Source organism: Streptomyces sp. NBC_00252 (assembly GCF_036187565.1).
In the GTDB taxonomy this organism is placed as follows: Bacteria; Actinomycetota; Actinomycetes; order Streptomycetales; family Streptomycetaceae; genus Streptomyces.
This window is the reverse complement of record NZ_CP108087.1, coordinates 5951073-6064787: the sequence shown is the minus strand read 5'-3', so window position 1 is coordinate 6064787 and position 113715 is coordinate 5951073. Positions and strand designations below refer to the sequence as shown.

Below are 113715 nucleotides of genomic sequence, written 5' to 3'. Positions count from 1 at the left end.
GTTGTCCCTTCAGTGTTTGTCATGGTCGTTCACCCCGCGCTAGCGGCGCTTCGACTTCCGGTCGTCCTTGACGTGACCCCGGAAGGTGCGCGTCGGCGAGAACTCGCCGAGCTTGTGGCCGACCATCGACTCGGTGACAAACACCGGGATGTGGGTCTTGCCGTTGTGCACCGCGATCGTGTGGCCGAGCATGGCCGGGACGATCATCGAGCGGCGGGACCAGGTCTTGATGACGTTCTTGGAACCGGCCTCGTTCTGTACGTCCACCTTCTTGATGAGGTGGCCGTCGACGAAGGGCCCCTTCTTGAGACTGCGCGGCATCTAAACCCGCTCCTAGCGCTTCTTGTTCGTCTTGCGGCGGCGGACGATGTACTTGCTCGATGCCTTCTTCGGCGAGCGAGTACGACCCTCCTTCTGACCCCACGGCGAGACCGGGTGGCGACCACCGGAGGTCTTGCCCTCACCACCACCGTGCGGGTGGTCGACCGGGTTCATCGCAACACCGCGGACGGACGGGCGGACGCCCAGCCAACGCTTGCGGCCTGCCTTGCCCCAGTTGATGTTGCTCTGCTCGGCGTTGCCGACCTCGCCGACCGTGGCGCGGCAGCGCTGGTCGACCAGGCGGATCTCACCGGAAGGCATACGAAGGTGGGCCATCGAGCCCTCCTTCGCGAGCAGCTGCACCGAGGCACCGGCGGAGCGGGCGAACTTGGCGCCGCCACCGGGACGGAGCTCGATCGCGTGGATCGTGGTACCGACCGGGATGTTGCGGAGCGCCAGGTTGTTGCCCGGCTTGATGTCGGCCCCGGGACCGTTCTCGACGCGGTCGCCCTGCGACAGGTTGCGGGGGGCGAGGATGTAGCGCTTCTCGCCGTCCGCGTAGTGCAGCAGCGCGATGCGCGCGGTGCGGTTGGGGTCGTACTCGATGTGCGCGACCTTCGCCGGCACGCCGTCCTTGTCATGGCGACGGAAGTCGATGACTCGGTAGGCGCGCTTGTGTCCGCCACCCTGGTGGCGAACGGTCACACGACCGGAATTGTTACGGCCGCCCTTGCTGTGCAGCGGGCGAACCAGCGACTTCTCCGGCGTGGACCGCGTGACCTCGACGAAGTCGGCGACGCTGGAGCCACGGCGGCCCGGCGTAGTCGGCTTGTACTTGCGGATTCCCATTGTCTCTCAGTCCTCGGAACTTTCCCGATTATCTGGACGCTCCGACCCGCTTACGCGGACGGACCGCCGAAGATGTCGATACGGTCGCCCTCAGCGAGGGTCACGATCGCGCGCTTGGAGCCCGCGCGCTGACCGAAACCGGTCTTGGTGCGCTTGCGCTTGCCCTGGCGGTTGATCGTGTTGACCCCGGTGACCTTGACCGAGAAGACCGCCTGGACGGCCTGCTTGATCTGGGTCTTGTTGGCGCCCGGGGCCACGATGAAGGTGTACTTGCCCTCGTCGAGGAGCGCGTAGCTCTTCTCCGAGACGACCGGCTTCAGCAGCACGTCACGGGGGTCCGTGAACGACTTGCTGATCGGCGTCTCGACGGTGTTCTTGCCCTCGGCCTCGTGACGCTTCGCCTTGGCGACGCGCGCGGCCTTGGCGGCCTTGGCCGCCTTGGAGGCAATACTCGGGTGACGCGTAGCCATCAGGCTTCGCTCCCTTCGGTGTCAGCGGCCTGGGGGCCAGACACGAAGGACTCGAAAGCGGCCTGGGTGAAGACCACGTCGTCCGAGACGAGAACGTCGTACGTGTTCAGCTGGCCCGGCTCCAGGATGTGGACCTGGGGCAGGTTGCGCGCGGAAAGCAGCGCGGCCTCGTCGGAGCGCTCGATGACCAGGAGCACGTTCTTGCGCTCGCTGACCTTGCCGAGGAAGCTCTTGGCGGCCTTGGTGGAGGGGGTCTCGCCCTCGATCACGCCGGTGACGACGTGGATACGAGCGTTGCGGGCCCGGTCGGTGAGGGCGTGACGCAGGGCCGCGGCCTTCATCTTCTTCGGGGTCCGCTGCGAGTAGTCGCGCGGCGTCGGGCCGTGCACGACGCCACCGCCGGCGAACTGCGGGGCGCGGGTCGAACCCTGACGGGCGCGGCCGGTGCCCTTCTGGCGGTACGGCTTCTTACCACCACCGCGGACCTCGCCACGACGCTTGACCTTGTGCGTGCCCTGACGGGCGGCGGCCAGCTGCGCGACGACGACCTGGTGAAGCAGCGGGATGCTGATCTTCTCGACGTCGAAGATCTCGGCCGGGAGCTCTACAGTCCCGGCTGTGTCGCCGGAGGGCGACAGAATGTCAATGGTGCTCATAGTCCTCAGGCCCCCTTGGCCGCGGTACGGACCAGGACGAGGCCGCCGTTCGGACCCGGGATGGCTCCCTTGATGAGGAGCAGTCCCTTCTCCGCGTCAACAGCGTGAACGGTCAGGTTCTGGGTGGTGACCCGCTCGTTGCCCATGCGGCCCGCCATGCGGACGCCCTTGAACACACGGCCCGGGGTGGCACAGCCACCGATGGAGCCGGGAGAGCGGTGCTTGCGCTGGACACCGTGACCGGCGCCGAGGCCACGGAAGTTGTGGCGCTTCATGACACCGGCGAAGCCCTTGCCCTTGCTCTTGCCGGTCACGTCGACCTTGACGCCGGCCTCGAACACCTCAGCGGTGATCTCCTGGCCGAGCGTGTACTCGGAGGCGCCCGCGGTGCGGATCTCGACGAGGTGGCGACGCGGCGTGACATCGGCCTTGGCGAAGTGGCCCTTGAGGGGCTTGTTCACCTTGCGCGGGTCGATCTCGCCGAAGGCGATCTGGACCGACTCGTAGCCGTCACTGTCGTTCGTACGGACCTGGGTCACGACGTTCGGGCCGGCCTTGACGACGGTGACCGGAACAACACGGTTGTTCTCGTCCCACACCTGCGTCATGCCGAGCTTCTCGCCCAGGATGCCCTTGATCTGCTTAGCCATCTTCAGCTCACCGGCCCCTAGAGCTTGATCTCGATGTCGACACCGGCCGGGAGGTCGAGTCGCATCAGAGAGTCAACGGTCTTGGGGGTGGGGTCGAGGATGTCGATCAGGCGCTTGTGCGTGCGCATCTCGAAGTGCTCGCGCGAGTCCTTGTACTTGTGCGGCGACTTGATGACGCAGTACACGTTCTTCTCAGTGGGCAGCGGCACCGGGCCCGCGACCGACGCACCAGTGCGCGTCACCGTCTCGACGATCTTCTTCGCCGAGGAGTCGATGACCTCGTGGTCGTAGGCCTTGAGCCGGATGCGGATCTTCTGTCCCGCCATGGCTACTCAGTAGTCCTGTCTCTAGTAACGCTCTGCACCCCGGTGTGCCCTTCTGCTCTCTTCGATTCCTCCGACCCACGCGGTCGGGTGTGTCGCGCTCTCACCGACACAGAAGTCCCATAACGGAACTTCCCTACTGGGAAAGCACGGCCCTTCCGGAACCGCAAGCCGAGGGCGAAGAAGCCCACCGGGTGCCTGGCCGGCGCCGCACTGACACTTCCCGAAAGATTCCCGTACGTCCGTCCCAGCGCTGCCGTGAGGCAGTTGGGACGACGAGTACCGTGGGACTCGCTTCCGGTCCTCCCGACGGGAGGCGCGCAGCATCAACACTCGACCGAGCAACTCCGACAGTCTGCCATATGGCGCAGGCGGCTGGCCAATCGGGGCGTAGAGATTACCCCCGGAGTGACGTAGGTCAAACACACGCTCCCGCGACCCCCGCCCACCGGGGGTTTTCCTCACCCCGATGCACGGGTGTGCCGGATGGCCGGGACAGTGACCCGACGGCCACGGTGATGAGGCACACAGATGTGCGCAGCCGCACCACGGGGAGAACAGAACGTGCGTATCACCACCGCGTCCACAGCCGCCGCCCTGACGTTGCTCCTGACCGCGGGGCTCGCGGCCCCGGCCACGGCCTCCGGTGGCGGGGGCCGCCCCTCGACCGAAGGCCTGTGGCGGATGGACGGCTACGGCACGGTCGTCGCCGTCACCCACGGGACGTACCAGGAGTACCAGACCACCGCCGTGAGCTGCCTCAAGGGGGATACGGCCCGGCGGACGGGCCCGGGGACGTACACGGTGAAGGGCGACGTCCTGACGGTCACGCCGGGCAGGGACGCGAACCACGCGTCGGTGGCGACGGCGAGCTCGGCGGGCCACAAACAACTCCACCGCATCGAGTCCCTGCCGCCGGCCTGCACAACCCACCTGCCGCCTGACCCGCTGACCTCCTTCGACGTCTTCTGGCAGTCCTTCGAGGAGAACTACCCCTTCTTCGCGGCGAAGGGCGTCGACTGGCGTGCGGTGCGGGCCGAGTACCGCCCGCGGGTCCACGCGGACACGAGCAGGGCGGAACTGTTCGACATCTTCAGCGCGATGGTGCGCCCGCTGCACGACGCGCACGTCGCGGTCCAGGACGGCGGCGACCTGTTCGGCACGGGCCGCCCCGGCACGGAGCTGCCGAGCCCCCAACTGGGCGCCAGGACAAAGAAGTTCATCGAACAGCACGACCTGGCGGGGGCGCCGTACCACCAGGACTTCGCCAACGGCCGCATCACGTACGCGGACCTACGCGGCGCCGACCACCTGGGCTACCTCCGCATCTCGGGCTTCAGCGGCTACCTCCCCCAGGAGGGAGCGTCGTACGAGTCCCAACTGGCCGCCCTGACCAAGGCGTTGGACACGATCCTCACCCCGGCCCGGGTGGGCCGACTGCACGGCCTGATCATCGACCTCCGCGTCAACGGCGGCGGCTCCGACGCCATGGGCCTCCACATCGCGTCCCGCCTGACGGACACCCCGTACATCGCGTACACGAAGCGCGCCCGCAACGACCCGAGGGACCCGTCCCACCACACCCACCCCGAACAGATCCCGGTACGCCCGTCGGCATCCCCCCACTACACGGGCCCGCTCGCCATCCTGACCGGCGGCTCGACGGTCAGCGCAGGCGAGACCTTCACCCAGGCCCTGATGAACCGCCCCGGCCACACCCTCCGCATCGGCCAACCCACCCAAGGCGTCTTCTCGGACATCCTGACCCGCACCCTCCCCAACGACATGGCCGCCTGGCTCCCGAACGAGGAGTTCCTCACCGACTCCGGCCAGACGTTCGACGGAACGGGGATCCCACCGGAGGTACGGGTCCCGGTGTTCACGGAGGAGGAGTTCGCGGCGGGGCGGGATTCCGGGTTTTCGGTGGGGGTGCGGATGCTGAGCCACGGCGGGTTCACGGGGCCAGCCGGTCACCTGCATCCCAGCGTCTTGAGGGTCGCCGGAAAGTAGGCCCGCATGAACCTCTCGATGTCCTTGCGGTGGGTCTGGTCCGTGAGGGGGATCTGGGGGACTTGGAGGGTGAGGGTGAAGTAGTTGCCGCCGGTGGTTTTGCACCGCTCGATCGAGATAGCTCCGTCGGTGCCGCCGATCGACTTGTAGCCAAGGTCGAAACTCCGCGGTTCCGTGACCCGTGAGATGGACCCGGCGCCCGTCGCCAAGTACATCAGGTCCGTTGCCGTGTCGTCCCACGAGAAACGGAACTCGAGCACAGGATCACGGTCCGACAGAAGGACGCAGGGAGCTGTGATCGCTTCGGACCGATCGACTCGGTTGTACTCGTGAAACGCGTTCGTGGACGCCACAAGCCGACGCGTGAGAGCGGGGTCGACGGGAGTCCCGCAAATCGCCTTCGGAACCTCGTGATGCGTGGAAGTACTGCACGACAACGCGAGGATGGACAACAACAACACGATCAGGAACCGGAGAGCTTTCACGTGGCTCGTTCTCCGGACATTCCAGTGGCATGCGCCATCCCGTCTCGGGCGGATCTGCCGATCTCCTCCTTGGGGTTGTAGTACGGATCGCCACCCGCCTGATGAACCTTCTTCCACTCACCCGCGAGAGCCATCAGTTGGCCGTTCCTCCTGCTGTACGCCTGAACGTTCTCGTCCGCCTGCTTGCTGTCCAACCGCCGCTGCTCATCAGCCAGCCACTGATCCGTCACGTAGTCGAACCCCGTCTGGATATCGCCACTGGCCACGGGGATAAAACTGATCGCCTTGTCGAAGAACGGCTTGGTCTCGAACTCGGCGACCTTTGGGTCGCCCGCAGCCTGTACCCGGGCCTCCTCCAGGAAGCCGACGGTTCGGCCGGCGCGGGTCAAGGACGCGGGTGAGTTGGAGTGGTCGTGGTGGATGTCCGACACCAGGGACTGGTTCATCCCGCCGTTCAGCACCCCGTACGCGCCCTCGTCCTTGGACACCTGCTTCGCGACCTCGAAGAGCCGATGCTGGTCCAAGGGTGAATGGGCGACGTCGACCTCGCTCATGGCCGCATGCACAGTCCCCCCGTGATTGACCAGAATGTTCGCCATCGGCCGCCGCAACGAAGCCGGGAACTCATCCCCGCTGTCCGACAAATACGTGAGCGCCGACTTGAACACCGCGTCATGCGTGGCCCGGTCCCCATGCCGCACCCCACCCGGATCCGCAGGATCGATCCCCGTGGCCCCCGCCTGCAACGCCGCCCCGAATCCGACCCGGTCGTCCCCGTCCAGCCGGGGCACATAGTGACCGCCCTTGGAGACCCCCTCGTCATTCAGGGTGACATTCCAGTCGCGGTCCTTCATCAGGTACTTCATGTGGGCGTCGGAATGCAGATAACGCGCGGCCTCCGCAGGGTCACGGCTCATGATGCCGAGCATGCCGTCGACGGGGTCGTTGGCGAACCAACCTCCACCCGCCCCGGCATACGTACCCTTCACCCGCCAGATCCCGGGATGCTTCTTCTCCGCCGCGATCATGTCCCCGGTCAGGTCCTCGACCATCCCCGAGGAGTAGCCGTGGCCCTGCCGCATCAGCGTGACCAGTGACTGATAGCCGACCGCCTTGTCCAGGTGGAGACCCTGCGCATCCGTGGCGTAGTGCTCGACACCCGCGTGCCGCATCCCCGCACGCCACTTCCGGTACCACGCCGACCTCGTGTCCTTCGTCGCCGTGGCGAGCGCGTTCGCCAGGCCCGTCTCGATCGCCGAGCAGGAGCCGGCCCCCGCCCCGCACTGGACGTGGATGCGGTCGTTCAGTTCGTTGGCGAGCTTGAGCGTGCCGGTGGGGCCCAGGTCGTCCAGGACCATCCTGGAGAATCGCTCGTCCTCGGCGTTGTCCCGGAACGACCTCTCCAGCTCGGCGAGTTGAGAGGCCGACAGGTCGCCTCCCCCGCTCAGCTTCCGCAGATACCCCTCCGCCTCCACCGCCTCGTACACCTCGACGTCGCCGACCGCCCTGCCGTTGAACCCCCGCCCACCGGCGAGCAGTTCGGAGTCGACCACCACCCCCGCCAACGCGACCCGGACCCCCTCGTCCGCGTCCGTCACATCCCGCACCGCCTTGGTGATCCGGTCCTGCCACGGCTCTGCGGCCCTGGGGTCACCGGGGGTGTCCGGCCGGTCCGAACTCGGGCTCACCACACCGGAGTCGGAGACCTGCATGCCGGCCCGGACGGCGTCCCACCGGGCCGCCACCACCCGGCCCCGTAACTCCACGAAACGCTCGTGCGCGTCCCGCAGCAGCGAGGCGATCCCCTTGGCCTCCGTCTGCGCGTACTGGAACTCCTTCAGCGTGATGTCGAAGCGGGCGTTCGCCGCGTCGGCGCTGAGCCCCGTCCACGACGTACCCATCGAGATGCCGTGCACATCCCGCCGGTACGCCGTCTCCTGTTTCTCGAACTCGCCCGCCATGCCGTCCCAGCGCTCGGCCGCGGTGGTCAGCGCGGCGAGGTCGGTGGTCATGATCTCGTGATACGTCGGCATGCGCCCGGTTGCCCCAAAAGTCCCTGTGATGACAGCAGTTCGGAAGGCCGGCTCCTCAAAACGTGTCCAACGACGACCGCTCCCGCACCGCCGACCCCACCGCCAGATCCGTACTCGTCAGCACCGCGTTCCCGCTCCGCAACGCGTCCTTCTCCGCACCGAGCCGGTCCATCAGGTTCCGCACCTGGTCCGCCCACGCCCCGTGCGCCTTCTTCAGCGCGGCCGAAGTCACCCACCCTTCCCCGTCCTTCGCGGCGAACTCCCGTACAGCGGAGCCGTGTTCGTCGTCCGCCCACCGCCCAGCCGCCCGCGTACCGGGCTCGATGTGATCCTCGATCGACCGTGCCGCCGCACGCTTCTCACCCGGCGAGGACGCCAGCTTCCTGGGCGCCGAGACGCCCGGTTCGCTCGGCACACCCGACACGCTCGACACACTCGGCCCGCCCAATGAGGTCTCCTCGCTACATCCGCCGACTCTCCAACGGCCCCAGATACAGCGCCGGCAGACCCCCCGTGTCGATCACGAGCCGCTGCAGCACCACCGTCGGATCCACCATCCAGAACTTCAACCGGTGGACCCCGGCCTTCGTCACGGAGTGTTTCGTCGCCGTCGCGTTGACGTTGTCGGAGGTGTTGCGGGCCCACACGTCGTTCAACAGCCCGTCATCTGCGCCGATGTTGATGTCGACGGTCTGGATCGGACCGTCGTCGAGGGAGACGCCGTAGCGCAGCCCGCCCGTCGGCAACGCAGGGTTACGAGGGGACAGGTACGCCCACACCGTCACCTCGCCCCCGGAAACACCGGAAACACCGGAAGCCCCGGAAGCCCCGGAAGCCCCGGAAGTCAGGGACGCCCTGGAAGCCAGGGACGCCCCGGAAACACCTGCTTCCCCAGCCGCCCCGGCCCCCGCCGTCAGCAGACTCACCTCGTACTCCAGCCGAGGCGCCCCCACCCCACCCGGCGTCTGCCGGGGCAGCGTCACGGGCCACGGTGTCATCCCCGCCCCGGTCCGCCCGATGCCCTCGACACGGCGCCACCCGCCGACCGCCCGGTCGTAGTGCTCCCCGTCGATCGCCACGTACCCGCCCGCCTCGACGAACCCCCGCAGCCCCCGCGCCTCCCGTCCCGACGGCCGCTCGGCGACGCACCCGACCGTCACCGATCCCCCGGCGCCGGTCACCGTCAGCTCCCCCTCGGCCCGGCCGACTGGCACCTTCGCCCAGTCCACCCGCACCTCGACCCGTACCTGCCGCCCGACCCGCCCGCGCGGCCGGTCCACCACCAACCACGGCGCCGACACGTCGATCCGGTAATCGAAGGCCGTACGACCCCGGTTGAACACCTCGACGAACTGCTGCGGCCGCGTCTGATACGGGCTGAAGGCCGGGAGTACGGCCGCACCCGTCCCGCCGGGCCACGCCGCCTCCGCACCGTCCACCGCCACCCCCAACCCCGCCGCCCCCGGCACCGCGATCCGCCGCACCGCAGGGAACAGCACATCCGGCAGCGCCACGTTGTCCTTCTCCGGCTGCTGCCACCCGGCGTTGGGCCCGTACCGCTCCACATCCCCGTAGTCGATGTGCGGCTGGGTCTGGAAACCCCGCCATTTGCCGTTCGCCACCGCCGAGTTGAAGCGGTCGGCGAGCGCGAAGTCCGTCTTCAGGCCCGTCTCCGCTGCCTCCGCGAGGTCGTTGGTCGCGGCCCGGCCCTGGGCCGCGTACAGCAGGTTCGTGAACTCGGCCGCGCGCAGCCCGTAGAGGTTGGCGGTGGCCTGGACCTCGTAGCCGACGAGTTCGAACCACGCGTCCCGTACCCGGGCCGGCAGCCGTCGGCCGATCCGTTCGGCCCGGCGGCCCAGCTCTCGCCACTCCTCGGTGACCCGCTCCAACTCCCGGTGTCCGAAGGCGAAGGGGGTCTGCTGGTCGTCGTAGACCACGCGGCCGTCGACGAGGGTGATGCGGCGGTTCAGCAGCTCCGGTTTGCGGCGCGCTTGCAGCTGTCCGTACGTCGACAGGACCGAGGCGATCTCCTCGGCCTGGCCCGCGCCGAAGTTCTGCCGTGCGTACCGGAGTTCCCAGGCCGGGAGGTCGTCGGCGTCCCAAGCAGCCGGGTTCCAGGCGTAGTCGAGGAAGAACTCGGTCGGCAGTTCGTTGCCCTTCAGGTCGCCGACGTTGGCCACCCACAGCCCGTGGTTCCCGTAGGCGTGTGCCGCGTGCAGCTGCTCCCACACGTTCCGCAGGTTCGCCGTGTCCACCCACTTGTAGTTCCGCCCGGCGCCCACGTAGTCGAAGTGGTAGTACAGGCCGAAGCCGCCGGCCCGGTCGCCGTCCCCTGCATCCGGATGCTTACGGATGTTCCCCCAGTTGTCGTCCGTGAGGACCACCGTGACGTCGTCCGGCGCCCTCAACCCCCGGTCCCAGTACCGCTGCACCTCCTTGTACAGCGTCCACACCTGCGGGGTCTCCGCCGCCGGCCGGCCCGTCACCTCCTCGATGATCTGCCGTTGCGCCGCGATGATCTCCCGCATCAGCTCGATGCCGTCGCCGTCGGGGAGGCTGGTGTCACCGTTCCCGCGCATGCCGAGCGTGACGACACCCTCGAAGCCCTGGTCGACCATCCGCTGGATTCCGGCCCGCCAATAGGCGCGTATCGCCGGGGAGTTGAGGCGGTACGACCACTCCCCCGTCCCGCCGTACGGATCGTGGCCCGGGGTCACGATCGCGCCGGAGGAGTCCCGGACGGCGGCCACGGCGTGCCGGTTCCACTCCTCGATGCCCCGCATCATGGGCGCCTCGTGCGACGTGCCCATGACAATCCCGTACTCCGAGGCCCGCCGGTGGTTCTCCGGGTCGTCCTCCGCGAACGCCCGGCCCCACACCGCCGGCCAGAGGTAGTTCCCCTTCAGCCGCAGCAGCGCCTCGAAGATCTTGCCGTAGAAGTCCGCGGTGAAGCCGCCCGGATACCCCGGCGCCTTGCCGGGACCGAAGTACTCCGGCGCCCAGGTCCCCAGCGCCGGGTTCTCGTCGTTGATGAAGAAGCCGCGGTACTTCACCGCCGGCGTCCCCTGCGAGTACCGCCCCGGCCGCACCCACACCTCGTCGCGGTGCGTCGGCGGCACGTCGTCCCACCAGTGCCAGGGCGAGACCCCGATGCCGTACGAGACGTCGTAGGCACCGAAGATCGTGCCGCGCGGATCGCTCCCCGCGATGACGAACGCCCGCTCCACCCCCGGCAGCGGCCGTTCGACCACCGTCTGCAGCGAGGTCTCCCAGCGGCCCCGCACCCCGGACACGTCCAGTTTCCCGGTGGCGACCAGGCCGTCGATCAGCGCGCTGCGCCCGATCGTGCCGACCAGCACCACGTCACGCTCCCGCGCGAGCACGCCGCCGGGGCGTACGCCGGTGACGCGTTCGATGTCGGCCCTCAGGTCCGCTGCGACCCGTACGACTCCGGGGTGATCGTCGGGGTCCACCACGACCGGGGCCCCGACCAGGGGGAAGGCGCCCGCAGTACGCGAGAAGGAGAGGTACGGGCCCGCCTCCAGGGGCCTCGACGCCGGCGAAATCGCCCCGGACGACAGCACCGGTACCGCGGCAACTCCCGCCCCCAGAACGGCTCTTCGACTGACGGACGCAGCCATGGCACACCCCTCCACACCTCATTTGGTCAGCGGCATGACAAATGGTGGGGCGGGTGGAGGGAGGGGACAACGGGTCGTACCCGACGAATAGTTTCGTAACAGCAAAGAGGCCCGTACGACCGAAGTCGTACGGGCCTCTTCGAGACCTACCGATCAGAGACCGGTCGGATCAGCCAAGACTACTTGTTGATCTTGGTGACCTGGCCGGCGCCCACCGTGCGACCACCCTCACGGATGGCGAACTTCAGGCCCTCTTCCATGGCGACGGGCTGGATGAGCGAAACCGTCATCTCAGTGTTGTCGCCCGGCATGACCATCTCGGTGCCCTCGGGGAGGGTCACGACGCCGGTCACGTCCGTGGTGCGGAAGTAGAACTGGGGACGGTAGTTGTTGAAGAACGGCGTGTGACGGCCACCCTCGTCCTTGGACAGGATGTACGCCTGGGCCTCGAACTCCGTGTGCGGGGTGACCGAGCCGGGCTTGATGATGACCTGGCCGCGCTCGACGTCCTCGCGCTTGATGCCACGGAGGAGCAGGCCGACGTTCTCGCCAGCCTGGCCCTCGTCGAGCAGCTTGCGGAACATCTCGATGCCGGTGACCGTGGTGGTGGTCTTCTCCTGCTTGATGCCGATGATGTCAACGGTCTCGTTGACCTTCAGGACACCACGCTCGATACGGCCGGTGACGACCGTACCGCGACCGGTGATCGTGAAGACGTCCTCGACGGGCATGAGGAACGGCTTGTCGACGTCACGCTCGGGGGTCGGGATCGACTCGTCGACGGCGGCCATCAGGTCGAGGACCGTCTGGCCCCACTCCTTGTCGCCCTCGAGAGCCTTGAGCGCCGAGACCTTGACGACCGGAAGGTCGTCGCCCGGGAACTCGTACTCGGAGAGGAGCTCACGGACCTCGAGCTCGACGAGCTCCAGGATCTCCTCGTCGTCCACCATGTCGGCCTTGTTCAGGGCGACGACGATGTACGGAACGCCGACCTGGCGGGCCAGGAGCACGTGCTCCTTGGTCTGCGGCATCGGGCCGTCGGTGGCGGCGACAACGAGGATCGCGCCGTCCATCTGCGCGGCACCCGTGATCATGTTCTTGATGTAGTCCGCGTGACCGGGGCAGTCGACGTGGGCGTAGTGACGCGTCTCGGTCTGGTACTCGACGTGCGCGATCGAGATCGTGATACCGCGCTGGCGCTCCTCAGGAGCCTTGTCGATCTGGTCGAAGGCCGAGGCCTCGTTCAGGTCCGGGTACGCGTCGTGCAGCACCTTGGTAATGGCGGCCGTGAGGGTCGTCTTACCGTGGTCGATGTGACCGATGGTGCCGATGTTGACGTGCGGCTTAGTCCGCTCGAACTTCGCCTTCGCCACTGGGTCCTCCTGTGGAGTGGTTCTGGTACGCCTTACTCATCGGCGCCAGGTGATCTTTGCTGGGATGCCGCCCGCCGGGGTTCTGGTCCCGGGTTCCGGGGACGATCTCTCGTCCCGCTGCCGGTCTTCGGACCCCGGCGGTCGGTGTCAAGCCTAAAGCGTGCAAACGGTGTGTGTTACTCGCCCTTGGCCTTCGCGATGATCTCCTCGGCGACGTTCCGGGGAACCTCGGCGTAGGAGTCGAACTGCATCGAGTAGCTTGCGCGACCCGAGGTCTTGCTGCGGAGGTCGCCGACGTAGCCGAACATCTCCGAGAGGGGCACGAGGCCCTTCACGACGCGTGCACCGGCACGCTCCTCCATGGCCTGGATCTGGCCACGGCGGGAGTTGATGTCGCCGATGACGTCACCCATGTAGTCCTCGGGCGTGGTGACCTCGACGGCCATCATCGGCTCAAGGAGCACGGGAGAAGCCTTGCGCGCGGCCTCCTTGAAGGCCTGCGAACCGGCGATCTTGAACGCGAGCTCGGAGGAGTCGACCTCGTGGTAGGCACCGTCGAGCAGCGTGATGCGGACACCCGTCATCTCGTACCCGGCGAGGATGCCGAACTGCATGGCCTCCTGCGCACCGGCGTCCACCGACGGGATGTACTCCCGCGGGATACGGCCACCGGTGACCTTGTTCACGAACTCGTACGCCGGACCGTCGGCCTCGGTGATGGGCTCGATCGCGATCTGCACCTTGGCGAACTGACCGGTACCACCGGTCTGCTTCTTGTGGGTGTAGTCCACGCGCTCGACGGCCTTGCGGATCGTCTCACGGTATGCGACCTGCGGCTTACCGACGTTGGCCTCGACCTTGAACTCACGGCGCATACGGTCGACCAGCACCTCGAGGTGCAGCTCGCCCATACCGCCGATGATGGTCTGGCCGGTCTCCTCGTCCGAGTGGACCTGGAAGGAGGGGTCCTCCTCCGCGAGACGCTGGATGGCTACACCCAGCTTCTCCTGGTCACCCTTGGACTTGGGCTCGATGGCGACCTGAATGACCGGCGCCGGGAAGTCCATGGACTCCAGGATGACCGGGTTCTTGTCGTCGGACAGCGTCTCACCGGTGGTGGTCTGCTTCAGGCCCATGACGGCGACGATGTCGCCGGCGCCCACCGACTCGATCTCCTCACGCTTGTTCGCGTGCATGCGGTAGATCTTGCCGATGCGCTCCTTCTTGCCCTTGACCGAGTTCAGCACAGCCGAACCCGCCTCGAGGCGGCCCGAGTAGACCCGGACGAAGGTGAGCTTGCCCAGGTGCGGGTCGCTCATGATCTTGAACGCGAGCGCGGACAGCGGCTCGTCCACGGACGGCTTGCGCTTGACGACGACCTCGGGGTCCTTGACGTCGTGGCCCTCGATGGCCTCGACGTCCAGGGGGGTCGGCAGGTAGCGCACGACCGCGTCGAGCAGGGGCTGGACGCCCTTGTTCTTGAACGCGGTGCCACAGAACACCGGGGTGACCGTGACGCCCTTGGACTTGCCGGACGCGATGGTGACGCGACGGATCGCGGCGTACAGCTGCTCCTCGGTGGGCTCGACGCCCTCCAGGAACAGCTCCATGATCTCGTCGTCGTTCTCGGCGACGGCCTCGACCAGCTTGCCGCGGTACTCCTCGGCGGCCTCGGCGTGCGTGGCCGGGATGTCGACGACGTCGTACATCTCGCCCTTCGCCGCCTCGGCGGACCACACGAGCGCCTTCATGCGGACCAGGTCCACAACGCCCTTGAAGTCCATCTCGGCACCGATCGGCAGCTGCATGATCAGCGGAACCGCACCGAGGCGGTCCTTGATCATGTCGACGCAGCGGTGGAACTCCGCGCCGGTCCGGTCGAGCTTGTTCACGAAGCAGATGCGCGGCACGCCGTAACGGTCGGCCTGACGCCACACCGTCTCGGACTGCGGCTCAACGCCCGCGACACCGTCGAACACCGTGACGGCACCGTCGAGGACGCGCAGCGAACGCTCCACCTCGACGGTGAAGTCGACGTGCCCCGGGGTGTCGATGATGTTGATGGTGTAGTCGTCGTCCTCGAGCGGCCAGTGACAGGTGGTGGCAGCAGAGGTGATCGTGATGCCACGCTCCTGCTCCTGCTCCATCCAGTCCATGGTGGCAGCGCCGTCGTGGACTTCACCGATCTTGTAGCTGACGCCGGTGTAGAAGAGGATCCGCTCAGTGGTGGTCGTCTTGCCCGCGTCGATGTGGGCCATGATCCCGATGTTGCGGACCTTGGCCAGGTCAAGTGAAGTGGTAGCCATAAGGCTTCAGTCTTCTCTCGGTCTCGATGGGGTCTGCGACTACCAGCGGTAGTGCGCGAAGGCCTTGTTGGACTCGGCCATCTTGTGGGTGTCCTCGCGCTTCTTGACGGCCGCACCGAGGCCGTTCGAAGCGTCGAGAAGCTCGTTGAGCAGACGCTCGGTCATGGTCTTCTCGCGACGGGCGCGGGAGTAACCGACCAGCCAGCGCAGCGCGAGCGTGTTGGCGCGACCGGGCTTGACCTCGATCGGGACCTGGTACGTCGCACCGCCGACTCGGCGGGACTTGACCTCAAGCGTGGGCTTGATGTTCTCCAGCGCGCGCTTCAGCGTGATGACCGGGTCGTTGCTGGTCTTCTCGCGCAGGCCCTCCATGGCGCCGTACACGATGCGCTCGGCGGTGGAGCGCTTGCCGTTCAGCAGCACCTTGTTGATCAGGGAGGTGACAAGAGGAGAACCGTAGACCGGGTCGATGATGACCGGGCGCTTCGGGGCGGGGCCCTTACGAGGCATTTTCTACTTCTCCTTCTTGGCGCCGTAGCGGCTGCGGGCCTGCTTGCGGTTCTTCACACCCTGGGTGTCAAGCGAACCGCGGATGATCTTGTAGCGAACACCGGGCAGGTCCTTCACACGGCCGCCGCGCACGAGCACGATGGAGTGCTCCTGCAGGTTGTGTCCCTCACCCGGAATGTAAGCGGTGACCTCGATCCCGCTGGTCAGACGCACACGCGCGACCTTACGCAGGGCCGAGTTCGGCTTCTTCGGGGTGGTCGTGAACACACGCGTGCAGACGCCACGACGCTGAGGGGAACCCTCGAGTGCGGGCGTCTTGTTCTTCTCGACCTTGTCCTGCCGGCCCTTCCGGACCAGCTGCTGGATCGTAGGCACTACTTCTCCGGTTTCTGTGTGCCGATGGTGAAGCTAACCTGGAACGTCGCCGACCCACGCGGTCGGGTGTGTCGAATCCCGCAGACTTTCGCCGGTGAGCAAAAGGGGCGCAGATTGCGGTGGCCAGTGTCGGCTCCCTTAGTGCGGTTCAAGGCACGCACGAGAGCCAGGGCACACCCCAGGCACAAGGTCTGAGCGTACCTACCTCATTCGCTGCGGTCAAAACAAATGGGTGGCACCCACGGCTCGGCACGGGACATGCCGAAGCCGGACCCCCTCAGCGATCTTCGATTCTACGGCGCCCGCCCCTCACGGGGAGCTGGCGGTGGCCACGATCAGGAGCAGCAGCATCAGGGTCCAGCCGGTGAGCGCGAGCCAGCCGAAGACCAGTCCGGTCAGCGCGAATCCGTCGCCGCCCTCGTCGGTCCTGCGTATCTCCGCGCGGGCGGTGTGGCCGAGGATCACCGCGGGGATGCCGGTGAGGCCCATCGTCGGCACGGTGAGCAGCCCGCAGACCAGGGAGCCGACCGCCTTGCCGTTGGTCGGCTGGACCGGGGGCGGCAGGAACGTCGGCGGCACCGGGCGGAACCCGGCCTGCGGCCCCTGGAAGACGGGCACCGCCAGCGGACCCTGGGGCAGATCGGCGACCAGGAGCATCAACTCGCCCACGGTCCGGGAGTCGTAGGCCCGCGCGACCCGCTTCTCCAGCTCGTCCTCACGCAGCCGCCCCTCGGCGAAACCGGCCCGGAGCACGTCCACCGTCCGCTCCCGGTCGGCGGTCGCGGCCAGCATCGACGCCCCGCTCTGCCCCTGCCAGGGCTGCGGCGACCCCTGCCCCTGTCCCTGCCACGGTGTCGGGTACGACACAGAGCACCTCCCCCGGCGCCGGAGACCGAATGCCTTCATCATGCTCCAACGCACAGAAAACGGCACCGGTTCCCTCCGGGGGTATATAGGGGGCCGCCCCCGGTTTCCCTATAGAGCGGAGCGGGGGCGGCGGTAGGGGGAGCGGGGGTCGGTAAGGGGAGCGGGCGGTAGAGGGAGCGAGGGCGGCGGTAAGGGGGCGGGGGTCGGTAAGGGGAGCGGGGGGCGGTAAGCGGAGGGGGCGGTAGAGGGAGCGAGGGCGGCGTTAGGGGGAGCGGGGGGCAGAGGGAGCGGGAGCGGCGGTAAGAGGGGGCCGGGGGCCGTAAGGGCGGGGTCGGCCGTCAGGGCGCGGCGGCGGCCGGCCTTGAGCGGGTACGCCGAGGGCCGTCGGCGGCGCGTTCTGTTTCTACGGCGAACACGCCCGCCGACGCCGGAACAGCCGGGCCCGCCCTGACTGACCCCCCGGAGTCAGGCACCCGAGCCCGACCGGCTTGCGAGTGCTGGCGGCCGCGCACCCGGCCTCACCGGCCGGGGTCAGGTGCCCGAGCTGGATCGGCTTGCGGGTGGCGACGGGAGCAACCCCGGGGGCCCCTGAAAGGCCCGGCGACAGCCGTCCCTCACCGGGTGCGTCGGATGCCGCCGGCCGCGCGCTCCGCGGCGAACACGTCCTCCAGGCGGAACAGTTGGGCCCGGCCCGCCTTCGCGGCCGGGGTCAGGTGTCCGAGTTGGACCCACTTGCGGATGGTGGCGGGGGCGACTCCCGCCTCCTGTGCGGCGAGCGGGCCGGGGATCAGTGTCGGCATCGCGCTCCTGGTGGACGTCGTCATCGGTTCCATTCCCCCTCGTCCCAGGTGTGCCGGTAGGCCGGGTCGTCGTGGCAGCCGCAGTCCGGCTCCGGGCAGCGGCAGGCCGGGTTCACGCAGAGCACCGCGCCCCGGTCGGGGAAGGCCCGTAGCGAGACGGAGTCGCACCAGGGGCAGCGGCCCGACACCCGTACGACGGTCTCGGTGTCCCCCAGCGCCCGCGCGCAGCGCCGCGCCATCCGCCGCGTCTCGTCCCGCACATGCGCCGCGAGTACGGCGTCGGCGGCCACCGCGTCGAGCAGCCCGGCGATCCGCCGCAGCCGCTCGGGCACGGGCACCCGCCGCGCCCGGGGAAGCCCGAGCCGCTCGCGCACGGCCTCCTCCAGTTCTACGACGCCGTCGGTGATGTCCCGGATCGTGTCGGAGATGTGCAGGCGCAGCGGGGCCGCGCTGTGGCCGGGGGCGACGAGTCCGTGCCGTTGTTCCTGGAGGAGGGCCTCGGCGCGCTCCTCGCGGAGCCGGTCGGCGAGGTCGGGCGGGGGCGGGGCGGGGGCTCGGTGGGTGGGGGCGGCGCGGCCGGGGGCGAGTTCGACGGTGAGTTCGGGGAACTGCTGGAGCAGCATGCCGATCCAGAGGGCGGCGTGCGTGGTCGGGTCCGCCGCGGCGGACGCCGGACTCCGGTCAGGCAAGGGAGCCTCCCCGCGCAGCCGGCGCCGCCGACATGATCGGGAGGAGGTGCGCGGGGATCTCGACCGGGCGCCCGGAGCGGTAGAGCCGGCCGCCGCAGACGCCGTCGAACCAGTTGTCGGCCGGGGCGACGATCCGTTCGCACTTCCGCCGTACCGGGCAGCGGGCGCAGGCCCGCAGCACGGGGGCGGCCTCCTTGATCTTCTTCGAGAAGACGGCCCTGGGCGAGAACCCGGCGCAGGCGGCGGCGCTCTGCCAGCCGGCGGGTTCGTCGTAGGGGCGCGGTGGCGGGCAGGAGTCGGTGGACATGGGGCCTCCCTGTCGGACGGGTGTGGCACAGGCGTTTGGCACGTGCCATCCGGTCGTCCAGGTTTACAGATTGCGCGCGCGCCCGCAACGTAAACTCTGGTCACTCACCTCACAGCCGTGACGACAATCCGTCACGAAACCGGCCCCCACACCCCCATCTCCACCGAACCTCCGCCTAATTGGACGGATTTTCCTCAGTGGTTGCACGCGAGCACGTAATTCCGTGCGCGCAAGCAAGCTAAACTCGCTGCCATCCAAAGGAAGCGAGCACACAGATGACCAGCCAGGATCTGGACGCGTTCGCCGCGTGGGTCGAGGACCTGATGCGCGACCGCGGCTACGACATCGACAGCCCGCGCGGCGGCGGCAAGTCCCGGATAGCGGACGAGGCGGGCGTCCACCGGGCCGCCGTCACCCGCCTGCTGCAGCGCCAGAGCATGCCGGACCTCGAGACCACCCGCAGGCTCGCCCGCGTGCTGGGCGTGCCGGTCCGCGACATGCTCATCCGCTCCGGCCGGCTCACCGCGGAGGAACTCGCCGATCCGCACGACTACTTGGCCTCCCCCGCGCCCAGTGCCGAGTTCGGCCGCCGCCCCACGCTGGAGGAGGTCGCCGACCTGCTGGGGGTGCCTGCCGACCGGCGGGAGATGTTCGTGCGGGTGGTCGAGCAGTTCCTGCCGAACGAGGCGCCGGGGGCGGAGCACGCGGATCACGAGGGCGCCCGCATGCTGGTGACCGACTGACCGGCCGACGCCCGGTTTCCGCGTCGGCGGTCCCTGTTTCGCGGTAGAGGGAACTGGTCCCTCCCTCCCCGCGCCCCAAGCTTCTCCCCCACCCCCACCCCCGCCCCGCCCAGCACTCCCCCTCGGCTCCCGAGCCCCTCCCCCACCCCAGGTCTCCGCTTCCCCACCGGCCCTCGTTTTTAGTTGCGTGCGCGCACGCTCGTCTGTCACAGTTGGTGCAGCGGCGGAGCTGCGCCCGCAGGTCGGCTGCTCAGTGCCTCGTCGCGTCCCGCACGCTCTCCCGAAGCTGCCCCGAGGTGACCCGGCATGACCACACCCACTCCACCGAGCGCCTTCCCGGACGTCGAGGCGATGATCGTCGACATCCTGAAGGACGACCCCCGGCTCTCCGGCGCCATCGTCGCCGTACAGGCGCCGACCGGCTTCGACGGCACGGCCGCGTCCGTGTTCGTCAACCGGCGCGGCGGCGCCTGGGTCGGCGAGCGCCATGTCGACCAGCCGCTGATCGAGCTGGAGGTGTACGGCCCGACCAAGCAGGCCGCGCACGTCCTGGCCAACGACGCCCGGCAGGCCGTACTCGCGATGGCGAACAACAAGTACGGCACGAACCTCGTCACCGAGGTCGAGGAGCAGGACGGCCCCCGCTGGCTGCCCGACTACCTCTACTCCGCGGCCAACCGCTACGTCACGGTGATGAAGGTGTACGTGGACGTCTACTGATCCCCTCCCCTGATCCCCCGGACGCTCCACGCCCCACAGACCGAAGGCCCCGCCACCCCCCGGCGGGGCCTTCTTCGTACCCGGACCTCCCGAGTACGACCGCTCCACATCTCAACTCACCCGGAAAACAAGGAGATTCACCATGGCAGGAACCAACTCCTCCGAGATCCGCATCGCCGGTGTCGGCCGCCTCTACGTCGCCCCGGCCGACACGGCCGTACCGTCGACGTTCTCCGCCGACGGCGCGACCGACTGGTCGACCTGGAAGAACCTCGGGTTCACCTCCGGCGACGGCGTCACCTTCAGCAAGAAGGACAAGCTGGAGCCGGTCGACGTGTGGCAGGCCGTCAGCCCGGTGCACTTCGTGTACTCGGACCGCGACCTGACCCTGAAGTTCTCGCTGATGCAGTTCAACGAGGAAACGCTGCCGTTCTTCATGGGCGGCGGCGGGGTCGACGCGGTGACCGGTTCGACCGGCGTCTACCAGTACGACATCGCCGACCGCCCGTTCGCCGATGTCCGCGCCCTCGGGCTGGAGTTCACGGATGTGCGGGCGAGCGACGGCTCGACCGTGACGTACCGCTTCGGCATCCCGCGCGGCCAGGTCACCGCGTCGGACGACATCAAGCTGGCCCGCAAGTCGGCGGCGCAGCTCGGCATCACGTTCAGCGCGATGTCCGCGGCCGACGGTTCGCCGCTGGCCAGCTTCGTGATGAAGGACGCCGCGTACGCCGCGTCCTGACCCACCGGGGTGGGACGGGCAGCCTCGCCCGTCCCACCCCGGCTCCCCCAACTCGCTTATTCCTGAACCCAGTTAGGAGCCCTCATCACCATGACCCGTTTCGACGTCAACGCGGCCCGCGCCCAGCGGCTCGAAGCCCTCGGCCGTACCTGGTCGTTCGAACTCGACACCGAGAGCTACACCCTGCCCACCGAGCTGACCCGGGCCACCGCCAAGGCGCTGCGCAAGCTCGACGACAACGACGTGGACGGGCTGCTCCGACTCCTGCTGGGCGAGAAGCAGTTCACCCGCTTCGAGCAGCACGAGGTCACGATGCAGGACATCGCCGCCATCCTGGAGGCCTACGGCAAGGAGACCGGGCTCGGCCTGGGGGAAGGCTGAGCCTCGTCGGGTTCGTCGACGAACACGCCGAGGCCCTCGAGGCGGACCTGCTCCGCTACTACGGCATCGATCTGCTCGACTGGCACCGTGACCGGCTCTCCGCGCGCCGACTCACCGTGCTCATACGGCAGTTGCCGCATGACAGCGCCCTCAACCGGGAGCTGCACGGCGAGGCAGCCGACTGGTCGGTGACCGACCATCTGCTGGCCGCCGCCGTGGACCATCTCGCCGCCGCCAACTGGATGTTCGCCTCCGTCAACTCGGAGGAGGGCGACCATCCAGACCCCCCGGCACCGGTACCACGCCCGTCGTACGACGACGGCACGGAGACCGGGGGCGGGGAGGCGCCGGACGAAAGCGAGCCGGAGAAGACGGCAGCGGCGGCGGACGCGACGCCGTCGACGGTCCAACTGGCCCGCTTCTTCGGCTGATCGGAGCGGCGGCGCCCTCGCCGAGGGTGCCCGCCGCCTCCCGTCACCCGGCCGGGTCCTCCACGGGCCCCGGCTCCTCGTCCCGCCGCCGTCCGGGGGCCCGCCCCTCCAACTCATCAGCGAGGGCACGGGCCTTGGCGGAGAGGAGGGGACGCTTCTCGCTCCGGTCGCCGGCGGAGGAGGGGGACGGGGACGCGTCGGACGACTCCGTCGCTCTACGTCCCTTGTCGCGTCCGGCACCGGCGTTGAGCGGGGGCACGCTGGGCCGCCCGTTGCGCCGTACGACCGGACGCCGTTCGGTGGGTGCGGGCCGCTTCTCGCGGACGTCACGGGCGGAGACGAGGATGTCGGCCTCGGTCTCCGCCGGGGACTCGTCCTCCGTCACCACCTCCGGAACGGGCAGGGGCGCCCCGTCCGCGAGGGACCGCTCCCGTTCCCCGCGCTCCTCTACTCGCGTCAACTCGGAGGGCGGCCGCAGCAGTTGGACATAGGGAAGCTGAATGACCTCACCACCGCTGCCGCTCCCGTACTCACGTGGTGCGCGGCGCGGGCGGCGCCCGGTGCGGGCGTCCTCCTGCCCCTGGAGGTAGGCGGCGGTGATGCGCTGCTCGTACGCCCGCCGGACAGCGGGGAGTTGCTCGTCGACCACATCGGCCCAACCCGCGCTGTAGGCGGCCAGTTCCCGCCGGTCGAGTTCGGCGCGGGGAAGGATGACGAGGTCGTCGGGGGCGTAGCCGAGCCGTAGGACGAGTTCGGACAGTCGGGCGATGAGGTGAGGGAGATCGGGGGCTTGTTCGAGCCAGTCGATCACATGCGTCTGCCGCGCGTTGCTCGCGTTCCCATCCACCCCGTAGGCCTTGCTCTCGTCCCTGCCCCACCGCGCCCCCCAGCGCGAGGACGGCCGCCCTGTCGCCGCCCACCGTCGTACACAGGCCCCCAAATGCCGCACCGGGCCTGGTCATTCACCTTTCATTCACCGACGGGAGAACGGCCGGATCCTACTTCACCGAGCCGGCACAACTGCCACCGCACCCCGTATCACCGCAGGTCCGGAGCGCCGAGCGGGCGACGGGGTTCGGCAAACACGAAACGCCACCATGAGATTACTCGTACACTAGTTCGAACAGACGCTTCGAACGCCTCAGGAGCGCCACCTGTACCACCAGCCCAGCGGACAGACCGGAAAGCAGGCCGACATGGCGACTGGCACGAGCAACTCCCCGCACCAGCCGATCGACACCTACGCCCACCTCGCCCACCTCCTGCGCTCCCCCGCGCCGAACCGCGAGGCCCTGCTCGACCGGCTGTACGAGGAGTTGCTCACGCGCGAGTCACGGGCGTACGCGGCGGGTTGGACGGACGCGCTGACCGAGGCGGGACGGGGGCGGGGCGGCCGGCCGTGAGCACCGGTCACCGCCTCACACGGTGAATGTGCACCAGACCTGCTTCTCGTCGAACCCGGTGCGATGCCATCCCCACCGCCGCGCCAACGCCTCGACGAGCCGCAGCCCCCGTCCGCCCTCGTCCAACAGGTCCGCGCACGCGGGCAGTTCGGGCGCCAGCGCAGGCGCGTGGTCGGTCACCATCACCCGCAGAAACGGCGGAGCGAACTCCCGCCCGGTCCCGAGTGCCAGCTCCAACCCGGCGAGCCCACCGCCGTGCCGTACGGCATTGGTGCACAGCTCCCCCACCGCGAGCTCGACGGAGCCGGCCAACTCGCCCAGTTTCCAGTGCTCCTGGAGCCAGACGCGGGTGCGGTGCCGGGCCTCGGCGACGGGGCGGAGGGGGTCGAGGGCGGAGGTGTCCCAACCGACGCGGGTGGGGGTGGTGTCGAAGGGAGGGTGGTCCATCGTTCACCTCGCGGGGAGTCGATGAGTGGGGTGCGCCTCACCGTAGCGGCGATTTACAACAGGTGAGACCAAATTGGCTCCAACAGGTTGAGTTTTGTTGTTCGATGGACTGGCCCGACGCCGCTGGGCACACTGTGCGCGAGCGAGGAGAGGACGACATGGCACCGAGGCAGACCCCGACAGTCCGGCAACGCCGTTTCGGCGCCGAGCTACGACGGTTGCGGGAGGCCACCGGCATGTCCGCGCCGCGAGCCGCCGAACTCCTCGGCACGGACCGCACCACGATCTCCAACACGGAAGCGGGCCGGTTCGGCATCAGCGAGCAGCGCCTGCGACGCCTGGCAGCGATCTACGAGTGCGACGACCCGACGCTGATCGACGCGCTGGCCTCGATGACGGGCGGCCGCAGCGGCGGCTGGTGGGACGAGTACCGGGGCAAGGTGCCGCCGGACTTCCTGGACCTGGCCGAACTGGAGCACCACGCGGCGTCGCTACGCACGCTTCAGACTGCCCATCTGCCAGGCATGTTCCAGGTCGAGGATCACGCACGTGCCCTCTTCGACCTGTTCATCCCGGCGCTGCCGCGCCTCGAAGTGGAACTGCGCATCGCCCAACGCCTCGCCCGCCACGCGGTGATCACCAAGGAGCCCTCGGTGCCCTACCAGGGCGTGATTCACGAGACCGCGCTCCGCATGCAGGTGGGCGGCCGGCAGGTGGCCCGCGCCCAGCTCAACCATCTGCTCTCGGAGAGCGAGCGAGACAACGTCACCCTCCTCGTGATCCCGTTCAGCGCGGGCGGGTTCCCCATGGCAGGCGACTCCGTGCTCTACGTGGCGGCCGACAGTCCCCACCTGGACACGGTCCAGGTGGACTCACCCACCGGAGCCGTCTTCTTCGACGCTCCCGCCCAACTGGCCAACTTCCGGCGCCGTATGGACGCGGTCGAACAAGTAGCGTTGAATCGCAGCCAGTCGAGGGACGCCATCCTCGACATCATCAAAGAGCTGTAAGAGGAAGAGCCGCCGTGCCCGAGTTGAAGTGGACCAAGTCCTCGTACTCCGAGGCCTCCGCCAACAACTGCGTCGAGATAGCAACCACCGGCCCCCTCATCGCGCTCCGCGACTCGAAACAGCCGGAACTGCCGTGGGCCACGGTGAGCCGAAGGGCGTGGGCGGAGTTCGCGGGGGCCGTGGGGTCAGGGCTGCTGCGTACGGAGGCGTAGCTCGGCGCTGAACGCCCGCCGCTCATCTCCAGGCTCGCTTCCGCCCCGTCCGCCTCAGCCGAGGGGAGTCCGGCTGCGCCAGCGTCGGACCGCCCGCCTGACCTTCCTGGAGACGGACCAACGCGTCACGGCGGGCCAGCCGTTGACCTTGACGATGACGAAGTTCTCCGGGTCCCCGGGCTCTCGGCCCAGGGTGTCCACCACCCCTAGCCGCGCCGACCGCTCCACCGATGCCTCGGCTCCGATGAAGACCCAGAACACCGGATAGCGTGCCGCGCGCTTCATCGTCGCCATGAACTCCGCGCCGTCCTCCGGCTCCTCCGTCAGCACGACGAACACGACGGTGTGGTCCCGCAGATTCGCCGACGCATCGAGGACAGATTCCAGCGTCGGACTAAGCCGGAACGGCTGACCGCTGCGGATTTTCCCGCTCTCCTTCAAGCGCTGCAAGCCATTGTCGCGCTTCACACCGCGTAGCCGCGCGGTCGGCGAACCGCGGTCGAGCCAGTCGTCGACCCAGGCGTCGAGCCCCGCCGGCTCCGGAAGGGGAATCCTGATCGGTCTGCCGGCGCAGAACCAGATGCCTGCCGCCAGTCCGCCGAACTCGGACTCGGCCAGCGGCACGGCAAACCGAACGCTCTCCAACACCACATTGGGGACGAATCCGCCCTGGATATCCACGACTACCGCAGCGTCCACATCTTCCCCTTTTTAAGCCACGTTCTCGGCCACTCCGCAGATGATCGCATCGCGCATTACCGGGATTCAAGCCCTTCAGGAGAAGAAGAGTTAAACACAGAAGAGAGGCACACACATGTCAGGTCCCTCGGGCGGTAGCGCCGAACACTCCCTGGACTGGGGCAAGGACGTCCCTTCCCTGAGCAACGTCCTCCAGGCCTATTTCCGAAAAGACGAAGCCAAGACGCTCACCATGAAGGTGACGGCGATCAATCACTCGCTTGACTACGTGAAAATCGGTCTCGCTGCGGTGGCCACGGGACTCACTCTCGTCAAGGTCGACTTCACTCTCTTCAAAGTGGACGAGAAAGGGATCAGCTGGCTGGGAAACTCCCTCTACGCCTTTCCCTGGACCAAGCCCGACAACGACTGGTGGCGCAGGGTCATGCCCGACAAGATCGTCAGGAAACTGGAGACAGAGGACCAGGAAAAGAAGAACAAGGAACAGGAACAGAAGCAGGAGATGATGCGGAGGCTGGCGCAGGAGAAGCAACAGATACGCAACTGGGCGAAGGGGACCTTCTATAAAGCCGCTCAGGGCCAGGACCTGCACAGCGATGTCCGATTGGCCCAGCGGACAGCCGACGAAGCAAAAAGCGGCGTGGACGACCTTCGCAGCAGGCTGCGAGCGGCCGGAAGCGCCGGAAAACCGCAGGCACCAAAACCCAGGGACAGTACGGCTAAAAATCTCGTCGCATTGACGGGCTCCGTCAACACGCTGAGCCAGGCCTTGGCGGGCATCTAAAAGCAATGGACTGGGCCAGTTCATATGCACCTCGACCGCGAAAGGACCAGAGAACAGATGTCCCTCGTTCAGGCACTCAGCAGATCATCGACCGGACTCAAGAACTTCCAGACCCAGGCGGGCACGGCCGGTACCGCCGTCAAAGGCGTCGGTGACAAGGCGAAGTCCGGTGAAGGTCAGCTCAAGCAGTTCAAGACCGCCGCCCAGGGCTCCGGAAAGGAGCTGAAAGACCTCAAGACCGCCTCCGACCGGGCCGAGGTGTCCCTCGCCAAGGCCGGCAAGACGGGCTCGAGCGCCGGTGTCAATCTCGGCAAGTACGAATCCGGTGCGGGCAAAGCGGCCACCGGCCAGGACAAGATGAACAAGTCGATGAAGGGCAACTTCTTCGGCATGCTCATGAGCCTGCTCCAGCCACTCATCTCAAAGGTCATCGACATGGTGACCAACTCCAAGACCATGCAGAAGGTCCTGAAGCAGGCCTTCGAGGTCATCAAGGCCGTGATCAGCAGCGTCATGAAGGCCATCGAGCCGATCATGAAGAACGCCGGCAAGCTGATCAAGTCGGTGTGGAGCGGGATCAAGACGGCGATCACGAACATCGTGAAGGCCGTCGCCACGGTGATCAAGACCTACGTCAACGTATGGAAGTCGATCATCACCGGCGTCCTGAAGGCGATCGGTACGGTCGTCTCCGGCGTCTGGAAGGGCATCAAGGCCGTCATCTCGCCGGTCGTCAGCTGGGTCAAGTCGGCGATCCCGGACGCCTTCCGGGCCGTGAAGGACCGGCTGTCCAGCATCTGGGGCGGGCTCAAGGGCATCGCCGGCCAGGCATTCAACGGCATCAAGGGCGCGGTCCGTGACCCGATCAACGCCGTCATCGGGCTCATCAACCGCGCGATCGGCGCCCTCAACGGCATCCACGTCTCCATCCCCGGCTGGGTCCCGATGGTCGGCGGCAAGACCTTCGGCGTCAGCCTGCCGAGGATCCCCGCGCTGGCCTCCGGCGGTGTCGTGATGCCCCGTTCCGGCGGTGTCCCGGCGCTCCTGGCCGAGGCCGGTGAGGCGGAGGCCGTCCTGCCGCTCAGCAAGCTCGACCGGCTGCTCAAGGCCGCGGCCTCGCGCGGGCAGGCGTACGCCGGGATGTCCGGCGCGGACGGCAGCGCGCTGCACATCGAGAACTACTACGCCGCCCAGACCAGCACCCCGCAGAGCACCGCCGACGCGCTGATGTTCCTGGCGAAGGCGCGCGGATGAGCAGCGCGGCCGCGCCGCTCGGCAATCCCCTCGCCGGTGCCGTCCCCGCCCTGCGTTCCTTCCGGACCAGGGTCGACCAGGCCCAGTCCGGAGTACGGTCCTTCGCCCAGCGCGTCACCGGCGCCGCCGCCGACCTCGACCGCGTCGCCGCACCCGCGGCCCAGGGCGCCACCGCCGTACAGCAGATCAAGACGAACGCGGACACCGCGGCCCGTTCCGTCACCAGGACCGGGCAGACCTCGACCACCGCGGCCTCCGGCATCAAGTCGACCGCCACCAGGATCAGTTCGGCCAAGAAGGCCCTCGGCAGGCTCAGCACCGGCCTGGGCGGTGTCTTCGCCGTCGTCGGGACTCTCATCGCCGCGTCCGGTGTCCTGGGCGGTCTCCTCGACACCTTCGGTACGGCCATGACCATCGGCTCCGGCGTGATGATCATCATCAACGCCGTCACCCGAGCCAACCCCCTCGGCTTCGTCGCCGGCATCCTGCTCCCCCTGGCCGGCTGGCTGCTGGACATCGCGCTGAACTCCGAGACCGGCCAGCGGCTGATGGACCAACTGGCCACGCTGATCCTGAAGTACGTCCAGAGCTACCTCACGATCCTCGGCCCGGTGCTGAAGCTGATCGCGAGCGCGGTGAACACGTACGTCACCGGCTACCTCACCCTGATTGCCACCACCCTCTCCGTCCTCGGCACGGTCATCGGCACCGGCTTCGCCGTCCTCAAGGCGCTGACCACCGGTGACACCCGCGCCCTGAGCGGCAAGGTGTCCGCGATCTGGAGCGGCCTCAAGAACGCCGTCAAGCCGGTCCTGAACTGGATCACCAAGGACATCCCGGCCGGCTTCACCCGGATCAAGAACGCCACCGCCAACACCCTGCGTGCGATGGGCCGGTTCGTCACCACCGGTGCCCAGACCGTCGCCGGGGTCGTGAAGGGTCCGATCGAGGGCCTGGTCGCCTTCGCGAACTGGGTGATCGACGGCCTGAACAAGCTCAGCTTCAGCATCCTCGGCAAGAAGTTCGGCGTGCACCTCAGCAAGATCCCGATGCTCGCGGAGGGCGGCATCGCCATCCCCGGCGCCCGCACCGGCAAGGTCCTCTCCCTCACGGCCCTGGACCGCCAACGCGCCCTCGCCGCCCGCACCCGCTCCCCCCGGCACGCCCAACCCATCCACCACATAAGCGAGTTCCACGAAACCCACGGCACCGGCGCCCACGGCACAGCCACCGACCTCCTCTTCCTGACCAAGGCCCACGCAGGCGCCCGCGCATAGCCCACAACCATGCAGCCCCGCCCCAGCCACACCCCCCAGGGGCGCGGGGCCGTATCCATCTGCGGCCCCGCCGCGCGGGCGTGACCACATCCCAGCGCAACCTCTCAACCCCGCCCCAGCCACACCCCCTAGGGGCGCGGGGAACTGCGCGACCAGCCACAACGCGCCTGCAGCCGACGAACAACCCCCGGCGAAGCCATCACGCCCCCCGTCTCTCCTTACCCCACCCACCCCAGCGAGGTGACGCCCCATGGCCGATCTCACGACCACCCCCTCCGCCACAACAACCGACGACATCCCCCCCGGCACCCTCATCACCCGAGACGGCCAACTCCAGTGGGCGGGCCTGCTGCTCGGCCCCGGTACGCCGTACGAGATCGGCAGTGACGGACTCACCGGGTGGGAGGACCTGCCGGACTACGACACGACAGACGCCGATCACCCCACCGCACACGGCGCCTGGCCCGGCGCGCGCTACGCCAAACCCCGCAAGGTCGGCGGCTCGGTATGGACCGTGCCCCCGAGCGACGACACCGCGTCCTCGCTCACCGCGATGCGCGCCCTCCGCCAGGCCCTGCTGCTCGGCGACTCCGAACGCTGGCTCGCGGTACGGCTGCACGGCGAGACCCTGGCCATCCGCGCCCGGGTGAGCCAGCGCGTACTGGCCGCCGACCGGACGTACACGACACAGGGCGTCTCCAAGTCGTCCGTGCAGTGGTACGCCACCGACCCGCGCCGCTACACCGTCGACGAGCAGACGGCCGTCACCGGCGCCCCGCAGCCGGAGAGCGGCCTCACCTGGCCGCTGACCTGGCCGCTGTACTGGGGCCAGGCGTCGTCCACGGGAGACGTCGGCGCCGACAACTCCGGTTCGGCGCCCACGCATCCGATCCTCACGTTCACCGGCCCCTGCACCAACCCGACCGTCACCGACCGCACTTCGGGCCGGCGGCTGCGCTACGAGATCGGACTCGCCGCCGGCGACGAACTCGTCGTGGACACGGCGGCCGGCACGGTCACCCTCAACTCCACCGCCTCCCGGCGTCACACCGCGGCGGCGGACAGCAGCCCCGAGGAGCTCTTCGCCTTCGAACCGGGCCGCGCCGAGCTGGCGTTCCGCCCCGACACCTACGACACGGGCGCGCAGCTCTCGGTGCGCTGGCGCTCGGCGGAGTGGTGATCGCATGACGGTCAGAGCGGCCTGGCTCACGCCGGGCGACCAGACCCGTGAGGACACCCGCCTCACCCTCTCCGGCCTGCTCACCATCAACGCGAGCACGGCCGACAACGTCCCCCTGAAGGCACGCGGCGGCATTGTCCCCGGCGGTTTCGCGCTCACCGGCGCCACCGGGACGATGACGTTCACGATCGGCACCGGCCGCGCCTTCGTCCAGAGCGCCCGCATCCTCCAGGGCACCTACCCGGTCGCGGTGACCGACCCCGAGACCCTGACCGTGCCGGACGGCGACGCCCAGTACGGCCGCATCGACCTGGTCGAACTCGCCGTACTGGACGACGACTACGACGGCACGGGCTCAACCACCGCGCTGGTACGGCTGGTTCAGGGCACCCCGGCGGCCATCCCGGTCGCCCCCGCCACCCCGAACGGCAACGCCATCCCCCTCTACCGGATAGCGGTCCCGGCCGGCGCCTCGGCGGGGAACGGCGGCCTGTCGTGGACCACGGCGGTCACCAACCTCCGTTACTCCACGGCCGCGTTGGGCGGGATCGTCCCGGCGTCGGGCTTCGACGGCGCCTATCCCGGGCAGTACCGCGACACCCCGGGCACGTTCCAGCGGTGGGACGGCTCGGCCTGGGTGTCGTACCCGAAGGCGGTGGGCGGTATCGCCCCCGTCGGGGCGCTGACGACGGGCAGTTACGCCGGCCAGTACCAGGAGAACGCGGCCGGTCTCCTCCAGCGCTGGGACGGCTCCAACTGGCAGTACGCGGAGGGCCGTTCGAAGATCCTGCTGAGCGTGGAGCAGACCACCGGCCAGTCCGTCACCTCCGGCCCCTGGACGCAGATCACCCTCCAGACGACGGACGTCGACGACGCCACCGGCTGGTCGGGGTCCAACACCTACACCGTGCCGAGGGCGGGCTGGTGGCGGGTGGGCTGCACCCTCACCTGGTTCAACGAGTCGGCGACCGGCTCACGCGGCGCACGCATCTACCAGAACGGCGCCGGAGTCCCCCGCGCCACCTGGCTGATCGGAGCCGGCCCGGGCGCGACCAGCGTCACCGGCACGGCCCTCCTGAAGTGCGCGGCGGGCGACAAGCTCGCGCTCTACGGCCTCCAGAACTCCGGCACCACCCTCACCACCCTCGGCGGCTCGGGCTACGCCACCAACTTCACCGCGGAGTGGCTCCGCACCTGAACCACCGCGCGCCCAGGGCCAGTTGACCCGCCGGGGAGCGATCGGGACGGCCCGCGCACCCGCAGCCCCACCACACACCCCATCCACCACAGGAGCCCCGTACATGAACCTCCGCAGCGCATGGGTGGCCGAGACCGGCCAGACCCGCGAGGACACCCGTCTGACCCAGCTCGGCGCGACCACCCCCGTCAACCCCCTGGAGGTCCGCTCCGGCATCCTCCCGGGTTCCTACGACGGCCTCTACCGCATGTCCGGCTTCTGGCTGGAGGGCGCGGCGGGCGCCATGTCGGCGACCGTCCACGAGGGCCGTGCCGTCATCGCGGCGGGCGCCACCCAGGGCGCCTACCCGGTCACCCTCCCCGAGCCGTCCGCCCTGACCTTCACCGACGGCAACGCCACCAACCCCCGTATCGACCTGGTCGTCCTCCGGATCTACGACTCGCTCTACGACAACTCCGGCCAGACGAAGGCGGCCCTGGAGATCATCAAGGGCACCCCGGCCGCCGCCCCCGTCGCCCCGGTGATCCCCGGCATCGGCCTCGCGCTCTACCAGGTCAAGGTCGCCGCGGGCATCAGCGCGGGCAAGGGCGGCATCACCTGGAGCACCGACGTCACCGACCTGCGCACCCCCGTCGTGGCGGTCGGCGGCATCCTCCCCGCGTACGGCGAGACCGGCAACGGCGCCTACCCGGGCCAGTTCCGCGACTCCGGCGGCGCGCTGCAGCGGTGGGACGGCTCGGCCTGGGTGTCGTACCCGAGCGCCCTGGGCGGTATCGCCCCGGCCGGCGCGGTCACCACCGCGAGCTACACCGGCCAGTACCGCGACACCTCCGCCGGAGTGCTGCAGCGCTGGAACGGCACGGCCTGGGTGAACTACCTGCCCTCGCCGACCTGGACGGACTACACCCCGGTGTGGGGCGCCGAGACCGGCGCCGCGCCCGTGATCGGCAACGGCACGCTGGCGGGGTCATACGCGAAGCTCGGGACGGTCGTGCACGTGCGGATCTATCTGAAGATCGGCTCGACGACCAACCTGACCGCCCAGGACGCGAACGCGAACTGGACGTTCCGGCTGCCGTTCGCGCCGAACGGCACGGCGTGGAAGCTCGACGGCCGGGTGCTGAGCGCGGAGGCCTACGACTCCTCGGCGCTGCTGTTCTACCAGGGCAGCGGCCTGCTCGCGTCGACCAGCGGTGTCGGCTACGTCCGCTCGATTCGCGACACCTCCGCCACCAGCACCGGCATCTGGGACAAGTCGCTGCCCTACGCGTGGGCGGTCGGTGACGTGCTGTCCATCCACGGCACGTACGAGTCCGCGTCGTGACGGTTCGTTACGGGTGGCTGTCCCCGGACGGCCAGACGCGGGCGGACACCCGCCACACCGCCCTCGGCGCCACCACTCCGGCCGGCCCGCTGCAGAGCCGCTCGGGCATCCTGCCGGGCACCGACGACGGCCAGTTCCGGATCGGCGGCCTGGGCATGGCCGGCACGACGGGCACGATGACGGCTGTCGTCCACCCCGGCAGGGCCGTCGTCCAGGGCGCCGGCACCCGGGGCGCCTACCCGGTCGCCCTCGACGAGGACGTCACGGTGTCGTTCGCCCCGGGCGACGCCCAGTACGGCCGCGTCGACCTGGTCGTCCTGCGGATCTACGACGACGAGGCGGACGGCTCCGGCCGCAGCGAGGCCGCCGTCGAGACCGTCCAGGGCACCCCGGCCGCCGTGCCCGCCGCACCGGCCGCCCCCGGCCTGGCGCTGCCGCTGTTCCAGGTCGCGGTCCCGGCCGGGACGAGCGCGGGCACGGGCGGCATCCCCTGGGCCACCGCCATCACCGACCTGCGGACCACGCTGGTATCGGTGGGCGGCATCCTCCCGGCCTACAACAACGCCACGGTGGCGGGGAGTTACCGCGGCCAGTACCAGGACAACGAGGGCGACGGCACCCTCCAGCGGTGGAGCGGCACGGCCTGGGTGCCGTATCCGAAGGCCCTCGGCGGGATCGCCCCGGCGGGCGTGCTCACCACCGGCGGCTACCCCGGCCAGTACCGCGACACCGCGGCCGGTCAACTCCAGCGCTGGAACGGCAGTTCCTGGCAACCGGCCGTGCCGGGACCGGCGTTCACGCAGTCCCTGGACGCCGGCTCGACCACCTCGACGACATACACGGCGACGCTCGCGGGCACCGCCGTGACGTCCCTGACGCTCAACTTCACCGCGCCCCCGTCCGGTTCGGTGATCATCGGCATCGGCGCCCGCGTCTACACGGCGGGCAGCGAGACCGCGACCGCCCACCTGTCCCCCCAGGTCACGCTGGGTCCGACGGTGATCTGGGCGCCGGACGACGAGCGGGCGGCCTCCGGCTCGGGCGCGGTCAGCAAGTCGGTCTCGACCCAGCTGCGGCTCAACTCCCTGTCCCCGGGCGCCACTTGCACGGTCACCGCGATGCACCGGTCGACCTCGGCGAGCGTCACCTGCTGGTTCGACACCATCCACCTGCGCGTGGACCCGATCTCCTGACACTCCCTCAACTCCTCACCCTTTGATTGGAGTTCGACCATGGCCGTTCGCTCCGGCTGGCTGTCCCCGGACAGCCAGTCCCGCGAGGACACCCGGCTCGTCTCGCTCGGTGCTCTCACCCCGACCTCACCCGTCGCCACCCGCTCCGGCATCCTCCCGGGCTCCCCCGACGGCCAGTTCCGCATCACCGGCTTCACCCTGACCGGCACCGCGAGCAGCATGAGCGCCTCGGTCAGCCCCGGCCGCGCGGTCGTCCAGTCCACCGACGCCCGCGGCGCCTACCCGGTCGCCCTCACCGAATACCTGAACGTCACCTTCGCCGACGGCGACGCCCTCTACGGCCGGATCGACCTGCTCGTCCTGCGGATCTACGACGACCTCTACGACGGCTCGGGCCGCAGCGAGGCCGTCGTGGAGATCGTCAAGGGCACCCCCGCGGCCACCCCGGCGATCCCGGCCACCCCCGACCTCTCGATCCCGCTCTACCAGATCGCCGTACCGAAGAACACGAGCGCGGGCACCGGCGGCATCACCTGGGCCACCGCCCTCACCGGCGTCCGCAACGCGACGGTCGGCCTCGGCGGCATCCTCCCGGTCACCACCGACACCGCGAACGGCGCCTACCCGGGCCAATACCGGGACGCGGGCGGCCAGTTGCAGCGCTGGAACGGCACCGCCTGGACCGACTACCCGGTGCTGCCGACCTGGCAGAGCTGGACCCCGACCTGGACCACCAACACCGGTTCGGCGACCCCGGCCTTCGGGAACGCCTCGGTGAGCGGCCGGTACGTGAAGTTCGGGACGACCGTGCACCTGAACTTCCAGATCACGTTCGGCAGCACCACCAACTTCGGCAGCAGCCCCACCACGAACGACAGTTGGCGCTTCTCGCTGCCGGTCGCCGCGGCCTCGACCCGGCTGTCCATCGGCTTCGCCGAGATGGCCGCGGGCACCGCGGGCAACCGCGCGGCGGCCCGTCTCTACCTCTCCACCACCGGTGCCTTCGAGCTGATCACCTCCTCGGGCCAGCCCAGCGCCACCACCTTCACCTATGTCGGCGGGGTGGACTCCCTCACCCCGTGGACCTGGGCGAACGGCCACACCGTCACCGGCTCCGCCACCTACGAGGCCGCCGTATGACCACCGTCAACACGCCCTACCGGGCGATCTTCTGCGACCTGCGCACCGACAACACCATCGACATCCTGCCGCTGCGCGATGTCACCGTCGACGACTACATCGGCAAGGCCGGCTCGCTCTCGGGCACCATCCCCGTCCCGGACGCGGCGATGGCCGCCCGGGTCCGCCGCATCGAGGAGGGCCGCACCTCGGTCTACCTCCAGCGCGGCAGCGACCTGTGGTGGGGCGGCATCGTCTGGACGAGCACCCTCCAGAGCGACGACCAGGGCGTCCTCACCCTCGGCGTCCAGGCGGCGACCTTCGAGTCGTACGCGGGAAGACGCCTGATCCGGGCGACCACACCGGAGTACGACGAGGACTACCAACTCTCGCTCAACGGCGACCAGTTGGACGTGGCCCGCGCCCTGTGGACCGACCTCCAGACCGCGCTGCCCGGTGGCGACATCGGCGTCACCTACGGCACCGAGACCTCCGGCGTGACCCGCTCGGCGAGCTACCGCGACGGCGACGAGACGGTCTACCTCGACGCGCTGGACGCCCTGGCCGCGCTGGAGAACGGCTTCGAGCACTACATCTCGGTCTACACGGACCCGACGACCGGCGCCCGGGTGCGCCGGCTCCGGCTCGGCAGCCCGAAGATCCTCACCGGCGCCACCGACCTGGTGATGGACCGCCCGGGCACGATCCTGGCGTACTCCTTCCCCCGCGACGCCACCCGCGGCGGCACCACCGACCGGGCCCGGGGCGCCTCCACCAACAGCGACCAGGCGAGCGAGTCCCGCCCGCTCTGCTCGACGGTCGCGGTGGCCAACGACCTGATCGGACAAGCGGGTTACCCCCGCATCGACCTGACCTCGGACCACAACGACATCACCGACACGGCCACCCTCACCGCCCTCGCCCGCACCGAACTGGCCGCCGCGACCGGCGCGGTGGTGATCCCCGAGATCAGCGTCCGCCTCGACGACCTGGTCCCGTCCGCGCTGATCGGCCGCACGGTCCGCATCCGGATCACCGACGAGTGGTACGCCGAGGGCCTCGACACCCGCTACCGGATCATCGGCGTCAAGGTCAGCCCCGCCCAGCGCGGCCGCCCCGACACCGCCGACCTCTACCTGGAGGAGGTCTGATGCCCCAGCTCCCCGAAGACATCATCGACCGGCTCACCCAGATGGAGCGCCGCATCCAGCAGCTCTCCACCGCCGTCAACACCCGCCCCGCCCTCAACACCGTCTCCGGCGGCACCCTGGAGGTCGGCCCGGCCACCGGCTCCCCGATCTTCAAGGTCGGCAAGTGGCCCGGCACCAGCGAGTACCGCATGGAACTCCGCCGGCAGACCGGCACCCGCGCCATCAGCATGTACAACGGCGACGGCACCGCCACCTCCGCACAGCCCCTGCGCATCTACGACATCGCCGAGCGCGAGCTGATCTCGGACGACGTCGCCACCGGCGGTCTCGCCCGGCCCTGGCTGAACCTGCTGCCGCCGCAGGACGCGGCCGTCACCCGCTGGCCGCAGACCACGGCGACCTCGATGACGACCATCGCGATGTCCTACAACGTCGTCTGGCAGCCAAGAATGCGGCTCCTCATGAACACCCGTGCCAGCTCCGGCGCCACCGGCTCCGTCCAGCTCCTCGTCAACGGCGCCCAGTGGGGCACCGTCGTCGCCGCCGGCGCGGACTTCGACCAGTCGGGCCCGGTCGCCTCCGACTTCTCCGCGGCCTACGGCGGCCTGCTCAAGGTCGAGGTCCAGGCCCAGGTCACCAGCGCCTCCGGCACCGTCTACGTCAACCCCGTACTGATGTACGGCCGCCAGACCTGAGGAAGGACAACCCATGGACATCGACCCCACCCAGCCCTGGGGCCTCGCCATCGACTTCGCGGGCCGCGCCACCATCACCGAGGCCGGCCACACGGTCTACATCAACGTCTCCGACTCCAGCTACAACACCGTCATCGCCCCCGACTCGGTCACCGGCCTCTACTCCCCGGTCACCGTCACCGCCCAGTTCACCGAGTCCGGCCCCAACGCCGCCACCCTCCGCGGCAGCGGCCGCGTCACCGTCCTCCCGATCGGCACCAACCCGGTGGTCCCCGACCCCACGGCCCCCCAACAGGCCGTAGCCGCGGCCCTCGCCAACTTCGTGGACAACACGGCCGCATACACGGCCCTCTGCGCCAAGTGGACCCCACCGGAGACGGACCCGGGAGACGGAAACGGCGACACCGAACCAACGGCAACGGCGACCCCCTAGGGGCGCGAGGCTGCCCCGAACATGCGGCTACCGCCGCGCGGCCGCGACCAGCCTTTTCATCCCGCTCACCCCAACCCCCTAAGGGGCGCGGAGCTGCCCAAACATGCGGCTACCGCCGCGCGGACGCACCCAGCCCTCTCACTCCGCCCCACCCCAACCCCTAGGGGCGCGGGGAACTGCGCGACCAGCCCCCACCCACTCGCACACCGCACACAACCCGAGCCCCCACCCCCGGCCCGGGTTTTTTCATGCCCACCCGCCGACCAAGAAGGCACCCCATGGCCACACCCCTCTCCCCGGACACCCTGATCGCAGCCCTGAAAGCCGAGGGCATCACCGTCGTCGAACACCCCGGCTGGCGCGCCAACAACCGCAACACCAAGGGCAGTTGGGGCCCAGTGAACGGCGTCGTCATCCACCACACCGTCACCTCCGGCACCACCCCCTCCGTCAACCTCTGCTACAACGGCGACTCAGTACTCCCCGGCCCCCTCTGCCACGGAGTCATCGCCAAGGACGGCACAGTCCACCTCGTGGGCAACGGCCGGGCCAACCACGCGGGCAGCGGCGACGGCGACGTACTGAAGGCCGTCATCGCCCAGAGCCCCACCCTCCCCGCCCCGAACCAGAACAACACGGACGGCAACGTCCACTTCTACGGCTTCGAGTGCGTCAACCTCGGCGACGGCAAGGACCCCTGGCCCGCGGTCCAACTCGACGCGATGGTCCGGGCCTCCGCCGCCCTCTGCCGAGCACACGGCTGGAACGCCCACTCGGTGATCGGCCACAAGGAGTGGACGAACACCAAGATCGACCCGCGGGGTTTCGCGATGGCCGACTTCCGCACCCGCGTGGCCACCCGCCTCGGCACCAAGGTCACCCCGCCCGCCAAGCCGACCTACCAGCCCTTCCCGGGCGCGGACTGGTTCAAGAAGAACCCCAGGTCCGCGATCGTCACCGCGATGGGCAAGCGCCTGGTCGCCGTCGGCTGCTCGGCGTACACCGCGGGCCCCGGCCCCCAGTGGACCACCGTCGACAAGGCCTCCTACGCCAAGTGGCAGCGCAAGCTCGGCTACACCGGCACCGCAGCCGACGGCTGGCCCGGCGCCACCTCCTGGGCCGCGCTGAAGGTCCCGTACAGCTCCTGAGAAAGGAAGCCCCATGTCAGAGGCCGCCAAGCGAACCCTCCGCACCGTAGTCCAGACCGCTGTCGGCCTGTGTGTCCTTCTTCCTACGGTCGTCGACGCCGCCGGTGTCGCCGAGACGATCCCGTGGGTGGCCGGCGCCCTGGCCGTCGCCGCCGGCGTCACCAGGGTCATGGCCCTGCCCGCCGTACAGGCCCTGTTGCCCGAGTGGCTGCGAACGGGGGACGCCGATGAACGACACTGATCCGAACGACGCGATCACCGTCGCCCTCGAACTGGAGCGGCTGCGCGGCTCGTTGGAGGCCGGGTTCGCCCGGGTCGACGGCTCGCTCGCGCTACTGGTCCAGCGCAGCGACCAGACCGACAAGCAACTCGCCGACCACGAGCGGCGGTTGGACACCCTGGAGCGATCCCGCTGGCCACTGGCGAGCATCGGCGCGCTGGCCGCCGTAGCGACGGTCGTGGTCACCGCGCTCGAAATCACCGCGCGCTGAGACAACGCCGAAGGGCGGCCACCCCGTACGAAACGGAGTGACCGCCCTTCAGTTCAACTCAGCCTGCTCGCTTACTGGTTGTACGGACCGTAGTCGTAGTCCTCCAGCGGAACGGCCTGGCCGGAGCCCGTGCCGAACGGCGAGTAGTCGATGTCGTCGTAGCCGACGGCCGAGTACATCGCGGCCTTGGCTTCCTCGGTCGGCTCGACCCGGATGTTGCGGTAGCGGGACAGGCCCGTACCGGCCGGGATGAGCTTACCGATGATGACGTTCTCCTTGAGGCCGATCAGGGAGTCGGACTTGGCGTTGATCGCCGCGTCCGTCAGGACCCTGGTCGTCTCCTGGAAGGACGCCGCCGACAGCCAGGACTCCGTGGCCAGCGAGGCCTTGGTGATACCCATGAGCTGCGGACGACCGGAGGCCGGGTGACCGCCCTCCTGCACCACACGACGGTTCTCCTGCTCGAAGCGGGAGCGCTCGACCAGCTCGCCGGGCAGCAGCTCGGCGTCGCCGGACTCGATGATCGTCACACGGCGGAGCATCTGCCGGATGATGATCTCGATGTGCTTGTCGTGGATCGACACACCCTGCGAGTTGTACACCTTCTGGACCTCGCCGACCAGGTGGACCTGGACGGCACGCTGACCCAGGATGCGCAGCACGTCGTGCGGGTTGGTGGCACCCACGGTGAGCTTCTGGCCCACCTCGACGTGCTCGCCCTCGCTGACCAGAAGACGGGCACGCTTCGAGATCGGGAACGCCGTCTCGTCGCTGCCGTCGTCCGGGGTGACGACGATCTTCTTGGTCTTCTCGGTCTCCTCGATCCGCACGCGGCCCTGGGCCTCGGAGATCGGGGCGACACCCTTCGGCGTACGAGCCTCGAAGAGCTCGACGACACGGGGCAGACCCTGGGTGATGTCGTCACCGGCCACACCACCGGTGTGGAAGGTACGCATCGTCAGCTGGGTACCGGGCTCACCGATGGACTGGGCGGCGATGATGCCGACCGCCTCACCGATGTCGACCAGCTTGCCGGTGGCCAGCGAGCGGCCGTAGCACATGGCGCAGGTGCCGACGGCGGACTCGCAGGTCAGGACCGAGCGGGTCTTGACCGTCTCGATGCCGTGCTTGACCAGCTCGTCGATGAGGACGTCGCCGAGGTCGGTGTTGGCCGGGGCCAGCACCTTGCCGTCGACGGTGATGTCCTCGGCCAGCGCACGGGCGTACACGCTGGTCTCGACGTTGTCGGCCTTGCGCAGGACGCCGTCCGCGCCACGCTCCGCGATGTGCAGCTTGAGGCCGCGGTCGGTGCCGCAGTCCTCCTCGCGGATGATGACGTCCTGGGAGACGTCGACCAGACGACGGGTGAGGTAACCCGAGTCGGCGGTACGCAGAGCGGTGTCGGCCAGACCCTTACGGGCACCGTGGGTGGAGATGAAGTACTCCAGCACGGACAGACCTTCACGGAAGGACGCCTTGATGGGACGGGGAATCGTCTCGTTCTTGGCGTTCGACACCAGACCGCGCATACCGGCGATCTGACGCATCTGCATCATGTTTCCTCGGGCACCCGAGTCGACCATCATGAAGATGGGGTTGGTCTTCGGGAAGTTCGCGTTCATCGCCTCGGCGACCTCGTTGGTCGCCTTGGTCCAGATCGCGATGAGCTCCTGCGTACGCTCTTCCTTGGTGATCAGACCGCGCTCGTACTGCTTCTGGACCTTCTCGTCCTGCGCCTCGTAGCCCTTGACGATCTCCTTCTTCGCCTCGGGAACGACGACGTCGGAGATGGCCACGGTGACACCGGAACGGGTCGCCCAGAAGAAGCCGGCCGCCTTCAGGTTGTCGAGCGTCGCCGCCACGATGACCTTGGGGTAGCGCTCGGCCAGGTCGTTGACGATCTCGGAGAGCTGCTTCTTGCCCACCGAGTAGTCGACGAACGGGTAGTCCTCGGGCAGCAGCTCGTTGAAGAGCGCGCGGCCCAGGGTCGTCCGGAGACGGAAGGTGTCACCCTGCTGCCACTCGGGCTCGCCCTCCTCGCGGACCGGCGGCACCCAGCCACGCGGCGGAATGGTGCCCACCGGGAAGCGGATGTCGACGGCCGACTGGAGCGCCAGCTCGCCGGCGTCGAACGCCATCGTCGCCTCGGCCGTGGAGCCGAACGCGCGGCCCTCGCCCTTGACGTCGCGGAGCTCGCCGTCGGTGGTGAGGAAGAACAGACCGAGGACCATGTCCTGGGTCGGCATCGTCACCGGACGGCCGTCGGCGGGCTTCAGGATGTTGTTCGAGGACAGCATCAGGATGCGGGCCTCGGCCTGCGCCTCCGCGGAGAGCGGCAGGTGCACGGCCATCTGGTCACCGTCGAAGTCCGCGTTGAACGCGGTGCAGACGAGCGGGTGGATCTGGATGGCCTTGCCCTCGACCAGCTGCGGCTCGAAGGCCTGGATGCCGAGGCGGTGCAGCGTGGGCGCACGGTTCAGCAGGACCGGGTGCTCCGCGATGACCTCTTCGAGGACGTCGTAGACCACCGTGCGGCCGCGCTCGACCATGCGCTTCGCCGACTTGATGTTCTGCGCGTGGTTCAGGTCGACCAGGCGCTTCATCACGAACGGCTTGAAGAGCTCCAGCGCCATGGCCTTCGGCAGACCGCACTGGTGCAGCTTCAGCTGCGGACCGACGACGATCACGGAACGCGCGGAGTAGTCCACGCGCTTGCCGAGCAGGTTCTGACGGAAGCGACCCTGCTTGCCCTTGAGCATGTCGGACAGCGACTTCAGCGGACGGTTGCCGGGGCCCGTCACCGGGCGGCCACGACGGCCGTTGTCGAAGAGCGCGTCGACGGCCTCCTGGAGCATGCGCTTCTCGTTGTTCACGATGATCTCGGGGGCACCGAGGTCGAGAAGGCGCTTCAGGCGGTTGTTGCGGTTGATCACACGGCGGTACAGGTCGTTCAGGTCGGAGGTCGCGAAGCGGCCACCGTCCAGCTGCACCATCGGGCGGAGGTCCGGCGGGATGACCGGGACGCAGTCGAGGACCATGCCCTTGGGGCTGTTGGAGGTCTGCAGGAACGCGGACACGACCTTGAGCCGCTTCAGCGCACGGGTCTTCTTCTGGCCCTTGCCGGTGCGGATGATCTCGCGGAGGCGCTCGGCCTCTTCGTCCAGGTCGAAGGACTCCAGGCGCTTCTGCAGCGCCGCGGCACCCATCGAACCGTCGAAGTACGTGCCGAAGCGGTCACGCAGCTCGCGGTAGAGCAGCTCGTCGCCCTCGAGGTCCTGGACCTTGAGGTTCTTGAACCGGGTCCACACCTCGTCCAGGCGGTCGATCTCGCGCTGCGCACGGTCGCGCAGCTGCTTCATCTCGCGCTCGGCACCTTCGCGCACCTTGCGGCGCACGTCGGCCTTGGCACCCTCGGCCTCGAGCTCGGCCAGGTCGGTCTCGAGCTTCTTGGCGCGGGCCTCGAGGTCGGAGTCACGCCGGTTCTCGACCTGCTGACGCTCCACGGAGACGTGCGCCTCCAGCGAGGGCAGGTCACGCGTGCGGCGCTCTTCGTCGACGAACGTGATCATGTACGCCGCGAAGTAGATGACCTTCTCGAGGTCCTTCGGGGCGAGGTCGAGCAGGTATCCCAGACGGGACGGGACACCCTTGAAGTACCAGATGTGGGTGACGGGCGCGGCCAGTTCGATGTGGCCCATCCGCTCACGGCGCACCTTGGCGCGGGTCACCTCGACGCCGCAGCGCTCACAGATGATGCCCTTGAAGCGGACGCGCTTGTACTTGCCGCAGTAGCACTCCCAGTCCCGGGTCGGACCGAAGATCTTCTCGCAGAAGAGTCCGTCCTTTTCGGGCTTGAGCGTGCGGTAGTTGATGGTCTCGGGCTTCTTGACCTCGCCGTGGCTCCACTGACGGATGTCGTCAGCGGTTGCCAGACCGATCCGGAGCTCATCGAAGAAGTTGACGTCGAGCACTATGCGTCAATCCCTCTCAGGGTTGTAAGTCTTGGGGTCTGATACGGGGGTCCTGGGGCCGGAGACCTGCGTGGCGCAGGTCTCCGGACTCCCGTCAGACCTCTTCGACGCTGCTCGGCTCGCGCCGGGACAGGTCGATGCCGAGCTCCTCCGCTGCGCGGAAGACATCCTCGTCGGTGTCACGCATCTCGATGGACATACCGTCACTGGACAGCACCTCCACGTTCAGGCAGAGCGACTGCATCTCCTTGATGAGCACCTTGAAGGACTCGGGGATGCCGGGCTCGGGGATGTTCTCGCCCTTGACGATGGCCTCATAGACCTTCACGCGGCCGGTCACGTCGTCGGACTTGATCGTCAGCAGCTCCTGGAGGGCGTAAGCGGCGCCATAAGCCTCAAGCGCCCACACCTCCATCTCGCCGAAGCGCTGACCACCGAACTGCGCCTTACCACCCAGCGGCTGCTGGGTGATCATCGAGTACGGACCGGTCGAACGGGCGTGCAGCTTGTCGTCGACCAGGTGGTGCAGCTTCAGGATGTACATGTAGCCGATCGAGATCGGCTCCGGGAACGGCTCGCCGGAGCGGCCGTCGAACAGGTTGGCCTTGCCGGAGGCCTGGACCAGCCGGTCCCCGTCGCGGTTCGGGATCGTGGCCTCGAAGAGACCGGAGATCTCGTCCTCGCGGGCACCGTCGAAGACCGGGGTCGCGACGTTGGTACCCGGCGCGACCTGGTCGGCGCCGATGACCTGCAGGCGGCGCGCCCATTCCTCGCTGAGCCCGGAGACGTCCCAGCCGCGGCTGGCGAGCCAGCCGAGGTGGATCTCCAGGACCTGTCCCGGGTTCATTCGGGACGGGACACCCAGCGGGTTCAGGATGATGTCGACCGGAGTCCCGTCCTCGAGGAACGGCATGTCCTCGATGGGCAGGATCTTGGAGATGACACCCTTGTTGCCGTGCCGGCCGGCCAGCTTGTCGCCGTCGGTGATCTTGCGCTTCTGCGCAACATACACCCGGACCAACTGGTTGACGCCGGGCGGCAGTTCGTCGCCCTCCTCGCGGTCGAAGACGCGGACGCCGATGACCTTGCCGATCTCGCCGTGCGGCACCTTCAGCGAGGTGTCGCGCACCTCGCGCGCCTTCTCACCGAAGATCGCGCGGAGCAGGCGCTCCTCGGGGGTCAGCTCGGTCTCACCCTTGGGCGTGACCTTGCCGACGAGGATGTCACCGGCGACGACCTCGGCACCGATCCGGATGATGCCGCGCTCGTCGAGGTCGGCGAGGACCTCCTCGGAGACGTTCGGGATGTCCCGGGTGATCTCCTCGGGGCCCAGCTTGGTGTCACGGGCGTCGACCTCGTGCTCCTCGATGTGGATCGAGGAGAGGACGTCGTCCTGCACGAGGCGCTGCGACAGGATGATCGCGTCCTCGTAGTTGTGACCCTCCCAGGGCATGAACGCCACGAGCAGGTTCTTGCCGAGCGCCATCTCGCCGAACTCGGTCGCGGGACCGTCGGCCAGCACCTGGCCGGCGATGACCCGGGCGCCCTCGTCCACGACAACCTTCTGGTTGACGGAGGTGCCCTGGTTCGAGCGGGAGAACTTGGCGAGGCGGTACGTGGTGTACGTGCCGTCGTCGTTGGCGGTGGTGATGTAGTCCGCGGAGACCTCCTGGACCACACCGTCCTTCTCCGACTTCAGGACGTCACCGGCGTCGACCGCACAGCGGTACTCCATGCCGGTGCCGACCAGCGGCGCCTCGGACTTGATGAGCGGCACCGCCTGACGCATCATGTTCGCGCCCATGAGGGCACGGTTGGCGTCGTCGTGCTCCAGGAAGGGGATCATCGCGGTCGCGACGGACACCATCTGGCGCGGGGAGACGTCCATGTAGTCGACGTCGTCACCGGGGACGTAGTCGACCTCTCCGCCACGGCGGCGGACCAGGACGCGGGTCTCCTCGAACCGGAAGTCGTCCCCGAGCGGCGCGTTGGCCTGCGCGATGACGAATCGGTCCTCTTCGTCGGCGGTCAGGTAGTCGACCTCGTCGGTGACGACACCGTCGGTGACCCGGCGGTACGGCGTCTCGACGAAACCGAACGCGTTGACCCGGCCGTAGGAGGCGAGCGAGCCGATCAGGCCGATGTTCGGGCCTTCAGGGGTCTCGATCGGGCACATGCGGCCGTAGTGCGAGGGGTGCACGTCACGGACCTCGAAGCCGGCCCGCTCACGGGAGAGACCACCCGGGCCAAGAGCCGACAGACGGCGCTTGTGGGTGAGACCCGACAGCGGGTTGTTCTGGTCCATGAACTGCGACAGCTGGCTGGTGCCGAAGAACTCCTTGATGGAGGCGACGACCGGCCGGATGTTGATCAGGGTCTGCGGCGTGATCGCCTCGACGTCCTGGGTGGTCATCCGCTCGCGGACGACGCGCTCCATACGCGCCAGGCCCGTACGGACCTGGTTCTGGATGAGCTCGCCGACGTTGCGCAGACGGCGGTTGCCGAAGTGGTCGATGTCGTCGGTCTCGACGACGATCGTCGTGCCGTTGTCGCCAACGGTCTCGGTCTCACCGGCGTGCAGCTTCACCAGGTACTTGATCGACGAGATGATGTCCTCGACGGTCAGCACACCGGCGTCGAGCGGGGCTTCGCCGCCCAGCTTCTTGTTGACCTTGTAGCGGCCGACCTTGGCGAGGTCGTAGCGCTTCGGGTTGAAGTAGAGGTTCTCCAGAAGCGTCTGCGCGGCCTCGCGGGTCGGGGGCTCGCCCGGACGCAGCTTGCGGTAGATGTCGAGGAGCGCGTCGTCCTGGCCCTGGGTGTGGTCCTTCTCCAGGGTGGCGCGCATGGACTCGTACTCGCCGAACTCCTCGAGGATCTGCTCGGTCGTCCAACCGAGAGCCTTGAGCAGGACGGTGACGGACTGCTTGCGCTTGCGGTCGATGCGGACACCGACCATGTCGCGCTTGTCGATCTCCATCTCCAGCCAGGCACCCCGGGAGGGGATCACCTTGGCGGAGAAGATGTCCTTGTCGGACGTCTTGTCGATCGAGGAGTCGAAGTAGACGCCCGGCGAGCGGACCAGCTGCGACACGACGACACGCTCGGTGCCGTTGATGACGAAGGTGCCCTTGTTGGTCATGAGCGGGAAGTCGCCCATGAAGACCGTCTGGGACTTGATCTCGCCGGTCTCGTTGTTGGTGAACTCAGCGGTTACGAAGAGCGGGGCGGCGTACGTGAAGTCGCGCTCCTTGCACTCGTCGATGCTGTTCTTGGGAGGTTCGAAACGGTGGTCGCGGAAGGTCAGCGACATCGACCCGGAGAAGTCCTCGATCGGAGAGATCTCCTCGAAGATCTCCTCCAGACCGGACTTGGTGGGGACGTCCTGACCCGACTCCAGAGCCGCCTCGACCCGACTCTGCCAGGCGGTGTTGCCGAGCAGCCAGTCGAAGCTCTCGGTCTGCAACGCGAGCAGGTTGGGAACCTCGAGGGGCTCCTTGATCTTTGCAAAGGAGATGCGCAGCGGGGCGGTGCTGGCGCCGTTGTTCATATTCGCGGTCGAGGCAGTGCGCGAGGCGGCCAAGAGGGGGTCCTTCCGAGGGCTCGGACTCACTACGCGCGTACCGGCCCCTCGCAGGGGCAAGGAGACACGGACTTCCTGAGACGGCCCGGAAAGGCCAGGTCAGAGATGGTCCGGTCATCGATGCTCAAGTGAGGGCATGCCCCTGGTGACGGGCAGGGAGCAGCTAACAGGCAGCGCAAAGGGTCAGTGTAGCCACTCGGCGCACTGATGTCCAGCCCCGCTTTTTTGAGACCCTCGTCGTGCTCAACACCCTCGGCAAGCTCACGTCCTCAACGCGTTGATACTGCCCTCTTCGCCGCCGATCCATGCCTCGGATTCGGATCGTTGTGACGACGCGTCCTGAGAATTGCGCGCTGCGTGCGGTTCGTCAAGGCCTCCATGGCCCACCCCACATGCCACCAGGGCCGCCCGGAGGCACGAAGAAGATCACCATACTCCGGGAACCCCTGATCGCAAGGCTGCCGCTCACCCGACCCAGGAACGCCGAAGAGCGACCACCCAGATGGATGATCGCTCTTCGGGGGTGAGGCGTTACAAGGTCCTTGGGACCCCGTTCACGGCCTCGAAGGTGTTACTTGACCTCGACCGAGGCGCCGGCGCCCTTGAGGGACTCGGCGGCCTTCTCGGCGGCGTCCTTGGCGACCTTCTCGAGGACCGGCTTCGGAGCGCCGTCCACGAGGTCCTTGGCCTCCTTGAGACCCAGCGAGGTCAGCTCACGCACGACCTTGATGACCTGGATCTTCTTCTCGCCGGCGCCGGTGAGGATGACGTCGAACTCGTCCTGCTCCTCAGCGACCTCGGCGGCGGCGGCCGGGCCGGCCGGGGCAGCGGCGACCGCGGCGGCGGCGGTGACGTCGAACTTCTCCTCGAACGCCTTCACGAACTCGGAAAGCTGGATGAGGGTCATGGTCTCGAACTCGGCGAGCAGTTCGTCCTGGGTGAGAGCCACGATGGCTTCCTTCCACTAATTTCGGCTGGTGCCGGTGTGTACATGTCTGGCGGGCGTACGTTCGGCCCGCTACGACCGTTGCCGTGCGGCGCGAGGCCTCAGGCGGCGGTCATGCTGCGAGCCGAATTACTCGGCACCGCCCTGCTCTTCTTGCTTGGCGCGAAGGGCGTCCACCGTGCGGACGAGCTTCGACGGGAGCGCCTGGAAGAGCTGCGCAGCCTGCGTCTGCTTGCCCTTGAAGGCACCCGCCAGCTTGGAGAGCAGAACCTCGCGGGACTCGAGGTCCGCGAGCTTCTTGATCTCGTCGGCGGACAGCGCCTTGCCGTCAAGGACACCGCCCTTGATGACGAGGTTCGGGTTGTCCTTGGCGAAGTCACGAAGACCCTTCGCCGACTCCACCGGGTCACCGGTGATGAAGGCGACCGCCGTCGGACCGTTGAACAGGTCGTCGAGCGTGTTGATCCCGGCCTCGTTGGCCGCAATCTTGGTCAGCGTGTTCTTCACCACGGCGTACTGGGCGTTCTCACCGAGCGAACGACGCAGCGTCTTGAGCTGCGCCACGGTGAGACCCCGGTACTCGGTCAGCACGGCGGCGTTCGAGTCGCGGAACTGTCCCGCGAGCTCGGCTACCGCGGCAGCCTTGTCGGGCCTTGCCATAGAGCGTCGGCCTCCTTCCGGGTGATGAGGACCGCTCAGAAGGGGCTGGGACAGAGAAAACGCCCCGGCGCAGGCGCACGGGGCGTAGCTCGACCGGAAAAGCATTCCCGGGAGCACATCCAGTTCACCTGCGCGGGTCGTCCACTGTTCAGCGGATCCTTCGGTCACCACACCCTTGAGAGGCACGGCAACGACCAGCGGTCTTTGGCTTCTGGAGCAGAGTACGTGAACGCCGCAGGCTCAAGCAAATCCGCCCGTACGGCTCAGCCCTGGGCGCTCTTCATGAGCTCGGCGAGGTCGGTCGTGTCCTTCGCGGGCGGGGCGGTGACCGTCACCGGCTGGTTCAGGTCGAGGAAGGTGACCGTCATGTCCAGCGGGCCCTTGTCTCCCTGGCCGCGCATCCGGAACCGCTTGGCGTGCTTCTCGCCGTCGACCCACATGTCCATGGTGATCGCGTCGACGCCCATCTTCTCGTACTGCTCGACGCTCCTCTCGCGCCGCTCCCCGGTGGCCTTGTCCTCGCTCTTGGCGGCGGCCCTGACGTCGGCGAGGGTGACCCTGCCGGCGTAATGGGTGGTGCGCACGCCGTCGACGGTCTCGGTGCCGACCTTCTTCACGTCCTTGGCGCCGGCGAGGAAGGCGGTCTCGGCGGCCGGGTTCTTGTCGGCCTCGGCGGCGCCCGCCGCGTTGGCCGTCAGGTCGTTGCCCACGCCTCCGAGGGCGGACATGTCGAGCTTCACCCAGCTCTTGCCGCCCAGTTCCTTCGCCGTCTCGGGGCCGCCGTTGATGTAGAGCGCCTTGCCGACGATGCGCAGCTGGACCGTCCCGCCGGACGTGGACGAGGTCATCTTCATGCTCATGGCCTGCGGCTCGGTGGTCATCGCGGCCTCGGCCCTGATGGTCCCCTCGCCCGGCATCTCGCCGGCCATCCGGTAGCGGAGGGACGTGATGTCCTCCGTCTTCTTCGCCGCGGCGGCGACGGCCGCGGCGGGCGCCATGTCCGGCGACCGGTCCGCGGCGACCTTCGAGCAGCCGACCGCTCCCCCGGCGAGGAGCAGGGCGGCGAGCCCGGCACCGGTGGCCCCGCGGCGCGTGGAACGACGTACGGAAGACTGCATGTGTTTCCCCCAGGGAACAGAACGCGACGGCCGCGAGGGACCCCTGGGACACAGGGAACGCATGGCCGATGCACAGCGAGAGCCGTGAGCCTAACCCCGGGCGGTGCGGGAGGTCTTCCGAATTCCCGTGGGCCCGGCCGGAGTTGGGCCCCGCTCAGGAGCTCGTGCCGGACCCCGTCGCCGTGTCACCGCTGCCCGGGGTCATGCCCTGCTTCTTCAGCAGAGCCGTGAAGTCCTCGGTGTCGCTCGCCGGGGGCACCGTCGCGTCGGCCTTCACGCCGTAGTCGCTGTAGAACGCGGTCTGGGTGTACTGGCCCGACGACATCTGGCCCTTCTCGGTCTTCTTGACCAGGAGGTCCTGGGCGTTGATCCAGATGTCGACGTGCTCGGTGGTGACGCCGGCCGCGGTGAGCTGCTTCCTCATGGCGGCGAGCTGGCTCGCGGTGAGGTTCGAGTTCTTGGCGGCGAGGTCCGCGACGTCGACCGTGCCCGCGTAGTGCGTGGTCTGTTGGCCGCGGACCGACTCCGTGCCGACCTTCGTGACGTCACCGGAGGCGAGCAGGAGCTTCACCGACTGGTTCGGCGTCGTGTTCTGTATCTGGTCCTTGAGGTACGCGCCGGAGCTGCCGCCGAGCTTGGCCAGGTCGTCGTAGTCGTACTTGATCCAGTGCTTGCCGTCGGCCTGCTGGGCGAACTTCTCGCCCATCTTGGCGTAGTACGCGTCCGGCAGATAGCGGGCCTCCATCGACGTGCTGCCCGCCGCGCGCATCGTGTCGGCCAGGGTGCCGCCGGTGTACGTCATCGTCAGGGTGCCGGTGAGGCCGTCGGCCCAGCCCAGGTTCCCCTTGGCGTCCATGGACATCAGGGAGCCCATCACGGTGGACGACTCGACCTTCGCGGAGTCCGCCTTGTCGGTGGACTGCTCGGCGCTGCGCAGGGCCGCGATGGGGCTCACCCGGGTCGCGCCCTTGCCGAGGGCCTTGTCGTCCTTGCCTGAGCCCCCGGAGGAGCCCGAGGAACCACAGGCGGCCACCGAGGCCAGCGCGGTCGCCACCGCGATCGAGAGTCCCACCCGGCGCACGGTCGTGCTCTTCATTGGTCCCCACCCCTATGCGATTGCTGTGCCTGCCAAGAACGCTAGCGCAGGGCACTGACACCCCGTCCGAAAAGAGGACGAGCCCCGCAACCCGAAGGTTGCGGGGCTCGTCCGATGCTGACGCGCGCTGGACGCGGCTACCGGGGTGAGCGCGAGGCTCAGACGGCGGCCGGGTCCTCCTCGACGAGGAGGTTGCGGGTGCGGTTCGGGTCGACCGGAATGCCGGGGCCGATCGTGGTGCTGATCGCGGCCTTCTTGATGTAGCGACCCTTGGCGGCGGACGGCTTCAGACGGAGGATCTCGTCCAGGGCCGCGCCGTAGTTCTCCACCAGCTTGGTGTCGTCGAAGGACGACTTGCCGATGATGAAGTGCAGGTTCGAGTGCTTGTCGACGCGGAACTCGATCTTTCCGCCCTTGATCTCGTTGACGGCCTTCGCCACGTCCGGCGTCACGGTGCCGGTCTTGGGGTTCGGCATGAGACCACGGGGACCGAGCACGCGGCCGAGGCGGCCGACCTTGCCCATGAGGTCCGGGGTGGCGACGACGGCGTCGAAGTCCAGCCGGCCCTTCGCCACCTCGTCGATGAGTTCGTCGGAACCGACGATGTCGGCGCCTGCGGCAGTCGCGGCCTCGGCACGGTCACCGGTCGCGAAGACCAGGACCCGGGCGGTCTTGCCGGTGCCGTGCGGGAGGTTCACGGTGCCGCGGACCATCTGGTCGGCCTTGCGCGGGTCGACACCCAGACGGAAGGCGACCTCGACGGTGCCGTCGAACTTGGAGGTGGAGGTCTCCTTGGCGAGACGCACGGCCTCGAGCGGGGCGTAGAGCTTCTCCCGGTCGATCTTGGCGTCTGCAGCGCGGAGAGACTTGCTGCGCTTGCTCACTACTGCTCCTGTGTGTGTTCTGAGGAGTCGTGGTGTGGGCCGAGCAGGCCCTGCCACGGTCTTTCCTACGGGGTGAAGGTCAGCCCTCGACGGTGATGCCCATGGAACGGGCGGTGCCGGCGATGATCTTCGACGCGGCGTCCAGGTCGTTGGCGTTCAGGTCGGGAAGCTTGGTCGTGGCGATCTCGCGGACCTGCGCCTGGGTGATCTTGGCGACCTTGGTCTTGTGCGGCTCGCCGGAGCCCTTCTCGACACCTGCGGCCTTGAGGATCATCTTCGCGGCCGGCGGAGTCTTGGTGATGAAGGTGAAGGAGCGGTCTTCGTAGACCGTGATCTCCACCGGGATCACCCAGCCACGCTGCGACTCGGTGGCCGCGTTGTAGGCCTTGCAGAACTCCATGATGTTGACGCCGTGCTGACCCAGCGCGGGGCCGACCGGCGGGGCCGGGTTCGCCGCACCGGCGTTGATCTGGAGCTTGATGAGCCCCGTGACCTTCTTCTTCTTGGGAGGCATTGCTCTCTCCGGGTCCTAGTGAGAGTGTTCGGCCCCTGTCCGGTTAATCCGGATGGAGGCATACCGCACAACGATAACGGGTATCTATGCGCGGCTAAAAACCGAGCAGGTCAGAGAGGCTTTTGACAGCCCGTCTGACCTGCTCGGAAGACGTGGGTCCAGGAAGAACTAGTTCTTCTGGATCTGGTCGAAGGAGAGCTCCACCGGCGTCTCGCGGCCGAAGATCTCGACGAGACCCTTGACCTTCTTCGAGTCGGCGTTGATCTCGTTGATCGTCGCCTGCAGCGTCGCGAACGGACCGTCGGTGACGGTGACCGAGTCGCCGACCTCGAAGTCCAGCACCTGGACCTCGACCTTGCGCTGCGGAACCGGCTTGCCCTCGGCCTCGGCGGCCTCACGCGCGGCCTTCTCCTCGGCCTCCGGGGCGAGCATCTTGACGATCTCGTCCAGGGTCAGCGGGTACGGGTCGTAGGCGTTGCCCACGAAGCCGGTGACGCCGGGGGTGTTGCGGACGACGCCCCAGGACTCGTTCGTCAGGTCCATGCGGACCAGGACGTAGCCCGGGAGCTTGTTCTGCTTGATGGTCTTGCGGTCGCCGTTCTTGATCTGGACGACCTCTTCCTGCGGCACCTCGGCCGCGAAGATGTAGTCCTCGACGTTCAGCGAGACGGCGCGCTGCTCCAGGTTGGTCTTCACGCGGTTCTCGTAACCGGCGTACGTGTGGATGACGTACCACTCGCCGGGAAGGAGACGCAGTTCCTCGCGCAGGGCGACAACGGGGTCGACGGGCTCGGCCGGCTCGGCCTCTTCCTCGTCGTCCTCGGCCGCGGTCTCGTCGTCGAGGTCCTCGGCCGCTTCCTCGTCCTCGTCCTCGACGTGCACGGCGGCTTCCTCGGCGGGCTCGCCCGCGTCGGCGTCTGCAGCCTCGACCTCGTCCAGCTCCTCGTCCGCGCCCTCGACGATGTCGAGTTCGTCTTCCACGGACTCGTCCGGCTCGACGGCCTCGTTCAGGTTCGGGTCAGACACGTGGCTGCTTCTTCCTGGATACATGGGGGTGGAACACGCGAAAGGGGCGCCGGTCAGGGCGCCCTTCGCTTCCGGCCTCAGCCGAAGACGTACTTCGCGGCGTGATTGAGTCCATAGTCAATCACGGTCACCAGACCGATCATGATGACGACGAAGACGATCACGACGGTCGTGTACGTCGTCAGCTGGTTGCGCGTCGGCCAGACGACCTTGCGGAGCTCCGCGACGATCTGGCGGTAGAAGATGCCGAGGCGCTTCAGCGGGCCCTTCTTGGCGCGCTTTCCACCCTTGCGGGGCTTCTTCTTGGACTCCGACACCTCGTCCTGGGCATCAGGCATGTCGATGGAGCCCACGGCGTCCGCCATTCATCCTCACCTGTTCCCGGGTCGTGGCCGTGCCGCGCCCGGTCTGAGCCGCACGGCGGTGCATTGCTGTACGTACATGCGCTGCGCACACATCCTGGTGAAGGTGTGTGTAGCAGGGCCGGAGGGACTTGAACCCCCAACCGCCGGTTTTGGAGACCGGTGCTCTACCAATTGAGCTACGACCCTTTGTGACGTCCCCAACGTACCGCATCCGCCCGGGTGCTCGGTGTGCACCCAGTGGGGCGCGGCTGTTGAAGGCCAACGAGCTAGGAGTGTACGTGCTCCGGCGCCGGTCGTCGAACAGAAAGTGCCTGTACGGGGATTGCCGGAGGAAGATCACCCAGGCCGGGGCGGGAATCCGGACGGTTGTTCAGTGCCTTCCCCATCCTGTTCAGTCTGTGAAACCGGTGTGCCGGGCGGGTTTCCGGTCTGAAACGATGGGCCCCATGAGCGCCTCAACCCCTCCCACCGAGCGCCGGGTCTCCGCCCGAGTCGGCGCGATCTCCGAGTCCGCCACCCTCGCCGTGGACGCCAAGGCCAAGGCCCTCAAGGCCGCCGGACGTCCGGTGATCGGCTTCGGCGCGGGTGAACCGGACTTCCCGACCCCGGACTACGTCGTCCAGGCCGCCATCGAGGCCTGCTCGAACCCCAAGTACCACCGCTACACCCCGGCCGGCGGTCTCCCGGAGCTGAAGTCCGCGATCGCGGCGAAGACGCTGCGCGACTCGGGCTACGAGGTGGACGCCTCGCAGATCCTCGTCACCAACGGCGGCAAGCAGGCGATCTACGAGGCCTTCGCAGCGATCCTCGACCCGGGCGACGAGGTCATCGTCCCGGCGCCGTACTGGACGACGTACCCGGAGTCGATCCGCCTCGCGGGCGGTGTCCCCGTGGACGTCGTCGCCGACGAGACGACCGGCTACCGCGTCACCGTCGAGCAGCTGGAGGCGGCCCGCACGGAGAACACCAAGGTCGTCCTCTTCGTCTCGCCGTCGAACCCGACCGGCGCCGTCTACAGCGAGGCCGAGGCCGAGGCGATCGGCCGCTGGGCCGTCGAGCACGGCCTGTGGGTCATGACGGACGAGATCTACGAGCACCTCGTCTACGGCGACGCCAAGTTCACCTCGCTGCCCGCGATCCTCCCGGAGCTGCGCGACAAGTGCATCGTGGTCAACGGTGTCGCCAAGACGTACGCCATGACCGGCTGGCGGGTGGGCTGGATCATCGGCCCCAAGGACGTCGTCAAGGCCGCGACGAACCTCCAGTCGCACGCCACCTCGAACGTGTCGAACGTGGCCCAGGTCGCCGCGCTGGCCGCCGTCTCCGGTGACCTGAAGGCCGTCGCGGAGATGCGCGAGGCCTTCGACCGCCGCCGCAGGACGATCGTGCGGATGCTCAACGAGATCGACGGCGTGCTCTGCCCGGAGCCCGAGGGCGCGTTCTACGCCTACCCGTCGGTCAAGGCGCTGCTCGGCAAGGAGATCCGCGGCAAGCGCCCGCAGAACTCGGTCGAGCTGGCCGCGCTGATCCTGGAGGAGGCCGAGGTCGCGGTCGTCCCGGGCGAGGCCTTCGGGACCCCCGGCTACCTGCGGCTGTCGTACGCCCTGGGTGACGAGGACCTCGTCGAGGGCGTCAGCCGTATCCAGAAGCTGCTGGCCGAGGCCACGGACTGAGTTTTCGTACCTCCACGCGTGCGTGCGGGCCGTTTCCCCTCCCGGGGAGGCGGCCCGCTGCTTTGTGCGAGCAAGACCACGATCGAGGAAAGTGGTACCGGGACGGCGGAAACGTACGGCAGGATTCCCAGATGGAGCGTGTACGTGATGTCTCTGAACTGCCGAAAGCCCATCTGCACCTGCACTTCACCGGGTCGATGCGGCCGACCACCGTGCTGGAGCTGGCCGACAAGTACGGTGTGCGCCTGCCCGACGCCCTCACCGAGGCGCTGACCAGCGGGGAGCCGCCGAAGCTGAGGGCGACGGACGAGCGGGGCTGGTTCCGTTTCCAGCGGCTGTACGACGCGGCGCGGTCGTGTCTGCGGGAGCCCGAGGACATCCAGCGGCTGGTGCGCGAGGCCGCCGAGGAGGACGTCAGGGACGGCTCGGGCTGGCTGGAGATCCAGGTCGACCCGACGTCGTACGCCCCACGCCTGGGCGGGCTGATCCCGGCGCTCGAGGTCATTCTGGACGCGGTGGAGACGACCTCCCGGGAGACCGGGCTCGGGATGCGGGTCCTGGTGGCCGCGAACCGGATGAAGCACCCCTTGGACGCGCGGACGCTGGCCCGGCTGGCCGTGCGGTACGCGGACCAGGGTGTGGTCGGTTTCGGGCTCTCGAACGACGAACGCCGCGGTATGGCACGGGACTTCGACCGGGCCTTCGCGATCGCCCAGGAGGGCGGTCTGCTGTCGGCGCCGCACGGCGGTGAGCTGGCGGGCCCGGCCTCGGTGCGGGACTGCCTGGACGACCTGCACGCGACCCGCATCGGCCACGGCGTGCGCGCGGCGGAGGATCCGCGGCTGCTGAAGCGGCTCGCCGACCGGGGCATCACCTGCGAGGTCTGCCCGGCGTCGAACGTGGCCCTGGGTGTCTACGAGAAGCCCGAGGACGTGCCCCTGAGGACCCTCTTCGAAGCGGGCGTCCCCCTCGCGCTCGGCGCCGACGACCCGCTCCTGTTCGGCTCCCGGCTGGCCGCCCAGTACGAGATCGCCCGCCGGTACCACGGGTTCTCGGACCGCGAACTCGCCGAACTGGCACGGCAGTCGGTCCGCGGCTCGGCCGCCCCGGAGGACATGAAGACCAAGCTGCTCTCGGGCATCGACGACTGGCTCAGTGCCCCGGTCGCCTGAAGTGGGCGTAGGGCGGATACGGCTTGAAACAGATCAGGACCTCGTGAGGATGGCCGCCGCCGCGCGTGGGCTCCAGCTCGTGCTGCAGGCCTGCCATGTACGCCGACTGTCCCTTGGCGACCCCCTTGTGCCGCGGCCCCCAGCCGGCCGCGTAGGCGAAGGCGGTGGCGGCCGACGCGAGGACGTCACGGTCACCGATGAGGAAGTACGTACGCGCGTGCGTGGTGTGCCGCAACAGTCCGCGGTCGTACGGCCGCTCCCGCCACGCGCGCGCGTGGCGCTCGGTTCGTGCCTCGTCCGTGCGCACGGTGAGCGGCCTCCCGCGCCCCAACGACCGCCGCAGCCCGGGCCACTTGGAGGGCCGTAGCCCCGCCTCCTGGTGGGCCACCACCAGATCGACCAGCTCCCCGCACCCCTCGTCGGGCGGCACGCTCTCGCGCAGGGGGATGTGCACGATGGTGTGCCGCGAGGAGGCCGCGAACGAGAACAGGCCCGCGAGCCGGTTCAGCCCGTCGTGGTCCCCCATGAGCATCCCGAACGGCGCCTGGTCGCGCAGCGAGGTGTGGCGCAGGGGTTGTCCGGGCTGGACGATCCGGTGTTCGTGCGGGCCGGTCCGGGGTCTGAACTCGCGGAGTCTCAGCTCCATATGGGGTGCCTCATGGGGCAAGGGTCCCGGTCAGGCGGGGTCCCCGGCAACGGAGATTCCGCCCAGCAGGGTCAGGGCCAGGCGGGGCGCGAACTCGTCCACGGGCGGGCGGGCGCCGGTCTCCGCGGCCTCGTAGGCGAACGCGCGCTGTGCGCAGGCGCCCAGGAGGAGGGACGCGGCCGCGAACGTGTCGGCGTCGGGGCGGACGCGGCCGGCGGCCTGTTCGGCGCGCAGATAGGCGTCCAGGGCCTCGATCGGCTTGTGCGGGCCGGAGCCGAGCTGCCGCAGTGCCTCGTCGTGGCGCCGCTTGAGCTGGGTCTCGGCGTACAGGGAGGCCGCGATCGGGAAGCTCTGCTCGTAGAAGAGGGCCGCCTGGCGGGCGATCTCGGTGAGGTTGTCCTCCAGGGAGTGCTGTCCGGGCTCGGCGGCCAGGCTGCGCAGGAGCGGGGTCAGCTGGGGCAGCCGTTCCGCGAGGACGCGGATGAACAGCTCCTCCTTGCTCGCGAAGTACTTGTAGAGCGCGGCTTCCGAGCAGCCCGCCGCCTTCGCGATCTCCTTGGTGGTCGCCCTGGCCAGGCCGACGGTGAGCATCAGCGCGTGGGCGGCGTCGAGGATGCGGACCCGGGCGGGCTTCAGGGTTTCCATGACCGGTCCGTTCGGGCTTGACGGGTGGGTGAGTGCTTACCCACCCTAGAGGCAGGCAGGGGTGAGTGAATACTCACCCACCTTGCGAAGGAGCAGGAGTGCGCCATGAAGCTCACCGTTTTCGGTGCCACCGGAGGCATCGGTCAGGAGATCGTCCGCCAGGGGCTGGCCTCGGGCCACGAGGTCACGGCGGTCGTACGGGACCCGGCGCGGCTGACCGTGCGGGGCGCGGGCCTTGAGGTGGTCCGCGCGGACCTCACCGACCCGGAGGTGGTACGCCCGGCGGTCGCGGGCCGGGACGCGGTCCTGTCCGGGCTCGGCGCGCGCAGCCGCAAGGAGGCGGGCGTCGCAAGCCGGCTCACACGGACGGTGCTGACGGCCATGGAGGCGGAGGGGGTGCGCCGGATCCTGGTGGTGAGCGCCGGTCCCATCGGCCCGGACCCGGCGGGCGCCGGACTCCTCGACCGCACCGCGCGCGGGCTGATCTCGGCCCTCCTGAAGGACGCCTACGACGACCTGCGGGCCATGGAGACGGCCCTCGCCGCCAGCGCCACGGACTGGACGAGCGTCCGCCCGCCGCGCCTGCAGAACAAGCCGGTGACCGGCACCTACCGCACGGTGGTCGGCGGTTTCCCGGACAAGGGCCGCTTCATCGGCCGCGCCGACGTCGCCCACGCGATGCTGACGATGACCGACGATCCCGGAACGGTGAAACAGGGCGTGGGGCTGGCCTACTGAGGCCGACCGGGCGGGGTCCGCCTACCGGCCGTCGAGGCTGACGCCGACTGTCACTGGTTCGTTGACGAGCGTGATCCCGAAGGTGTCGTGGACACCGGCGACGACTTCGCGCGCGAGGCCGAGCAGGTCCTCGGTGGTCGCCTCGCCGCGGTTGGTGAGGGCGAGGGTGTGCTTGGTGGAGATACGGGCGGGCCCGCTGCCGTACCCCTTGGTGAAGCCCGCCTTGTCGATCAGCCAGGCGGCGGAGGTCTTGGTGTGCCCTTCCCCCGACGGGTACGCGGGCGGCTCCGCGCCCTCCCCGAGGCGCTCCTTCACGCGCGCGTGGAACGCGGTGAACTCATCGTCCGTAAGGATCGGGTTGGTGAAGAAGGAACCCGCCGACCAGGTGTCGTGGTCCTCGGGGTCCAGGACCATGCCCTTGCCTGCGCGCAGCGCGAGGACGGTCTCACGCGCGCGGGCGAGCGGCACGCGGTCGCCGGGCTCGACACCGAGGACGCGGGCCGTCTCGGCGTACTTGACCGGCGCAGACAGCCCGTCCGCGTCCTCCAACCGGAACCGGACCCGCAGCACCACATAGCGCTCGGGGTCGGCCTTGAAGCGGCTGTGCCGGTACGAGAAGGCGCACTCCTCGTTCGTGAGGGTGACCGTCTGCCGGGTCCTGCGGTCGTAGGCGACGACCTCGGTGATGGTGGCGGAGACCTCCTGGCCGTACGCCCCCACGTTCTGGATCGGGGTCGCGCCTGCCGACCCGGGGATCCCGGCGAGGCACTCGACCCCGGCGAGCCCGGCTTCGACGGTCCGTGCGACGGCGTCGGTCCACACCTCGCCGGCCGCCAGCTCCAGCCGCGTGCCGTCGAGCACGAAACCGCGGGTGGCGATCCGCAGGGCGATGCCCTCGAACCCCTTGTCCCCGATGACGAGGTTCGACCCGCCCCCGATGACCAGCAACGGCGTCCCGGAGTCGTCGGCCTCGCGCACGACGTCGATCACCTCGGCGTCGGTGGCCGCGGTGATCAACCGGGTCGCGGGACCGCCCAACCGGAAGGTGGTCAGGGGGGCGAGGGGAGCATCGTGGAGTTCCTGCACGCGCCCAAGACTACGAGACGGGACTGACAACACCGGGGTGGCGGGGTGGGAGCTTCGTTCCCTGGGCACTCCGTCCGGCACGTGTCACGCCTCCGTCGCCACGCACGCGTGGAGCCCCGCCGATGTCGGCGGGGCTCCACGCGTGCGTGCCAGGGTGTCCGGCTCAGCGACCGGCGTTCTCCAGCACCGAGTCGGAGTCAGCGGACCCGGCCGACTCGTCGGACTCCGAGGACGCCACCGCCGCGAGCTGTGCCGCCCGGCGTCGGGTCGGTATGAACAGGGTCGCGACTCCGGCGAGGGCGACCACCGCCGCGCCGGTGACCAGGGCGGGCTTCAGGCCGTCGACGAAGGTCTGTGCGGTCTGGTAGCCGCCCTGGGAGGAGAAGATCGACGCCATGACGGCGATGCCGAGCGCGCCGCCGACCTCGCGGAGCGCGTTGTTGGCGCCGGAGGCGATGCCCTGCTCCTGGGGACGGACGCTGGACATGACCAGGTTGGAGGCCGGCGCGAAGAACAGGGCCATGCCGATGCCGCTGAGGATCAGGCCGGGCAGCTGGGCGGCGTAGGAGACGTCGGTGGTGACCACGTAGGCCATGTAGCCGAGACCGGCCGCCTGGAGGAAGAGGCCCGCGGCGACGACCGGGCGGCCGCCGATACGGTCGGAGAGGATGCCGGCGATGGGGGCGACGAGCATGGGCATGCCGGTCCAGGGGAGCATCCGCAGGCCCGCCTCGGTGGGCGAGTAGCCGAGGACGCCCTGCATGTACTGGCTGAGCAGGAAGATCGACCCGAACATCCCGAGGAACATCAGCAGGCTCGCCGCGTTGATCCCGGAGAAGGCGCGGGAGCGGAACAGCCGCATCGGAAGCATGGGGTTCTTGGCGTTGACGCTGTAGATGACGAACCCGGCGAAGAGCGCGCTCCCGGCGAACAGTCCGGTGAGGACGAGCGAGCTGGTCCAGCCGTCGGCGGGCCCGCGGACCAGGCCGTAGACGATGCCGAAGAGGCCGCTGCTGGCGAGGAGGGTGCCGGGGAAGTCGAGGGGGGCGCCGGTGCCGTGGGACTCGGAGAGGCGCAGGCGGGCGAGCGGGATCAGGGCCAGGCCGAGGGGGACGTTCAGCCAGAAGATCCAGTGCCAGGAGATGTGCTCGGTGAGGCTGCCGCCGATGAGGGGTCCCGAGGCGACGGCGAGTCCGTTCACCGCGCCCCATATGCCGTACGCCATCCCGCGCTTGGCGACGGGCACGGCCGCCGTCAGCAGGGTCAGTGTCAGCGGCATCATGATCGCCGCGCCGACGCCCTGGACCGCGCGGGCCGCGATGAGGGACTCGATGCCGGGGGCCATGGCCGCGGCGGCGGAGGCGCCGGTGAAGACGGTGATGCCGATGAGGAAGAGCCGGCGGCGGCCGAACCGGTCGCCGAGCGCCGCGCCGAACATCAGCAGGACGGCGAAGGTGAGCGTGTAGGCGCTCACGGTCCACTCCAGGTCGCCCAGGGCGCCCCCGAGGTCCTTGCGGATGGACGGCAGGGCGGTGGTGACGACGAGGTTGTCCAGGGCCGCCATGAAGCCGGCGACGCTGGTGATGACGAGGGCCCAGACCATTCCCCCGCGCCGTGCGGTTGGCTGTGACATCGCTCCCCCAAAGGGTGCTCGTACCGATGATTAGTTATCGATGACTAACTTTGCCGCGCAGCAAAAGGCGCAGAATCCGCCCTTTGCCGATGCGTGCTACTTCTCCAGCCGGCCAGTGATCCGCGCCGACGGGTAGAGCCCTTCCCAGACCCGGTGCTGGGGTGGAAAACCCATGGCCGCCAGGGTGTTGATCAGCATTCCGTACGCGAGGAAGGTCGTGGTCTGGTCGACATCCGCCCCCAGGGGCACATGCACGACGTCCCAGAGCCGCATCCAGCCCTTCCGCACGGCCTCGCCGAACTCGTGGTCGCCCTCCGCCTCGGCGGCGGCCACCGTGATGTACGTCTGCATCTGCATCTGCAGCTTCTCGGGGTTCTCCGTGATGAGCTGCACATAACCGTTGGCCATGGCATGCAGGGCCTCTTCGCCCTCCAGCCCCTTGGACGACTCCTCCAGGACCTGGCACACGTCCTCGACACACCTGATCGAGGCCGCCGCGAAGATCGCCTTCTTGCCCGGGAAGAGCCGGAAGAGATAGGGCTGCGAGACCCCGACCCGCTTGGCGATCGCCTCGGTGGAGGTGCCGTAGTACCCCCGCTGCGCGAACTCGGCGATCGCCGCGCGGATGACGCTCTCGCGCCTCTCTTCTGCGCTCATCCTGACCATGCGAGAAAGTTAGTACTCAATCACTAACTAAGTCAAGAGGGGGCGCGGGGCCGGATGTACGGGTGCCGTGGGTGCCGCGGGTCCGGGTGGACGGGTAAGGGGTGCCCGCCATTGCCGGCACCCCTTACCTCGACCGACGGTCAACCGGTCAACCGGTCACGCCAGTCGCACGACCGCCCGTGACATCCCCAGCACCTTCTGGCCCGCGCTCATCGCCACCAGGTCCACGCGGACCGTGTTGTCGTCGAGCTTGGCGGCGACCTTGGCGCTGACCTCGACGGTCGCTCCCTGGTCGTCGTTCGGGACGACGACGGGCTTGGTGAAGCGGACGCCGTACTCGACGACCGCGCCCGGGTCGCCGGTCCAGTCGGTGACCACGCGGACCGCCTCGGCCATGGTGAACATGCCGTGCGCGATGACGTCCGGGAGCCCGACCTCCTTGGCGAACTTCTCGTTCCAGTGGATCGGGTTGAAGTCCCCGGAGGCGCCCGCGTACTGGACGAGGGCGGCGCGGGTCACGGGGAAGGCCTGGGCCGGCAGTTCGGTGCCGACCTCGACGTCGTCGTACGCGATCTTCGCCGTCATGTCAGTTCTCCTCCGCCGCGCGGGCCACGAGCTTTGTCCAGGCGGTCACGACGTGCTCGCCCGCCTCGTCGTGGACCTCGCCGCGGATGTCCAGGATGTCGTTGCCCGCCATCGACTTGATCGCCTCGATCGTGGAGGTGACCGTGAGCCGGTCGCCGGCGCGCACGGGGCGGACGTAGACGAACTTCTGGTCGCCGTGCACGACGCGGCTGTAGTCGAGGCCGAGCTGCGGGTCCTGGACGACCTGTCCCGCGGCCTTGAACGTGATGGAGAAGACAAAGGTCGGCGGGGCGATCACATCGGGGTGACCGAGCGTCTTGGCGGCCTCCGGGTCCGTGTAGGCGGGGTTGGTGTCACCCACCGCCTCCGCGAACTCGCGGATCTTCTCCCGGCCCACCTCGTAGGGGTCGGTGGGCGGGTAGGTCCGCCCCACGAAGGACTGGTCGAGCGCCATGCCCCGGTACCTCCTGATGTTCCTGCTGCGGTGTGGAGAACGACGCGAGGCCGCCCCCAGACTTCGGGGACGGCCTCGTGTACGAGCCTGATTCTTATCGCGTTTCGCGGTGCGCGGTGTGCGCATTGCAACGCGGGCAGTGCTTCTTCATCTCCAGTCGGTCCGGGTTGTTACGCCGGTTCTTCTTGGTGATGTAGTTCCGCTCCTTGCACTCCACGCAGGCCAGCGTGATCTTCGGGCGGACGTCGGTGGCAGCCACAGGAGTGCTCCTTGACGAACGGATGGGACTATGAACGCATAACAGAGTAGCCGATCGAAGGACCGACCCCGCAATCGGCTACTGTCAGTAGCGGTGACCGGACTTGAACCGGTGACACAGCGATTATGAGCCGCTTGCTCTACCGACTGAGCTACACCGCTGTGATGCGATCAGTTCCCATCTTGCGACGGGAACCTTTCACACCAGAGCCCCAATACGGAATCGAACCGTAGACCTTCTCCTTACCATGGAGACGCTCTACCGACTGAGCTATTGGGGCGAGCGATGAAGACATTACACGCTCGGCGACCGTTCGCCCAAATCCGTTTCGCGGCCCCGCTCCAGCCGCTTCCACGGCCCTCCCAGGGGCCTCAGGAGCCCCTCTCGTACGGGGGACCACACCGGTACGACTATTGCGCTCCTCCCGGCCATGAGTGGATCACCGCCCTAGGCTCGACTCACTCTGCGTGATCTTGCGCCCCTTTGCGCAGCCCCGAGCCCTGAGCCCCGCAGCCCCGAGCCCCTGGAGCGCGATGCCCGACAGCCAGCCCCAGCCGTCCCACTCGTCGTCGGGTTCCTCAGGCTCGTCGGGACCGGCCGACCCGGCCGCCCTCCTGCTCTGCGGGGCCCGCCTGACCGACGGCAGGACCGTGGACGTACGGCTGGGCGGCGGGCGCATCGAGGCGGTCGGCACGGCCGGCAGCCTGGCGACGGACGCCACGCGCGCGTGCGGCGCGCGCGTCGACCTCAGCGGCTATCTCCTCCTCCCGGCCCCCGCCGAACCGCACACGCACAGTGACACCGCCCTGTCGGCCGAGCACGGCGGACCGGTCTCCTACGACCCCGAGGACGTCCAGCGCCGCGCCACCGAGGCCGCGCTGCTCCAACTCGGCCACGGGGCCACCGCGCAGCGGGCACACGTGCGCGTGGGGGACGTCCAGGGACTGAGCGCGCTGGCCGCCGTCCTGCAGGCGCGGCGGGCGCTGCGGGGGCTGGCGGAGCTGACGGCGGTGGCGATGCCCCGGCTGCTGACCGGGGTGGCGGGGGCTGACGGGCTCGCGATGCTGCGGGACGCGCTGAAAATGGGTGCCTCCGTAGTGGGCGGTTGTCCAGATCTGGACCCCGATCCGACGGGGTACGTGGAGGCGGTCCTGGAGGTCGCGTCCGAGCACGGCTGCCCGGTCGACCTGCACACGGACGCGGCCGACCCGACCCGGCTGGCCCGGCTGGCGGCGGTCGCGGGCGGCATGCGCCCCGGGGTGACGCTCGGCCCGTGCGGCGGCCTGGGGCGGCTGCCCGCGGACACGGTCACCCGGATCGCGGACCAACTGGCCGCCGCCGACGTCACGGTGGTGTGCCTGCCGCAGGGCGGCTGCGGCGGCGTCGACCGCCGGGGCACGGCTCCCGTACGGCTGCTGCGCACGGCCGGCGTCCAGGTGGCGGCGGGCAGCGGCGCCCTGCGGGACGTGTCCAACCCGGTGGGCCGCGGGGACCCGTTGGAGGCGGCCTATCTGCTGGCCTCCCGGCACGGGATGCGGCCCGAGGACGCCTACGACACGGTGAGTTCGTCGGCGCGCGCGGCGCTCGGCCTCCCCGAGGTGCGGGTCGAGGCGGGATTTCCGGCCGAACTGCTCGCGGTGCGCGGCGACCGGCTCGCGGGCGCGCTGTCGTTGGCGTACAGCCGGATCGTGGTGCACCGGGGGCGCGTGGTGGCACGGACGAGTGCGGTGCGGGAGTACTGCAACACGGCGGCGGGCTCGGAGTTGGGGCTGCCCCGGCAGGGACGGGGCGAGTTGTCGTGAGCCGCGGCCGCTGCGCCGGGGCGTACGCCTGAGGCGCCAGGGCTCGGCTTCGCGCGCCGGGCGCGTCCGGCGCGGGTGTGCGCTGCTGGGACGCGGCTGAAGTCATGCGGCGCGTGCGGCCGTCCGGGCGTACGGTCGAAGGCATGCGCATTGTCATCGCTGGAGGTCATGGTCAGATCGCGCTGCGGCTGGAGCGCCTGCTCGCCGCGCGCGGTGACGAAGTCGCGGGCATCATCCGCAACGCAGGACAGGGCGACGATCTACGGGCGGCCGGCGCCGAACCGCTCGTGCTCGACCTGGAGTCGGCCTCGGTCGAGGAGGTCGCGGCGCGGCTGCGGGGCGCGGACGCGGCGGTCTTCGCGGCGGGCGCGGGCCCGAACAGCGGCACGGAACGCAAGGACACGGTGGACCGGGGTTCGGCGGTGCTGTTCGCCGACGCGGCGGTCCTGGCGGGCGTACGACGTCATGTCGTCGTGTCCTCGATGGGCGCGGATCCGACGCACACCGGGGACGGCGTCTTCGACGTGTATCTGCGGGCCAAGGGTGAGGCCGACGCGTATGTGCGCGGCCTGGACGCCCTGGACTGGACGATTCTGCGGCCCGGTTCGCTCACGAACGACGCCGGCACGGGGCTCGTCCGCCTGGAGGCCCACACCGGGCGCGGCTCGGTCCCTCGGGACGATGTGGCCGCCGTACTCGCGGAATTGGTGGAGACGCCCGCCACGGCCGGGCTGACGCTGGAGCTGGTCAGTGGGTCCGCGCCGGTGTCGGTGGCGGTGAAGTCGGTGGCCGGGAACTGACGGAGGGTCCGGTCACGGGGTTCGCCGCCGGGCGGTGCCCCGGCGGCTAGAAGAGCGGCATCTGGCCGGGGAACTCCGGGACCACGTAGCCGTCCAACGCTGGCTGTGCCGCCCCGAGTTCCGCCTGGCGGCGGGACCCGGGGCAGGACACGAGGTCGCCGGTCTCCCGGGCCCCGGGCGGGTCGTGGCGGGCGAACCGTCCGGCCACGACGGCGATTTCACGACGGCACTCGGGGCAGCTTCTGCGGCGTGACGACATGGAATCAGTCTGCCCCGCCGCAGGCCGGGTCGGCTGTCGAGGCTCGCTCGGGCGCGCTCAGCTGTGGGCGACGGTCAGGCCGTAGAACGCGACGCGGGCGCCCTTGGTGGTGCTGTCCGAGGACGACTGGTTGTACGAACCGGCCTTGAAGTACTGCTTGTAGGCGTTGAAGGACGACGGGATGGCGTAGTGCGTGGTGCTCCCGTTGACCGTCAGGTTGATGGTGTTGCCGCCCGAGACTCCGATCGTGTAGCTCCACGTCTTGCCGACCGACACGTTGCCGACGGTGTGCAGGGTCTGGCCGCCGGAGGGCGAGTTCTCGGTGCCGAGGACGATGTCGCCGCTGGAGCGGTAGTACAGCTCCAGCAGTGGCTTGGTGGAGCTGCCGCCGCTGCCGAGGTGGATCTGGCCGACGCAGACGTTCGACGTGACGGAGACGACCCGCAGCGTCGCCTTCATCGTGTGGGTGCCGCTGAGCGACCAGTCGGCGGCGCTGCCGCTGCGGTTCATCTCGCGCAGCTCTGAGCGGGCGTAGTTCGAGTTGGGGGTGGTGACGCCCTTCTCCGGCGCCCAGAAGGTCATCGCTCCGTCGCGGGTGTCCGTGTAGAAGTACGAGTCCTGGAAGCCGTTGGCCCCCTGGAGCCGCGACGAGGAGATCGTCGTGGGCGAGCCGGGGGAACCGACCGGCTCCTGGAGCTGCCAGACCGACAGGTCGAAGTTGCCGCCGGGTGCGACGGAGGGGTCGGCCTGGGGGGAGGCGACGACACCGGTACTGCCCGACGCGGCGGGGGCCGTCAGGGCGAGGCCGCCGGTCACGGCGACGACGGTGGCCAGGGAGGTGAGCAGCGTACGCATGCGCATGGGGGGTGCCTTCCTGTCTGCTCTGTGGACTCGGTTGGCGGAGCGCCAGTTCATGTGTGTGAACTTTGTGTTTCAACATGAACACGGTGTCGCGACAGTAGGGCTGTGGCACGGGCACGTCAAGGTTGGCGGCAGAGCAAAAGGGGCCGCGGGAATGCCTCTGGAACGCCTCGGGAGAACCTCGGGGAGACATCGGGAACGACGAAAGGGTCTGTGATCAGCATTGCTGCTGATCACAGACCCTTTCGATCATGTGGCGGCGCCAGGGTTCGAACCTGGGTAGGCTAAGCCGGCAGATTTACAGTCTGCTCCCTTTGGCCACTCGGGCACACCGCCGGGGATGCTGCCCCTCGCACCGCTTTTCGGCGGTGCTCCGTGGCAACGACGTAAACGATACCCGATGCCCAGGGGTGCTTCGCCACCCGATTGACCGGCGCTCGGAGGGGAGGGGGTGGCTAGGCTTATGCGGATGCGGCCCGGGGCCTGCGCCGGGCTCGGCGGCTGCCCCGACGCACGCCGATACGCAGTGACACGCATCGATACGCACCCCGATACAAGGAGCCACAGGACATGGCCGACTCCAGTTTCGACATCGTCTCGAAGGTCGAGCGGCAGGAGGTCGACAACGCCCTCAACCAGGCCGCCAAGGAGATCTCCCAGCGCTACGACTTCAAGGGCGTGGGTGCCTCGATCGCCTGGAACGCCGAGAAGATCCTCATGGAGGCGAACTCCGAGGAGCGGGTCAAGGCGATCCTCGACGTCTTCCAGTCCAAGCTGATCAAGCGCGGCATCTCGCTGAAGGCGCTGGACGCCGGTGAGCCGCAGCTCTCCGGCAAGGAGTACAAGATCTTCGCGTCGATCGAGGAGGGCATCTCCCAGGACAACGCGAAGAAGGTGGCGAAGATCATTCGCGACGAGGGTCCCAAGGGCGTGAAGGCCCAGGTGCAGGGCGACGAGCTGCGCGTCAGCTCCAAGAGCCGCGACGACCTCCAGGCCGTGCAGGCCCTGCTCAAGGGCAAGGACTTCGACTTCGCGCTGCAGTTCGTGAACTACCGGTAGAACCACGCCTCCCGCGCCCATCGCGCGCGGGGCACGGGGATACGCGGAAGGGTGGGCGCCTGTCGGTGCCCGCCCTTTTCGTCTGCCTGCTACGGCCCGGGGGCGCCCATTTCGGATGGCTGCTACGGCTCGGAAGGCGCCGACTTCGGATGGCGGCTACGGCTCGGAAGGCGCCCTTTCGGCTGGCGGCGGGGGCTTTGGCATCGGCGGCTGCTGGCGCGGGCGGCACGATGGAGGTCCCCCGCGCGAGGTCGTTCAGGGGGGCGAGTCGGCGACCGACGACAACGCCGCCGAAGGTTCCCGCGCCTTAAGACAGTGCGCCGAGGGTCTCCCACGCCTTGAGACCGTGAGCGAGGACGTGGCGCACCCCGCGTCCGCGACAAGAGCCGCCGGACAGGTCCTAGTTGCGTGAGTTGCCGAACAGGATGCGGTAGATGATCAGGAGGACGAGCGCGCCGCCTATCGCCGAGGCCCAGGTGGCGCCGTCGTAGAAGTTCTTCGCGACCGGGTGGTCCAGCCAACGGGCCGATATCCAGCCGCCGATGAACGCGCCGGCGACGCCGATGATCGTCGTGCCGATGAAGCCGCCCGGATCGCGTCCCGGCAGCAGGAATTTGGCGATGGCTCCGGCCAACAGTCCCAGGATGATCCAGCTGATGATGCCCATGCCGTGAACCTGCCCTCTCCCGCTGTGCTTGCACTGATCCGGAGCTGTGAATTCCGTCCGTCCAGGCTGTGTTCGTCGTCCGTGCGCACGGCCTGTCGGCGCCATGTTCGGCCGCGCTGATGAACAGGACGTCACGGGTGCGTGTGGTGGTTGCAGGCATCGGTGGCCTGCGACGATCCCTCAGGACGCCGGTGCGGTCGTGCGTATGCGGAAGTCGGGCCACGGGGTCGGTTCGGGGGCGTCGACGCGGTCCGCGTACCAGCCCGTGTCGTCGAGCCAGGAGCGCAGCCAGTCGGCGAGGCTGGGCGCGTCGACGTACCAGGCGTGGTCGGCCTCGTCGGCGTTCGGCTCGTAGAGGAGGACCGTCGCCTGCGGGGAACGGCAGTCCACGCACGCGTACATCGCGCAGCCCCAGTGGGAGATCGGCAGGACACCCTCGGGCCAGGGCCAGTCGGGGTCCTTGTCGGCGCTCGCGCGGTTGGCGAGGTACTGGGTGACGGCGGCGGGCTCGCCGGCCGGTGGGTTGTCGAGAAGGGGCAGCAGGCCGTACTCCGGGCCGAATCCGCCGTCTCCTATCCGTGTGTAGAGCGCGGCGAGCAGTGGCGGCAGGCGGAAGCCCAGGGCAGCCTCGGCGCGGGTCACCGTGGCCTCGTCCACGGGGGCGGGGAGTGAAGTCCAGCCCCACGGGCGGGTGTTGCGGGCCTCGGCGGCCACCCGGGTCAGCAGTCGCTGCTCGTTCTCGGTCATGGCTTCATGGTGCCGCGTGCCACTGACAGTCGGGCCGGGCTGTGGACAACCCGGTGACTGTGGAAAACGTGCTGGTCCTGCGCCTCGGCGGGCGGCGTGTGCGATGCGGTGCGGTGCGGTGCGGTGCGGTGACGGGTGGTCAGGCCAGGCAGACGTCGACATGCCGTTCGGCGAGGAGGGCGAGGATCTCCTCGAACGTCGGTGCGTGCGGAGCAGGGCCGAGGCAGGCGCGGGCGACGTCGGCGTCGTGCCAGACGAGGGTGAAGGGCGGGGCGGCTCCCCAGTTGCCGCGCAGGCAGTCGTTCAAGGCGTCCATGCCCCGACCGAAGTAGCCGGCGGGGCCGTTGACCGCCTCGCCCAGGGCGCAGAAGAAGCCGGGCGGGTCGGTGACGTGGCTGCCGTCGAGGTGGTAGGTGGTGCCCGGCGGGCGGTCCGGGGCGGTGTGGGGGTGGTTCGCCAGGGCCGTGGAAAGCCAGAACCGGCGGCCCGCGGCGTCGCAGCCGGCCCAGCGGTTCAGCTCGGAGGGGCGGCCCTCGCTCCAGAGGTCCCACACCTCCCGGGCCGCGAGCGGTGGCCGTTCCGACCACGGGTCGAGGGTGAGGTCGACCAGGCCCGGGCCGCGCGCGGACGGGATCCAGGCCCGTAACTCGCCCTCGGCTGCGGCCTGTACGGGCCGGCCGGACGAGTCGACGCGGACCACCTTGACGTGGCCCAGGTCCTCTTCCCCGGCGTCCAGTGCCGCCCGCAGCGCACCGCGCGGGGAGCAGCCCACCAGGCGCAGCGGGGGCTCCAGTTGTTCGGGGCGGTCCTCCTGGACGTGGGCCAAGTCCCGGCAGCCGCCCCAGGGTTCGCCGTTTGCGCCCCGTAACCGGTAGCCCGGGGACAGGGGCGGGCACTGCGGATAGTCGCGGGAGTTGTCGTCGGACCGGCTGCCCTCGACGGTGACATCCCTCAGCGACAGGTCACGCGCGCACGGGCGGTCGCCCAGGACGTGGACGTCCTCCAGCCACCATTCGCCCACTCCCCCGCCGCGCTTGTCGAGGGTCTCCAGGGTGAGCCGGCCGAGCGGCGCCGGACCGTCGGCACGCGCGCGTGCGAGGGCTGTCCGCAGGGCGCCCTCGGGTGTGCAGCCGAGGAGTTCGTTCGTCTCCCGCACGGGTGGGGGCGGGTCGGCGAAGAGGTCGTCGGCGTCCTGGCACAGGGCCCAGGTCTGCTCGTAGCCGTCCTCGCCGGCCGTCTCGGCTCCTTCGTCGTACGACAGCAGGACGTACTTCAGCGCCCCCACTGCGGCCCGCCGTCAGCGTGCGGCGAACGGCTGGTCCGTGGACACGATTTCGCGGCCCAGGGGGAACAGCGAGACGGGGATCAGCTTGAAGTTGGCGATGCCGAACGGGATGCCGATGATCGTGATGCACATGGCGATACCGGTGACGATGTGCGCGAGGGCCAGCCACCAGCCCGCGAGGACCAGCCACAGGACGTTGCCCACGCAGGAGGGGGCGCCCGCGTCCCGGCGCTCGACCGTCGTGTACCCGAAGGGCCACAGGGCGTAGACGCCGATACGGAAGGCGGCGATCCCGAAGGGGATGCCGATGATGGTGATGCACAGCAGCGCGCCCGCGAGCAGGTACCCGAGGAACAGCCAGAAGCCGCTCAGGACGAGCCAAATGACGTTCAGGATGGTTTTCACTGAGGGCGACCTGCCATCTTCTCGAGCCGGGCGATGCGCTCCGCCATCGGCGGGTGTGTCGAGAACATCTTGGAGAGTCCCTGGCCTGGGCGGAAGGGGTTCGCGATCATCATGTGGCTCGCGGTCTCGATGCGCGGCTCCGGGGGCAGCGGGAGCTGTTTGGTGCCCGCGTCGAGCTTGCGCAGGGCGCTCGCGAGGGCGAGGGGGTCTCCGGTGAGCTGGGCGCCCGAGGCGTCGGCCTCGTACTCCCTGGAGCGGCTGATGGCCAGTTGGATGAGGCTGGCCGCGAGGGGACCCAGGATCATGATCATCAGCATGCCCAGGATGCCGGGGCCGTCGTCGTCGTTCGAGCGGCCGATCGGGATCAGCCAGGCGAAGTTGACCAGGAACATGATCACCGAGGCGAGGGCGCCGGCGACCGACGAGATGAGGATGTCCCGGTTGTAGACGTGGCTCAGCTCGTGGCCGATGACTCCGCGCAGCTCGCGCTCGTCCAGGATGCGCAGGATGCCTTCGGTGCAGCACACCGCGGCGTTGCGCGGGTTGCGGCCCGTCGCGAAGGCGTTGGGGGCCTCCGTGGGCGAGATGTACAGGCGGGGCATGGGCTGGCGGGCCTGGGTGGAGAGGTCGCGGACCATCCGGTACAGGGCCGGGGCCTCGAACTCGCTCACCGGGCGGGCGCGCATCGCGCGTAGCGCCAGTTTGTCGCTGTTCCAGTACGCGTAGGCGTTCGTGCCCAGCGCGATCACGACCGCTACGACGAGGCCCGTGCGGCCGAAGAAGCTGCCGATGACGATGATGAGTGCCGACAGTCCCCCGAGGAGAACTGCGGTCCTGAGCCCGTTGTGCCGGCGGTGCACGGTACGCCCTCCAAATCGTGCAGCAGGGGAACCCTTTGCTTGCTGATCTCTGATGCCACTGGTCTCGTGGTGCACGTCCAGTGGACCCTTCCGCACTGGTCAACGCCAGGCGAGGGCCACTAGTTCCCTTGTGCGTGCGGCGCCGGGCGTGGGCCGTCCGGGTGAGGACGGTGGTATGTGCCGGTGGCTCAGGTGGTATGTGCCGGTGGCTCAGAAGAGCCCGGTGTCGGCGAAGCGCAGGACCAACTGGGGTGCTCCCGAGAGGGCGATCCCGAGGGCTCCGGTGAGGGCGATCGCGGCGGTGAGGGGTGCGGGGACGCGGTACTTGGTGTGCTCGCCCTCGGGGGCGCGGAACAACAGGGCCGTCCACTGGAGGTAGTAGAAGAGCGCGACCACCACGTTGACGGCCATGACGACCGCGAGCCAGCCCAGGCCCGCGTCGACGGCCGCCGAGAAGACGGTCACCTTCGCGAAGAGCCCGATGATCCCCGGCGGCAGTCCGGCCAGGCACAGCAGGAAGAACGCCAGGAGCAGCGCGGCCAGCGGGTTCGACGCGTACAGGCCGCGGTAGTCGCTGATCCGGTTGAGTGCCCTGCTACGGCCCACCAGCGCGGCCACGGCGAAGGCGCCGAGGTTCACGGCGGCGTACATGAGGGCGTAGGCGACGGTGGAGCCGATCGACTTCTGGGCGTCCTTGGAGTACGCGGCGGCGGCGATCGGCACCAGGAGGTAGCCGGCCTGGCCGACGGAGGACCAGGCGAGGAGCCGTACCGCGCTGTACGCGCGCGTGGCCTGTTGGCGCAGGGCGCCCAGGTTGCCGACCGTCATGGTGAGGGCGGCCAGGGCGGCGAGTGCCGGGCCCCACACGTCGGCGTACGACGGGAAGGCGACGACGGTGACGAGGATCAGGCCGGAGAAGCCGACCGCCTTGCCGACGACCGACAGGTAGGCGGCGATCGGGAGGGGCGCTCCTACGTACGTGTCGGGCACCCAGAAGTGGAAGGGGACGGCGGCCGTCTTGAAGGCGAAGCCGACGAGGGTGAGGACGACGCCGGTCTGGGCGAGGGTGTGGAACTGGCCGTCGACGTGCTGGATGCGGTCGGCGATCCGGGTGAGGTACAGGGTGCCTGTGGTGGCGTACACGAAGCTGACGCCCATCAGGCTGACCGCGGTCGCGGTGACCGAGGACAGGAAGAACTTGAGGGCCGCCTCGGCGGACTTCCTGTCGCCGTGCCGGATGCCGACGAGGGCGAAGGCGGGCAGGGAGGCCACCTCCAGGGCGACGATCAGGGTCGCGAGATCGCGGGAGGCGGGCAGCAGAGCGGCGCCCGCGGCGGAGGACAGCAGCAGGAACCAGTACTCCCCTTCGGGGAGTCCCCTGTCGGCGTCCTTCAGGGTGGTGATCGACAGAAGGGCTGCCAGGAGGGCGCCGCCGAGCACCAGGAACTGGATGACCAGGGTGAAGCGGTCCGCCGTGTAGCTGCAGGCGGTCGCGTCGCCGGAGAGGCAGAAGGTGGCGCGGTCGCCGTCCAGGAGGGGCAGCAGCATCAGGGCGGAGGCGGCCAGGCCCGCGACCGACACCCAGCCCAGGAGCGCTTTTCTGGCCTCCGGGAGGAACAGATCGGCGACGAGGACCACCAGGCCGACGACCGCCGTGAGGGTGGGCGGTGCGATCGCGAGCCAGTCGACGGACTGGACCATCGACTCCGCGAGAGGCTGGGCCGGGGCGCTCATCGGGTGCCTCCTGAGAGGAGCTGCTGCACGGCCGGGTCGGTCAGGCCGAGGAGTGCCTTCGGCCACAGGCCGGCGGCGACGGTGAGGACGACGAGCGGGGTCCACGCGGCGAACTCGTACGTCTGGACGTCGGCGAGCTTCGGGGCCTCCTGCGCCACGGCGCCCATGCAGACGCGGCGGACCACGGCGAGCATGTACGCGGCCGTCAGGAGGGTGCCGAAGGCCGCGATCGCCATGAAGGTGAGGAACGCGGGCCGGCTCAGGTCGGCGGCGGGCTTGAACGCGCCGAACAGGGCCAGCATCTCGCCCCAGAATCCGGCGAGTCCGGGCAGTCCTAGCGAGGCGACGGCGGCGAACGCGAGCAGGCCGCCGAGGCGCGGTGCCTTGCCGTAGAGGGCCGCGCCGGTCTCCTCCGCGAGGGTGTCGAGGTCGGTGGTGCCCGTGCGGTCCTTGAGGGCGCCGACGAGGAAGAACAGCAGGCCGGTGATGAGGCCGTGGGCGATGTTGGCGAACAGCGCGCCGTTCACGCCGGTCGGCGTCATCGTCGAGATGCCGAGCAGGACGAAGCCCATGTGGCCGACGGAGGAGTACGCGATGAGGCGCTTGAGGTCGCCCTTCGCACCCCGTTTCGCGAGGGCGAGGCAGGCCAGGGAGCCGTAGACGATGCCGACGACGGCGAAGGCGGCGAGGTACGGCGCGAAGGTGTGCATGCCGTCGGGGGCGACCGGCAGCAGGATGCGGACGAACCCGTACGTGCCCATCTTCAGCAGCACGCCGGCCAGCAGGACCGAGCCGACGGTCGGGGCGGCGGTGTGGGCGTCGGGCAGCCAGCTGTGCAGGGGCCACATCGGGGTCTTGACCGCGAGCCCGATCCCGATCGCCAGAACGGCGATGACCTGCACGGATGTGGTCAGCGACCGGCCGTTGTCAGTGGCGAGTGCCACCATGTCGAATGTGCCCGCTTTGATCCCGATCAGGAGCAGGCCGAGCAGCATGACGACGGAGCCGAGCAGCGTGAAGAGGATGAACTTCCAGGCGGCCTGGGTCCGTTGGGCGCCGCCCCAGCGGGCGATGAGGAAGTACATCGGGATCAGGACGGTCTCGAAGGCGAGGAAGAAGAGGATCAGGTCGAGGACGGCGAAGGTGGCGAGGGTGCCGGACTCCAGGACGAGGATCAGGGCGACGAACGCCTTCGGGGACGGGTCAGCGGCCCGCGGCGTCAGCCGCTGATGTTGCTGCTTGAAGTAGGAGTAGAGCGCGCAGAGGAAGGTCAGCAGCGCGGTCAGGACCAGGAGGGGGAGGGAGATGCCGTCGATGCCGAGGTGGATGCGCACGTCGAGTGCGGGGATCCAGCTGATGTCGGTCGTGGCCTGCATCTTCGACGGATGGTCGTGGTCGAAGCCGAGCGCGAGGACGATCGCGGCGATGAGGATCACGCCGGTCACCGTCACGCCGTGCCGCAGTACGGCCTGCTCGGGCGACTTCCCCTTCAGCCCGGGCGGGGCCGGCAGCAGGGCCGCGACGGCGCCGAGGAGCGGGCCGACGACGATGAACGCCAGAAGGACCTGCATCACGGACTCGTTGATATCGATCACGCCTGCTCACGCTCCCGTGGCGACGAGGAGGACGGCGACCGTCAGGACGACGGTGCCGGCGAGCAGCGCGCTCACATAGGTCTGCAGATTGCCGGTCTGGGCGCGCCTGACGGCGGCTCCGAGGAGGCGGGGCAGGGTGCCCGCGCCGCGTACGTAGGTGTCGACGACCTCGCGGTCGAGGAACCGGACGAGATCCGCCGCCGCCAGCACGGGGCGGACGAACAGCGCCCCGTAGACGGCGTCCAGGTGGAAGCCGGTGACCGCGTGGCGGTGCAGCGGGCCGAGCAGGAGACGGCCCGGGTCCGCCGGGTCGGGTGCCGAGGCGACATCTCCGTAGGCGGGCGTGTGGCTCGCGATGGCCTCGGCCTCGACGAGTCCCGCGTCGCCCTCCGGGTGGGCGGCGACCGCGCCCAGGGGCGCGCCGGCCGCGAACGCGGTGGTCTGGCGCCAGGCGCCGTAGGTGACGACGACACCGACGAGGGCCACGCCCGTGCCGAGCACCGAGGTGGTGAGCGTCGGGGTGAGGTCGCGGCCGTCGAACCAGTCGGGGAGCACGCGGTAGGCGAGTCCGCCGAGGGCGAGGGACGGGACGGCGAGCACCCACAGCACGGCGTTCATCGCCACCGGCTGCCTGCCGTGGTCGGGGGCTTCGGCTCCCTTGCCGTGGAAGGCGAGCAGCCACAGGCGCGTCGCGTACGCGGCGGTGAGGAGGGCCGCGAGCAGACCGGCGCCGAGGACGATCCAGCCCGCGGCGCCGGGGATGTGCGCGGTGTCTCCGGTGGCCGCGTGTTCGGCGGCACCGAGGACGGACTCCTTGGAGAAGAACCCGCTGAAGGGCGGGATCGCGGCGAGCGCGAGGAGCGCCACGGTCATCGTCCAGAAGGCGTCGGGTACGCGGGCGCGGACATTGCCCATACGGGACATGGCCGCGAGCGAGTTGGTGCCGGTGGCGTGGATGACGACACCGGCCGCGAGGAACAGCAGCGCCTTGAAGGCGCCGTGGGACAGGAGGTGGAAGACGGCGGCACCGCGGTCGCCGACGGCGAGGGCGCCGGTCATGTAGCCGAGCTGGCCGATCGTCGAATAGGCGAGGACGCGTTTGATGTCGTCCTGGGCGAGCGCGGCGAGGCCGGACCCGGCCATCGTCACGGCGGCCATGACGGCGAGGACGACCATCGCGGCCGAGGAGGCCTCGAAGACCGGGAGGAGCCGGGCGACGAAGTACACACCGGCGGCGACCATCGTCGCGGCGTGGATCAGCGCGGAGACGGGGGTCGGGCCCGCCATCGCGTCGGGGAGCCACGTGTGCAGCGGGAACTGCGCCGACTTGCCCGCCACGCCGGCCAGGAGCAGCAGCGCGATCAGCGTCGGGTGGTGCAGCCCGCCGTGCGCGACGGTGTCCAGGACCTTGGTGATGCGGAAGGACCCGGCGTCGGTGGCGAGCGCGAACAGGCCGATCAGGAAGGGGACATCGCCGAGTTTGGTGACGAGGAAGGCCTTGATGGAGGCGGCGCGGGCCTCCGGGGTCTCCCAGTAGTGGCCGACGAGGAAGTAGGAGCAGATGCCCATGACTTCCCAGCCGACCAGCAGCACGATCAGGTCACCGGAGTAGACGACGAGGAGCATCGCGGAGGTGAAGAGGGAGACGAGGGCGGCGTACGACGGATAGCGCGGGTCGTCGCGCAGATAGCCCGTCGAGTAGATCTGCACACAGGTGGCGACGAAGGCGACGAGTACGGCGACGAGGGCGGCGAAGCCGTCGATGTGCAGGGCGAGTTCGATCGGGACCGAGCCGGTCGGCGTGAGCTCGGTGGCGGCGTCGACGGCCGCGTCACCGCCCTGGCCTACGGCGACGACCGCGGCCAGCGCGAGCGCGGCGAGCGACGGCAGGACGGCGAGCGGGCGGACGAACCCGGGGGCGGTACGGCCCAGGAGCAGGCCGGCCGCGGCTCCGAGGAACGGGAGGAGGGGGACGAGGACGGCGAGGGTGGTCGTGGTCACGCGGTGGCCTCAGCCTTCTTGGCCGTGGGGGGCTGGGGGCCGGTGTCGTTGCCGCTGTCGTTGTCGCCGCCGTTGTCGTCCGGGCCGTGGTTTCCGTTCGGGCCGTCAGGTCCGTCCGGGCCGCCGGTCTCGTGGCCCTCGGCCGTGTCGCGGAGCTTGTCGATGTCCGAGGTGCCGCGGGCGCGGTAGACGGCGAGGACGATCGCAAGGCCGATGCCGATCTCCGCGGCGGCGATGGCGATGGTGAACAGGGTCAGCGCCTGGCCGGAGTGCAGCTTCTCCTCGGCGGTCCGGCTGAGCCAGACGTCGAAGGCGACGAGATTCAGGTTCACGGCGTTGAGCATCAGCTCGACCGACATGAGGACGAGGATCGCGTTGCGGCGGGCGAGGACGCCGTAGATGCCGGTGCAGAAGAGGAGGGCGGCGAGCACGGCGGGATAGACGAGGTGCATCAGCGGGCTCCCTTCTGCTCGGTCGGATCGTTGCCTTGAGGCGGGCTATTTCGCTCGAACGTGTGATTACGGGAATCCGGGACGGATGGGGAACTACCGGTCGGCGGTCGGGAGTTCACAGGGGGAGAGCTCGACTCGGCCTTCGCCTTGCGGGATAGGACGATCGCGCCGACCAGTGCGGCGAGGAGGAGGACGGAGAGGGCCTCGAAGGGGAGGACCCAGTGCTGGAACAGGCTCGCGCCGGTCACCGCGGTCGAGCTGGCGGCCGGACCGTCCAGGTCCATCCAGGTCGCGCGGAAGGCGTCGACGACGACCCAGACCAGGGCCGCCGCGGCGGCGCCGGCCACGGCGAGGGCGGCCCAGCGGTTGCCGGAGTCGGCGTCCGGGGAGCGGCCGATGGGGGCCTTGGTGAGCATCAGCCCGAAGAGAAGGAGGACGACGACGGAACCGACATAGATGAGGACCTGCACCCAGGCGATGAACTCGGCGGTGAGCAGGAGGTATTCGACGGCCACTCCCCCGAGGGCCACCACGAGCCACAGGGCGGCGTGCACCAGCTGCCTGGTGGTGACGGTGACGAGGGCCGCGCCGAAGGTGACCAGGCCGACGAGGAGGAAGGCGATCTCGACGCCGGTCGGGGAGAGGAAGCCGTGCGGGTGGCCGGTGGCGGCGGTGGCGGTGGCCGTGACGGTTGCGGCGAGGGTCATGACTGGCCCTCCGGCGGGTCGGCGGGGTCGACGACGGGCTTCGGGTGCGTGGCCTCGGCCGGGTTGGGCTGCGCGGACTCGGCGGGCTCGGGGGGCTCAGCGGGCGGGGCCTGCGTGGGCTTGGGGTGCGTGGCCTCGGTGACCGCTGCGGCTTGCGTGGGCTCTACGGACTCCCCGGCTCGCGTAGCCTCCGCGGCTTGCGCAGCCTGTGCTGCTTCCGCGGCTTGCGCTGCCTGTGTCGCCGCCAGCTTCTCGGCGGTTTTGCGGGCGGCGGCGATCTCCTTGGGTTCCTCGGCGGCGGGGTCGAGGGCGGGTGGGGCCGGGACCGTCCACATCCACTCGCGGAGCTTGTCGCGTTCGTGGGTGAGTTCGTGGATGTCGGTCTCGGCGTACTCGAACTCCGGGGACCAGAACAGCGCGTCGAAAGGACAGACCTCGATGCAGATACCGCAGTACATGCACAGGGAGAAGTCGATGGCGAAGCGGTCGAGGACGTTGCGGCTGCGCTCGCGACCACCAGGGGCCGCGGCCGGGATCGTCTCCTTGTGGGAGTCGATGTAGATGCACCAGTCGGGGCACTCGCGGGCGCAGAGCATGCAGACCGTGCAGTTCTCCTCGAACAGGCCGATGACTCCGCGGGTGCGGGGCGGGAGATCGGGCTGGGTGTCCGGGTACTGCTCGGTGACGGTCTTCTTCGTCATCGTGCGGAGGGTGACGGCCAGGCCCTTGGCCAGACCGGAGCCCGGGATCGGGGCCATCAGAGGAACACCACCTTCACGACGCCGGTGAGGGCGATCTGAGCGAGGGAGAGGGGGACGAGGAGGGTCCAGGAGAGTTTCTGGAGCTGGTCCTCGCGCAGGCGGGGATAGGTGACGCGGAGCCAGATGACGACGAAGGCGAGGATCGCGGTCTTCACCAGGGTCCACACCCAGCCGAGGCCGTCCGCGCCCCAGGGGCCGTGCCAGCCGCCCAGGAAGAGGACGGTGGTCAGGCCGCACAGGACGACGATTCCGGCGTACTCGGCGAGGAGGAAGAGGGCGAAGCGGAGACCGGTGTATTCGGTGTAGGCGCCGAAGATGATCTCGGAGTCGGCGACGGGCATGTCGAAGGGGGGCCGTTGGAGTTCGGCGAGGCCGGCGATGAAGAACACGATCGCGCCGACGATCTGCCAGGGCAGCCACCACCAGTGGAAGGCGTCGAGGATGCCGGGGAGGGAGACCGTGCCGGCCGCCATCGCCACGGAGGCGGCGGTGAGCAGCATGGGGAGTTCGTAGGCGAGGAGTTGTGCGGCGGTGCGGAGGCCGCCGAGGAGAGAGAACTTGTTGGCGGAGGCCCAGCCGGCCATGAGTGAGCCGAGGACGCTGACGCCCATCACCGCGAGGACGAAGAAGATGCCCGCGTCCAGGACCTGACCGACCGCGCCCTCGCCCGGGCCGATCGGGATGGCGAGGAGGACGAGGAGGTACGGGAGGAGGGCGACGGCTGGGGCGAGTTGGAAGACACGGCGGTCCGCTTCCGCCGGGACGATGTCTTCCTTCTGGGCGAACTTCACGCCGTCGGCGACGAGTTGGGCCCAGCCGTGGAAGCCGCCAGCGTACATCGGGCCGAGGCGGCCCTGCATGTGGGCCATCACCTTGTGCTCGGTCTGACCGACGATCAGGGGGAAGGTGAGGAAGACGACGAAGACGATCAGGAGTCGCAGGGCGACGTCTAGCGCGTCGTTCACTGCGGGCCTCCTGTGGGGGTGTCGGGGGTTGAGTCTTCGGGGGTTTTGGGTTCGGGGGCACCCGTGGCCGGTTCGGGGGCCGGTGAATCCGACCTGGGTGTGGGAGAGTCCGGCTCGGTTGCGGGCGGGTCGGCTTCGGTCGGCGATCCGTCGGCCGGCTCCTTGGCGGGGCTCGGCTTCGGCTCGGACTCGGGCTTGGCTTCGGACACCGGCGCGGGTCCGGGCTCCGGCTCGGCTTCGGATACCGGTGCGGGTCCGGGCTCCGGCTTGGCTTCAGATACCGGCGCGGTTCCGGATTCCGGCTCGGCTTCGGATTCCGGCGCAGGTCCGGATTCCGGCTCGGCTTCGGATACCGGCGCAGGTCCGGATTCCGGCTTCGCTTTGGACACCGGCGCAGGCTTAGTCGCGAGGTCGCGCTCCGACACCGGCGCGGGCAGGGCCTCAGCCTCGGGCTCGCGCTCCGACACCGGCGCCGACTCCGCCTCGGGCTCTGCCTCCCGCCCCGGCTCCGGCTCCGTGAAGGCTGGGCGGGCGTTGTGCCACGGGGCGTCCGTGCTGCGGGGTGCGGTGGGGGGCTTGGCGGTGCTGCCCTGCCGTGTCGATGGCGAGGCCTGTGACGGTTCTGCGCCGGGTGTTGATTCCGGTTCCACCGCAGGTGTCTGTGCCTGTGCGCTTGCCTGTTGCGATGCCGAACCTTCACTCGCGCTGCGGGAGCGGCGAGGGGGTGTCGAGCCTGTCCCCTGTTGGCTCGCCGAGCCTTCCGAGGCGCTGCGGGTGCGGCGGGGCGCGGCCGGGGTTCCCGAACCCTGTTCCGCGCGGTCGGCACCGGTCACCTGGCCTTGGTTCCGGCCCTGGCTCACCGAACCCTCGCTCGCGCTGCGCGCCCGGCGCGGTCCCGCAGGCCTCACCGCAGGGGCGTGACCACCCTCGGCCGACTCCCCCTGACCCTGACCCTGGCCCTGGGTCTGATCCTGGCCCTGGGTCTGATCCTGGCCCTGGGTCTGATCCTGGCCCTGGGTCTGATCCTGGCCCTGGCCCTGGCCCTCGGCCGATGGCACCGCGCTCTCACCCGCCGGCGTTGCCCTCTCAGCCGACGGCACTTCACTCCCAGCTGGCGGCACTTCACTCCCAGCCGACGGCACCGCACCGGCGCCCGGCGGCACTGCCTTCCCGGCCGACGGCACCACACCGTCACCCGACGGCACCGCGCCCTCGGCCGTACCGCCCCCAGCTGTACCCCCCTGGCTAGCCGACCCCTCCGAAGCCGAACGGGCGCGCCGTGCAGGGCGATCGCCGGCTCCACGCGCCGGGGTGTCACCCGCCGTACGGGCCGGAGTCTCACGCCCCGGGCGGGCCGGGCGCTCGGCCGCCGCGCGTCCCGCGCCCCGCGCGGGGCGGGCCGGGGCTGCGGGGAGTTGGCCCTTCAGTGGGCCCCACTCGTTCGGGTCGGGGACGCCTGGGGGGAGCATCTGGCGGCGTTTGGGGGCGCCGTGGTCCGACTCACCCGGTTCCTTCGCGCCGGGCCAGGCCTTGGCGACGCGGGCGGCGAGGACGAAGTCCTTGCGGAGGGGGTGGCCTTCGAAGGTTTCCGGGAGGAGGAGGTGGTCCAGTCCCGGGTGGCCCTCGAAGTCGACGCCGAACATCTCGTGGGTCTCGCGCTCGTGCCAGGCGGCGCCCGCGTAGATGTCGACGGCGCTGGGGAGTACCGGGGTCTCGTGCGGGACCGTCGTACGGACGAGGAGTCGGCGTACCGGTGACAGGACGACGACATGGGCGGCGACGCGGAAGCCGGTGCCGGGTTCGTCGACCGCGCTCAGCCAGTCGAAGTAGGTGCAGCCCAGGTCGTCGCGGGCGGTGCGGAGGGCGGCGAGCCAGGTGGTGGGGGGTACGTCGACGGTGAGGAGTGCGTACGACTCCTCGGCCGTGGCCTCCGTACCGAACAGTTCCTCAACCGGGGCAGGCAGCCAGCCGACGGCGGTCATCGGACATCCCCCGAGCCTGACTCCGGCCCAGCCTCCGACGCCGAACCGGTCCCCGGACCAGACCCGGCCCCCGGACCAGACCCGGCCCCCGGACCAGACCCGGCCCCCGGCCCAGACCCCGACTCCGAACCGGACCCCGGCCCAGACCCGACCCCCGGCCCAGACTCCGAACCGGACCCGGACACCGATCCAGCCTCTCGCCCCGACCCCGACCCCGAATCAGAAGCCGAGCCGGAGTCAGAAGCCGAGCCGGAATCACCACCAGAACCAGAACCCGCACCAGAACCCGCGCCGGCCCCCGCATCCGAACCCGTGCCCGCACCGGTACCCGCGCCGGCGCCAACCCCCGCATCGGCACCGGAGCCCGCACCGGAACCCGCACCCGCAGAACCCCCACCAACCCCCGCCGGAGACCCCACCCCCGGCGCCGCGACCAACCCGCTCTGCAGCGCAGCCGTAGAAGGCCGGGCCGCGCTCACTCCGTACCGCTCCCCGAGCGACTCCCGAGCGATCTTCTCCTGGAGTTTGAGGATGCCCTGGAGGAGCGCTTCGGGGCGGGGCGGGCAGCCGGGGACGTAGACGTCGACCGGGATGATCTGGTCGACGCCCTTGGTGACCGAGTAGGAGTCCCAGTACGGGCCGCCGCAGTTGCTGCACGCGCCGAAGGAGATGACGTACTTGGGCTCGGGCATCTGCTCGTAGAGGCGTTTCACGGCGGGGGCCATCTTGTCCGTGACCGTGCCGGAGACGACCATCAGGTCGGCCTGGCGCGGGCCCGGCGCGAAGGGGATCACGCCGAGGCGGATGAAGTCGTGGCGGGCCATGGACGCGGCGATGAACTCGATCGCGCAGCAGGCGAGGCCGAAGTTGAAGACCCAGAGGGAGTACCGGCGGCCCCAGTTGAGGACGACCTTCATGGGTTCGGGGGCGAGGCGGGCGAGGGCGCCCAGGCGTTTCGGCTCGGGGAGGTACACCGGCTGAACCGGCTGCCCGTCGGAGTCCGGTGTCGTCACGTCCATGCCAGGACGCCCTTCTTGTATGCGTACAGCAGGCCCACGGCCAGGAAGCCGAGGAAGATGAACATCTCGACGAGGGTGGTCGCGCCGTAGCCGGGCGCGGCGAAGACCGTCGCCCAGGGGAAGAGGAAGATCGAGTCGACGGCGAAGACGACGTACAGGAACGCGTAGACGTAGTACCGGACTTGGGTGTGGGCCCAGCCCTCGCCGACCGGGTCGACACCGCACTCGTACGTCAGGAGTTTCTCGGGGGTCGGGACCACCGGGCGCAGCAGGCGGCCCGCGCCGAAGGCCACGGCGACGAAGAGCACGCCGACGACGGCGAGCAGTCCGACGACGGAGTAGGACCGGAAGTAGTCCGCCGCGACGACGACCCCAGCCGGCTCCCGCACGGCCGACGACAAGGTTCCTGGCAGGGACTCCCGCACGGCCGACGACACAGTCCGCGGCACGGAATCCCGCAAGGTCGCCGACATGGACCCCGGCAAGGACTCCCGCACAGCCGCCGACAAGGCCCCCTGCACCATCTCCCGCACGTCCGACCCCTCCTCCGCCCGATACCCGTACCCGCGCCGATGCCCGCGCTGCCCCGGTGACGCATGTGACCGCTGTGTTCGACGATCCGTACGCACGGGAGTCTAGGCCCTGTTAAAGGGACCGTAAGCAGTACGTCGTGCCCGGGGATCCACCGGAGACGCCAGGGAATGTGCCGTGGGAGAAGCCGTTCGAGGCTCCACGCGTGCCGGCACGGGAGGCCGCGTCGGAGATACACCGAAGACACCCCCGAAGATCCGTCGGAGACGCATGGTGGGGTTTTCCCCAGGAGACCCGGGCGGCGGACCTCATGGCGCCGGGGCGCGCGAGGCGGCACGCTGGCCCATATGACCGTACGCATCCCCTACGCCGACCCGGCGGCACCCGGTGGCGAGCTCGACGAGCCGTTGCCGCCGGCCCGCTTCGCCTACGACCGGCACACCTGGAAGGAGATCGCGCATCTCCTGGCCAATCTGCCGATATCGGTGTTCGGCTTCGTCTATGTGGCGACGACGCTGTTCCTCAGCGCCGGGCTGACCATCACCGTGGTCGGATTCCCGCTGCTCGCGCTGGCGTTGATGGGCGCGCGGCTGATCGGGAAGTTCGAGCGGGGCCGGGCCCGGCGGCTGCTCGGGGTGCGGATCGACGAGCCGAGCCCGTTGCCGTGGCGCAAGGGCGGCGGGCTCGTGCAACGGGTGTGGATGGCGCTGAAGGACCCGGTGGCCTGGCGGACGGTGCTGTACGACGGGATGCGGCTGCCGTGGGGCATCGTCACCTTCACCGTCACGCTGACCTCGCTGTTCGTGCTGTGGCCCGTGCTGCCGTTCATCGCGCGCGGGCTGGCCAACGTGGACCGTGCGATGGTCCGCGGCCTCCTCTCCCCCTCCGACGAGCTGGAACGCCGTATCGCCGAACTGGAGTCGGACCGCGGTGTCGTGGTCGACACGGCGGCGGCGGATCTGCGGCGCATCGAGCGCGACCTGCACGACGGCGCGCAGGCCCGGCTGGTCAATCTGGCGATGGGGCTGGGGCTGGCCAAGGAGAAGCTGCTGGAGGGCCAGGCCGACGAGCATGTCGCCGCGATGGTCGACGAGGCGCACGGTGAAGTGAAGCTGGCGCTGCAGGAGTTGAGGGATCTGGCGCGCGGCATCCACCCGGCGGTGCTGACCGACCGCGGCCTCGACGCCGCCCTGTCCTCCGTCGCCTCGCGCTGCACGGTGCCGGTGAAGGTGACCGCCGACATCGGCGAGCGCCCGGCCGCGGCGATCGAGGGCATCGCGTACTTCACCGTCTCCGAGCTGCTGCAGAACATCAGCAAGCACAGCGGCGCCCGTACGGCGTCGGTGGACGTCTGGCGGTCCGACGACCGGCTGCTGATCCAGGTCTGGGACGACGGCCGCGGCGGCGCCAGCCTCGACGGCGGCACCGGCATGCGCGGCCTCGCGGAGCGGCTGGGCGCGGTCGACGGCCTGTTCGTCCTCGACTCCCCGCCCGGCGGTCCCACGACCGTCACCGCGGAACTCCCCTGGCGCGAACGCACCGCCAACGAGGCCGGCAGCCAGCGCTAGCGCCCCCTTCTGCCCACACCGAAGACCCCGTCACGGACCTCGTCACCGACCCCGTCACCCCGACCGTTCCGGCACGCGCGGCCCCGCCGCCCGCACCGGCGCGGTCGACGGCATGTCCGACATCTGTCACCGGCGGGCGGCGACAGGTGGTCACGGGGTAGGGAAAACCCCCCGCCCGGGACGCCGACGGACTCCATGGTTCCCGGGCCGCCCTTCGACCAGTCTGGAGATAGGACAGCACGGCTGCGGATACGAGTAGAACGGGACGACACCGATGGCCACGGAGTACGGGCAGGGGTACGGAATGCACGGGACGGTCGCCGACGAGCGGACGCGGCGCCGGCTGCCGACCGTGCTGCGCGCACCGGTCGAGGCACGCAGCTGGCGGGAGCTGGGCTATGTCCTGCTGAGCCTGCCCATCAGCATTCTGCTCTTCACCTACGCCGTCACGATGGTGTCGCTGGGCGCGGGCCTGCTGATCACGTTCCTCGGGGTGCCGGTCCTGGCGGGCGCGCTGGCCGGCTGCCGCGGTTTCGGCGCGCTGGAGCGGGCGCGGGCCCGCGGGCTGCTCGGCCTGGACGTCGCCGACCCCGAGCCGCTGCGCCTGAAGAAGAACGGCCCGATGGCGTGGATGGGCGCGGTCCTCAAGAGCGGCACGTCCTGGCGCCACCTGCTGTACGCGGTGCTGCACTTCCCCTGGGCGGTCTTCTCCTTCGTCGTCGCCCTCAGCTTCTGGTCGTACGGCTGGGCCCTCCTGACGTACCCGCTGTGGTTCTGGGTCTTCCCGGTCTACGCCGGCCAGGGCGGCCTGCAGCTCTACGGCGACCAGCACCACCAGATCTACCTGGACAACCCCTTCGAGATCACCGTCACCGCGCTGATCGGACTGCTGTTCACGCTGGCCACGCCGTGGATCGTGCGGGCGCTGACGATGGTGGACCGGGTGATGGTGCGGGGGCTGCTCGGACCGTCGACGCTGGCGACGCGGGTCGTGGAGCTGGAGTCGGACCGGGGTGTCGTGGTCGACACGGCGGCGGCGGATCTGCGGCGGATCGAGCGCGACCTGCACGACGGGGCGCAGGCCCGGCTGGTGGCGCTGGCGATGGATCTGGGGCTGGCGAAGGAGAAGCTGACGGAGGACCCGGAGGCGGCGGCGCGGATGGTGGGCGAGGCGCACGGTGAGGTGAAGACGGCGCTGCAGGAGCTGCGGGATCTGGCGCGGGGGATCCACCCGGCCGTGCTGACCGACCGGGGGCTCGACGCGGCCCTCTCCTCCGTGGCCTCGCGGTGCACGGTGCCGGTGCAGGTGGAGGTGGATCTGCCCTCGCGGCCGGCTGCGGCGATCGAGGGGATCGCGTACTTCACCGTCTCCGAGCTGCTGCAGAACGTGAGCAAGCACGCGCAGGCGACGTGGGTCGCCGTGGATGTGTGGCGGGTGGAGAACCGGCTGATGCTGCAGGTCGTGGACAACGGGGTCGGCGGGGCGGATGCCTCCGGCGGTTCCGGGCTTGCCGGTCTTGCCGGGCGGCTGGACGCGGTGGACGGGATTCTGGTGGTGGACTCACCGGTGGGCGGGCCCACCCGGATCACGGCGGAGCTGCCCTGGCGGGGTTGAGAGCGTGAGGGGTTGACGGGGGTGGCCCGGCTGTCCTGCCCTCCGGGGCTCCGCCCCCAGACCCCAATCCGCCCCCAGGAACCCCGTCGGCCCTGAAGGGGCCTCGTCCCCACACGCCGGACGGGCTGGATCCCCGCCCCCTCCCCACACCCCCCGATTCCCTCCCCCGCCCGCACTTCGGCGTGAACCCTGGAATGCTGGACCTGTTCTGTGGACGGACGCGGGTCGACGTGGGCCGGGCAGGGTGGCAATGGGGGGCCGAACATCGTGGAGGACAGGGTGCAGGTGGTCATCGCCGAGGATTCAGTGCTGCTCAGGGAGGGCCTGACCCGGTTGCTGACCGACCGCGGGCACGACGTGGTGGCCGGGGTGGGTGACGGGGTCGCGCTGGTGAAGACGATCACCGAGCTGGCGGCGCAGGGCGCGCTGCCGGACGTGGTCGTGGCCGACGTACGGATGCCGCCGACGCACACAGACGAGGGTGTGCGGGCCGCGGTGGAGCTGCGCAAGGCGCATCCCGGTCTCGGCGTGCTGGTGCTGTCGCAGTACGTGGAGGAGCGCTACGCCACCGAACTGCTGGCCGGTTCCACGCACGGCGTCGGCTATCTGCTGAAGGACCGGGTGGCCGAGGTGCGGGAGTTCGTGGACGCCGTGGTGCGGGTCGCGTCGGGGGGTACCGCGCTGGACCCCGAGGTCGTCGCGCAGTTGCTCGGGCGCAGCCGTAAGCAGGACGTGCTGGCGGGACTGACCCCCCGTGAGCGCGAGGTGCTGGGGCTGATGGCCGAGGGACGCACGAACTCCGCGATAGCCCGGCAGCTCGTGGTGAGCGACGGCGCGGTCGAGAAGCACGTCAGCAACATCTTCCTGAAGCTGGGACTGTCACCGAGTGACGGGGATCACCGGCGTGTTCTGGCCGTCCTCACGTACCTCAACTCCTGACGAACTGACACTGTGTCAGCCGCCAGGTCGCCGACCGGCGGTTGTTCATCGCCGTCAGTCCACTGTCAGTCCACCGTCAGTGGGTTTCGAGAACCGGACAATGCACGGGAGCGTCGTCGAGCGAAGTGCCGGGGGGCAGGAAATCATGACAAGTCAGGGCGCCAGGCCGTCTCAAAACAGCGTCCATCATGCGAACGGCCGCAGGAAGGCGACCCTTACAGACGTAGGGTTGATCCTGGGAGGGTCGGCCGTACGACCATGCCCGGACAGCGTCCTCGAAGAGGAGGTCCAGTTCAGTGACCAGCCAGGTCAGTAGCCCAGCGGAGCAGGCCGACGGAGCCGACAGCACGTTGGTAGGGGAACAACGCAAACCGGCGGGGGTGAAGGACGTCCAACGCCTGGACCGGGTCATCATCCGGTTCGCCGGTGACTCGGGTGACGGTATGCAGCTCACCGGCGACCGCTTCACCTCGGAGACGGCGTCCTTCGGGAACGACCTCTCCACACTGCCGAACTTCCCGGCCGAAATCCGCGCCCCCGCAGGCACCCTGCCGGGGGTTTCGTCGTTCCAGCTGCATTTCGCCGACCACGACATCCTGACCCCGGGCGACGCGCCGAACGTTCTGGTCGCGATGAACCCGGCCGCACTGAAGGCGAACATCGGTGATGTTCCGCGCGGTGCGGAGATCATCGTCAACACCGACGAGTTCACCAAGAGGGCGCTGCAGAAGGTGGGTTACTCCGCCTCGCCGCTCGACGACGGCTCACTGGACGGCTACAGCCTGCACCCCGTCCCCCTCACCACCCTCACCGTCGAGGCGCTCAAGGACTTCGGCCTCACCCGCAAGGAGGCCGAGCGCAGCAAGAACATGTTCGCGCTGGGCCTGCTGTCGTGGATGTACCACCGGCCGACCGAGGGCACCGAGAAGTTTCTCAAGACCAAGTTCGCGAAGAAGCCCGACATCGCGGCCGCCAACATCGCCGCGTTCAGGGCGGGTTGGAACTTCGGCGAGACGACGGAGGACTTCGCGGTCTCCTACGAGGTCGCCCCGGCCGCCACCGCGTTCCCGACCGGCACCTACCGCAACATCTCCGGGAACCTGGCCCTGTCCTACGGCCTGGTCGCCGCGTCCCGGCAGGCGGACCTCCCGCTGTTCCTGGGCTCGTACCCGATCACCCCGGCCTCGGACATCCTGCACGAGCTGAGCCGGCACAAGAACTTCGGCGTCCGCACCTTCCAGGCCGAGGACGAGATCGCGGGCATCGGGGCGGCCCTCGGGGCGGCCTTCGGGGGTTCTCTCGCCGTCACGACCACGTCCGGCCCGGGTGTCGCGCTGAAGAGCGAGACCATCGGACTCGCCGTGTCGATGGAACTCCCGCTGCTCGTCCTGGACATCCAGCGCGGCGGGCCCTCCACCGGGCTGCCGACCAAGACCGAGCAGGCCGACCTGCTCCAGGCGATGTTCGGGCGCAACGGCGAGGCGCCGGTCCCGATCGTCGCCCCGTGCACCCCGGCCGACTGCTTCGACGCGGCGATCGAGGCCGCGCGGATCGCGCTCACCTACCGCACCCCGGTGATGCTCCTCTCGGACGGCTACCTGGCCAACGGCTCCGAGCCCTGGCGCATCCCCGACATCGACGAACTCCCGGACCTCACCGTCCAGTTCGCCCAGGGCCCGAACCACACCCTGGACGACGGCAGCGAGGTCTTCTGGCCGTACAAACGCGACCCGCAGACCCTGGCCCGCCCGTGGGCCATCCCCGGCACCCCCGGCCTCGAACACCGCATCGGCGGCATCGAGAAGCAGGACGGCACCGGCAACATCTCCTACGACCCCGCCAACCACGACTTCATGGTCCGCACCCGCCAGGCCAAGATCGACGGGATCGACGTACCGGATCTGGACGTCGACGACCCGCACGAGGCACGCACGCTGGTCCTCGGCTGGGGTTCGACGTTCGGCCCGATCACGGCGGCGGTACGGCGGCTGCGCGCGTCCGGCGAGTCCATCGCACAGGCGCATCTGCGCCACCTCAACCCCTTCCCGCGGAACCTCGGCGCGGTCCTCAAGCGCTACGACCGGGTGGTGATCCCCGAGATGAACCTCGGTCAGCTCGCCACCCTGGTGCGGGCGAAGTACCTGGTGGACGCGCACTCGTACAACCAGGTGAACGGCATGCCGTTCAAGGCTGAGCAGCTCGCCACGGCTCTCAAGGAGGCCATCGATGGCTGAGACGTCCACGGAAGGCACGGGCACGATCGAGGCACTTTCGCTCGTCCCCAAGGCCGAGGCAGTGCAGTCCATGAAGGACTTCAAGTCCGATCAGGAAGTGCGCTGGTGCCCCGGCTGCGGTGACTACGCGATCCTCGCGGCGGTGCAGGGTTTCATGCCGGAACTGGGCCTCGCCAAGGAGAACATCGTCTTCGTCTCCGGCATCGGCTGCTCCTCCCGCTTCCCGTACTACATGAACACGTACGGCATGCACTCGATCCACGGCCGCGCCCCCGCGATCGCGACCGGACTGGCCGCGTCCCGGCGGGACCTGAGCGTCTGGGTGGTCACGGGCGACGGCGACGCGCTGTCGATCGGCGGCAACCACCTGATCCACGCCCTGCGCCGGAACGTCAACCTGAAGATCCTCCTCTTCAACAACCGGATCTACGGTCTGACGAAGGGTCAGTACTCGCCGACCTCCGAGGTCGGGAAGATCACCAAGTCGACGCCGATGGGCTCCCTGGACGCGCCCTTCAACCCGGTGTCGCTGGCGATCGGCGCGGAGGCGTCCTTCGTGGCCCGGACGATCGACTCGGACCGCAAGCACCTCACCCAGGTGCTGCGCGAGGCCGCCGCCCACCCCGGCACGGCCCTCGTGGAGATCTACCAGAACTGCAACATCTTCAACGACGGCGCCTTCGACGCCCTGAAGGACCGCCGGCAGGCCGAGGAGGCGGTGATCCGGCTGGAGCACGGGCAGCCGATCCGCTTCGGCGCCGACGGCGCGCGGGGGGTCGTACGGGATGCGGCGACCGGTGATCTGAAGGTGGTCGACGTGACGCCGGCGAACGAGGCCGAGATCCTGGTCCACGACGCCCACGCGACCTCCCCGACCACGGCGTTCGCGCTGTCCCGGCTGGCCGACCCGGACACCCTGCACCACACCCCGATCGGGGTGCTGCGGTCGGTGGAGCGGCCGGTCTACGACACGCAGATGGCCGACCAGCTCGACACGGCGATCGTGCAGAACGGCAAGGGCGACCTGGCCGCGCTGCTGGCGGGCGGGGACACCTGGACGGTCGTGGGCTGACCGTCACGGCCGCACGGAAGGGGCGGGCCCGGGCACCTCGGCGGCGCCGGCCCGCCCCTTCGCCGTGTCGTAGGCCTCCCGCGCCGCCAGCACCTTCTCCAGCCGGTCCTGGGTCCACCGGGCCAGGCCCCGCACCTGTTCGGCGGCCTCGCGGCCCAGGTCGGTGAGGGAGTAGTCGACGCGCGGCGGGATCACCGGCTTGGCGTCGCGGTGGACCAGGCCGTCCCGCTCCAGGGTCTGCAGGGTCTGGGCGAGCATCTTCTCGCTCACCTGCCGCACCTCGCCGATCGCGCGGCGGAGTTCGCTGAAACGGTAGGGGCGGTCGAGGAGCTCGATGAGGACGAGCACGCCCCAGCGGGACGTGACGTGCTCCATGACCAGGCGGTGCGGACACATCGCCTCGGCCTCGGCGGTGACACGGCTGCTGGACACCTCTGCGCTTACTGCCATGCCAGTACCTTACTTCAAAGTGGGTACTTTCCAAGAGTTAGCGCCGCCCCTAGGGTTAGTGCCACGCACCGCATCCCCTCCAAGGAGTCATCACCATGAGCATCGTCGTCACCGGAGCCACCGGACACCTCGGCCGCCACGTAGTGGAGCAGTTGCTCGAGAAGGTTCCGGCCGACCGGATCACCGCCGTCGTCCGCACCCCGGAGAAGGCCGCCGACTTCGCGGAGCGCGGCGTGAAGATCGCCGTCGCGGACTACAACAACCCCGAGACCTTCGGCAGCCTCTTCGCCGCGGGCGACAAGGTGCTGCTGATCTCCGGCAACGAGTTCGACAAGGGCCGCGTCGGCCAGCACCAGGTCGTCATCGACGCCGCGAAGGCCGCCGGCGTCGCCCTCCTCGCCTACACCAGCGCGCCGGGCACCCTCACCGCCGCCCTGGCCGACGACCACCGCGGCACCGAGCAGGCGCTGCTCGCGTCCGGAGTGCCCTACGCCCTGCTCCGCAACGGCTGGTACAACGAGAACTACACCGAGAACCTCGCCCCCGTGCTGGAGCACGACGCCGTCGTGGCCGCCGCGGGTGACGGCCGGATCTCCACCGCCTCGCGCGCCGACTACGCCGCTGCCGCCGTCGCCGTGCTGACCGGCGAGGGCCACGAGAACCAGACGTACGAGCTGGGCGGCGACGAGGCGTGGAGCTTCGCCGAGTACGCGGCCGAGCTGAGCCGCCAGACCGGCAAGGAGATCGCCTACAACAGCGTGCCCGGCGAGACGCTCGTCGGCATCCTCACCGGCGCCGGTCTGCCCGAGCCGTTCGCCGCGATCCTCGCCGGTGTCGACGCGTCCATCGCGAAGGGCGAACTGGTCGTCTCCAGCGGCGACCTGTCCCGGCTTTCGGGCCGCCCGACCACGCCGATCAGCGAGTCGATCGCCCTCGCGCTGAAGGGCTGACCCGCCTCCCGGCCGTCTCACCGCCACGGGCCGCGTCATGACCGTATGGCGATACGGGCATGACAGCCGGGCCCGCTCGGCGCTACCTTCGTGCTGGCCGCGCCGACGCGGCCGAGCGGGGCACGTGCGAAGGAGGGGCCCGTGAGCGGGAGGCCGAAGGGCGACCAGCACCACATAGGACTGCTGAACGGTTTCGCTGCCTACGGCATGTGGGGCCTGGTCCCGCTGTTCTGGCCGCTGCTGAAGCCCGCCGGCGCCGCCGAGATCCTCGCCCACCGCATGGTGTGGTCGCTCGCCTTCGTCGCCGTGGCGCTCCTGGTGATCCGGCGCTGGGCCTGGGCCGGTGAACTCCTGCGCCAGCCGCGCAAGCTGGGCCTCGTGACGATCGCCGCGGCCTTCATCACCGTCAACTGGGGCGTCTACATCTGGGCCGTGAACAGCGGCCACGTCGTCGAGGCCTCCCTCGGCTACTTCATCAACCCCCTCGTCACCATCGCGATGGGCGTCCTCCTCCTGAAGGAACGGCTGCGCCCCGCGCAGTGGGCCGCGGTCGGCGTCGGCCTCGCCGCCGTCCTCGTCCTGGCCGTCGGCTACGGCCAGCCGCCGTGGATCTCCCTCACGCTCGCGTTCTCCTTCGCCACGTACGGCCTGGTGAAGAAGAAGGTCAACCTCGGCGGCATCGAGTCACTGGCCGCGGAGACCGCGATCCAGTTCTTCCCCGCGCTCGCCTACCTGCTGTGGCTCAACGCCAACGGCACCCTGACCTTCGCCCAGGAGGGCGCGGGCCACGCCACCCTTCTCGCCTCCACCGGCATCGTCACCGCCCTCCCCCTCGTCTGCTTCGGCGCGGCGGCGATCCGGGTCCCGCTGTCGACCCTGGGCCTGCTCCAGTACCTGGCACCGGTCTTCCAGTTCCTGCTGGGCATCCTGTACTTCCACGAGTCGATGCCCCCCGCCCGCTGGGCGGGCTTCGCCCTGGTGTGGCTGGCCCTGGCCCTGCTGACGACGGACGCATGGCGAACGGCCCGACGCGACAGGGCCACGGCGGCGGCGCTACGACGGAACAGCGCGGCCACGACTCCCACGACCCCGGCGGACACGGTCGAGGCGTAGCCCCGCGGGAGCGCCGCGCCGGTGCCAGAGTGAGGGCCATGACACTGACGCCCGAACCGGCCGCGCCCACCACGCCCCTCCACTGGAAACTGGTCATCGACGCGGCGGACCCGCACGCCCAGGCGGACTTCTGGGCCGCCGCGCTCCACTACGAGGCCGAGGACAACAGCGCCCTGGTCCAACAGCTCCTGGAAATGGGCGCGTTGCCCGCTGCGGCGACCGTCCACTTCCACGGCCGCCCCGCCTTCCGCGACCTGATGGCCGTACGGCATCCCGACGACCCCTACGACAAGCAGCGCGGCACCGGCCTCGGCCGCCGCATCCTCTTCCAGCGCGTACCGGAGTCGAAGACGGTCAAGAACCGCCTGCACCTCGACCTGCACCCCGGCCCGGAGCGGCGCGAGGCCGAGGTGGAGCGGCTGACCGGGCTCGGCGCGAGCCTGCTGCGGCGGGTGTCGGAGCCGGCCGGGACGTGGGTGGTGATGACGGACCCCGAGGGCAACGAGTTCTGCGTCGCCTAGGGGCTCAGTCGCCGGCCTTGCGGGCGCGTTCGGTGAGACGGCCCATGCGGGCGCGGGCGGACTCCAGTTCCTCTATGTCGTCGGCCGCGGGGCCGTCCTCCGCCGCGAGTCCGGTCCACAGGTCGATCAGGTCACGGCCGAGGGCAAGGCCCTGCTCCGGGTCGCGCACGGCACGCCAGGCCGTGGCCGCGCTCTGGACGTTGCCGTAGGCCGACTCCGCGTCGTGGGCGCGGTGGCGGATCCGGGCGAGGTCCAGGGAGAGGTGGAAGGAGCGGAGCGGGTCACCGGCCAAGTAGGCGATGTAGGCGGCGAGTTCACGCAGCCGGAGGGCTTCGGGATGTTCCGCGCCGAGCGCGCCGACAGCGTCCGTGACGGTCCGCTCCGCGAGCGCGGCGGCCTCCTCGATACGGCCTGCCTTGACCGCGTCGTTGATCCGCACCATCGGCTCGACCAGGAACTGCGTACCGGCTCCGTCGGTCGTCACCGGGTCGTCCCCCAGCACGGCCTCGGCGACGGCGTCGAAGCCGCGGGCCGGGGTGGGCTTGGGATCGGGTTCGGGGGCGGTGAGGACGAGGTCGGGGATGGGGGCGGGGGCGGGGGTTTTTGCCGGAATGGGGGCGGGTGGCTTGGGCTCATTGCGAAGTGCGGGTGGGGTCTCCGGCGACGCATCCATCGTCGGGGGCGGCCCGAAGGCTCCCGTAGGTGGCTGGACCTGGCCGAGGGAGGTGTCGTTCCGGGCCGACTCCGGTACGGCGTGCAGCGGGAACGTAGGTGCCGACTCCCCGGCGGACTCGGGCACGGCGCGCAACGGGAAGGTGGGAACCACGCCCTCCGCCGCCTCGGCCTCCGGTACCGCACGCAGCCGATGGGTAGCCGGGTCACCGCTCGGCCGCCGATCCTCGGGTTTGGGCGTCACACCGACGACGGGCGGAAGCTGAGGCGGAGCCCCAGCGGCCGCCAGATCAGCCGAACCACTACCGCCACCACCACTACCGCCGCCCCCGCCCATAGCCCGGGGCTCGGCCGAGAAGTGGCTGGAGCCGTCGGGATCGATCTGGAGGGGCACGACGTACCCGATGCGCGCGTCGTGGATGGTCGCGTGGACGGGATGACCGGTGGCCGTGGCGATGCGATGGAGGTGACTCAGGACCGCCTGCTGGATCTCCTCGCCGGCGGCCACCGCGACCGGCACTCCGCCGATCGACGCGCCTCCGGCGCCGGGGCCGTCAACAGGTACGCGTACCTCGAAAGGTGACGCTGCGGGTGCCAAGCGTGCGGCTCGCTTCTGCTCCCGCTTCTTCTCGCGGCTGAGTCGAGTCATGGGTTCCCTCACTCGCATGCGTCGGGGAGTCGGGCACGAACTCCCCAGCGTCAAGATCCGTTCCTACGCGTACTGTTGAGTTTCTCCGCTCCCTTCCGGTTCTCAGGTCACCGCGACGTCACAGCCTCGTCCCAGGAGTTCCCGACGAGTCGCGCACCCCTGGAAACACCACGAGGATCGGCGGGGTCACGAGGGAGGAGCTCGGTGATGCAGACAGGTGGACGGCAGGGCCCGGAGATCTGGCTCCGCGGACCGGTGTCACTGGACGACGGCCCGCACGCGGGGGCACCGGAAACACCCGAGCGCCCGTCCAGTATCCCCACCGGCATCCCCACCCACATCCCCGCCTCCCCCCGCCGCTTCTCCTGGGTGGCCACCCACGGCGGCACCGGCGTCACCACCCTCGCCACCGTCTACGGCGGCCAGGACTGCGGCCGCGACTGGCCGACCCCGGAGGACCCGCCGTCGATCCTGCTGGTGGCCCGCACCCACGCGGCGGGCCTGGCCGCGGTGACCCGCGCCCTGGAGCTCTTCCGCCGCGGCGAGGCCCCACCCGGCCTGGACCTGGACGCCGTGGTCCTGGTCGCGGACGCGCCCGGCCGACTCCCCCGCCAGCTGGCCCAGTACATCAAGTCCATCGAATCGGTGATCGACGTCTACCGAGTCCCCTGGGTCCCCTCCTGGCGCCTGGGCGACCTGACGGGCCCCCCACCCCGAGAAACAGACCCCTTGTCCCGCCTGACAGGCACAACCCGCCCCCCTCGCTGAATCCCCTCCCCCTGAACGGGACGGCCCCACGCACCGACCGGCACCCGCCAACGAAACGGAAGCGGGTCGTGGCGGTACGGCGCAGCCCGCCGCGTACCCGGCACCAACCCCGCCGACCCCTCTCAACAAACGCCAGGGCCCGACCGGCGGCGGGCTCGCCGTACCGCCACGACCCCGCCCCACAACGCACCAGCGCGCCCACCCGCACCCATGACCCCGCCGACCCCGAACCCCCCAGGGGCGCGGGGAACTGCGTGCCCAGCCCCCACGCACCCGCACCCGCCCAACAACCCCAAACCCCCCATGGACAGATGCTTGCGTGCGCATATAATGCACACAGCTACAATCGCCGCACGCCGCATACCCCTGGGGGACCCATGACCCGCCGCTTCCTCTTCGTCCTCGGCAGCGCCCGCCTGAACGGCAACACCGAACTCCTCGCCCGCAGGGCAGCCGAACAACTCCCTCCCGACACGGAGCAGGAGTGGATACGCCTCGCCGACCACCCCCTCCCCGACTTCCTCGACATCCGCCACGACGGCACCGCCGGCCCAGTCGGCACCGTCGGCCCAGTCCAGCCCGACGAGAACGCCACGATCCGCCAACTCCTGGACGCCACCCTCGCCGCGACGGACATCGTGATCGCCTCGCCGGTGTACTGGTACTCCCTCTCCGGCCTCACCAAGCGCTACCTGGACTACTGGTCCGACTGGCTCCGCGTCCCCGGTGCCGACTTCAAGGCGACGATGGCAGGCCGCACCCTCTGGGGCGTCTCGGCCCTCGCCGACGACCAGCCCGTGGTGGCGGACCCGCTGATCGGCACGCTCAACAACTCGGCCGCGTACCTGAAGATGCGCTTCGGCGGAGTCCTCCTCGGCAACGGCAGCGCCCCCGGAGACGTACTCAAGGACACCGAGGCCCTCACCCAGGCGAAGACGTTCTTCACCCAGGAGCCCCCGCTCGCCCGCTTCCCCTTCGAAAACGCAACCGCGTAACCACGCAACCGCCTAACCACGTGACCGCGTAACCGCGCAGCCCCCTACGCCGTGATGTCCTTCGCCGTGAACCGCGCCCACGCAGCCGACCCGAACACCGCCGCGTACAACGCCTGAAGCCCCAGGTTCTTCACCAGATCGTCCCAGTACACCGGTTCACGCATGAGGTCGGCGAAGGACAGCCAGTAGTGGGAGAAGAAGTACGGCTGGAGCGCGTGCAGTTGAGGAATCTGATCAAGAATCTGCACGGTGATCAGCAACCCCACGGTGGTCGCCATCGCCGCGATCCCACTGCTGGTCATGGTCGAGACGAACAACCCCAGCGCCGCGATCCCGACAAGAGACGCGGCCACGACCAGCGCGATCAACAGCGCCCGCCCCAGCCCCTCCGCGAAGCTGATCTGCGTACCGGAGATGGTCGTCAGATCCCCCAGGGGAAACAACAACGCGCCCACGGTCAACGCCGACAGCGCCACGACAAGCGTCGCCACCACACAAAACGCCATCACCGTCGCGTACTTGGTGAGCAGCAACCGAGTCCGCCCGGCGGGAGCCACCAGCAGATACCGCAAGGTCCCCCCACTGGCCTCCCCGGCGATCGCGTCACCGGCGACAACCCCGATGGCCATGGGCAAAAAGAAGGGAAGCGTCGCAGCCAGCGCGGTGAACACCAGGAACAACCCGTTGTTGGTGATCTCGGCGATGAACGCGGGCCCCCCACCACCATTCCCGCGCCCGACGGACGACCCGTCCCGCGTCTCCACCTTGACCGCGATCCCGACCAGGATCGGCACCGCGGCCAGCACCCCGAGCAACGCCAGCGTGCGCCACCGCCGGAACGTGGTCACCAGCTCGCTGCGCAGCAGCCCGAACGTCCACATCAACCGCGGTGCCCGTACGGCGAGTTCAGCCTGCGACATCGAAGCCCTCCCCCGTGAGCGCCACGAACGCGTCCTCCAGGGAGGCCCGTTCGACCCCGAACCCCCGCACCCGCACCCCGGCGGTCACCAACGCCTTGTTCACCTCGGCGAGTTCACGATCGGGCGGCTCCGCGGTCACCCGCTCGTCGGCCACGGCCACATCGGCCAGCCCCAGTTCCTTCAGCACCCGCGCCGCGTCCCCCGTGTCGGGCGTCGCCACGAATAGCCGCCCCCGGGTCCCCGCGGCCAGCTCGGTCACGGAGCCCTGGGTGATCAGCCGGCCCTGAGCCATCACGGCCGCGTGCGTGCAGACCTGCTCGATCTCGTCGAGGAGGTGGGAGGAGAGGAAGACGGTCGTCCCGTCGGACGCCAACTCCCGGATCAGGGACCGGATTTCACGCATCCCCTGCGGGTCGAGCCCGTTGGTCGGCTCGTCCAGGACGAGCAGTTGCCGGGGCTGGAGCAGAGCGGACGCGAGCCCCAGCCGCTGCTTCATCCCCAGCGAGTACGCCTTCGCCTTCTTCCCGGACGCGGCCGTGAGCCCCACCCGGTCCAGCGCGGCGGCGACGCGGGCGCGCCGGGTGCGCGGGTCGGCGGTCGGGTCGGCGGCGTCGTAGCGAAGCAGGTTGTCGCGGCCGGAGAGGAAGCCGTAGAGGGCGGGGCCCTCGATCAGGGCGCCGACGTGCGGCAGGACCGTGCGGACGGATCTCGGCATGGGGCGGCCCAGGACGCGGGCCGTGCCGGAGGTGGGCTCGATGAGGCCCATCAGCATGCGGATGGTGGTGGTCTTGCCGGAGCCGTTGGGACCGAGGAAGCCGAAGACGCTGCCCGCCGGGACGGTCAGATCGAGACCGTCCACGGCGAGCTGCCCGCCGCGGAAGCGCTTGGTGAGCCCGCGGGTGGCGATGACACCGCCGCCCGCGACTCCGTATTCCTGCACCTCAGCGGACGGTTCGCCCATCGGCTCCCTCAATTCCTCGTCCCCCTACGGCAGTTGGTCGACCGCCGGTGTCACTTCGCCGCATCGGCCGCCTTCACCAGCGCGCTCTTGGTGACCGCGCCGACGTAGACCTTGCCGTCGTCGGTGACCAGGGCGTTGACCAGGCGGGTCGAGAAGACCGTGCCCTTGCCGAAGTCGCCCTTGACCTGGTCGCCGAGCGAGCCGAGGAAGCCGCCGAGGTCGCCGCCGCCGGCCGAGGAGCCGGTCGGGATGCCCTGGCCGCCGGTGTCGAAGGTGGCGATGGAGTTCCAGCCCTTGCCGATGACGGTGGGCTCGTCGGCGCCCTTGCCGAGGCCCTTGTCCGCCTTGCCGTTGTCACCGAAGGGGGCCGCGTGGTCCGGGGTCGCCTTCGTGGCGCCGTCCTCCGTGGTGACCTTCGCGCCCTTGGGCGTCTTGAAGTCGAAGGTCGAGGCGGCCGGCTTGGCGAGGCTGAGCTGGGTGAAGCCGACGTCGACGACGGCCGCGCCGCCGCTCGCCGGGGTGAGCGTGAACTTGAGCGGCAGGCCCGTCTTGGAGTCCACCGCGACGCTGATCGTGCCGACCGTCGTGCCGGACTGCTTGGGCTTGATCAGCAGCTTGTAGGCGTCGCGGCCCGCGACGTGCTCGGTGCCGTCGACCGTGACCGAGGTGGTGTCGTCGACCGACTTCAGCGCCTCGTCGGTGAGGCCCTTGGGCGTGGCCCGGGTCTCGTCGCTCTTGGCGCCACCGGCGGCGGTCGTGCCGTGGTAGACCTCGTTCGACTTGCTGTCGTAGCCCCAGACGTCCTTGCCGTTGTGGATGAGGCTGTACTCCGCCGCGTTCTCCAGCAGGGAGACCTTCTGCCGGTCGGGGCCGTCGGCCGCGACGCGCAGGGTGTGGGTGCCGGTGGCCAGCTCGGTGAGCTTGGCGGACGGGTCGGCCGAGGAGCCGTCGCCGGACTTCGTAGCCCCGGACAGCATGCTGCTCTCCAGGCCGCCGAGGTCGGGCAGGCCGAGGTCCGTGCTGATCTTCACGGTGCCGGACAGCTGCTGGACGTCCGACTTGGCGATCTTGTCGAGGAGCTGCTGCGCGGTGACCTTGGGGAGATTCGGGTCGCCGGAGTCGGCGAGCGCCGGGACCAGTCCGATGGTCGCCGCCGCCACCCCCACCACGGTGACCGGGACGATGTACCGCGCCGCCCTGCGCCGCCCGGACCGGAGGTCCTCGACCTCGCCGGCGTCCGTGCTGTCGTCGGTTTCGTACGGTGCCATGTCTGCCTTACCTCCGTCGTCGGCGGCGGCCGGTCCGTCCTGTACTCGTCCCATGGTCGTCCCACCCTGAGCCGCCATTCTCACCCGAATCGGTGAGGAGTGGTGTTTTCCGTGTTCTCCATCTGACCAAATCCGTCACCCGTAAGCGTCAGACCGGGGAGGCAACTCCACGTACTCCTGCGGTATGACACCCGGAGCCGCCAACTCCCCCGACCCGTAAGGGTTCCCCGCAGCACGAGGTGAACACGCCGCGGGCACCGCATCGGAGCACGGCGGGGCCGCAGCAACCGGACCCGCGTCCTCCGCCAAGTGATGCGCGTCACATCGAGTCGCATACCACTCAAATACGTACAAATAGGTGGCATCACACCGCGCCGACCCACCACGCGGACCATCGCATCGACCAAAGGGGTCGCCATGCACGCCACCAAGCACCTCACCGGATACGCGGCCACGGGCGTCGCGGTCCTCACCCTCACGCTCGCCGGCTGCGGAAGCGGCGGCGGCAGCGCGAGCGGCGCCTCGCACGCGACGCCCGCCGCGGCCACCACCGGGACGACCCTCATGACCGCGAAGGTCGCCAAGCTCGGCACGGTCGTGACCGACAGCAAGGGGTACGTCCTCTACCGCTTCGACGCGGACTCGGTGCACCCCACGAAGGTCAGCTGCTACGGCACCTGCGCCGTGGTCTGGCCCGCGGCGACCGTCAAGGGTTCCGTGACCGTGAAGGGCATCCACAAGAACCTCGTCTCCACGGTCAAGCGCACCGGCGGGGGCTCACAGCTCACGCTGGCCGGGTGGCCCCTGTACCGCTACGACAAGGACACCAAGCCGAAGCAGGCCCACGGCCAGGGCGTGGACGGCACCTGGTGGGCGGTGACGCCCAGCGGAGCGAAGGCCGTGACGAACGCCGCCTCCGGCATGGGAGGCGGCTACTGAACGGGCCTCAGCCCGCCCGGTGCACCACCGCGTCGCACATCTCCAGGAGGGCGACCTTCGCGTCGCACTCCGGGAGCGGGGCGAGAGCCGAGCGGGCGTCCTCCGCGTACCGCACGGTGTCGCGGCGGGCCTGCTCCAGGGCCGGGTGGGCGCGCAGCCGGGTGAGGGCCTCGGCGTGCCGGGCGTCGTCCGTGAGGTCGGAGTCGAGCAACTCGCACAGGGCGATGTCCTCGGCGAGACCGAGCCGGTCGGCCCGCTCGCGCAGGCGCAGCACCGGCAGCGTGGGGATGCCCTCGCGCAGGTCGGTGCCCGGGGTCTTGCCGGACTCGTGGCCGTCGGAGGCGATGTCCAGGACGTCGTCGGCGAGCTGGAAGGCGACGCCGAGCCGCTCGCCGTACTGGGTGAGGACGTCCACGACGGTGTCGTCGCAGCCGGACATCATCGCGCCGAAGCGGCAGGCGACCGCGACCAGGGAGCCGGTCTTGCCGCCGAGCACGTCGAGGTAGTGCTCGACCGGGTCGCGCCCGTCGGACGGTCCCGCGGTCTCCAGGATCTGGCCGGTGACGAGCCGTTCGAACGCCTCGGCCTGCACGCGGACCGCCTCGGGGCCGAGGTCGGCCAGGGTGTGCGAGGCGCGCGCGAAGAGGAAGTCGCCGGTGAGGACCGCGAGCGAGTTGCCCCAGCGGGTGTTGGCGCTCTCCACCCCGCGGCGTACGGCCGCCTCGTCCATGACGTCGTCGTGGTACAGCGTGGCGAGGTGGGTCAGCTCGACGACGACCGCCGAGGGCACGACACCCGGCGCGTACGGGTCGCCGAACTGGGCGGCGAGCATCACGAGGAGCGGCCTGAACCGCTTCCCGCCCGCGCGCACGAGGTGCTGGGCGGCCTCCGTGATGAAGGGGACCTCGCTCTTGGTGGCTTCGAGCAGACCCTCCTCGACTGCCGCCAATCCGGCCTGGACATCGGCTTCCAGAGCCTGGTCCCGCACGCTCAGCCCGAACGGCCCGACGACGGTCACGAGGGGTCTCCTGTCTGCTGGTGTCCCTGGGCGGTCACACGGTTTGTCGATAGGTCGCTGCCATCACTCAAGTCAGCGTATCCGGTCGGCTTTCGATCACCCATGCCGCCCACCCGTCCAGCACGGGCGGTATCGGATCACGACCGGTATGTTTTTGATCACCTGATAAGAACGGATATTTATCGACTTACGCGGAAGTAGTGGATGGTGTCTCGAACCGCGCTCGAAGCCCAGCCCGACAACGAACCGCCGCCCGAGGACGACCACGCCTTCTTCGGCCAGCCCAGGGGCCTGCTCACGCTCTCCGGGCTCGAGGTCTGGGAGCGGTTCTCGTTCCTCGGCATGCAGGCCATCCTCGTCCTCTACTTCGCGGATACCGTCGCGCACGGCGGCATGGGCATGTCGTCCGGAACGGCCGCATCCGTGTCGGCAGCCTACGGAACGCTGGTCTATCTCGTCTCGGTCGCGGGCGGCTGGCTCGCCGACCGCATCCTCGGCTCGTACCGCGCGGTGCTCTGGGGCGGCATCCTCATCGCCTGCGGGCACTACGCGATGGCGGTGCCCACCCCCACGATGACCTGGGTCGGCCTCGGCCTGATCAGCGCCGGGACCGGCCTGCTCAAGCCCAACGTGGCCACCATGGTCGGCAAGCTCTACCGCACCGACGACGAACGCAGGGACGCCGGTTTCGCGCTCTACTACATGGCGATCAACATCGGCGCCTTCGCGGGCCCGCTGATCACCGGCTGGCTCGGCGACCACAAGGGCTGGCACTGGGGCTTCTCCGCCGCCGCGGTCGGCATGACCTTCGGACTGATCCAGTACGTCGCCGGCCGCCGTCACCTGGCCGGCCGCAGGAACACCGCCGAGTTCGCGCTCGCCCCGGACGCCATGCGCCGCGCGGTCCGGCTGATCGTCGTGGGGATCCTGGTCGCCGCCGTGCTGGCGACCGGACTGGCCTTGGCCGGCTGGCTCACGATGGGCCGCTTCGTCGACCTCCTCACCGTCATCTCCGTCATCGCGCCGGTCGTGTACTTCGCGGTGATGTTCATGAGCCCCCGGGTGAGCCCCGAGGAGCGCGGCCGGCTGCGCCCGTACATCGTGCTGTTCCTGGCCTCCACGGTCTTCAACTTCATCCTGTTCCAGGCGTATTCGACGATGATGCTGCTGGCCGCCTCGAACGCCGAGACCACCATCCTCGGCTTCGACTTCCCCGCCAGCTGGTACGCAAGCGCGCTCGGCGCCTTCGAGGTCGGGCTCGCACCCGTGGTCGCCGCGCTCTGGGTCCGCATGGGCCGCAGCCAGCCGCACGCCTCCAACAAGATCGCGATCGGCGTCGTGCTCGGCGGCCTGTCCTTCCTGCTGATGGTCCTGCCGACCAGCGGGCACACCGGCGACGCCTACCGCATGTCGGCCTGGTGGATCGTCGGCTCCTACTTCCTGCTCGGCCTCGGCGACATCCTCCTGGAGACCTCCGGCATGTCCGCCACCACCAAGCTCGCCCCGGCCGCCTTCTCCAGCCAGACCATGTCCCTCTGGTTCCTGTCCCTCGCCCTCGCCAACGGCATCCAGGCCCAGACCGTGAAGCTCTACGACGACGTCTCCAAACCGGCCTACTTCGGCGTCAACGGCGCGATCGCGGTGGCCGCTGGCCTCGCCGTGATGGCCGCCGCGCCCTGGCTGCGCCGCACCATGCACCCGGTCCACTGAACCTGCGGGGTCCCCTCATGCGCATCCGTACGTCCTTCCCCCACGAGACGACCCACGAGGACATCCGCATCCCCCTCGCGGACGGAACCCGGCTCTACGCGCGCGTGTGGCGCCCGGTGACGGACGAACCCGTCCCCGCGCTCCTGGAGTACCTCCCGTACCGCCTGACCGACTGGACCGCGCCCCGCGACGCGCAGCGCCACCCCTGGTACGCGGGCCACGGCTACGCCTCCGTCCGCGTCGACGTGCGCGGGCACGGCAACAGCGAGGGCCTGCCCGGCGACGAGTACGACGCGCAGGAACTCGCCGACGGCGTCGAGGTCGTCAACTGGCTCGCCGCGCAGCCCTGGTGCACCGGCAAGGTCGGCATGTTCGGCATCTCCTGGGGCGGCTTCAACTCCCTCCAGATCGCCGCCCTGGCCCCCGAGCCGCTGAAGGCGATCGTCACCGTCTGCTCCACGGACGACCGCTACGACAACGACGTGCACTACATGGGCGGTTCGGCCCTCGCCGTCGACCTGCACGCCTGGGCGGCCACCATGCTCGCCTTCGTCGCCCGCCCGCCGGACCCCGAGTACGCGGGCCTCGTCTGGCGCGACATGTGGCTGGGCCGCCTGGCGGAGATCGACCCGTTCATCCACACCTGGCTCGCCCACCAACTCCGCGACGACTACTGGAAGCACGGCAGCGTCTGCGAGGACTACGGCGCGATCGACGCGGCCGTCCTCGCGGTCGGCGGCTGGCACGACCCGTACCGCGACACGGTCATCCGGCTCGTCGAACACCTCCCGCCGGACCGCGTACGCGGCCTCATCGGCCCCTGGTCGCACCAGTACCCGGACCGCGGCCTCCCGCCCGGCCCCGCGATCGGCTTCCTCCAGGAGACCCTCCGCTGGTGGGACCACTGGTTGAAGGACAAGGACACCGGCGTCCTGACCGACCCCCTCCTCCGGGCCTACGTCAGCGACTCGCATCCCCCGGCCACGGTCTACGACACCCTCCCGGGCCGCTGGGTCGGCGAGCCCGCGTGGCCCTCGCCGCACGTGAAGACGACGACGTACGGCCTCCGGGGCGCCCCCGTGGTCGTCCGCTCCCCCATGCACACCGGGGTGGACGCGGGCCGGTTCTTCCCCTTCGGGAACGACGCCGACCTGCCGCCGGACCAGCGGGACGAGGACGCGCGGTCGGCGTGCTTCGAGTTCGAGGTGCCGGCCGAGACGTGGGTGCTGGGGCGACCGAGGGTACGGCTGCGGCTGACCTGCGAGGTGCCGCGCGGGCAGGTGATCGCCCGGCTCTGCGACGTCGCCCCCGACGGCTCCTCGACCCTGGTCACCCGGGGCGTGCTCAACCTGTCGGCGCGGCACGGGCGGGACCGGGCGGTGCCGTGGACGCCGGGGACCACCGAGGACGTCACCTTCGAGCTGAACGGCATCGGGCACGCGTTCCCGCCCGGGCACCGCATCCGGCTCGCGGTGTCGTCGGCGTACTGGCCGTGGATCTGGCCGCAGCCGGAGTCCGCGGCGGGCTTCACCCTGGACCCCGAGGGCAGCGCGCTCGAACTCCCGGTGCGGGAGCAGGAGTTGACGGACGACATCCACTTCGACGAACCCGAGGAGGCCGAGCCGCTCGGGGTCAACTACCCGGCCACGCTGGACGAACCGCGGCCCGAGCGACTGATCGTGCGGGATGTGGCGAAGGGCGAGTGGCGGCTCGAGGTCGACCCCCGGTACGGCGGCACGCGGGTGTATCCCGACGGGCTGGAGTTCACCGAGGACGCGCTGGAGACGTACACGATCGACGAGTCCGATCCGCTGTCCGCGCGCACCCTCTCGGAATGGTCGATCCGGCTGCACCGGCCGGAGCTCGGCTGGGACACGAGCGTGCGGACCCGGTCGGAGATCACCTGCGACGAAACGGACTTTCTTACCTCAAATGAGGTCATCTGCACCGAGGGTGGAGAAGTGATCTTCCATCGCACCTGGGAGAAAAGGATTCCGAGAACTGCCAGTTGAGGTTGAATGCCCGATTTGCCGTTCTTAATCCTCTCGTGAGTTGGGTCACGCGTTTCTGTGCGCGACCTGTGTCCCGGTCTGCCCGCGTTTCCCCTTGCGGCGATTGACAGTTGACCCTTGGCTCCTGCAAAGGATCAAGCGCCCCATACGCCTCAGACCAAGGTCAATAGGGGTTAGGTGTGATTCCGCCACTTGTTCCGGACATGTGCTCTCGCATAGTTTCCCGGCCTGTCGAGCGGAACGCCGAATCCTGCCGCCGCCCGGCATCCCAGTCACGAACTTCTCGCACGGCAGGAGCGGGGGAACCAGGTAAGTCGCCGGACCGGTCATCGCGACCGGGACGGCTAGGGGTTAAGTCACGTCCGCAAGGGCGCGGCCGGGCACCTCCCAGCCCGAACCCGACAGCTCACCTCGCAGGCGACGGAGAGGAACCTCGTCATGCCTGCAACCGCTCAGTCCCGCCGTGCCCGCCTCGTCCGCCGTGCCGTCATCGCCGGCACCGGTGCGGCGATCCTGGCCCTGCCCGTCGTCGGTGCGACCACCGCGTCCGCGGCCACCACGTCGACCACCGCCGCCTCCACCACGCTCGCCGGGTACCCCAACACCCTTGACGGGTGGATCCGGGAGTCGCTCGCGATCATGGCGCAGAAGGGGATTCCGGGTACGTACAACGGGATCTACCGGAACGTGATCCGTGAGTCGTCCGGCAACCAGTACGCGATCAACAACTGGGACTCCAACGCGGCGGCCGGTACGCCGTCGAAGGGGCTGCTCCAGGTGATCGACCCGACGTTCAACGCGTATCACGTGGCCGGGACTTCGTTCGACCCGTACGACCCGGTCGCGAACATCACCGCTGCCTGCAACTACGCGGCGGCCGTGTACGGGTCCATCGACAACGTGTACGGCGCTTACTAGAAAACAGCCGCAAAGAGAAACAGCCCCGCGCCCCTGAATGTGCCCCTGCGGGGCCATTCAGGGCTCAGCCGAGCAGTCTCTCCAGCACCACCGCGATGCCGTCGTCCTCGTTCGAGGACGTCACCTCGTCCGCCACCGCCTTGAGTTCGGGGTGGGCGTTGGCCATCGCCACCCCGTGCGCCGCCCAGTCGAACATCGGGATGTCGTTCGGCATGTCGCCGAAGGCGATGGTGTCGGAGGGGGTCAGGCCCAAGTGGCGGGCGGCCAGGGCCAGTCCCGTCGCCTTGGTGATGCCGAGTGGCTGGAGTTCGACGGTGCCGGGGCCCGACATGGTGACCGAGGCCAGCGAACCGACCACCGAGCGGGCCGTGGCCGCCAACTCGTCGTCCGCCAGGTCCGGGTGACGGAGCAACACCTTGCTGATGGGCTCGCACCAGAGGTCGTCCCGCCGGCCCACCCGCACCGAGGGAAGCGTGGGGTGCGGCATCAGGTAGCCGGGCTCGATGAGCGTGAGGCCGTCGACACCGTCCTGGTCGACCGCCGCGTACACCTGGCCCACTTCCGCCTCGATCTTCCCGAGCGCCGTCTCCGCCAACTCCCGGTCCAGGGTGACCGACCAGAGCAGACGGTCCGCGCCGGCGTCGTACAACTGCGCGCCCTGTCCGCACACCGCGAGCCCCTTGGAGCCGAGGTCGTCCAGCAGGGGCCGCACCCTCGGCGCGGGCCTGCCGGTGACGACGAGATGCCGGGCACCGGCCGCCGCCACCCGCGCGAGCACGGCGAGGGACCGGTCGGAGAGCGTGTCGTCACCGCGCAGCAGCGTCCCGTCCAGGTCGGTGGCGATCAGTGCATATGCGAGGGGTGCGGCCATGATCAGAGAATACGGATGGAAAGCCCCCCCGACTCGACACGAACCGGACGGCTCCTGCCTTCACATGCGTTGACCCGAGTTCCGGTTGGTTTGACAATTACGGCCGTTATGCCGACTCCCGTACCACCAGTTCCGTAGGCAGAATCACGCCGGCCGTGTCCTCGCCGGCGATCTGAGCCAGGAGCATGCGGACCATTTCGGCGCTGATGCGGTCGTAGGGCTGGCGCATGGTGGTGAGGGCCGGGGTGATGGAGGTGGCCGCGGCCGAGTCGTCGAAGCCTCCGACAGCGATGTCATCCGGGACCGAACGGCCCGATTTCTGGAGGGTGTTGACCACTCCGAGGGCCATCAGGTCCGAGGCCACGAAGACCGCGTCTATGTCCGGGGCCTGGGCGAGGAGGCGCCGTGCCGCTTCCTCGCCGCCCGTGCGGCGGTAGTCGCCCTCGACCACGAGGGTCGGGTCGTGCGGGAGGCCTGCCTCGGTGAGGACGTCCCTGTAACCCGCCAGGCGGTCGGGGCCGCCGGGGGCGTCCAGTGGGCCGGTGACCATGGCGATGCGACGGCGGCCTCGGGCGATGAGGTGGCGGACCATTTCCTGGGCGCCGTCGCGGTCGGCCGCTGCCACGTAGCTGTACTTGGAGGCCGTGCCGAGGGGTTTGCCGCAGGCCACCAACGGGATGCCCGCGGACCGGAGTTCGGCCGCCACCGGGTCGCCGCTGTGGTTGGAGACGAGGAGGACGCCGTCGACGTGGCCCGAGGTGATGTACCGCGTGAGGCGGCGGCGGTCGTCCTTCGACGACGCCAGCATCAGGAGCAGCGGGATGTCGTGGCGAGCCAGGTGTTCGGTGCAACCCCGCAGCAGGACATTGAAGTTGGGGTCCTCGAAGAACTTCTCCTGCGGCTCGGTGAGGAGGAACGCCACCGAGTCCGAGCGGCCGGTGCTCAGGGAGCGGGCGTGCCGGTTGACGACGTAGCCCGTCTTCCTGATCGCCGTCTCCACCGCGGTGCGGGCGGCCGGTGAGACGTAGTGGCCGCCGTTCAGGAACCGGGAGACCGTGCCCCGGGAGACCCCTGCCTCCCGGGCCACGTCGTGGATGGTGGGCGGCTTGCGGCGGCCGTTCGGACTGGTGGTCATGGTCCTCGTTCTGCCCGTTCGGGTGCGGTGGGGGGAGATACGGCTCAGCGCTGACACCTCGGGACGCACACCTCAGGCCTTGACCGATCCGCTCAGCAGGTCCAGGGACCAGAAGCGCTGGATCACCAGGAACAGCGCGATCAGGGGGAGGATCGCGAGGAAGCAGCCCATGATGACCAGGGTGTAGAGGGCGGGTTGGGAGGCGCCCTGGTTGAGCAGGGTGTAAAGGCCCAGCGTGAGCGGGAACTTGGTGTCGTCGGCGAGCATCACGTACGGCAGCAGGAAGTTGTTCCAGATGCCGACGAACTGGAAGAGGAACACCGTGATGAGCCCGGGCATCATCATCGGCACCGCAATCCGCGAGAAGATCCGCCACTCGCTCGCGCCGTCCATGCGGGCTGCCTCGAGGAGTTCGCTGGGGACGGACGCGGCCGCGTAGATGCGGACGAGGTAGACGCCGTAGGGGGAGAGGATCGACGGGAGGAGCATCGACCAGTACGAGTCGGCCAGGCCGAGCTTCGACAGGAGCAGGTACTGCGGGACGGTCAGCACGATGCTGGGGACGAGGACGCCTGCCAGCATCAGCTTGAAGACGAACTCCCGTCCCCTGAACGCGAATCGGCCGAGCGCGTAGCCGCCGGCGGCCGAGACCGCGGCGGAGAGGAGGGCGCCGCCGCCCGCGTAGAAGAGGGAGTTGACCATCCACTGCCAGTAGATGCCGTCGCGGTACGAGCTGAGCTGTTTGAGGTTGTCGAGGAAGCCGGTGCCGGGGGCGAAGGTGAACGTGGAGAAGAGTTCGCCGCGGCCCTTGCTGGCGGCGATGACGACCCAGATCACGGGGATCAGGCAGTACAGCGAGCCGAGGATCAGCACGAGGGTGGGCACCCACGCGGTGCGCTTCCGCCGGAGGAGGCCCGGGCGGGCGTCGGTGGCGGTGAGGGTGAGGGGGGTCATGCCCGGTCCTCCCGGGTGTAGCGGTCGGAGACACGCAGCAGGGTGAAGGAGAGCGCGAAGGTCGCCAGGGCCAGCACCACGGCGGTGGCGGAGGCGCCGTAGATGTCCGACCTGAGGAAGGCGGCGTCGTAGATGGCCATCAGCGGACTCCAGGAGCTGGAGAGGCCGTTGGTCAGCGGCTTGAGGGCCATGGGCTCGGTGAAGACCTGGAGCGTGGCGATGACCGAGAAGAAGAACGTGAGCACGAGGGACGGCATCACGATCGGGATCTTGATCCGCAGGGCGATCTTCAGGTCGGAGGCGCCGTCGATGCGGGCGGCCTCGTAGATCTCCTGGGGGATCGAGCGCAGCGCGGTGTAGATGACGATCATGTTGAAGCCGGTGCCGCCCCAGACCGCGATGTTCGCGAAGGAGAGGTACAGGTTGCCGCCGTCGAACAGGTCGGGCTGCGGGAGGCCGAACTCGCGGAGCAGGTAGTAGAAGGGGCTGACCGTCGGGAGGTAGAGGAAGCCCCACATCAGGGCGGCGATGATGCCGGGGACGGCGTACGGCAGGAAGATCGCGAGGCGGGCGAACTTGGCGCTGCGGGCCTGCGGGGTGTCCAGCATCAGCGCGAAGACCAGGGCGAGACCGAGCATGGTGGGGATGACGATCAGGCCGTAGCCGAAGGCACGCAGGACGCTGTGGCCGAACTCGGAGTCCTCGAGGACGGCGGTGTAGTTGCCGAGGCCGTTCCAGACCTGCCGGCGGGCGCCCTTGCCGAGGCCGATGCCCTTGACCTGGACCTTGTGGAGGCTGAGCCACACCGCGTAGCCGATGGGGACGACGGTGAAGGCGGCGAACAGGAGCACGGCCGGTACGAGGAACCAGTACGGCGCGCTGCGGCCACGACGGCGGACGCGCTGGGGGCGGACGGGTGTGGCGGTGCCGTCCGCCAAGGGCCCGGCCGACAGCCGGTCGGAGCCCTTGAGCGGCGTGCTGGTCATGCCTCGGTCACCTTGAAGCCCTGCTTCTTCATGTCACTGAAGGTCTTCGCCTGCATGGTGGCGAGCGCGGTGTCGAACTGCGCGGCCTTCTTCGCCTTGGTGGCGGTGCCGAACGCGTCGCTGAAGGTGTCGTAGGCGACCTGGACGTTCGGGCCCCAGGCGGACGCGGCCGTGGTGGCGGCGATCTTGGCGGCCGTGTCGTAGAAGTCGGTCTGGTTCGGGAAGAACTCGGGGGTGGTGAGCACCGAGCCGGACTGGCCCTTGGTGGCCGCCGGGTAGATGCCGGCCTCCTTGACCAGGGCGGCGAGCGCCTCGGGGTCGGTGTTCAGCCAGTGCGCGAACTTGGTCGCGGCCTCGGCGTGCTGGGAGTCGGTGGAGACGCCGGTGGAGGAGCCGCCCCAGCTGCCGGTGACGTCCTCGCCCGCGCTCCACTGCGGCAGCGGGGCCATGCGCCACTTGCCCTTGGTGTCGGGGGCCGAGCTGACCAGGACTCCGGGCGCCCACACCGCGGAGACCCAGCCGAGGTGGGTGCCCTTGTTCAGCGCGTTGTTCCAAGCCGGCGTGTACATCGGCTGGTTGTCGATCGCGCCTTCCTGGACGAGGCCGCCCCAGAAGTCGGTGACCTTCTTCGTGGCCGCGTCGTCGATGCCGACGGTCCACTTGCCGCCGCTCTCCACGGTCCACCACTTGGCACCGGCCTGCTGCGCCAACCCGGCGAACAATCCGGGGTCGTTGGAGGAGAACGTCGTCAAGTAGGCGTTCGGCAGGGCCTTCTTGGCGGCGCGGGCGGTCTTCGCGAAGTCGTCCCAGGTCGCCGGGACGGTCAGATTGTGCTGCTTGAACAGGTCCTCGCGGTAGAAGAACATCAGCGGCCCGGAGTCCTGCGGTATCGCGTACACCGCGTCGGTGCCGAGCGTGACCATCGCCCAAAGTCCCTCGGCGAACTCGGACTTGGCGGACTTCGCGTACTTCGAGATGTCCGCGAGCACGTCGTTGGAGACCAGCGTGGGCAGCGACTGGTACTCGACCTGGATGAGGTCGGGGGCGTTGCCCGCCTTCTTCGCGGTGATCAGCTTGGAGACGATGTCCTTGCCGGCGGCCTGCTTGGAGACGGTGACCGTGATGTCCGGGTTCTTCTTGTTCCAGATCGCGGCGACCTTGTCCATGTTCGGCGCCCAGGACCAGTAGGTCAGCTTGACGGGCCCGCTGCTCTTGCCGGAGTCGTCGTCGGAACCGCCGCAGGCGGCGAGGGTGCCCGTGAGGCCTACGGCTGCCGCCCCGGCAAGGATGCTGCGCCTGCTGAACTGGTGGCGGTGGATCGACATCTTCATCTCCCCTGACTGAGTGCGAGCCGGTCACCGGCTCTGTGACCGTGCACAGTAGAGAATTGTTTCGGACCCTTGTCAATGGATGAACCCTGGGGTTACCTACTTGTTGCTGACGGATGGACGCCGCAACCATTCATGTGCACGATCACAGAATCAGCAGCTTTTCAGTCGTCTCAGTCGCCGATTCCCCGGGAGTGAACCCATGCCGTCCCCCGCCCCGCACGACCGTCTGCCGCTCGCCTTCGGTGGTGACTACAACCCCGAGCAGTGGCCGCAGGAGGTCTGGGAGGAGGACGTACGGCTGATGCGGGAGGCCGGTGTCACGGCCGTCTCCCTCGGCGTCTTCTCCTGGGCCCGACTGGAGCCGCGCCCCGGCGTGTACGACTGGGCGTGGCTGGACACGGTGATGGGCCTGCTGCACGAATCCGGGATCTCCGTGAACCTCGGCACGCCCACCGTCGTACCGCCGGCGTGGTTCTACCGCGCACACCCCGACGCGCTGCCCGTGACCCGCGAGGGCGTGCGCCTCGCCTTCGGCTCGCGGGGCGCGATCTGCCACTCCAACCCCGCTTACCGGGCGGCGGCGGCCACGATCACGACGGCGCTGGCCGAGCGCTACGGCGACCACCCGGCGGTGGTGCTGTGGCACGTCCACAACGAGTACGGCGCCCCGGTGCTCGCCTGCTACTGCGATGTGTGCGCGGCGGCCTTCCGGGACTGGCTGCGCGAGCGCCACGACACCCTCGACGCCCTCAACCACGCCTGGGGAACGGCCTTTTGGGGCCAGCAGTACGGCGACTGGGAGGAGATCACCCCGCCGCGCGCGACGCCGTCCGTATGCAATCCCACCCAGCAGCTGGACTACCGCCGCTTCGCCGACGCGCAGGCCCGCGCCAACTTCACCGCCGAGCGGGACATCCTGCACCGCCTCTCCCCCGGCGTCCCCGTCACCACCAACTTCATGGTCGCGCCGAGCCAGGGCCAGGGCGTCGACTACTGGGCCTGGGCGAAGGAGGTCGACCTCGTCACCAACGACCACTACCTGATGACCGACGGCCGCCGTACGCACGTGAACCTGGCGCTGGCCGCCGATCTGACGCGCTCGGTGGCGGGCGGCGGCCCGTGGCTGCTGCTGGAGCACGCCACGTCCGGGGTCAACTGGCAGCCGTACAACCCCGCGAAGCGTCCCGGTGAGATGGCGCGCAACTCGCTCGGGCATGTGGCACGCGGTTCCGAGGGGGCGATGTTCTTCCAGTGGCGGCAGTCGCAGTCGGGCGCGGAGAAGTTCCACACCGCGATGCTGGCGAACTCCGGTACGGACAACCGGGGTTGGCGCGAGGTCACCGAACTCGGGCGCAGAGTCTCCGAGTTGAGCCGGGCCGGGCTGCGCGGCACCCGGACGCGCGGTGACGTGGCGATGGTGTGGTCCTGGGACTCCTGGTGGGCGCAGAGCCTGGAGTGGCGGCCGAGCCAGGACCTGGACGCGCGCGAGCGGCTGGACTCGTTCTACGAGGCCCTGTACGACCGGCATTTGACGGTGGACTTCGTGCCGCCGACGGGGCTGGGTGACCTGGACCCGGAGCGGTATCCGCTGCTGGTGGTACCGCAGTTGTACGCGGCGCCGATCGGGGTGGGCGCCGAGCTGGAGCGGTACGTCTCGCGGGGCGGGACCCTGCTGGTCTCCTTCTTCTCCGGGATCGTCGACGAGAACGACACGCTGCATCCGGGCGCGTATCCGGGGGCGCTGCGGGATGTACTCGGCCTGACCGTCGAGGAGTTCGACCCGCTGCTGCCGGGCGAGACGGTGTCCGTCCGGGCGGCGGACGGCGCGTCCTACACGGCGGATCTGTGGTCGGAGGCCGTGGTGCCGGGCGACGGCTGCGAGGTCCTGGCCCGGTTCGAGGGCGGGCGCAGGTCGGGCGGACCGGCGCTGACGCGGCGCGCGGTCGGGTCGGGGGCGGCGTGGTATCTGGCCACCCGGCTCACCGGCGACGACCTGGCCGCCGTGGTGGACCTCGCCCTCGCGGACGCCGGGGTCACGCCGACCGGGCTGCCGCGCGATGTCGAACTCGTCGTACGGGAAGGCGAGTCGGGGACGTTTCGCTTCGCGGTGAACCACACCGGGGGCGAGGTGAAGGTGGTGCTGCCGGACGGGAGTCGGGCGGCGGTTCCGGCGGGCGGGGTGGAGGTGTTCCGGGACCCGCGCTGACCAACTGGCCCGCAGGGCGGCGGTGTTCCGC

The 113715-nt window shown here is 69.5% G+C and carries 110 protein-coding genes, 4 tRNA genes, 1 pseudogene and 1 riboswitch; of the genes and pseudogenes, 44 read left to right on the top strand and 71 right to left on the bottom strand.

The features are described from left to right. Positions 1-39 precede the first annotated feature (39 nt). Genes rpsS through rpsJ form a run of 6 tightly spaced genes read right to left on the bottom strand, consistent with a single transcriptional unit; the run spans position 40 to position 3272 of the window. Complete coding sequence (gene rpsS / locus OHT77_RS26825) at positions 40-321, bottom strand: 30S ribosomal protein S19 (protein WP_019055518.1); 282 nt, start codon at positions 319-321, stop codon at positions 40-42. A gap of 12 nt (positions 322-333) precedes the next feature. Next, positions 334-1170: a 50S ribosomal protein L2 gene (rplB, locus tag OHT77_RS26820; protein WP_266769356.1), complete on the bottom strand. Its 837-nt coding sequence runs from the start codon at positions 1168-1170 to the stop codon at positions 334-336. A gap of 50 nt (positions 1171-1220) precedes the next feature. Continuing rightward, entirely contained in the window at positions 1221-1640 is a 420-nt protein-coding gene (rplW, locus tag OHT77_RS26815; protein ID WP_266769358.1) for a 50S ribosomal protein L23, read from the bottom strand. Beyond that, positions 1640-2296: a 50S ribosomal protein L4 gene (rplD, locus tag OHT77_RS26810; protein ID WP_328831004.1), complete on the bottom strand. Its 657-nt coding sequence runs from the start codon at positions 2294-2296 to the stop codon at positions 1640-1642. Before rplD ends, rplW begins: the two co-directional genes overlap by 1 nt. A gap of 5 nt (positions 2297-2301) precedes the next feature. Continuing rightward, positions 2302-2946, bottom strand: coding sequence for a 50S ribosomal protein L3 (gene rplC / locus OHT77_RS26805; protein WP_033280016.1), 645 nt, complete (start codon positions 2944-2946; stop codon positions 2302-2304). Positions 2947-2963: 17 nt separating this feature from the next. Beyond that, positions 2964-3272: a 30S ribosomal protein S10 gene (gene rpsJ, locus OHT77_RS26800; RefSeq protein ID WP_003948644.1), complete on the bottom strand. Its 309-nt coding sequence runs from the start codon at positions 3270-3272 to the stop codon at positions 2964-2966. A 561-nt stretch (positions 3273-3833) separates the two neighbouring features. Between rpsJ and OHT77_RS26795 the strand changes: the two genes are divergently transcribed. Continuing rightward, positions 3834-5279: a S41 family peptidase gene (locus OHT77_RS26795; protein WP_328831003.1), complete on the top strand. Its 1446-nt coding sequence runs from the start codon at positions 3834-3836 to the stop codon at positions 5277-5279. On the opposite strand, the gene OHT77_RS26790 is transcribed toward OHT77_RS26795, so the two are convergent. The 12 genes from OHT77_RS26790 to OHT77_RS26735 form a co-directional block, all read right to left on the bottom strand. Next, the gene (locus OHT77_RS26790) at positions 5240-5539 is read right to left on the bottom strand and encodes a hypothetical protein (protein ID WP_328831002.1); all 300 of its coding nucleotides are present in this window, start codon (positions 5537-5539) and stop codon (positions 5240-5242) included. The two genes, OHT77_RS26795 and OHT77_RS26790, sit on opposite strands and share 40 nt — an antisense overlap. Before the next feature lie 221 nt (positions 5540-5760). Next, complete coding sequence (locus OHT77_RS26785) at positions 5761-7797, bottom strand: hypothetical protein (protein WP_328831001.1); 2037 nt, start codon at positions 7795-7797, stop codon at positions 5761-5763. Positions 7798-7852: 55 nt separating this feature from the next. Next, positions 7853-8212 carry a hypothetical protein gene (locus OHT77_RS26780; protein ID WP_328831000.1) on the bottom strand — a complete coding sequence of 120 codons (360 nt, stop codon included), beginning with the start codon at positions 8210-8212 and terminating at the stop codon, positions 7853-7855. A gap of 46 nt (positions 8213-8258) precedes the next feature. Then, positions 8259-11438 carry a glycosyl hydrolase 115 family protein gene (locus OHT77_RS26775; RefSeq protein WP_328830999.1) on the bottom strand — a complete coding sequence of 1060 codons (3180 nt, stop codon included), beginning with the start codon at positions 11436-11438 and terminating at the stop codon, positions 8259-8261. Positions 11439-11617: 179 nt separating this feature from the next. Further along, entirely contained in the window at positions 11618-12811 is a 1194-nt protein-coding gene (gene tuf / locus OHT77_RS26770; RefSeq protein ID WP_019072299.1) for an elongation factor Tu, read from the bottom strand. A 176-nt stretch (positions 12812-12987) separates the two neighbouring features. Then, a complete protein-coding gene (gene fusA / locus OHT77_RS26765; RefSeq protein ID WP_328830998.1) occupies positions 12988-15117 on the bottom strand; it encodes an elongation factor G in 2130 nt (709 codons plus the stop codon). 39 nt (positions 15118-15156) lie between these two features. Next, positions 15157-15627 (bottom strand): 30S ribosomal protein S7, encoded by a 471-nt coding sequence (rpsG, locus tag OHT77_RS26760; protein ID WP_005481264.1) that lies wholly within the window; start codon positions 15625-15627, stop codon positions 15157-15159. A 3-nt stretch (positions 15628-15630) separates the two neighbouring features. Beyond that, positions 15631-16002 (bottom strand): 30S ribosomal protein S12, encoded by a 372-nt coding sequence (gene rpsL / locus OHT77_RS26755; RefSeq protein ID WP_003948652.1) that lies wholly within the window; start codon positions 16000-16002, stop codon positions 15631-15633. A 309-nt stretch (positions 16003-16311) separates the two neighbouring features. Next, positions 16312-16869, bottom strand: a complete 558-nt coding sequence (locus OHT77_RS26750; protein WP_328830997.1) for a DUF1707 and DUF4190 domain-containing protein — start codon at positions 16867-16869, stop codon at positions 16312-16314. 614 nt (positions 16870-17483) lie between these two features. Continuing rightward, positions 17484-17669 (bottom strand): hypothetical protein, encoded by a 186-nt coding sequence (locus tag OHT77_RS26745; protein WP_328830996.1) that lies wholly within the window; start codon positions 17667-17669, stop codon positions 17484-17486. Positions 17670-17689: 20 nt separating this feature from the next. Then, the gene (locus OHT77_RS26740; RefSeq protein WP_443048130.1) at positions 17690-18358 is read right to left on the bottom strand and encodes a hypothetical protein; all 669 of its coding nucleotides are present in this window, start codon (positions 18356-18358) and stop codon (positions 17690-17692) included. Further along, positions 18351-18665 carry a WhiB family transcriptional regulator gene (locus OHT77_RS26735; RefSeq protein ID WP_328830995.1) on the bottom strand — a complete coding sequence of 105 codons (315 nt, stop codon included), beginning with the start codon at positions 18663-18665 and terminating at the stop codon, positions 18351-18353. Before OHT77_RS26735 ends, OHT77_RS26740 begins: the two co-directional genes overlap by 8 nt. 275 nt (positions 18666-18940) lie before the next feature. On the opposite strand from OHT77_RS26735, the gene OHT77_RS26730 reads away from it, so the two are divergent. From OHT77_RS26730 to OHT77_RS26710, 5 genes are all read left to right on the top strand, one after another. Beyond that, positions 18941-19408 (top strand): helix-turn-helix domain-containing protein, encoded by a 468-nt coding sequence (locus OHT77_RS26730; protein WP_328830993.1) that lies wholly within the window; start codon positions 18941-18943, stop codon positions 19406-19408. A gap of 306 nt (positions 19409-19714) precedes the next feature. Beyond that, entirely contained in the window at positions 19715-20128 is a 414-nt protein-coding gene (locus tag OHT77_RS26725) for a hypothetical protein (RefSeq protein ID WP_328830992.1), read from the top strand. 142 nt (positions 20129-20270) lie between these two features. After that, positions 20271-20870, top strand: coding sequence for a phage tail tube protein (locus OHT77_RS26720; RefSeq protein ID WP_266769379.1), 600 nt, complete (start codon positions 20271-20273; stop codon positions 20868-20870). Between the two features lie 90 nt (positions 20871-20960). Continuing rightward, positions 20961-21251, top strand: coding sequence for a hypothetical protein (locus tag OHT77_RS26715; protein WP_266769381.1), 291 nt, complete (start codon positions 20961-20963; stop codon positions 21249-21251). Positions 21252-21316: 65 nt separating this feature from the next. Next, on the top strand, positions 21317-21682 hold the full coding sequence (locus OHT77_RS26710) for a hypothetical protein (protein ID WP_328834347.1): 366 nt from the start codon (positions 21317-21319) through the stop codon (positions 21680-21682). A gap of 43 nt (positions 21683-21725) precedes the next feature. Here the strand turns inward: OHT77_RS26710 and OHT77_RS26705 are convergent, their stop codons facing one another. Continuing rightward, complete coding sequence (locus tag OHT77_RS26705) at positions 21726-22529, bottom strand: hypothetical protein (RefSeq protein ID WP_328830991.1); 804 nt, start codon at positions 22527-22529, stop codon at positions 21726-21728. A gap of 349 nt (positions 22530-22878) precedes the next feature. Between OHT77_RS26705 and OHT77_RS26700 the strand changes: the two genes are divergently transcribed. Then, positions 22879-23085 carry a hypothetical protein gene (locus tag OHT77_RS26700; protein ID WP_266769384.1) on the top strand — a complete coding sequence of 69 codons (207 nt, stop codon included), beginning with the start codon at positions 22879-22881 and terminating at the stop codon, positions 23083-23085. 15 nt (positions 23086-23100) lie between these two features. On the opposite strand, the gene OHT77_RS26695 is transcribed toward OHT77_RS26700, so the two are convergent. Continuing rightward, a complete protein-coding gene (locus tag OHT77_RS26695) occupies positions 23101-23532 on the bottom strand; it encodes an ATP-binding protein (RefSeq protein WP_328830990.1) in 432 nt (143 codons plus the stop codon). Between the two features lie 158 nt (positions 23533-23690). Between OHT77_RS26695 and OHT77_RS26690 the strand changes: the two genes are divergently transcribed. Beyond that, the gene (locus OHT77_RS26690) at positions 23691-24542 is read left to right on the top strand and encodes a helix-turn-helix domain-containing protein (RefSeq protein ID WP_328830989.1); all 852 of its coding nucleotides are present in this window, start codon (positions 23691-23693) and stop codon (positions 24540-24542) included. 14 nt (positions 24543-24556) lie between these two features. Further along, the gene (locus OHT77_RS26685) at positions 24557-24754 is read left to right on the top strand and encodes a DUF397 domain-containing protein (protein ID WP_328830988.1); all 198 of its coding nucleotides are present in this window, start codon (positions 24557-24559) and stop codon (positions 24752-24754) included. Between the two features lie 54 nt (positions 24755-24808). On the opposite strand, the gene OHT77_RS26680 is transcribed toward OHT77_RS26685, so the two are convergent. Then, a complete protein-coding gene (locus OHT77_RS26680) occupies positions 24809-25453 on the bottom strand; it encodes a hypothetical protein (protein WP_328830987.1) in 645 nt (214 codons plus the stop codon). Between the two features lie 115 nt (positions 25454-25568). On the opposite strand from OHT77_RS26680, the gene OHT77_RS26675 reads away from it, so the two are divergent. From OHT77_RS26675 to OHT77_RS26610, 14 genes are all read left to right on the top strand, one after another. Then, positions 25569-26237, top strand: coding sequence for a hypothetical protein (locus OHT77_RS26675; RefSeq protein ID WP_328830986.1), 669 nt, complete (start codon positions 25569-25571; stop codon positions 26235-26237). Positions 26238-26294: 57 nt separating this feature from the next. Next, positions 26295-27491, top strand: coding sequence for a phage tail protein (locus OHT77_RS26670; protein WP_328830985.1), 1197 nt, complete (start codon positions 26295-26297; stop codon positions 27489-27491). Continuing rightward, positions 27488-28768 (top strand): tape-measure protein, encoded by a 1281-nt coding sequence (locus OHT77_RS26665; RefSeq protein WP_328830984.1) that lies wholly within the window; start codon positions 27488-27490, stop codon positions 28766-28768. The genes OHT77_RS26670 and OHT77_RS26665 overlap by 4 nt, the downstream gene beginning before the upstream one ends. Before the next feature lie 250 nt (positions 28769-29018). Further along, positions 29019-29948: a phage distal tail protein gene (locus OHT77_RS26660; RefSeq protein ID WP_328830983.1), complete on the top strand. Its 930-nt coding sequence runs from the start codon at positions 29019-29021 to the stop codon at positions 29946-29948. Between the two features lie 4 nt (positions 29949-29952). Next, positions 29953-31146, top strand: a complete 1194-nt coding sequence (locus OHT77_RS26655) for a hypothetical protein (protein ID WP_328830981.1) — start codon at positions 29953-29955, stop codon at positions 31144-31146. A gap of 103 nt (positions 31147-31249) precedes the next feature. Continuing rightward, positions 31250-32470 carry a hypothetical protein gene (locus tag OHT77_RS26650; RefSeq protein WP_328830980.1) on the top strand — a complete coding sequence of 407 codons (1221 nt, stop codon included), beginning with the start codon at positions 31250-31252 and terminating at the stop codon, positions 32468-32470. Beyond that, the gene (locus OHT77_RS26645; RefSeq protein WP_328830979.1) at positions 32467-33663 is read left to right on the top strand and encodes a hypothetical protein; all 1197 of its coding nucleotides are present in this window, start codon (positions 32467-32469) and stop codon (positions 33661-33663) included. Before OHT77_RS26650 ends, OHT77_RS26645 begins: the two co-directional genes overlap by 4 nt. 39 nt (positions 33664-33702) lie before the next feature. Continuing rightward, complete coding sequence (locus OHT77_RS26640; protein WP_328830978.1) at positions 33703-34803, top strand: hypothetical protein; 1101 nt, start codon at positions 33703-33705, stop codon at positions 34801-34803. After that, positions 34800-35933 carry a hypothetical protein gene (locus OHT77_RS26635; protein ID WP_328830977.1) on the top strand — a complete coding sequence of 378 codons (1134 nt, stop codon included), beginning with the start codon at positions 34800-34802 and terminating at the stop codon, positions 35931-35933. Before OHT77_RS26640 ends, OHT77_RS26635 begins: the two co-directional genes overlap by 4 nt. Then, positions 35933-36628 carry a hypothetical protein gene (locus tag OHT77_RS26630; protein WP_328830976.1) on the top strand — a complete coding sequence of 232 codons (696 nt, stop codon included), beginning with the start codon at positions 35933-35935 and terminating at the stop codon, positions 36626-36628. The genes OHT77_RS26635 and OHT77_RS26630 overlap by 1 nt, the downstream gene beginning before the upstream one ends. 13 nt (positions 36629-36641) lie before the next feature. After that, positions 36642-37061, top strand: a complete 420-nt coding sequence (locus OHT77_RS26625; RefSeq protein WP_328830975.1) for an ATP-binding protein — start codon at positions 36642-36644, stop codon at positions 37059-37061. A gap of 278 nt (positions 37062-37339) precedes the next feature. Next, positions 37340-38209: a peptidoglycan-binding protein gene (locus tag OHT77_RS26620; protein ID WP_328830974.1), complete on the top strand. Its 870-nt coding sequence runs from the start codon at positions 37340-37342 to the stop codon at positions 38207-38209. 13 nt (positions 38210-38222) lie between these two features. Beyond that, positions 38223-38450, top strand: coding sequence for a hypothetical protein (locus OHT77_RS26615; RefSeq protein WP_328830973.1), 228 nt, complete (start codon positions 38223-38225; stop codon positions 38448-38450). Next, positions 38437-38700 (top strand): hypothetical protein, encoded by a 264-nt coding sequence (locus OHT77_RS26610; RefSeq protein ID WP_033279982.1) that lies wholly within the window; start codon positions 38437-38439, stop codon positions 38698-38700. Before OHT77_RS26615 ends, OHT77_RS26610 begins: the two co-directional genes overlap by 14 nt. Positions 38701-38771: 71 nt before the next feature. On the opposite strand, the gene OHT77_RS26605 is transcribed toward OHT77_RS26610, so the two are convergent. The 11 genes from OHT77_RS26605 to OHT77_RS26555 all read right to left on the bottom strand — a co-directional run bounded on the left by OHT77_RS26605 (position 38772) and on the right by OHT77_RS26555 (position 53046). Next, the gene (locus OHT77_RS26605; RefSeq protein WP_328830972.1) at positions 38772-42671 is read right to left on the bottom strand and encodes a DNA-directed RNA polymerase subunit beta'; all 3900 of its coding nucleotides are present in this window, start codon (positions 42669-42671) and stop codon (positions 38772-38774) included. A 94-nt stretch (positions 42672-42765) separates the two neighbouring features. Continuing rightward, positions 42766-46251, bottom strand: coding sequence for a DNA-directed RNA polymerase subunit beta (gene rpoB / locus OHT77_RS26600; RefSeq protein WP_266769422.1), 3486 nt, complete (start codon positions 46249-46251; stop codon positions 42766-42768). Positions 46252-46822: 571 nt separating this feature from the next. Continuing rightward, the gene (rplL, locus tag OHT77_RS26595) at positions 46823-47203 is read right to left on the bottom strand and encodes a 50S ribosomal protein L7/L12 (protein WP_266776508.1); all 381 of its coding nucleotides are present in this window, start codon (positions 47201-47203) and stop codon (positions 46823-46825) included. 123 nt (positions 47204-47326) lie between these two features. Then, positions 47327-47857 (bottom strand): 50S ribosomal protein L10, encoded by a 531-nt coding sequence (gene rplJ / locus OHT77_RS26590; RefSeq protein WP_328830971.1) that lies wholly within the window; start codon positions 47855-47857, stop codon positions 47327-47329. 263 nt (positions 47858-48120) lie between these two features. Further along, positions 48121-48975 (bottom strand): DUF1396 domain-containing protein, encoded by an 855-nt coding sequence (locus tag OHT77_RS26585; RefSeq protein WP_328830970.1) that lies wholly within the window; start codon positions 48973-48975, stop codon positions 48121-48123. A gap of 154 nt (positions 48976-49129) precedes the next feature. After that, positions 49130-50071: a hypothetical protein gene (locus tag OHT77_RS26580; protein ID WP_328830969.1), complete on the bottom strand. Its 942-nt coding sequence runs from the start codon at positions 50069-50071 to the stop codon at positions 49130-49132. A gap of 158 nt (positions 50072-50229) precedes the next feature. Beyond that, entirely contained in the window at positions 50230-50955 is a 726-nt protein-coding gene (gene rplA / locus OHT77_RS26575) for a 50S ribosomal protein L1 (protein ID WP_266769429.1), read from the bottom strand. 79 nt (positions 50956-51034) lie between these two features. Beyond that, entirely contained in the window at positions 51035-51469 is a 435-nt protein-coding gene (rplK, locus tag OHT77_RS26570) for a 50S ribosomal protein L11 (RefSeq protein WP_006383482.1), read from the bottom strand. A 168-nt stretch (positions 51470-51637) separates the two neighbouring features. Then, entirely contained in the window at positions 51638-52495 is an 858-nt protein-coding gene (gene nusG / locus OHT77_RS26565) for a transcription termination/antitermination protein NusG (protein WP_328830968.1), read from the bottom strand. Between the two features lie 77 nt (positions 52496-52572). Then, on the bottom strand, positions 52573-52860 hold the full coding sequence (gene secE, locus OHT77_RS26560; RefSeq protein ID WP_266769433.1) for a preprotein translocase subunit SecE: 288 nt from the start codon (positions 52858-52860) through the stop codon (positions 52573-52575). 113 nt (positions 52861-52973) lie between these two features. Further along, positions 52974-53046: transfer RNA gene (locus tag OHT77_RS26555), tRNA-Trp, on the bottom strand. 260 nt (positions 53047-53306) lie between these two features. Between OHT77_RS26555 and OHT77_RS26550 the strand changes: the two genes are divergently transcribed. After that, positions 53307-54533 (top strand): pyridoxal phosphate-dependent aminotransferase, encoded by a 1227-nt coding sequence (locus OHT77_RS26550; RefSeq protein ID WP_328830965.1) that lies wholly within the window; start codon positions 53307-53309, stop codon positions 54531-54533. Positions 54534-54664: 131 nt separating this feature from the next. Then, a complete protein-coding gene (locus OHT77_RS26545; RefSeq protein WP_266769436.1) occupies positions 54665-55705 on the top strand; it encodes an adenosine deaminase in 1041 nt (346 codons plus the stop codon). Here the strand turns inward: OHT77_RS26545 and OHT77_RS26540 are convergent. Together OHT77_RS26540 and OHT77_RS26535 are read right to left on the bottom strand one after the other, a co-directional pair. Continuing rightward, positions 55686-56351 (bottom strand): hypothetical protein, encoded by a 666-nt coding sequence (locus OHT77_RS26540; protein WP_328830964.1) that lies wholly within the window; start codon positions 56349-56351, stop codon positions 55686-55688. The genes OHT77_RS26545 and OHT77_RS26540 overlap by 20 nt on opposite strands. 30 nt (positions 56352-56381) lie before the next feature. After that, on the bottom strand, positions 56382-56996 hold the full coding sequence (locus OHT77_RS26535) for a TetR/AcrR family transcriptional regulator (protein WP_328830963.1): 615 nt from the start codon (positions 56994-56996) through the stop codon (positions 56382-56384). 105 nt (positions 56997-57101) lie between these two features. On the opposite strand from OHT77_RS26535, the gene OHT77_RS26530 reads away from it, so the two are divergent. After that, positions 57102-57734 carry an NAD(P)-dependent oxidoreductase gene (locus OHT77_RS26530; RefSeq protein ID WP_328830962.1) on the top strand — a complete coding sequence of 211 codons (633 nt, stop codon included), beginning with the start codon at positions 57102-57104 and terminating at the stop codon, positions 57732-57734. Between the two features lie 21 nt (positions 57735-57755). Here OHT77_RS26530 and OHT77_RS26525 read toward each other — a convergent pair whose 3' ends face one another. The 8 genes from OHT77_RS26525 to OHT77_RS26490 all read right to left on the bottom strand — a co-directional run bounded on the left by OHT77_RS26525 (position 57756) and on the right by OHT77_RS26490 (position 62697). After that, positions 57756-58820: a UDP-N-acetylmuramate dehydrogenase gene (locus tag OHT77_RS26525; RefSeq protein ID WP_328830961.1), complete on the bottom strand. Its 1065-nt coding sequence runs from the start codon at positions 58818-58820 to the stop codon at positions 57756-57758. A 163-nt stretch (positions 58821-58983) separates the two neighbouring features. Beyond that, a complete protein-coding gene (locus OHT77_RS26520) occupies positions 58984-60453 on the bottom strand; it encodes a DHA2 family efflux MFS transporter permease subunit (protein WP_328830960.1) in 1470 nt (489 codons plus the stop codon). Positions 60454-60549: 96 nt separating this feature from the next. Further along, the gene (locus OHT77_RS26515; RefSeq protein WP_328830959.1) at positions 60550-61119 is read right to left on the bottom strand and encodes a TetR/AcrR family transcriptional regulator; all 570 of its coding nucleotides are present in this window, start codon (positions 61117-61119) and stop codon (positions 60550-60552) included. A 156-nt stretch (positions 61120-61275) separates the two neighbouring features. Then, positions 61276-61704 carry a MaoC family dehydratase gene (locus OHT77_RS26510; protein WP_328830958.1) on the bottom strand — a complete coding sequence of 143 codons (429 nt, stop codon included), beginning with the start codon at positions 61702-61704 and terminating at the stop codon, positions 61276-61278. Between the two features lies 1 nt (position 61705). Continuing rightward, a complete protein-coding gene (locus OHT77_RS26505; protein WP_328830957.1) occupies positions 61706-62158 on the bottom strand; it encodes a MaoC family dehydratase N-terminal domain-containing protein in 453 nt (150 codons plus the stop codon). Positions 62159-62252: 94 nt separating this feature from the next. After that, positions 62253-62417, bottom strand: coding sequence for a 50S ribosomal protein L33 (gene rpmG / locus OHT77_RS26500; RefSeq protein WP_003948671.1), 165 nt, complete (start codon positions 62415-62417; stop codon positions 62253-62255). An 88-nt stretch (positions 62418-62505) separates the two neighbouring features. Continuing rightward, positions 62506-62578 (bottom strand) — tRNA-Met (locus OHT77_RS26495). Between the two features lie 46 nt (positions 62579-62624). Then, positions 62625-62697 (bottom strand) — tRNA-Thr (locus OHT77_RS26490). Positions 62698-62950: 253 nt separating this feature from the next. Here OHT77_RS26490 and OHT77_RS26485 point away from each other — a divergent pair. Together OHT77_RS26485 and OHT77_RS26480 are read left to right on the top strand one after the other, a co-directional pair. After that, positions 62951-64219, top strand: a complete 1269-nt coding sequence (locus OHT77_RS26485; protein ID WP_266769451.1) for an amidohydrolase family protein — start codon at positions 62951-62953, stop codon at positions 64217-64219. 143 nt (positions 64220-64362) lie between these two features. Then, complete coding sequence (locus tag OHT77_RS26480; RefSeq protein ID WP_328830955.1) at positions 64363-65019, top strand: NAD(P)H-binding protein; 657 nt, start codon at positions 64363-64365, stop codon at positions 65017-65019. A gap of 46 nt (positions 65020-65065) precedes the next feature. On the opposite strand, the gene OHT77_RS26475 is transcribed toward OHT77_RS26480, so the two are convergent. From OHT77_RS26475 to OHT77_RS26465, 3 genes are all read right to left on the bottom strand, one after another. Continuing rightward, positions 65066-65278 carry a hypothetical protein gene (locus OHT77_RS26475; RefSeq protein WP_033282563.1) on the bottom strand — a complete coding sequence of 71 codons (213 nt, stop codon included), beginning with the start codon at positions 65276-65278 and terminating at the stop codon, positions 65066-65068. Between the two features lie 57 nt (positions 65279-65335). Next, positions 65336-66139: a polysaccharide lyase family 7 protein gene (locus OHT77_RS26470; RefSeq protein WP_328830954.1), complete on the bottom strand. Its 804-nt coding sequence runs from the start codon at positions 66137-66139 to the stop codon at positions 65336-65338. A 254-nt stretch (positions 66140-66393) separates the two neighbouring features. Further along, positions 66394-66475 (bottom strand) — tRNA-Tyr (locus tag OHT77_RS26465). A 234-nt stretch (positions 66476-66709) separates the two neighbouring features. On the opposite strand from OHT77_RS26465, the gene OHT77_RS26460 reads away from it, so the two are divergent. Next, positions 66710-67198 (top strand): YajQ family cyclic di-GMP-binding protein, encoded by a 489-nt coding sequence (locus tag OHT77_RS26460; RefSeq protein WP_266769454.1) that lies wholly within the window; start codon positions 66710-66712, stop codon positions 67196-67198. Positions 67199-67598: 400 nt separating this feature from the next. Here the strand turns inward: OHT77_RS26460 and OHT77_RS26455 are convergent, their stop codons facing one another. The 15 genes and pseudogenes from OHT77_RS26455 to OHT77_RS26385 all read right to left on the bottom strand — a co-directional run bounded on the left by OHT77_RS26455 (position 67599) and on the right by OHT77_RS26385 (position 82767). Then, positions 67599-67865, bottom strand: coding sequence for a GlsB/YeaQ/YmgE family stress response membrane protein (locus tag OHT77_RS26455; protein ID WP_328830953.1), 267 nt, complete (start codon positions 67863-67865; stop codon positions 67599-67601). Positions 67866-68045: 180 nt separating this feature from the next. Beyond that, positions 68046-68612 carry an SMI1/KNR4 family protein gene (locus tag OHT77_RS26450; protein ID WP_328830952.1) on the bottom strand — a complete coding sequence of 189 codons (567 nt, stop codon included), beginning with the start codon at positions 68610-68612 and terminating at the stop codon, positions 68046-68048. Between the two features lie 139 nt (positions 68613-68751). After that, positions 68752-69897, bottom strand: coding sequence for a barstar family protein (locus OHT77_RS26445; protein ID WP_328830951.1), 1146 nt, complete (start codon positions 69895-69897; stop codon positions 68752-68754). Between the two features lie 12 nt (positions 69898-69909). Beyond that, positions 69910-70302 (bottom strand): YccF domain-containing protein, encoded by a 393-nt coding sequence (locus OHT77_RS26440; protein ID WP_328830950.1) that lies wholly within the window; start codon positions 70300-70302, stop codon positions 69910-69912. Continuing rightward, positions 70299-71162: a zinc metalloprotease HtpX gene (gene htpX, locus OHT77_RS26435; RefSeq protein WP_043682714.1), complete on the bottom strand. Its 864-nt coding sequence runs from the start codon at positions 71160-71162 to the stop codon at positions 70299-70301. The genes OHT77_RS26440 and htpX overlap by 4 nt, the downstream gene beginning before the upstream one ends. A 210-nt stretch (positions 71163-71372) precedes the next feature. Next, entirely contained in the window at positions 71373-72896 is a 1524-nt protein-coding gene (locus OHT77_RS26430; RefSeq protein ID WP_328830949.1) for an NADH-quinone oxidoreductase subunit N, read from the bottom strand. After that, positions 72893-74491: a complex I subunit 4 family protein gene (locus tag OHT77_RS26425; RefSeq protein ID WP_328830948.1), complete on the bottom strand. Its 1599-nt coding sequence runs from the start codon at positions 74489-74491 to the stop codon at positions 72893-72895. The genes OHT77_RS26430 and OHT77_RS26425 overlap by 4 nt, the downstream gene beginning before the upstream one ends. Positions 74492-74497: 6 nt before the next feature. Next, positions 74498-76492: an NADH-quinone oxidoreductase subunit 5 family protein gene (locus OHT77_RS26420; RefSeq protein ID WP_328830947.1), complete on the bottom strand. Its 1995-nt coding sequence runs from the start codon at positions 76490-76492 to the stop codon at positions 74498-74500. Then, the gene (gene nuoK / locus OHT77_RS26415) at positions 76489-76944 is read right to left on the bottom strand and encodes an NADH-quinone oxidoreductase subunit NuoK (RefSeq protein WP_328830945.1); all 456 of its coding nucleotides are present in this window, start codon (positions 76942-76944) and stop codon (positions 76489-76491) included. Before nuoK ends, OHT77_RS26420 begins: the two co-directional genes overlap by 4 nt. Then, positions 76944-77651, bottom strand: a complete 708-nt coding sequence (locus OHT77_RS26410; RefSeq protein WP_328830944.1) for an NADH-quinone oxidoreductase subunit J family protein — start codon at positions 77649-77651, stop codon at positions 76944-76946. Before OHT77_RS26410 ends, nuoK begins: the two co-directional genes overlap by 1 nt. Then, positions 77648-78409, bottom strand: a complete 762-nt coding sequence (locus OHT77_RS26405) for a NuoI/complex I 23 kDa subunit family protein (RefSeq protein ID WP_328830943.1) — start codon at positions 78407-78409, stop codon at positions 77648-77650. Before OHT77_RS26405 ends, OHT77_RS26410 begins: the two co-directional genes overlap by 4 nt. After that, positions 78409-79377, bottom strand: a complete 969-nt coding sequence (locus OHT77_RS26400) for a complex I subunit 1/NuoH family protein (protein WP_266769469.1) — start codon at positions 79375-79377, stop codon at positions 78409-78411. Before OHT77_RS26400 ends, OHT77_RS26405 begins: the two co-directional genes overlap by 1 nt. Next, positions 79374-81359, bottom strand: coding sequence for an NADH-quinone oxidoreductase subunit C (locus OHT77_RS26395; protein WP_328830942.1), 1986 nt, complete (start codon positions 81357-81359; stop codon positions 79374-79376). The genes OHT77_RS26400 and OHT77_RS26395 overlap by 4 nt, the downstream gene beginning before the upstream one ends. A 326-nt stretch (positions 81360-81685) precedes the next feature. After that, positions 81686-82378: pseudogene (locus OHT77_RS26390) on the bottom strand (NADH-quinone oxidoreductase subunit B); the annotation flags it as partial. Continuing rightward, positions 82369-82767, bottom strand: a complete 399-nt coding sequence (locus tag OHT77_RS26385) for an NADH-quinone oxidoreductase subunit A (protein ID WP_328830941.1) — start codon at positions 82765-82767, stop codon at positions 82369-82371. The pseudogene OHT77_RS26390 and the gene OHT77_RS26385, both read right to left, overlap by 10 nt. Before the next feature lie 489 nt (positions 82768-83256). Here OHT77_RS26385 and OHT77_RS26380 point away from each other — a divergent pair, with 489 nt between their 5' ends. The 5 genes from OHT77_RS26380 to OHT77_RS26360 all read left to right on the top strand — a co-directional run bounded on the left by OHT77_RS26380 (position 83257) and on the right by OHT77_RS26360 (position 90337). Continuing rightward, positions 83257-84477: a sensor histidine kinase gene (locus OHT77_RS26380; RefSeq protein ID WP_328830940.1), complete on the top strand. Its 1221-nt coding sequence runs from the start codon at positions 83257-83259 to the stop codon at positions 84475-84477. A 274-nt stretch (positions 84478-84751) separates the two neighbouring features. Next, positions 84752-86092, top strand: coding sequence for a sensor histidine kinase (locus OHT77_RS26375; RefSeq protein ID WP_328830939.1), 1341 nt, complete (start codon positions 84752-84754; stop codon positions 86090-86092). Between the two features lie 279 nt (positions 86093-86371). After that, positions 86372-87031 carry a response regulator transcription factor gene (locus OHT77_RS26370; RefSeq protein ID WP_323185555.1) on the top strand — a complete coding sequence of 220 codons (660 nt, stop codon included), beginning with the start codon at positions 86372-86374 and terminating at the stop codon, positions 87029-87031. A 296-nt stretch (positions 87032-87327) separates the two neighbouring features. Further along, positions 87328-89265 (top strand): 2-oxoacid:acceptor oxidoreductase subunit alpha, encoded by a 1938-nt coding sequence (locus tag OHT77_RS26365; RefSeq protein WP_328830938.1) that lies wholly within the window; start codon positions 87328-87330, stop codon positions 89263-89265. Continuing rightward, positions 89258-90337, top strand: coding sequence for a 2-oxoacid:ferredoxin oxidoreductase subunit beta (locus OHT77_RS26360; protein WP_328830937.1), 1080 nt, complete (start codon positions 89258-89260; stop codon positions 90335-90337). Before OHT77_RS26365 ends, OHT77_RS26360 begins: the two co-directional genes overlap by 8 nt. Before the next feature lie 3 nt (positions 90338-90340). Here OHT77_RS26360 and OHT77_RS26355 read toward each other — a convergent pair whose 3' ends face one another. Beyond that, positions 90341-90787: a winged helix-turn-helix transcriptional regulator gene (locus tag OHT77_RS26355; protein ID WP_328830935.1), complete on the bottom strand. Its 447-nt coding sequence runs from the start codon at positions 90785-90787 to the stop codon at positions 90341-90343. A 95-nt stretch (positions 90788-90882) separates the two neighbouring features. Between OHT77_RS26355 and OHT77_RS26350 the strand changes: the two genes are divergently transcribed. From OHT77_RS26350 to OHT77_RS26340, 3 genes are all read left to right on the top strand, one after another. Next, complete coding sequence (locus OHT77_RS26350; RefSeq protein ID WP_328830934.1) at positions 90883-91737, top strand: SDR family oxidoreductase; 855 nt, start codon at positions 90883-90885, stop codon at positions 91735-91737. A gap of 141 nt (positions 91738-91878) precedes the next feature. Continuing rightward, positions 91879-92850, top strand: coding sequence for an EamA family transporter RarD (rarD, locus tag OHT77_RS26345; protein ID WP_328830933.1), 972 nt, complete (start codon positions 91879-91881; stop codon positions 92848-92850). 38 nt (positions 92851-92888) lie between these two features. Beyond that, entirely contained in the window at positions 92889-93371 is a 483-nt protein-coding gene (locus tag OHT77_RS26340; protein ID WP_328830932.1) for a VOC family protein, read from the top strand. A gap of 4 nt (positions 93372-93375) precedes the next feature. Here OHT77_RS26340 and OHT77_RS26335 read toward each other — a convergent pair whose 3' ends face one another. Next, on the bottom strand, positions 93376-94692 hold the full coding sequence (locus OHT77_RS26335; RefSeq protein ID WP_328830931.1) for a tetratricopeptide repeat protein: 1317 nt from the start codon (positions 94690-94692) through the stop codon (positions 93376-93378). Positions 94693-94899: 207 nt separating this feature from the next. Here OHT77_RS26335 and OHT77_RS26330 point away from each other — a divergent pair, with 207 nt between their 5' ends. Then, positions 94900-95460: a DUF6668 family protein gene (locus tag OHT77_RS26330; protein ID WP_266769490.1), complete on the top strand. Its 561-nt coding sequence runs from the start codon at positions 94900-94902 to the stop codon at positions 95458-95460. 377 nt (positions 95461-95837) lie between these two features. Then, the gene (locus OHT77_RS26325) at positions 95838-96455 is read left to right on the top strand and encodes a flavodoxin family protein (RefSeq protein WP_328830930.1); all 618 of its coding nucleotides are present in this window, start codon (positions 95838-95840) and stop codon (positions 96453-96455) included. 44 nt (positions 96456-96499) lie between these two features. On the opposite strand, the gene OHT77_RS26320 is transcribed toward OHT77_RS26325, so the two are convergent. Genes OHT77_RS26320 through OHT77_RS26310 form a run of 3 tightly spaced genes read right to left on the bottom strand, consistent with a single transcriptional unit; the run spans position 96500 to position 99604 of the window. Then, complete coding sequence (locus tag OHT77_RS26320) at positions 96500-97375, bottom strand: ABC transporter permease (protein ID WP_328830929.1); 876 nt, start codon at positions 97373-97375, stop codon at positions 96500-96502. Then, entirely contained in the window at positions 97362-98336 is a 975-nt protein-coding gene (locus OHT77_RS26315; protein ID WP_328830928.1) for an ABC transporter ATP-binding protein, read from the bottom strand. The genes OHT77_RS26320 and OHT77_RS26315 overlap by 14 nt, the downstream gene beginning before the upstream one ends. Positions 98337-98386: 50 nt before the next feature. Further along, positions 98387-99604, bottom strand: coding sequence for a LolA family protein (locus OHT77_RS26310; protein WP_328830927.1), 1218 nt, complete (start codon positions 99602-99604; stop codon positions 98387-98389). Between the two features lie 417 nt (positions 99605-100021). Between OHT77_RS26310 and OHT77_RS26305 the strand changes: the two genes are divergently transcribed. After that, positions 100022-100543, top strand: coding sequence for a COG4315 family predicted lipoprotein (locus OHT77_RS26305; protein WP_328830926.1), 522 nt, complete (start codon positions 100022-100024; stop codon positions 100541-100543). A 7-nt stretch (positions 100544-100550) separates the two neighbouring features. On the opposite strand, the gene OHT77_RS26300 is transcribed toward OHT77_RS26305, so the two are convergent. Continuing rightward, complete coding sequence (locus tag OHT77_RS26300; RefSeq protein ID WP_328830925.1) at positions 100551-101561, bottom strand: polyprenyl synthetase family protein; 1011 nt, start codon at positions 101559-101561, stop codon at positions 100551-100553. A 204-nt stretch (positions 101562-101765) separates the two neighbouring features. Between OHT77_RS26300 and OHT77_RS26295 the strand changes: the two genes are divergently transcribed. The 3 genes from OHT77_RS26295 to OHT77_RS26285 all read left to right on the top strand — a co-directional run bounded on the left by OHT77_RS26295 (position 101766) and on the right by OHT77_RS26285 (position 106201). Further along, complete coding sequence (locus OHT77_RS26295; protein ID WP_328830924.1) at positions 101766-103271, top strand: peptide MFS transporter; 1506 nt, start codon at positions 101766-101768, stop codon at positions 103269-103271. A 17-nt stretch (positions 103272-103288) separates the two neighbouring features. Continuing rightward, positions 103289-105283 carry a CocE/NonD family hydrolase gene (locus OHT77_RS26290; RefSeq protein ID WP_328830923.1) on the top strand — a complete coding sequence of 665 codons (1995 nt, stop codon included), beginning with the start codon at positions 103289-103291 and terminating at the stop codon, positions 105281-105283. A 263-nt stretch (positions 105284-105546) separates the two neighbouring features. Then, a riboswitch (cyclic di-AMP (ydaO/yuaA leader) is annotated at positions 105547-105718 on the top strand. A gap of 3 nt (positions 105719-105721) precedes the next feature. Further along, the gene (locus tag OHT77_RS26285; protein WP_328830922.1) at positions 105722-106201 is read left to right on the top strand and encodes a transglycosylase SLT domain-containing protein; all 480 of its coding nucleotides are present in this window, start codon (positions 105722-105724) and stop codon (positions 106199-106201) included. A gap of 64 nt (positions 106202-106265) precedes the next feature. Here the strand turns inward: OHT77_RS26285 and OHT77_RS26280 are convergent, their stop codons facing one another. The 5 genes from OHT77_RS26280 to OHT77_RS26260 form a co-directional block, all read right to left on the bottom strand. Continuing rightward, positions 106266-107072, bottom strand: coding sequence for an HAD family hydrolase (locus OHT77_RS26280; protein WP_328830921.1), 807 nt, complete (start codon positions 107070-107072; stop codon positions 106266-106268). A 106-nt stretch (positions 107073-107178) separates the two neighbouring features. Beyond that, positions 107179-108207, bottom strand: coding sequence for a LacI family DNA-binding transcriptional regulator (locus tag OHT77_RS26275; protein WP_328830920.1), 1029 nt, complete (start codon positions 108205-108207; stop codon positions 107179-107181). A gap of 72 nt (positions 108208-108279) precedes the next feature. Then, positions 108280-109161, bottom strand: coding sequence for a carbohydrate ABC transporter permease (locus OHT77_RS26270; RefSeq protein WP_328830919.1), 882 nt, complete (start codon positions 109159-109161; stop codon positions 108280-108282). Further along, entirely contained in the window at positions 109158-110147 is a 990-nt protein-coding gene (locus OHT77_RS26265; protein ID WP_328830918.1) for a carbohydrate ABC transporter permease, read from the bottom strand. The genes OHT77_RS26270 and OHT77_RS26265 overlap by 4 nt, the downstream gene beginning before the upstream one ends. Next, a complete protein-coding gene (locus OHT77_RS26260) occupies positions 110144-111478 on the bottom strand; it encodes an ABC transporter substrate-binding protein (RefSeq protein ID WP_328830917.1) in 1335 nt (444 codons plus the stop codon). Before OHT77_RS26260 ends, OHT77_RS26265 begins: the two co-directional genes overlap by 4 nt. A gap of 199 nt (positions 111479-111677) precedes the next feature. Here OHT77_RS26260 and OHT77_RS26255 point away from each other — a divergent pair, with 199 nt between their 5' ends. After that, a complete protein-coding gene (locus tag OHT77_RS26255) occupies positions 111678-113684 on the top strand; it encodes a beta-galactosidase (protein ID WP_328830916.1) in 2007 nt (668 codons plus the stop codon). Positions 113685-113715 lie beyond the last annotated feature (31 nt).

Bases quoted from the DNA above. Each gene is read 5' to 3' on its own strand.
- OHT77_RS26275 (WP_328830920.1), bottom strand. From the start codon at position 108,207: ATGACCACCAGTCCGAACGGCCGCCGCAAGCCGCCCACCATCCACGAC.
- OHT77_RS26675 (WP_328830986.1), top strand. From the start codon at position 25,569: ATGTCAGGTCCCTCGGGCGGTAGCGCCGAACACTCCCTGGACTGGGGC.
- rplJ (WP_328830971.1), bottom strand. From the start codon at position 47,857: ATGGCAAGGCCCGACAAGGCTGCCGCGGTAGCCGAGCTCGCGGGACAG.
- OHT77_RS26460 (WP_266769454.1), top strand. From the start codon at position 66,710: ATGGCCGACTCCAGTTTCGACATCGTCTCGAAGGTCGAGCGGCAGGAG.
- OHT77_RS26725 (WP_328830992.1), top strand. From the start codon at position 19,715: ATGACCACACCCACTCCACCGAGCGCCTTCCCGGACGTCGAGGCGATG.
- fusA (WP_328830998.1), bottom strand. From the start codon at position 15,117: ATGGCTACCACTTCACTTGACCTGGCCAAGGTCCGCAACATCGGGATC.
- secE (WP_266769433.1), bottom strand. From the start codon at position 52,860: ATGGCGGACGCCGTGGGCTCCATCGACATGCCTGATGCCCAGGACGAG.
- OHT77_RS26690 (WP_328830989.1), top strand. From the start codon at position 23,691: ATGGCACCGAGGCAGACCCCGACAGTCCGGCAACGCCGTTTCGGCGCC.
- OHT77_RS26775 (WP_328830999.1), bottom strand. From the start codon at position 11,438: ATGGCTGCGTCCGTCAGTCGAAGAGCCGTTCTGGGGGCGGGAGTTGCC.
- OHT77_RS26310 (WP_328830927.1), bottom strand. From the start codon at position 99,604: ATGGCACCGTACGAAACCGACGACAGCACGGACGCCGGCGAGGTCGAG.
- OHT77_RS26360 (WP_328830937.1), top strand. From the start codon at position 89,258: ATGGCTGAGACGTCCACGGAAGGCACGGGCACGATCGAGGCACTTTCG.
- OHT77_RS26285 (WP_328830922.1), top strand. From the start codon at position 105,722: ATGCCTGCAACCGCTCAGTCCCGCCGTGCCCGCCTCGTCCGCCGTGCC.
- OHT77_RS26735 (WP_328830995.1), bottom strand. From the start codon at position 18,665: ATGTCCACCGACTCCTGCCCGCCACCGCGCCCCTACGACGAACCCGCC.
- OHT77_RS26430 (WP_328830949.1), bottom strand. From the start codon at position 72,896: ATGAGCGCCCCGGCCCAGCCTCTCGCGGAGTCGATGGTCCAGTCCGTC.
- OHT77_RS26785 (WP_328831001.1), bottom strand. From the start codon at position 7,797: ATGCCGACGTATCACGAGATCATGACCACCGACCTCGCCGCGCTGACC.
- OHT77_RS26535 (WP_328830963.1), bottom strand. From the start codon at position 56,996: ATGGAAACCCTGAAGCCCGCCCGGGTCCGCATCCTCGACGCCGCCCAC.
- OHT77_RS26625 (WP_328830975.1), top strand. From the start codon at position 36,642: ATGGACATCGACCCCACCCAGCCCTGGGGCCTCGCCATCGACTTCGCG.
- OHT77_RS26290 (WP_328830923.1), top strand. From the start codon at position 103,289: ATGCGCATCCGTACGTCCTTCCCCCACGAGACGACCCACGAGGACATC.
- OHT77_RS26280 (WP_328830921.1), bottom strand. From the start codon at position 107,072: ATGGCCGCACCCCTCGCATATGCACTGATCGCCACCGACCTGGACGGG.
- rplB (WP_266769356.1), bottom strand. From the start codon at position 1,170: ATGGGAATCCGCAAGTACAAGCCGACTACGCCGGGCCGCCGTGGCTCC.
- OHT77_RS26660 (WP_328830983.1), top strand. From the start codon at position 29,019: ATGGCCGATCTCACGACCACCCCCTCCGCCACAACAACCGACGACATC.
- OHT77_RS26475 (WP_033282563.1), bottom strand. From the start codon at position 65,278: ATGTCGTCACGCCGCAGAAGCTGCCCCGAGTGCCGTCGTGAAATCGCC.
- rplK (WP_006383482.1), bottom strand. From the start codon at position 51,469: ATGCCTCCCAAGAAGAAGAAGGTCACGGGGCTCATCAAGCTCCAGATC.
- OHT77_RS26615 (WP_328830973.1), top strand. From the start codon at position 38,223: ATGTCAGAGGCCGCCAAGCGAACCCTCCGCACCGTAGTCCAGACCGCT.
- rpsJ (WP_003948644.1), bottom strand. From the start codon at position 3,272: ATGGCGGGACAGAAGATCCGCATCCGGCTCAAGGCCTACGACCACGAG.
- OHT77_RS26715 (WP_266769381.1), top strand. From the start codon at position 20,961: ATGACCCGTTTCGACGTCAACGCGGCCCGCGCCCAGCGGCTCGAAGCC.
- OHT77_RS26630 (WP_328830976.1), top strand. From the start codon at position 35,933: ATGCCCCAGCTCCCCGAAGACATCATCGACCGGCTCACCCAGATGGAG.
- OHT77_RS26480 (WP_328830955.1), top strand. From the start codon at position 64,363: ATGCGCATTGTCATCGCTGGAGGTCATGGTCAGATCGCGCTGCGGCTG.
- OHT77_RS26470 (WP_328830954.1), bottom strand. From the start codon at position 66,139: ATGCGCATGCGTACGCTGCTCACCTCCCTGGCCACCGTCGTCGCCGTG.
- OHT77_RS26410 (WP_328830944.1), bottom strand. From the start codon at position 77,651: ATGACCCTCGCCGCAACCGTCACGGCCACCGCCACCGCCGCCACCGGC.
- OHT77_RS26505 (WP_328830957.1), bottom strand. From the start codon at position 62,158: ATGGCGCTCGACCAGTCCTTCGTGGGGCGGACCTACCCGCCCACCGAC.
- OHT77_RS26585 (WP_328830970.1), bottom strand. From the start codon at position 48,975: ATGCAGTCTTCCGTACGTCGTTCCACGCGCCGCGGGGCCACCGGTGCC.
- OHT77_RS26580 (WP_328830969.1), bottom strand. From the start codon at position 50,071: ATGAAGAGCACGACCGTGCGCCGGGTGGGACTCTCGATCGCGGTGGCG.
- OHT77_RS26610 (WP_033279982.1), top strand. From the start codon at position 38,437: ATGAACGACACTGATCCGAACGACGCGATCACCGTCGCCCTCGAACTG.
- rplW (WP_266769358.1), bottom strand. From the start codon at position 1,640: ATGGCTACGCGTCACCCGAGTATTGCCTCCAAGGCGGCCAAGGCCGCC.
- OHT77_RS26260 (WP_328830917.1), bottom strand. From the start codon at position 111,478: ATGAAGATGTCGATCCACCGCCACCAGTTCAGCAGGCGCAGCATCCTT.
- rplD (WP_328831004.1), bottom strand. From the start codon at position 2,296: ATGAGCACCATTGACATTCTGTCGCCCTCCGGCGACACAGCCGGGACT.
- OHT77_RS26340 (WP_328830932.1), top strand. From the start codon at position 92,889: ATGACACTGACGCCCGAACCGGCCGCGCCCACCACGCCCCTCCACTGG.
- OHT77_RS26270 (WP_328830919.1), bottom strand. From the start codon at position 109,161: ATGACCCCCCTCACCCTCACCGCCACCGACGCCCGCCCGGGCCTCCTC.
- OHT77_RS26720 (WP_266769379.1), top strand. From the start codon at position 20,271: ATGGCAGGAACCAACTCCTCCGAGATCCGCATCGCCGGTGTCGGCCGC.
- OHT77_RS26510 (WP_328830958.1), bottom strand. From the start codon at position 61,704: ATGACGGCGAAGATCGCGTACGACGACGTCGAGGTCGGCACCGAACTG.
- OHT77_RS26620 (WP_328830974.1), top strand. From the start codon at position 37,340: ATGGCCACACCCCTCTCCCCGGACACCCTGATCGCAGCCCTGAAAGCC.
- OHT77_RS26305 (WP_328830926.1), top strand. From the start codon at position 100,022: ATGCACGCCACCAAGCACCTCACCGGATACGCGGCCACGGGCGTCGCG.
- OHT77_RS26380 (WP_328830940.1), top strand. From the start codon at position 83,257: ATGACCGTACGCATCCCCTACGCCGACCCGGCGGCACCCGGTGGCGAG.
- OHT77_RS26695 (WP_328830990.1), bottom strand. From the start codon at position 23,532: ATGGACCACCCTCCCTTCGACACCACCCCCACCCGCGTCGGTTGGGAC.
- OHT77_RS26355 (WP_328830935.1), bottom strand. From the start codon at position 90,787: ATGGCAGTAAGCGCAGAGGTGTCCAGCAGCCGTGTCACCGCCGAGGCC.
- OHT77_RS26350 (WP_328830934.1), top strand. From the start codon at position 90,883: ATGAGCATCGTCGTCACCGGAGCCACCGGACACCTCGGCCGCCACGTA.
- rplC (WP_033280016.1), bottom strand. From the start codon at position 2,946: ATGGCTAAGCAGATCAAGGGCATCCTGGGCGAGAAGCTCGGCATGACG.
- OHT77_RS26635 (WP_328830977.1), top strand. From the start codon at position 34,800: ATGACCACCGTCAACACGCCCTACCGGGCGATCTTCTGCGACCTGCGC.
- OHT77_RS26295 (WP_328830924.1), top strand. From the start codon at position 101,766: ATGGTGTCTCGAACCGCGCTCGAAGCCCAGCCCGACAACGAACCGCCG.
- OHT77_RS26700 (WP_266769384.1), top strand. From the start codon at position 22,879: ATGGCGACTGGCACGAGCAACTCCCCGCACCAGCCGATCGACACCTAC.
- OHT77_RS26550 (WP_328830965.1), top strand. From the start codon at position 53,307: ATGAGCGCCTCAACCCCTCCCACCGAGCGCCGGGTCTCCGCCCGAGTC.
- OHT77_RS26375 (WP_328830939.1), top strand. From the start codon at position 84,752: ATGGCCACGGAGTACGGGCAGGGGTACGGAATGCACGGGACGGTCGCC.
- OHT77_RS26335 (WP_328830931.1), bottom strand. From the start codon at position 94,692: ATGACTCGACTCAGCCGCGAGAAGAAGCGGGAGCAGAAGCGAGCCGCA.
- OHT77_RS26405 (WP_328830943.1), bottom strand. From the start codon at position 78,409: ATGGCCCCGATCCCGGGCTCCGGTCTGGCCAAGGGCCTGGCCGTCACC.
- OHT77_RS26515 (WP_328830959.1), bottom strand. From the start codon at position 61,119: ATGGTCAGGATGAGCGCAGAAGAGAGGCGCGAGAGCGTCATCCGCGCG.
- OHT77_RS26640 (WP_328830978.1), top strand. From the start codon at position 33,703: ATGGCCGTTCGCTCCGGCTGGCTGTCCCCGGACAGCCAGTCCCGCGAG.
- OHT77_RS26670 (WP_328830985.1), top strand. From the start codon at position 26,295: ATGTCCCTCGTTCAGGCACTCAGCAGATCATCGACCGGACTCAAGAAC.
- OHT77_RS26650 (WP_328830980.1), top strand. From the start codon at position 31,250: ATGAACCTCCGCAGCGCATGGGTGGCCGAGACCGGCCAGACCCGCGAG.
- nuoK (WP_328830945.1), bottom strand. From the start codon at position 76,944: ATGCACCTCGTCTATCCCGCCGTGCTCGCCGCCCTCCTCTTCTGCACC.
- OHT77_RS26485 (WP_266769451.1), top strand. From the start codon at position 62,951: ATGCCCGACAGCCAGCCCCAGCCGTCCCACTCGTCGTCGGGTTCCTCA.
- OHT77_RS26520 (WP_328830960.1), bottom strand. From the start codon at position 60,453: ATGTCACAGCCAACCGCACGGCGCGGGGGAATGGTCTGGGCCCTCGTC.
- OHT77_RS26745 (WP_328830996.1), bottom strand. From the start codon at position 17,669: ATGCCGACACTGATCCCCGGCCCGCTCGCCGCACAGGAGGCGGGAGTC.
- OHT77_RS26395 (WP_328830942.1), bottom strand. From the start codon at position 81,359: ATGACCGCCGTCGGCTGGCTGCCTGCCCCGGTTGAGGAACTGTTCGGT.
- OHT77_RS26530 (WP_328830962.1), top strand. From the start codon at position 57,102: ATGAAGCTCACCGTTTTCGGTGCCACCGGAGGCATCGGTCAGGAGATC.
- OHT77_RS26655 (WP_328830981.1), top strand. From the start codon at position 29,953: ATGACGGTCAGAGCGGCCTGGCTCACGCCGGGCGACCAGACCCGTGAG.
- OHT77_RS26730 (WP_328830993.1), top strand. From the start codon at position 18,941: ATGACCAGCCAGGATCTGGACGCGTTCGCCGCGTGGGTCGAGGACCTG.
- OHT77_RS26450 (WP_328830952.1), bottom strand. From the start codon at position 68,612: ATGACCGAGAACGAGCAGCGACTGCTGACCCGGGTGGCCGCCGAGGCC.
- rpsS (WP_019055518.1), bottom strand. From the start codon at position 321: ATGCCGCGCAGTCTCAAGAAGGGGCCCTTCGTCGACGGCCACCTCATC.
- OHT77_RS26540 (WP_328830964.1), bottom strand. From the start codon at position 56,351: ATGGAGCTGAGACTCCGCGAGTTCAGACCCCGGACCGGCCCGCACGAA.
- OHT77_RS26265 (WP_328830918.1), bottom strand. From the start codon at position 110,147: ATGACCAGCACGCCGCTCAAGGGCTCCGACCGGCTGTCGGCCGGGCCC.
- OHT77_RS26255 (WP_328830916.1), top strand. From the start codon at position 111,678: ATGCCGTCCCCCGCCCCGCACGACCGTCTGCCGCTCGCCTTCGGTGGT.
- OHT77_RS26665 (WP_328830984.1), top strand. From the start codon at position 27,488: ATGAGCAGCGCGGCCGCGCCGCTCGGCAATCCCCTCGCCGGTGCCGTC.
- OHT77_RS26315 (WP_328830928.1), bottom strand. From the start codon at position 98,336: ATGGGCGAACCGTCCGCTGAGGTGCAGGAATACGGAGTCGCGGGCGGC.
- rpsG (WP_005481264.1), bottom strand. From the start codon at position 15,627: ATGCCTCGTAAGGGCCCCGCCCCGAAGCGCCCGGTCATCATCGACCCG.
- OHT77_RS26325 (WP_328830930.1), top strand. From the start codon at position 95,838: ATGACCCGCCGCTTCCTCTTCGTCCTCGGCAGCGCCCGCCTGAACGGC.
- OHT77_RS26320 (WP_328830929.1), bottom strand. From the start codon at position 97,375: ATGTCGCAGGCTGAACTCGCCGTACGGGCACCGCGGTTGATGTGGACG.
- OHT77_RS26455 (WP_328830953.1), bottom strand. From the start codon at position 67,865: ATGGGCATCATCAGCTGGATCATCCTGGGACTGTTGGCCGGAGCCATC.
- OHT77_RS26545 (WP_266769436.1), top strand. From the start codon at position 54,665: ATGGAGCGTGTACGTGATGTCTCTGAACTGCCGAAAGCCCATCTGCAC.
- OHT77_RS26330 (WP_266769490.1), top strand. From the start codon at position 94,900: ATGCAGACAGGTGGACGGCAGGGCCCGGAGATCTGGCTCCGCGGACCG.